106 protein-coding genes, 5 pseudogenes and 1 riboswitch (2 of these 112 running past the window's edge) are annotated in these 111,392 nt (G+C 71.1%); of the genes and pseudogenes, 41 read left to right on the top strand and 70 right to left on the bottom strand.

Annotation, left to right across the window (positions count from 1 at the left end):
* Positions 1-647 carry the end of a SpoIIE family protein phosphatase gene (locus tag OHA89_RS08355; protein ID WP_266613906.1) on the top strand. It extends 2,149 nt beyond the left edge of the window, so the window shows 647 of its 2,796 coding nt (coding positions 2,150-2,796); its start codon lies beyond the left edge, outside the window; the stop codon is at positions 645-647.
* Positions 648-674: 27 nt separating this feature from the next.
* On the opposite strand, the gene OHA89_RS08360 is transcribed toward OHA89_RS08355, so the two are convergent.
* From OHA89_RS08360 to OHA89_RS08370, 3 genes are all read right to left on the bottom strand, one after another.
* Positions 675-2,741 (bottom strand): SpoIIE family protein phosphatase, encoded by a 2,067-nt coding sequence (locus OHA89_RS08360; RefSeq protein WP_266613907.1) that lies wholly within the window; start codon positions 2,739-2,741, stop codon positions 675-677.
* A 328-nt stretch (positions 2,742-3,069) separates the two neighbouring features.
* The gene (locus OHA89_RS08365; RefSeq protein ID WP_406365797.1) at positions 3,070-4,290 is read right to left on the bottom strand and encodes an aromatic amino acid transaminase; all 1,221 of its coding nucleotides are present in this window, start codon (positions 4,288-4,290) and stop codon (positions 3,070-3,072) included.
* A complete protein-coding gene (locus OHA89_RS08370; protein WP_257553464.1) occupies positions 4,283-5,260 on the bottom strand; it encodes a DMT family transporter in 978 nt (325 codons plus the stop codon). Before OHA89_RS08370 ends, OHA89_RS08365 begins: the two co-directional genes overlap by 8 nt.
* Positions 5,261-5,418: 158 nt before the next feature.
* On the opposite strand from OHA89_RS08370, the gene OHA89_RS08375 reads away from it, so the two are divergent.
* The gene (locus tag OHA89_RS08375) at positions 5,419-5,898 is read left to right on the top strand and encodes an Lrp/AsnC family transcriptional regulator (RefSeq protein ID WP_215146730.1); all 480 of its coding nucleotides are present in this window, start codon (positions 5,419-5,421) and stop codon (positions 5,896-5,898) included.
* On the opposite strand, the gene OHA89_RS08380 is transcribed toward OHA89_RS08375, so the two are convergent.
* Positions 5,884-6,474, bottom strand: a complete 591-nt coding sequence (locus OHA89_RS08380; protein WP_266613913.1) for an isochorismatase family protein — start codon at positions 6,472-6,474, stop codon at positions 5,884-5,886. The genes OHA89_RS08375 and OHA89_RS08380 overlap by 15 nt on opposite strands.
* 149 nt (positions 6,475-6,623) lie before the next feature.
* Between OHA89_RS08380 and OHA89_RS08385 the strand changes: the two genes are divergently transcribed.
* Complete coding sequence (locus tag OHA89_RS08385) at positions 6,624-7,625, top strand: GlxA family transcriptional regulator (RefSeq protein ID WP_406365798.1); 1,002 nt, start codon at positions 6,624-6,626, stop codon at positions 7,623-7,625.
* 36 nt (positions 7,626-7,661) lie between these two features.
* Here the strand turns inward: OHA89_RS08385 and OHA89_RS08390 are convergent, their stop codons facing one another.
* The 4 genes from OHA89_RS08390 to OHA89_RS08405 form a co-directional block, all read right to left on the bottom strand.
* The gene (locus OHA89_RS08390; RefSeq protein ID WP_266613917.1) at positions 7,662-8,180 is read right to left on the bottom strand and encodes an O-acetyl-ADP-ribose deacetylase; all 519 of its coding nucleotides are present in this window, start codon (positions 8,178-8,180) and stop codon (positions 7,662-7,664) included.
* The gene (locus tag OHA89_RS08395) at positions 8,180-9,598 is read right to left on the bottom strand and encodes an NAD(P)/FAD-dependent oxidoreductase (RefSeq protein ID WP_266613919.1); all 1,419 of its coding nucleotides are present in this window, start codon (positions 9,596-9,598) and stop codon (positions 8,180-8,182) included. Before OHA89_RS08395 ends, OHA89_RS08390 begins: the two co-directional genes overlap by 1 nt.
* A 70-nt stretch (positions 9,599-9,668) precedes the next feature.
* Positions 9,669-10,490: an inositol monophosphatase gene (locus OHA89_RS08400; RefSeq protein WP_266613921.1), complete on the bottom strand. Its 822-nt coding sequence runs from the start codon at positions 10,488-10,490 to the stop codon at positions 9,669-9,671.
* Between the two features lie 144 nt (positions 10,491-10,634).
* Positions 10,635-12,581, bottom strand: coding sequence for an FHA domain-containing protein (locus OHA89_RS08405; RefSeq protein WP_406365799.1), 1,947 nt, complete (start codon positions 12,579-12,581; stop codon positions 10,635-10,637).
* A gap of 172 nt (positions 12,582-12,753) precedes the next feature.
* On the opposite strand from OHA89_RS08405, the gene OHA89_RS08410 reads away from it, so the two are divergent.
* Positions 12,754-14,319 carry a serine/threonine-protein kinase gene (locus OHA89_RS08410; protein WP_406365800.1) on the top strand — a complete coding sequence of 522 codons (1,566 nt, stop codon included), beginning with the start codon at positions 12,754-12,756 and terminating at the stop codon, positions 14,317-14,319.
* Between the two features lie 16 nt (positions 14,320-14,335).
* Here the strand turns inward: OHA89_RS08410 and OHA89_RS08415 are convergent, their stop codons facing one another.
* From OHA89_RS08415 to OHA89_RS08455, 9 genes are all read right to left on the bottom strand, one after another.
* On the bottom strand, positions 14,336-15,337 hold the full coding sequence (locus OHA89_RS08415; protein ID WP_257553472.1) for a TIGR03842 family LLM class F420-dependent oxidoreductase: 1,002 nt from the start codon (positions 15,335-15,337) through the stop codon (positions 14,336-14,338).
* 23 nt (positions 15,338-15,360) lie between these two features.
* Positions 15,361-16,761 (bottom strand): dihydropyrimidinase, encoded by a 1,401-nt coding sequence (gene hydA / locus OHA89_RS08420; protein ID WP_257553473.1) that lies wholly within the window; start codon positions 16,759-16,761, stop codon positions 15,361-15,363.
* A gap of 12 nt (positions 16,762-16,773) precedes the next feature.
* Positions 16,774-18,069, bottom strand: coding sequence for an aspartate aminotransferase family protein (locus OHA89_RS08425; RefSeq protein WP_266613928.1), 1,296 nt, complete (start codon positions 18,067-18,069; stop codon positions 16,774-16,776).
* Entirely contained in the window at positions 18,066-18,908 is an 843-nt protein-coding gene (locus OHA89_RS08430; RefSeq protein WP_215150797.1) for a nitrilase-related carbon-nitrogen hydrolase, read from the bottom strand. The genes OHA89_RS08425 and OHA89_RS08430 overlap by 4 nt, the downstream gene beginning before the upstream one ends.
* Positions 18,909-19,075: 167 nt before the next feature.
* The gene (locus tag OHA89_RS08435; protein WP_406365801.1) at positions 19,076-19,324 is read right to left on the bottom strand and encodes a hypothetical protein; all 249 of its coding nucleotides are present in this window, start codon (positions 19,322-19,324) and stop codon (positions 19,076-19,078) included.
* 242 nt (positions 19,325-19,566) lie between these two features.
* Complete coding sequence (locus tag OHA89_RS08440; protein ID WP_406365802.1) at positions 19,567-20,526, bottom strand: hypothetical protein; 960 nt, start codon at positions 20,524-20,526, stop codon at positions 19,567-19,569.
* A gap of 45 nt (positions 20,527-20,571) precedes the next feature.
* Complete coding sequence (locus OHA89_RS08445; RefSeq protein WP_266613931.1) at positions 20,572-20,952, bottom strand: PPOX class F420-dependent oxidoreductase; 381 nt, start codon at positions 20,950-20,952, stop codon at positions 20,572-20,574.
* Between the two features lie 9 nt (positions 20,953-20,961).
* Positions 20,962-21,180 (bottom strand): hypothetical protein, encoded by a 219-nt coding sequence (locus tag OHA89_RS08450; protein WP_215145656.1) that lies wholly within the window; start codon positions 21,178-21,180, stop codon positions 20,962-20,964.
* Positions 21,181-21,280: 100 nt separating this feature from the next.
* On the bottom strand, positions 21,281-21,532 hold the full coding sequence (locus tag OHA89_RS08455) for a helix-turn-helix domain-containing protein (protein WP_406365803.1): 252 nt from the start codon (positions 21,530-21,532) through the stop codon (positions 21,281-21,283).
* Between the two features lie 64 nt (positions 21,533-21,596).
* On the opposite strand from OHA89_RS08455, the gene map reads away from it, so the two are divergent.
* Positions 21,597-22,364: a type I methionyl aminopeptidase gene (map, locus tag OHA89_RS08460; protein ID WP_406365804.1), complete on the top strand. Its 768-nt coding sequence runs from the start codon at positions 21,597-21,599 to the stop codon at positions 22,362-22,364.
* Positions 22,365-22,368: 4 nt separating this feature from the next.
* Here the strand turns inward: map and ggt are convergent, their stop codons facing one another.
* Positions 22,369-24,168 (bottom strand): gamma-glutamyltransferase, encoded by a 1,800-nt coding sequence (gene ggt / locus OHA89_RS08465; protein WP_406365805.1) that lies wholly within the window; start codon positions 24,166-24,168, stop codon positions 22,369-22,371.
* Positions 24,169-24,269: 101 nt separating this feature from the next.
* On the opposite strand from ggt, the gene OHA89_RS08470 reads away from it, so the two are divergent.
* Positions 24,270-24,998: a hypothetical protein gene (locus tag OHA89_RS08470; protein ID WP_406365806.1), complete on the top strand. Its 729-nt coding sequence runs from the start codon at positions 24,270-24,272 to the stop codon at positions 24,996-24,998.
* Here OHA89_RS08470 and OHA89_RS08475 read toward each other — a convergent pair.
* The 6 genes from OHA89_RS08475 to OHA89_RS08500 all read right to left on the bottom strand — a co-directional run bounded on the left by OHA89_RS08475 (position 24,958) and on the right by OHA89_RS08500 (position 31,843).
* On the bottom strand, positions 24,958-26,229 hold the full coding sequence (locus tag OHA89_RS08475) for a cytochrome P450 (protein ID WP_266613937.1): 1,272 nt from the start codon (positions 26,227-26,229) through the stop codon (positions 24,958-24,960). The two genes, OHA89_RS08470 and OHA89_RS08475, sit on opposite strands and share 41 nt — an antisense overlap.
* Positions 26,230-26,297: 68 nt before the next feature.
* Positions 26,298-26,828, bottom strand: a complete 531-nt coding sequence (locus OHA89_RS08480) for a hypothetical protein (protein WP_266613938.1) — start codon at positions 26,826-26,828, stop codon at positions 26,298-26,300.
* Positions 26,825-28,270: a HAMP domain-containing sensor histidine kinase gene (locus tag OHA89_RS08485; protein ID WP_257553482.1), complete on the bottom strand. Its 1,446-nt coding sequence runs from the start codon at positions 28,268-28,270 to the stop codon at positions 26,825-26,827. Before OHA89_RS08485 ends, OHA89_RS08480 begins: the two co-directional genes overlap by 4 nt.
* Positions 28,271-28,280: 10 nt before the next feature.
* Positions 28,281-28,964, bottom strand: a complete 684-nt coding sequence (locus tag OHA89_RS08490; protein ID WP_266613939.1) for a response regulator transcription factor — start codon at positions 28,962-28,964, stop codon at positions 28,281-28,283.
* Between the two features lie 39 nt (positions 28,965-29,003).
* Positions 29,004-30,674 carry a murein biosynthesis integral membrane protein MurJ gene (murJ, locus tag OHA89_RS08495; RefSeq protein ID WP_406365807.1) on the bottom strand — a complete coding sequence of 557 codons (1,671 nt, stop codon included), beginning with the start codon at positions 30,672-30,674 and terminating at the stop codon, positions 29,004-29,006.
* Positions 30,671-31,843: a peptidoglycan bridge formation glycyltransferase FemA/FemB family protein gene (locus OHA89_RS08500; protein ID WP_257553484.1), complete on the bottom strand. Its 1,173-nt coding sequence runs from the start codon at positions 31,841-31,843 to the stop codon at positions 30,671-30,673. Before OHA89_RS08500 ends, murJ begins: the two co-directional genes overlap by 4 nt.
* Before the next feature lie 230 nt (positions 31,844-32,073).
* On the opposite strand from OHA89_RS08500, the gene OHA89_RS08505 reads away from it, so the two are divergent.
* Both OHA89_RS08505 and OHA89_RS08510 read left to right on the top strand, forming a co-directional pair.
* Entirely contained in the window at positions 32,074-33,267 is a 1,194-nt protein-coding gene (locus tag OHA89_RS08505; RefSeq protein WP_257553485.1) for an Ig-like domain-containing protein, read from the top strand.
* Positions 33,268-33,417: 150 nt separating this feature from the next.
* Complete coding sequence (locus OHA89_RS08510) at positions 33,418-35,013, top strand: CocE/NonD family hydrolase (protein WP_266613940.1); 1,596 nt, start codon at positions 33,418-33,420, stop codon at positions 35,011-35,013.
* Between the two features lie 37 nt (positions 35,014-35,050).
* Here OHA89_RS08510 and OHA89_RS08515 read toward each other — a convergent pair whose 3' ends face one another.
* From OHA89_RS08515 to OHA89_RS08570, 12 genes are all read right to left on the bottom strand, one after another.
* Complete coding sequence (locus OHA89_RS08515) at positions 35,051-35,932, bottom strand: amino acid ABC transporter permease (RefSeq protein WP_266613941.1); 882 nt, start codon at positions 35,930-35,932, stop codon at positions 35,051-35,053.
* Positions 35,929-36,573, bottom strand: coding sequence for an amino acid ABC transporter permease (locus OHA89_RS08520; RefSeq protein ID WP_266613943.1), 645 nt, complete (start codon positions 36,571-36,573; stop codon positions 35,929-35,931). The genes OHA89_RS08515 and OHA89_RS08520 overlap by 4 nt, the downstream gene beginning before the upstream one ends.
* Positions 36,574-36,589: 16 nt before the next feature.
* Complete coding sequence (locus tag OHA89_RS08525) at positions 36,590-37,492, bottom strand: glutamate ABC transporter substrate-binding protein (RefSeq protein WP_406365808.1); 903 nt, start codon at positions 37,490-37,492, stop codon at positions 36,590-36,592.
* 13 nt (positions 37,493-37,505) lie between these two features.
* Complete coding sequence (locus tag OHA89_RS08530) at positions 37,506-38,249, bottom strand: amino acid ABC transporter ATP-binding protein (RefSeq protein WP_215145683.1); 744 nt, start codon at positions 38,247-38,249, stop codon at positions 37,506-37,508.
* Positions 38,250-38,367: 118 nt separating this feature from the next.
* Positions 38,368-38,808: a DUF6278 family protein gene (locus OHA89_RS08535; protein ID WP_257553490.1), complete on the bottom strand. Its 441-nt coding sequence runs from the start codon at positions 38,806-38,808 to the stop codon at positions 38,368-38,370.
* Positions 38,809-38,907: 99 nt separating this feature from the next.
* Positions 38,908-39,693 carry an exodeoxyribonuclease III gene (locus OHA89_RS08540; RefSeq protein ID WP_215145687.1) on the bottom strand — a complete coding sequence of 262 codons (786 nt, stop codon included), beginning with the start codon at positions 39,691-39,693 and terminating at the stop codon, positions 38,908-38,910.
* A 30-nt stretch (positions 39,694-39,723) separates the two neighbouring features.
* Entirely contained in the window at positions 39,724-40,356 is a 633-nt protein-coding gene (locus OHA89_RS08545) for an MBL fold metallo-hydrolase (RefSeq protein ID WP_257553492.1), read from the bottom strand.
* A 28-nt stretch (positions 40,357-40,384) separates the two neighbouring features.
* On the bottom strand, positions 40,385-40,975 hold the full coding sequence (locus OHA89_RS08550) for a hypothetical protein (protein WP_257553493.1): 591 nt from the start codon (positions 40,973-40,975) through the stop codon (positions 40,385-40,387).
* A complete protein-coding gene (locus OHA89_RS08555; protein WP_266613950.1) occupies positions 40,972-42,150 on the bottom strand; it encodes an ROK family glucokinase in 1,179 nt (392 codons plus the stop codon). Before OHA89_RS08555 ends, OHA89_RS08550 begins: the two co-directional genes overlap by 4 nt.
* Positions 42,147-43,043, bottom strand: coding sequence for an ATP-binding cassette domain-containing protein (locus OHA89_RS08560; protein ID WP_215145695.1), 897 nt, complete (start codon positions 43,041-43,043; stop codon positions 42,147-42,149). Before OHA89_RS08560 ends, OHA89_RS08555 begins: the two co-directional genes overlap by 4 nt.
* Complete coding sequence (locus tag OHA89_RS08565) at positions 43,013-44,056, bottom strand: ABC transporter permease (protein ID WP_257553495.1); 1,044 nt, start codon at positions 44,054-44,056, stop codon at positions 43,013-43,015. Before OHA89_RS08565 ends, OHA89_RS08560 begins: the two co-directional genes overlap by 31 nt.
* Complete coding sequence (locus OHA89_RS08570; protein WP_257553496.1) at positions 44,053-45,033, bottom strand: substrate-binding domain-containing protein; 981 nt, start codon at positions 45,031-45,033, stop codon at positions 44,053-44,055. Before OHA89_RS08570 ends, OHA89_RS08565 begins: the two co-directional genes overlap by 4 nt.
* Before the next feature lie 181 nt (positions 45,034-45,214).
* On the opposite strand from OHA89_RS08570, the gene OHA89_RS08575 reads away from it, so the two are divergent.
* Positions 45,215-46,219, top strand: a complete 1,005-nt coding sequence (locus OHA89_RS08575; protein WP_266613953.1) for a Gfo/Idh/MocA family oxidoreductase — start codon at positions 45,215-45,217, stop codon at positions 46,217-46,219.
* A 20-nt stretch (positions 46,220-46,239) separates the two neighbouring features.
* Here the strand turns inward: OHA89_RS08575 and OHA89_RS08580 are convergent, their stop codons facing one another.
* Complete coding sequence (locus tag OHA89_RS08580) at positions 46,240-47,433, bottom strand: cytochrome P450 (RefSeq protein WP_406365811.1); 1,194 nt, start codon at positions 47,431-47,433, stop codon at positions 46,240-46,242.
* 53 nt (positions 47,434-47,486) lie between these two features.
* Positions 47,487-48,416, bottom strand: coding sequence for a DMT family transporter (locus tag OHA89_RS08585; RefSeq protein WP_406365812.1), 930 nt, complete (start codon positions 48,414-48,416; stop codon positions 47,487-47,489).
* Positions 48,417-48,549: 133 nt separating this feature from the next.
* Here OHA89_RS08585 and OHA89_RS08590 point away from each other — a divergent pair, with 133 nt between their 5' ends.
* Positions 48,550-48,918, top strand: a complete 369-nt coding sequence (locus tag OHA89_RS08590; RefSeq protein ID WP_215145704.1) for a hypothetical protein — start codon at positions 48,550-48,552, stop codon at positions 48,916-48,918.
* Positions 48,919-49,086: 168 nt separating this feature from the next.
* On the opposite strand, the gene OHA89_RS08595 is transcribed toward OHA89_RS08590, so the two are convergent.
* Entirely contained in the window at positions 49,087-49,707 is a 621-nt protein-coding gene (locus OHA89_RS08595) for a dihydrofolate reductase family protein (protein WP_266613958.1), read from the bottom strand.
* A 150-nt stretch (positions 49,708-49,857) separates the two neighbouring features.
* Here OHA89_RS08595 and OHA89_RS08600 point away from each other — a divergent pair.
* Positions 49,858-50,427, top strand: a pseudogene (locus tag OHA89_RS08600) (SDR family oxidoreductase); the annotation flags it as partial.
* A 75-nt stretch (positions 50,428-50,502) separates the two neighbouring features.
* On the opposite strand, the gene alc reads toward OHA89_RS08600, so the two are convergent.
* Complete coding sequence (alc, locus tag OHA89_RS08605; RefSeq protein ID WP_406365813.1) at positions 50,503-51,636, bottom strand: allantoicase; 1,134 nt, start codon at positions 51,634-51,636, stop codon at positions 50,503-50,505.
* Between the two features lie 2 nt (positions 51,637-51,638).
* Positions 51,639-52,973: an allantoinase AllB gene (gene allB, locus OHA89_RS08610; RefSeq protein ID WP_257559283.1), complete on the bottom strand. Its 1,335-nt coding sequence runs from the start codon at positions 52,971-52,973 to the stop codon at positions 51,639-51,641.
* Between the two features lie 335 nt (positions 52,974-53,308).
* On the opposite strand from allB, the gene OHA89_RS08615 reads away from it, so the two are divergent.
* Positions 53,309-54,112, top strand: coding sequence for an IclR family transcriptional regulator (locus OHA89_RS08615; RefSeq protein WP_215145709.1), 804 nt, complete (start codon positions 53,309-53,311; stop codon positions 54,110-54,112).
* Positions 54,113-54,201: 89 nt separating this feature from the next.
* Here OHA89_RS08615 and OHA89_RS08620 read toward each other — a convergent pair whose 3' ends face one another.
* Positions 54,202-54,894 (bottom strand): ABC transporter ATP-binding protein, encoded by a 693-nt coding sequence (locus tag OHA89_RS08620; RefSeq protein ID WP_266613962.1) that lies wholly within the window; start codon positions 54,892-54,894, stop codon positions 54,202-54,204.
* Positions 54,891-55,976, bottom strand: coding sequence for an ABC transporter permease (locus OHA89_RS08625; RefSeq protein ID WP_266613964.1), 1,086 nt, complete (start codon positions 55,974-55,976; stop codon positions 54,891-54,893). The genes OHA89_RS08620 and OHA89_RS08625 overlap by 4 nt, the downstream gene beginning before the upstream one ends.
* A gap of 134 nt (positions 55,977-56,110) precedes the next feature.
* Here OHA89_RS08625 and OHA89_RS08630 point away from each other — a divergent pair, with 134 nt between their 5' ends.
* On the top strand, positions 56,111-57,316 hold the full coding sequence (locus OHA89_RS08630; RefSeq protein ID WP_266613965.1) for a sensor histidine kinase: 1,206 nt from the start codon (positions 56,111-56,113) through the stop codon (positions 57,314-57,316).
* Positions 57,316-57,945: a response regulator transcription factor gene (locus OHA89_RS08635; RefSeq protein WP_257553507.1), complete on the top strand. Its 630-nt coding sequence runs from the start codon at positions 57,316-57,318 to the stop codon at positions 57,943-57,945. Before OHA89_RS08630 ends, OHA89_RS08635 begins: the two co-directional genes overlap by 1 nt.
* A gap of 22 nt (positions 57,946-57,967) precedes the next feature.
* On the opposite strand, the gene OHA89_RS08640 is transcribed toward OHA89_RS08635, so the two are convergent.
* On the bottom strand, positions 57,968-59,458 hold the full coding sequence (locus OHA89_RS08640) for a PLP-dependent aminotransferase family protein (protein WP_266613967.1): 1,491 nt from the start codon (positions 59,456-59,458) through the stop codon (positions 57,968-57,970).
* Positions 59,459-59,546: 88 nt separating this feature from the next.
* On the opposite strand from OHA89_RS08640, the gene OHA89_RS08645 reads away from it, so the two are divergent.
* From OHA89_RS08645 to OHA89_RS08665, 5 genes are all read left to right on the top strand, one after another.
* On the top strand, positions 59,547-59,765 hold the full coding sequence (locus tag OHA89_RS08645; RefSeq protein WP_266613969.1) for a hypothetical protein: 219 nt from the start codon (positions 59,547-59,549) through the stop codon (positions 59,763-59,765).
* A complete protein-coding gene (locus OHA89_RS08650) occupies positions 59,762-60,343 on the top strand; it encodes an NTP transferase domain-containing protein (protein ID WP_266613970.1) in 582 nt (193 codons plus the stop codon). Before OHA89_RS08645 ends, OHA89_RS08650 begins: the two co-directional genes overlap by 4 nt.
* Positions 60,344-60,616: 273 nt before the next feature.
* Positions 60,617-62,236: a malate synthase A gene (aceB, locus tag OHA89_RS08655; RefSeq protein ID WP_266613972.1), complete on the top strand. Its 1,620-nt coding sequence runs from the start codon at positions 60,617-60,619 to the stop codon at positions 62,234-62,236.
* 268 nt (positions 62,237-62,504) lie between these two features.
* Entirely contained in the window at positions 62,505-63,695 is a 1,191-nt protein-coding gene (locus OHA89_RS08660; protein ID WP_266613974.1) for a GDSL-type esterase/lipase family protein, read from the top strand.
* 93 nt (positions 63,696-63,788) lie between these two features.
* Entirely contained in the window at positions 63,789-64,376 is a 588-nt protein-coding gene (locus OHA89_RS08665; protein WP_266613976.1) for a 3'-5' exoribonuclease domain-containing protein, read from the top strand.
* Positions 64,377-64,445: 69 nt separating this feature from the next.
* On the opposite strand, the gene OHA89_RS08670 is transcribed toward OHA89_RS08665, so the two are convergent.
* The 7 genes from OHA89_RS08670 to OHA89_RS08700 form a co-directional block, all read right to left on the bottom strand.
* Positions 64,446-65,819 (bottom strand): nucleobase:cation symporter-2 family protein, encoded by a 1,374-nt coding sequence (locus OHA89_RS08670; RefSeq protein WP_406365815.1) that lies wholly within the window; start codon positions 65,817-65,819, stop codon positions 64,446-64,448.
* A 341-nt stretch (positions 65,820-66,160) separates the two neighbouring features.
* Positions 66,161-67,564 carry an 8-oxoguanine deaminase gene (locus tag OHA89_RS08675; RefSeq protein WP_257553514.1) on the bottom strand — a complete coding sequence of 468 codons (1,404 nt, stop codon included), beginning with the start codon at positions 67,562-67,564 and terminating at the stop codon, positions 66,161-66,163.
* A 190-nt stretch (positions 67,565-67,754) separates the two neighbouring features.
* Positions 67,755-68,678, bottom strand: a complete 924-nt coding sequence (pucL, locus tag OHA89_RS08680) for a factor-independent urate hydroxylase (protein ID WP_031149253.1) — start codon at positions 68,676-68,678, stop codon at positions 67,755-67,757.
* 2 nt (positions 68,679-68,680) lie between these two features.
* Positions 68,681-69,070 carry a hydroxyisourate hydrolase gene (gene uraH / locus OHA89_RS08685; protein ID WP_030390359.1) on the bottom strand — a complete coding sequence of 130 codons (390 nt, stop codon included), beginning with the start codon at positions 69,068-69,070 and terminating at the stop codon, positions 68,681-68,683.
* Between the two features lie 2 nt (positions 69,071-69,072).
* Positions 69,073-69,591 carry a 2-oxo-4-hydroxy-4-carboxy-5-ureidoimidazoline decarboxylase gene (uraD, locus tag OHA89_RS08690; RefSeq protein WP_406365816.1) on the bottom strand — a complete coding sequence of 173 codons (519 nt, stop codon included), beginning with the start codon at positions 69,589-69,591 and terminating at the stop codon, positions 69,073-69,075.
* 154 nt (positions 69,592-69,745) lie between these two features.
* Positions 69,746-70,144: a helix-turn-helix domain-containing protein gene (locus tag OHA89_RS08695; protein ID WP_215145733.1), complete on the bottom strand. Its 399-nt coding sequence runs from the start codon at positions 70,142-70,144 to the stop codon at positions 69,746-69,748.
* Positions 70,141-70,392, bottom strand: a complete 252-nt coding sequence (locus tag OHA89_RS08700; RefSeq protein ID WP_215145735.1) for a thiamine-binding protein — start codon at positions 70,390-70,392, stop codon at positions 70,141-70,143. Before OHA89_RS08700 ends, OHA89_RS08695 begins: the two co-directional genes overlap by 4 nt.
* Positions 70,393-70,518: 126 nt before the next feature.
* On the opposite strand from OHA89_RS08700, the gene OHA89_RS08705 reads away from it, so the two are divergent.
* From OHA89_RS08705 to OHA89_RS08715, 3 genes are all read left to right on the top strand, one after another.
* The gene (locus tag OHA89_RS08705; protein WP_215145737.1) at positions 70,519-71,352 is read left to right on the top strand and encodes a TIM barrel protein; all 834 of its coding nucleotides are present in this window, start codon (positions 70,519-70,521) and stop codon (positions 71,350-71,352) included.
* A gap of 75 nt (positions 71,353-71,427) precedes the next feature.
* Positions 71,428-72,318 carry a 2-hydroxy-3-oxopropionate reductase gene (locus tag OHA89_RS08710; protein ID WP_215145739.1) on the top strand — a complete coding sequence of 297 codons (891 nt, stop codon included), beginning with the start codon at positions 71,428-71,430 and terminating at the stop codon, positions 72,316-72,318.
* A gap of 217 nt (positions 72,319-72,535) precedes the next feature.
* Positions 72,536-73,993 (top strand): catalase, encoded by a 1,458-nt coding sequence (locus OHA89_RS08715; protein ID WP_215145841.1) that lies wholly within the window; start codon positions 72,536-72,538, stop codon positions 73,991-73,993.
* A gap of 386 nt (positions 73,994-74,379) precedes the next feature.
* Here the strand turns inward: OHA89_RS08715 and OHA89_RS08720 are convergent, their stop codons facing one another.
* The 7 genes from OHA89_RS08720 to OHA89_RS08750 are packed head-to-tail and all read right to left on the bottom strand — an operon-like array spanning position 74,380 to position 81,482.
* The gene (locus OHA89_RS08720; protein WP_406365817.1) at positions 74,380-75,141 is read right to left on the bottom strand and encodes an ABC transporter ATP-binding protein; all 762 of its coding nucleotides are present in this window, start codon (positions 75,139-75,141) and stop codon (positions 74,380-74,382) included.
* Positions 75,138-76,088, bottom strand: coding sequence for an ABC transporter ATP-binding protein (locus OHA89_RS08725; protein WP_266613989.1), 951 nt, complete (start codon positions 76,086-76,088; stop codon positions 75,138-75,140). Before OHA89_RS08725 ends, OHA89_RS08720 begins: the two co-directional genes overlap by 4 nt.
* Complete coding sequence (locus OHA89_RS08730) at positions 76,085-76,945, bottom strand: ABC transporter permease (RefSeq protein ID WP_406365818.1); 861 nt, start codon at positions 76,943-76,945, stop codon at positions 76,085-76,087. Before OHA89_RS08730 ends, OHA89_RS08725 begins: the two co-directional genes overlap by 4 nt.
* The gene (locus OHA89_RS08735; protein WP_257553519.1) at positions 76,942-77,892 is read right to left on the bottom strand and encodes an ABC transporter permease; all 951 of its coding nucleotides are present in this window, start codon (positions 77,890-77,892) and stop codon (positions 76,942-76,944) included. The genes OHA89_RS08730 and OHA89_RS08735 overlap by 4 nt, the downstream gene beginning before the upstream one ends.
* Positions 77,889-79,496, bottom strand: a complete 1,608-nt coding sequence (locus OHA89_RS08740) for an ABC transporter substrate-binding protein (RefSeq protein WP_266613993.1) — start codon at positions 79,494-79,496, stop codon at positions 77,889-77,891. The genes OHA89_RS08735 and OHA89_RS08740 overlap by 4 nt, the downstream gene beginning before the upstream one ends.
* 28 nt (positions 79,497-79,524) lie before the next feature.
* Complete coding sequence (locus tag OHA89_RS08745; RefSeq protein ID WP_406365819.1) at positions 79,525-80,463, bottom strand: nitrilase-related carbon-nitrogen hydrolase; 939 nt, start codon at positions 80,461-80,463, stop codon at positions 79,525-79,527.
* Positions 80,460-81,482: an agmatine/peptidylarginine deiminase gene (locus OHA89_RS08750; RefSeq protein ID WP_266613997.1), complete on the bottom strand. Its 1,023-nt coding sequence runs from the start codon at positions 81,480-81,482 to the stop codon at positions 80,460-80,462. The genes OHA89_RS08745 and OHA89_RS08750 overlap by 4 nt, the downstream gene beginning before the upstream one ends.
* Positions 81,483-81,633: 151 nt before the next feature.
* Here OHA89_RS08750 and OHA89_RS08755 point away from each other — a divergent pair, with 151 nt between their 5' ends.
* A complete protein-coding gene (locus OHA89_RS08755) occupies positions 81,634-82,212 on the top strand; it encodes a TetR/AcrR family transcriptional regulator (RefSeq protein ID WP_266613999.1) in 579 nt (192 codons plus the stop codon).
* Between the two features lie 127 nt (positions 82,213-82,339).
* Here OHA89_RS08755 and gcl read toward each other — a convergent pair whose 3' ends face one another.
* A complete protein-coding gene (gene gcl, locus OHA89_RS08760; protein ID WP_406365820.1) occupies positions 82,340-84,127 on the bottom strand; it encodes a glyoxylate carboligase in 1,788 nt (595 codons plus the stop codon).
* A gap of 236 nt (positions 84,128-84,363) precedes the next feature.
* Here gcl and OHA89_RS08765 point away from each other — a divergent pair, with 236 nt between their 5' ends.
* Positions 84,364-85,197 carry a hypothetical protein gene (locus OHA89_RS08765; protein ID WP_406365821.1) on the top strand — a complete coding sequence of 278 codons (834 nt, stop codon included), beginning with the start codon at positions 84,364-84,366 and terminating at the stop codon, positions 85,195-85,197.
* Positions 85,198-85,291: 94 nt separating this feature from the next.
* A complete protein-coding gene (locus tag OHA89_RS08770) occupies positions 85,292-85,780 on the top strand; it encodes a glutathione peroxidase (RefSeq protein WP_266614003.1) in 489 nt (162 codons plus the stop codon).
* A gap of 63 nt (positions 85,781-85,843) precedes the next feature.
* Here the strand turns inward: OHA89_RS08770 and OHA89_RS08775 are convergent, their stop codons facing one another.
* Both OHA89_RS08775 and OHA89_RS08780 read right to left on the bottom strand, forming a co-directional pair.
* Positions 85,844-87,583, bottom strand: coding sequence for an AMP-binding protein (locus OHA89_RS08775; protein WP_406365822.1), 1,740 nt, complete (start codon positions 87,581-87,583; stop codon positions 85,844-85,846).
* Between the two features lie 45 nt (positions 87,584-87,628).
* A complete protein-coding gene (locus OHA89_RS08780) occupies positions 87,629-88,777 on the bottom strand; it encodes a winged helix DNA-binding domain-containing protein (RefSeq protein WP_266614006.1) in 1,149 nt (382 codons plus the stop codon).
* 132 nt (positions 88,778-88,909) lie between these two features.
* Between OHA89_RS08780 and OHA89_RS08785 the strand changes: the two genes are divergently transcribed.
* The 5 genes from OHA89_RS08785 to OHA89_RS08805 all read left to right on the top strand — a co-directional run bounded on the left by OHA89_RS08785 (position 88,910) and on the right by OHA89_RS08805 (position 93,573).
* Positions 88,910-90,079: a magnesium and cobalt transport protein CorA gene (locus OHA89_RS08785; RefSeq protein WP_406365823.1), complete on the top strand. Its 1,170-nt coding sequence runs from the start codon at positions 88,910-88,912 to the stop codon at positions 90,077-90,079.
* Between the two features lie 1,185 nt (positions 90,080-91,264).
* Positions 91,265-92,980 (top strand): cellulose-binding protein, encoded by a 1,716-nt coding sequence (locus OHA89_RS08790; protein WP_406365824.1) that lies wholly within the window; start codon positions 91,265-91,267, stop codon positions 92,978-92,980.
* Between the two features lie 6 nt (positions 92,981-92,986).
* Positions 92,987-93,139 carry a hypothetical protein gene (locus tag OHA89_RS08795; protein ID WP_266614050.1) on the top strand — a complete coding sequence of 51 codons (153 nt, stop codon included), beginning with the start codon at positions 92,987-92,989 and terminating at the stop codon, positions 93,137-93,139.
* A 33-nt stretch (positions 93,140-93,172) separates the two neighbouring features.
* Positions 93,173-93,412, top strand: a complete 240-nt coding sequence (locus OHA89_RS08800; protein ID WP_406365825.1) for a GNAT family N-acetyltransferase — start codon at positions 93,173-93,175, stop codon at positions 93,410-93,412.
* 11 nt (positions 93,413-93,423) lie between these two features.
* Positions 93,424-93,573, top strand: a complete 150-nt coding sequence (locus OHA89_RS08805) for a prealbumin-like fold domain-containing protein (RefSeq protein ID WP_266614052.1) — start codon at positions 93,424-93,426, stop codon at positions 93,571-93,573.
* A 214-nt stretch (positions 93,574-93,787) separates the two neighbouring features.
* Here OHA89_RS08805 and OHA89_RS08810 read toward each other — a convergent pair whose 3' ends face one another.
* The 4 genes and pseudogenes from OHA89_RS08810 to OHA89_RS08825 all read right to left on the bottom strand — a co-directional run bounded on the left by OHA89_RS08810 (position 93,788) and on the right by OHA89_RS08825 (position 96,544).
* Positions 93,788-95,188, bottom strand: a complete 1,401-nt coding sequence (locus OHA89_RS08810) for a glycoside hydrolase family 43 protein (RefSeq protein WP_266614053.1) — start codon at positions 95,186-95,188, stop codon at positions 93,788-93,790.
* A 299-nt stretch (positions 95,189-95,487) separates the two neighbouring features.
* Positions 95,488-95,682: a hypothetical protein gene (locus OHA89_RS08815; protein WP_406365826.1), complete on the bottom strand. Its 195-nt coding sequence runs from the start codon at positions 95,680-95,682 to the stop codon at positions 95,488-95,490.
* Between the two features lie 49 nt (positions 95,683-95,731).
* A pseudogene (locus tag OHA89_RS08820) lies at positions 95,732-95,965 on the bottom strand (NADPH:quinone reductase); the annotation flags it as partial.
* Positions 95,966-96,544 (bottom strand): PadR family transcriptional regulator, encoded by a 579-nt coding sequence (locus OHA89_RS08825; RefSeq protein ID WP_266614056.1) that lies wholly within the window; start codon positions 96,542-96,544, stop codon positions 95,966-95,968. It lies immediately after the preceding pseudogene.
* 126 nt (positions 96,545-96,670) lie between these two features.
* On the opposite strand from OHA89_RS08825, the gene OHA89_RS08830 reads away from it, so the two are divergent.
* The 7 genes and pseudogenes from OHA89_RS08830 to OHA89_RS08860 all read left to right on the top strand — a co-directional run bounded on the left by OHA89_RS08830 (position 96,671) and on the right by OHA89_RS08860 (position 104,000).
* Complete coding sequence (locus tag OHA89_RS08830; protein WP_266614058.1) at positions 96,671-97,063, top strand: ester cyclase; 393 nt, start codon at positions 96,671-96,673, stop codon at positions 97,061-97,063.
* Positions 97,064-97,133: 70 nt separating this feature from the next.
* Entirely contained in the window at positions 97,134-98,474 is a 1,341-nt protein-coding gene (locus OHA89_RS08835; RefSeq protein ID WP_266614060.1) for an MFS transporter, read from the top strand.
* A 9-nt stretch (positions 98,475-98,483) separates the two neighbouring features.
* Positions 98,484-98,641 (top strand): annotated as a pseudogene (locus OHA89_RS08840) (radical SAM protein); the annotation flags it as partial.
* 757 nt (positions 98,642-99,398) lie between these two features.
* Positions 99,399-101,201, top strand: a complete 1,803-nt coding sequence (locus tag OHA89_RS08845; RefSeq protein ID WP_266614062.1) for a family 43 glycosylhydrolase — start codon at positions 99,399-99,401, stop codon at positions 101,199-101,201.
* Positions 101,202-101,426: 225 nt separating this feature from the next.
* Positions 101,427-103,034 (top strand): annotated as a pseudogene (locus OHA89_RS08850) (glycoside hydrolase 43 family protein); the annotation flags it as partial.
* A gap of 24 nt (positions 103,035-103,058) precedes the next feature.
* Positions 103,059-103,502 (top strand): RICIN domain-containing protein, encoded by a 444-nt coding sequence (locus OHA89_RS08855; protein WP_266615326.1) that lies wholly within the window; start codon positions 103,059-103,061, stop codon positions 103,500-103,502.
* 351 nt (positions 103,503-103,853) lie between these two features.
* The gene (locus OHA89_RS08860) at positions 103,854-104,000 is read left to right on the top strand and encodes a hypothetical protein (protein WP_266614063.1); all 147 of its coding nucleotides are present in this window, start codon (positions 103,854-103,856) and stop codon (positions 103,998-104,000) included.
* A 97-nt stretch (positions 104,001-104,097) separates the two neighbouring features.
* On the opposite strand, the pseudogene OHA89_RS08865 reads toward OHA89_RS08860, so the two are convergent.
* The 3 genes and pseudogenes from OHA89_RS08865 to OHA89_RS08875 form a co-directional block, all read right to left on the bottom strand.
* Positions 104,098-104,465 (bottom strand): annotated as a pseudogene (locus OHA89_RS08865) (flavoprotein); the annotation flags it as partial.
* Positions 104,466-104,533: 68 nt separating this feature from the next.
* Positions 104,534-105,700 carry a serine hydrolase domain-containing protein gene (locus tag OHA89_RS08870; protein ID WP_406365827.1) on the bottom strand — a complete coding sequence of 389 codons (1,167 nt, stop codon included), beginning with the start codon at positions 105,698-105,700 and terminating at the stop codon, positions 104,534-104,536.
* Positions 105,701-105,762: 62 nt separating this feature from the next.
* A complete protein-coding gene (locus OHA89_RS08875) occupies positions 105,763-106,911 on the bottom strand; it encodes a serine hydrolase domain-containing protein (protein ID WP_406365828.1) in 1,149 nt (382 codons plus the stop codon).
* 142 nt (positions 106,912-107,053) lie between these two features.
* On the opposite strand from OHA89_RS08875, the gene OHA89_RS08880 reads away from it, so the two are divergent.
* Positions 107,054-108,316: a sensor histidine kinase gene (locus OHA89_RS08880; protein ID WP_406365829.1), complete on the top strand. Its 1,263-nt coding sequence runs from the start codon at positions 107,054-107,056 to the stop codon at positions 108,314-108,316.
* Positions 108,313-109,020, top strand: coding sequence for a response regulator (locus OHA89_RS08885; RefSeq protein ID WP_406365830.1), 708 nt, complete (start codon positions 108,313-108,315; stop codon positions 109,018-109,020). Before OHA89_RS08880 ends, OHA89_RS08885 begins: the two co-directional genes overlap by 4 nt.
* 173 nt (positions 109,021-109,193) lie before the next feature.
* Here OHA89_RS08885 and OHA89_RS08890 read toward each other — a convergent pair whose 3' ends face one another.
* Entirely contained in the window at positions 109,194-109,766 is a 573-nt protein-coding gene (locus OHA89_RS08890) for a histidine phosphatase family protein (protein WP_406365831.1), read from the bottom strand.
* A 150-nt stretch (positions 109,767-109,916) separates the two neighbouring features.
* A riboswitch (cobalamin riboswitch) is annotated at positions 109,917-109,999 on the top strand.
* Between the two features lie 59 nt (positions 110,000-110,058).
* On the opposite strand from OHA89_RS08890, the gene OHA89_RS08895 reads away from it, so the two are divergent.
* Both OHA89_RS08895 and OHA89_RS08900 read left to right on the top strand, forming a co-directional pair.
* Positions 110,059-110,286: a CbtB-domain containing protein gene (locus tag OHA89_RS08895; RefSeq protein WP_215145784.1), complete on the top strand. Its 228-nt coding sequence runs from the start codon at positions 110,059-110,061 to the stop codon at positions 110,284-110,286.
* 12 nt (positions 110,287-110,298) lie between these two features.
* The gene (locus OHA89_RS08900; protein WP_215145785.1) at positions 110,299-111,114 is read left to right on the top strand and encodes a CbtA family protein; all 816 of its coding nucleotides are present in this window, start codon (positions 110,299-110,301) and stop codon (positions 111,112-111,114) included.
* A 75-nt stretch (positions 111,115-111,189) separates the two neighbouring features.
* Here OHA89_RS08900 and OHA89_RS08905 read toward each other — a convergent pair whose 3' ends face one another.
* Positions 111,190-111,392 carry the final stretch of a M1 family metallopeptidase gene (locus OHA89_RS08905; protein WP_266614073.1) on the bottom strand. The gene runs 1,150 nt beyond the window's last position, so only the last 203 of its 1,353 coding nucleotides appear in the window; its start codon lies off the right edge, out of view — the gene reads right to left on this strand; it ends in the stop codon at positions 111,190-111,192.

The following is a 111,392-nucleotide window of genomic DNA, read 5'->3' on the forward strand; positions in this document are numbered from 1 at the left end:
TGCCCGTGGGGAGCCGGCTCGTGCTGTTCACCGACGGCCTGGTGGAGGACCGCCACCGCGACTTCGACACCGGTCTGGCCCTGCTGCGGGAGTCCCTGTCCCTGCCCGGCCGCAGCCCCGACCAGGCCTGTTCGGACGTGCTGTCCACCCTGCTCTCCCCGGTGCCGAGCGACGACATCGCCCTGCTGATCGCCGACACCCGGCGGCTGGAGCCGGACCGCATCGCCGAGTGGGAGGTGCCCGGCGAGGCGTCGGCCGTCTCCCGCGTGCGCAACGCCGGCGCGGCGCAGCTCGCCGCCTGGGGCCTGGAGGACATCTCCTTCACCACCGAGCTGATCCTCAGCGAGCTGATCACCAATGCCATCCGCTACGGCTCCGCGCCCGTGCGGGTGCGCCTGCTGCGCGACCGCAGCCTGATCTGCGAGGTCTCCGACGGCAGCAGCACCTCCCCGCACCTGCGGTACGCGGCCACCACCGACGAGGGCGGGCGCGGACTGTTCCTCGTCGCGCAGTACGCCGACCGGTGGGGTGTCCGCTACACGGACCGGGGCAAGGTCATCTGGGCCGAGCTGCCGCTGACCGGGGGCGCGGAGCCGCCGGCTCCGGCGCCGCTGGACCTGGACGCGCTGGAGGACCTGGCCTGGTGACGGCCGGACCCGGCCCCGGCGGCGTCGTCACAGCGGGCGGGTCCGGGCCAGGAGCACCGCGACGTCGTCCTGCGGATCGCAGGGCAGCAGCTGCTCCAGGATCCCGTCGCAGAGCTCCTCGAGCGGAAGCCTGGCCCCTCCGAGCGTCCGTGCCAGCTGCGCCATGCCCTCGTCGAGGTCCCGGTCACGGGCCTCGATCAGGCCGTCGGTGTAGAGCACGAGCAGGCTCCCCGGGGGCAGGCCCACCTCTTCGGTGCGGAAGTCCTGCCCGCCGGTGCCGAGCGGGGTGCCGGGCGGGCCGTCCAGGAAGGTGATGGTCCCGTCGGCTCCGACCACGGCCGGCGGCGGGTGGCCGGCGCGGGCGATCACACAGCCGCCCGAGGCCGGGTCGTGGACGGCGTAGACGCAGGTGGCCATCTCGTCCTCGCCCAGGTCGGCCACCACGGCGTCGAGCGAGCGGAGCATCCGGTCCGGGGGCACGTCCAGGCGGGCGAGGGTCCGTACCGCCGTGCGCAGCTGGCCCATGACGGCCGCCGCGTGGATCCCGTGGCCCATGACGTCGCCGATGACCAGACCGGTCCGGCCGCCGGGCAGCTGGATGACGTCGAACCAGTCCCCGCCGACGTCGTGGTCGCTGGCGGGCAGGTAGCGCCCTGTCAGCTCGAGGCCGGTGACCTGCGGGAGCTCGCTGTTGGTGAGGCTGCGCTGGAGGGTGAGGGCGGCGTGCCGCTGGCGGGTGTACATCCGGGCGTTGTCGATGTTGAGTGCGGCGCGGGCCATCAGCTCGTCGACGAGTACCCGGTCCTCGTCGTCGAAGGGCTCGCGCTCGCGCAGCCGGGTCACCGCGACCGCGCCGAGCACCTGCCCGCGGGCGACCAGCGGGATCATCCGGGCGGAGCCCAGGGTGGCGAGGTAGGCGCGCAGGGCGTCGGCGCGCGGGTCGGTGATCAGCGCCGGGATGTCGGGCGTGAAGAGGTCCATCGGCCGGCCCTCGGCGATGATCCGTTCGTAGACGCTGCCCATGGGGATCTGGAAGGTCTGGCCCGCGTGGAGTTTCGCGGTGGGCGCGGCCGGGTCGGGGAAGGTGGCCGCCAGCCGGCGCATCACGCCGCGGGTGGAGGCCGCGGCCGTCGCGGCGTCGTCGGGGCCCAGGACCGATTCGAGCAGCTGTACGTCGGCCGAGTCCGCGAGCTGCGGTACCAGCAGGTCCACGATCTCCTGGGCGGTCTGCCGGAGGTCCAGGGTGGTGCCGATGCGGGTGCCGGCCTCCGCCAGCAGGGCGAACCGGTGCCGGGCCCGTTCGGCCTCGGCCTGGGCCCGCTGTCCGTCGGTGATGTCGATGAGGGAGGCGATCAGGCCCAGGGGCCGCCCGGAACCGTCGAGCAGCGGGGCGTAGGAGCAGGACCAGGTCCGGTCGTGCTCGGGGTCCGCGGCGGTGCGCCCGGTGCGGCGGACGTCGACCACGGCCGTGCCCCGTTCGAGGACCTGGCGCATGGTGGCCTCCAGCACCGTGGCATTGACCCCCGGCACCACCTCGGTGAGCCGTTTGCCCAGGTGCGCGGCGGCGGGGATGCCGTTCATCCGGGCCAGGGCGTCGTTGACGCGGAGGAAGCGCAGGTCGGTGCCGAGGGTGGCGAGGCCGATCGGCGACTGGGTGAAGAGGCTCTGGAGCGCGGCGAGCGAGTCCCGCATGTGGAGGACCTCGGAGGTCTCCACGGCGATGAGCATGGCGCCCGTACGGCCCTGCGGGTCGGCGGCGGGGACGATCCACATCTCCATCACGACGCGGTGGCCGTCGCGGTGGCGCACGGGCAGGGTGCCGACGACGGTCTCGCCCGCCTGGACGCGGCGGGTCAGGTCGTCGGCGAGCCCGCGGTTGGCCTCGGGGACGAGGACGGAGGCCCCGGGCCGGCCGAGGATGTCCTCGGGACGGTGTCCGAGCAGGTCCTGGGCGGCGAGCGACCACTCCACGATGCGGCCGTCCGCGTCCTCGCGCCACAGGGCGATGGGCAGCAGCTCGCGGAGTACGCCCGCGTACCCGACGGCTGCGGCCGGCGGGTCCGGCACTTCGCTCGTCGACTGGTAAGTGTCCACCGCACCGACCTCACCCCGGGGGGCCTGATTCCTACCGATTCACCCTATCCGAGGGCTACGGCTTCGGCTTCGGGTAGAGCCGGGAACGGAATTGATCCGGGTGCACCGCGACTCTTGACTCGGGCCAAATACGGAGGAAACTCATCAATACACCGGAAAACCGGAAAGAGCCGCACCTCCCTCCGGAGACGTCCAGAGGCCCGCGTGACCCTTGTCCAGGCTCTGGCCAGGCCCCCGGCAGGTCTTGCGATCCACGGGAGCCATCGGCGACGGCGGATGGCTCATGGAAGCGGCGAGACTGCCGGGGACTGTCTTGTCCTGCCGGTGTCTAGAGCGCGAGGCCTTCGAGGGGCCGGGGCGCGTGCGCCGTGTCCAGGACCGCGGCGACGGCCTGCGCGAGCCGCGGGATCCGGTGACCGGGGATCCCCGCGATGTTGATCCGGCCCGAGGTGGTGCCGTAGACCGCGTACCGCAGGCGCAGCTCGAGCATCTGGTCCGCGGTGAGCCGCAGCATCGAGAACATGCCCTTCTGCTGGGCGAGTGTCCGTGCCTGCGCTTCGTGGCCCAGGGCGCTCAGGTGGGTCGTCAGGTCGGTCCGGTTGGCCGTGATCCTGCCCCGCATGACCTCCAGTTCCGCCCGCCAGGCGGCCCGCAGCACGTCGTCCTCCAGGATCGTCGTCACGACGGCGGCGCCGTGCTCGGGCGGCATGGAGTACAGCGTGCGGGCCGCGTTCTGCAGGGCCGTCTCGGCGTGCCCCAGTGCCCGGGCGGACGCGCCGAGGACCATGGCGCAGCCGGTGCGGTCGCTGTAGAGCCCGAAGTTCTTCGAACAGCTGACGGCGATCAGCATCTCGGGCACGCGCGCGGCCAGGATGCGCGTGGGCAGCAGGTCGGCCTCCAGGCCGTCGCCGAGCCCGTGGTAGGCGAGATCGACGAACGGGACCCAGCCGTCCCGCACGGCGCGTTCGGCCAGCGCCTCCCACGCGTCCAGCGTGGGGTCGGCTCCCGTCGGGTTGTGGCAGCAGCCCTGGAGCAGGACGACGTCGTCCCGCCGCGCCGCGCTCAGTTCCCGCAGCACGCCCTCCGCGTCGAAGCCGCCTTCGGCGTCGCGCCAGCCGTACGTACGGACCTCGAGCCCGGCGGCCTCCAGGATGGGCCGGTGGTTGACGTAGGCCGGATCGCTGATCCACACCGTGGCACCCGGGCGGGTGCGGCGGATCAGGTCGGCCAGCAGCCGCAGCGCGCCGGAGCCGGCGACGGTCTGGACGGTGACGGCCCGGCCGGCCGGTGCCTCGGGCCCCAGGACCATCGTCTGCATCGCGCGGTTGAAGGCGGTGTTGCCGGAGAGCCCCCGGTACTCCTTGGACTCGGCGCGCTCCGCCAGCCGGATCTCCGCCTCGCGTACGGCCGTCATCACGGGGGTGCGGCCCGTGTGGTCGCGGTAGACGCCGAGGACGAGGTCAAGGCGTTCGGGCCGCTCGTCGGCGGCGAATTCGGCGGTCAGGTCCCACAGCGGGTCGGTGGGCGGCGGCGGGAGGAGCTCAAGCATGTGCGGGAACCTTGGGTCGTGGACGTCGGTTGGCGAGGAAGACGCCGGCGGTGATGAGGGGGACGCCGATGAGCACGGCGAGGCTCGGTGTCTCCCCGAGCAGGGGGATGGCCAGCAGGACGACGGCCACGGGGCTGAGGCTCCCGCCGACCGAACTGCGCTCGGCGCCGAGCCTGCGGATGGCCACGGCGTACAGCAGACCGGCGCACAGGCCGACGCCGAGCCCCTGCACGACGAGGAACAGGGCGATGTCGCCGCCCGCCGCGTGCGCGATGCCCGTCGGGAGCACGCCGGTCAGGACCAGGAGCCCGATGACCGCGAAGGAGGGCAGGCACAGCAGGCCGATCGATCCGACGGGGTCGAGGGCCACGTCCCGCAGGCCCACCGTGTACAGGGCCCACAGTCCGCTGGCCACCAGGAGCGTGCCGGCCCCCTCCAGGACGTCCGCGTCCACCGGGACGACGTAGCGCCAGACGAGGGCGGCCACGCCGACCGCGATCAGCGTCAGCCCGGCCGCCTGCGTTCCCCGGGGTGCGCCGTGCCCGCGGGCGGCCATCAGGGCCGAGACGAACAGCGGGACCATCCCGGGGACGATCGAGCCCACGAAGGCCGCCGAGGTCAGGGCGCCGCCGTGCATCGCCGCCAGGAAGAACGGCACCCCGGCACCGCAGACGATCTTCAGGGCGGGGCCCGGCCGGACCGCCGCGATGCTGTGGCGGCGCCGCCACAGCGCGGGGAGCAGGACGACGAGCGGGACGCCGAAGCGCAGCAGGGCGGCGTCGGCCGGCAGGAGGGTCGAGGTGCTCAGGGCCCGGGCGCTGAGCGCGAACGCGGCCCAGATCGACACGGTCACCAGGAGGGCCAGGACGCCCTCGGTCTGCGGGGAGAGCCTGCGCCGGCCGGGGTTTCCGGCCGGCGGGCCCGCCGTGTGGGGAGGCGCGGTCGCCCCGGTGATGTGCGTTGCGACCACGGACTTTGCTCCAGCCTGACTGAGACCGGACCGGTCTGGTCCGTTCCCGGGCAACGCTAGGGCTTCGGCCGGGGCAGCCGATTGCCAGTTCTGCCTCTCGGACATACGTTTGGGGCAGGATCTGCCAAGAATCGCCGAGGATCCGCCGAGGAGTGCCCATGGACGCAGTCGATCTGCAGATCATCCGGGAATTGCAGGCCGACGGGCGCCTGTCCAACCAGGACCTGGCCGACCGCGTCCGGCTCTCCCCCTCGCCCTGCCTGCGCCGGGTCCGGCGGCTGGAGGAGGCGGGTCTCATCCGCGGCTACACGGCCATGGTCGACCAGGTCGCCTTCGGGCTCCCGGTCACCGTCTTCGTCCGGATCCGGCTCGAGCGCCACACCGCGGCGGCGGTCCGGCTCTTCGAGGAGCACGTCGCGGTCATCGAGCACATCCAGGACTGCTACCTGATGGCGGGGAGCAGCGACTACCTGCTGCGCGTGGTCATCGAGGACCTGGAGGCGTACGAGGCCCTGGTGCGCCACCGGATCCACGCCATTCCCGGCATCGCCTCGATCGAGTCGAGCTTCGCGTACGGCAGCGTCAAGCAGACCCGCACCTACCCCCGCCCCTCCCCCCGGGCCTCAGCTCAGCGATGAGCCGGACGCGACGACGACCCCGTACAGGTCGGCGATCGTCGCGAGCGCGCTGTGGTGGATCTGGTCGGCGGACAGGTCGGCGACCACCGTCTGCAGGGGCCGGGTCGCGCAGGCGTCGGCGACCACCGTGGGCTGGTTGCCGCGCAGGAACGCGCCTTCCACGGTGAAGGTCACGCACATGTTGGTCATGAACCCGATGACGATGACGTTCTTGTTGCCGGCGGCGTCGACGCGTTCGCCCAGGTCGGTTTCGAAGAACGCGTTGGGGACGGCCTTGACCACGACGGGTTCGCCCTCGACGGGAGCCACGCTGGGGTGGATCCGGCCGATGTCGGTCCGGATGTCGTACGGGGTTCCCGCGCCCCCGTCGTTCAGGACGTGGATGATCTTCGTGCCGGCCTCCCGGGCCCTGGCCAGCAGGGCGGCGGCGGAGTCGAGGGCGGACTGCCAGCCCGTCAGCTCCATCACGCCACGGGTGTAGGTGTTCTGGTAGTCGACCAGGATCAGCGTCGCGTCGGCCAGCGAGGCCGGGGTCTGATCGAAGCCGTTGAGCTCGCGCAGGGTGGTGGTGGCCATGGAAGTACCGTCCTCGGGCTTCGTGTTGAAAGGTCTGGGCCACCACTCGGCGGCCTCGTATGGAACGCTATGACCCATCAGATGTGTCGGCAATGTCATCCAACTTGCAGATACGGACATCGCGTGGGAGCCGGCCGAACGGAGACCCCTTGAGCACCAGCACCAGCACCGTCAGGCGATTCATCGTCGTCGTCCTCTTCGACGGCGTCGACCTGCTGGACGTCACCGGACCGCCGGAGGTGTTCGCGCTGCTGCAACGCGAGGTGGACGAGGCGACCGGCTACCACGTCGTCCTGGCCGCCGAAACCATGGACCCCGTCACCACCTCCGCCGGGGTGCGCATCCTCCCCGACACCACCTTCCGGGAGGTGTCGGGGAGGAGCATCGACACGCTCCTGGTGCCCGGCGCGGTCGAAGTCGACGGCCAGGGCCGCGTGCACGCCGTCACCGACCCCACCGTGGTCCACCGGGTGAAGGCGCTCGCCGGCCGGGCCCGGCGCGTCGCGTCCGTCTGCGTGGGCGCCCACATCCTCGCGGACGCCGGGCTGCTGGACGGCAAGCGCGCCACGACCCACTGGTCGACCGCGCGGCAACTCGCCGCCGAACACCCCTCGATCGAGGTGGACGCCGATCCGATCTTCATCCGCGATCAGGACGTGTGGACCGGCGCGGGCATCAGCGCCTGCCTCGACCTGTCCCTGGCCCTGGTGGCCGACGACTTCGGCGAGGCCGTCGCGCTGCGCGTCGCCCGGCAGCTCGTGATGTACCTGAAGCGGCCGAGCGGGCAGAGCCAGTTCAGCGTCCCGCTCGAGCCCGTCTCGACGACGCGACGCGTCGAGGACCTGCGCCACCACATCACCCGGAACATCGCCGAGCAGCTGACCGTCGCCGACCTCGCCGCGCACGCCCACGTGAGCGAACGGCAGTTGACGCGGATCTTCAAGACGGAACTGGGCATGACCCCGGCGGCCTACATCGAATCGGCCCGCGTCGAAGTGGCGCGCAACCAACTCGAATCCACGGACGCCACCCTCGAACGCGTCGCGTCGGCTTGCGGTTTCAACACGACCGACACCCTCATCCGCGCGTTCCGCCGGAAGCTCGACACGACGCCGACGGAATACCGCAACCGGTTCCGGTCCTCCGTGTAGACCCTGGCCGGCTGGAGGCCCTGCCCGGCGTACGGCCTATCGCGCGGCCTCGGCCGCCGCCGCGAAGGCCGCGTAGGCCGCTTCGCCGAACAGCACGAACCGCACCTCTTCCACCTCGGTCCGGGCCGCCCGTACGGTCTCCACGGCGATCCGCGCCCCGTCGTCCATGGGCCACCCGTAGATCCCGGTGGAGATGGCCGGGAAGGCGACCGTACGGGCCCCCAGCTCGTCGGCGACCCGCAGGGACTCTCGGTAGCAGGAGGCCAGCAGCTCCGACCGGTCGTCCTCGCGCGACCAGACCGGGCCGACGGTGTGGATGACGTGCTCCGCCGGGAGCCGGCCGGCGGTGGTGGCGACGGCCCGGCCCGTCGCCAGGCCCTTGCCGTAGTGCGAGCGGCGCAGGTCCTCGCAGGCGGCGAGGATCTCCGGGCCGCCGCGCCGGTGGATGGCGCCGTCGACCCCGCCGCCGCCGAGCAGGGAGGAGTTGGCGGCGTTGACGATCGCGTCGGCCTTCTCGGCGGTGATGTCACCGCGGACCAGGGTGATGCGGACCATCAGGAGTCCTTTCTCAGGTGACGCCACACGGCCTTGGCGGCGTTGTGGCCGGACATCCCGTGCACTCCCGGGCCCGGAGGGGTCGCGGAGGAGCAGAGGAAGACCGCCGGGTGGGCCGTCGTGTACGGGGAGAACGTGAGCTTGGGGCGCAGCAGGAGCTGGAGTCCCGAGGCCGCGCCGCAGGCGATGTCCCCGCCGACGTAGTTGGGGTTGCGGGCGGCGAGCTCGGGCGGGCCGGCCGTGGCGCGGGCCAGGACCAGGTCGCGGAAGCCCGGTGCGAAGCGCTCCAGTTGGCGCTCGACGGCGCCGGTGAGGTCGCCCTGCCAGCCCTTGGGGACATGGCCGTACGCCCAGAACACGTGCTTGCCCGCGGGTGCCCGGCCGGGGTCGACGAGGCTGGGCTGCGCGGTGATGAGGAAGGGCGTACGGGGGACCCGGCCGCCCGAGGCCAGTTGCAGGGCGGCGTCGATGTCGCGGGCGCGCGGGCCGATCTGGACGGTCCCGGCCCGGCGCGGCTCCTCGGCGGTCCACGGGACGGGGCCGTCGAGCGCGTAGTCGATCTTGAATGCGGCGGCGCCGTACTTGTAGCCGTCGTAGGCGTGCCCCAGGCGGGCGATGCGGGCCAGCGCGGTCGGCGAGGTGTCGAAGACGTAGGCGCGGGCGGGCGGGAGGTCGTCGAGCCGTTTGACCTCGAAGCCGGTGTGGACGGCGCCGCCGAGGTCGCGCAGGTACCCGGCGAGGGCGTCGGAGATCGACTGCGAGCCGCCGCGCGGCATCGGCCAGCCGTTCGCGTGCGCGGCCAGGGCGAAGACCAGGCCGACGGCGCTGGTGGCGATCCCGTCGAGCGGGGCGATGACGTGCGCCACCAGCCCGGCGAACAGCGCGCGTGCCCGCTCGTCGCGGAAGCGGCGCAGGAGCCAGGTGGAGGGCGGCAGCCCGGCGAGCCCGAAGCGGGCGAGGGTGACGGGGTCGCGGGGCAGCGCGGTACCCGGCAGCGACATGAAGTCCCGGGCCAGGGTGTCCCACTTGCCGAGGAACGGCTCGACGAGGCGCCGGTACGCACCGGCGTCGCGCGGCCCGAGGGACGCGGCCGTCTCGGCGACCGAGCGGGACAGGACGGCGGCCGTGCCGTCGTCGAAGGGGTGCGCCATGGGCAGCGGGGCGTGCAGCCACTCCAGCCCGTACCGCTTCAGCGGCATCGTCGCGAAGACCGGCGAGCCCGCGCCGAGCGGGTGCACCGCCGAGCAGGGGTCGTGGCGGAAGCCGGGGAGGGTGAGTTCCTCGGTCCGCGCCCCGCCGCCGACCGTGTCCGCGGCTTCGAAGAGGGCCACCGAGAAGCCCCGCCGGGCCAGTTCGACGGCGGCCGTCAGCCCGTTGGGCCCCGCCCCCACCACGACCGCATCGAGAATCGACGGCACTTGCGACTCCTTCGTCCGGCGGCGCCTCCGCCTCCAGGATATTCCGGCTTGACCCGTGCCAGGCCGGGACCTAACCGCGCAGCAGGTCGCGGATACGGAGCGTCGTGGCCTCGTCGCGTCCGACGGCGAACGGCAGCGCGTTGTCCCGGTCCACCCGGAAGGGGACTCCGTCGACCGTGCTCTGCGCCCCGCCGGCCTCGGCGACCAGCAGCAGTCCGGCCGCGTGGTCCCAGGCCGAGGGCCAGGTGAAGGCGAGGCCGTCCATCTCGCCGCGGGCCACCTTCAGGTACTCCAGGCCGGCCGAGCCGCAGGGCCTGGCTGCCACCCCGGGCACGTCCAGCCGGCCCAGGGTCCGCTTGTCCTCCTCGGAGGTGTACAGCGGGTGGGCCATGGCGATCCGCAGCTCGGCGCCCGGCTCGGGCGAGCCGCTGCGGATCCGCTCTCCGTTGACGTACGCGCCCTGCCCGCGCACGGCGGTCGCCAGCTCCTCCAGGGCCGGGGCGAAGGTCCAGGAGGCGAGGATCTCGCCGCGGTGGGCCAGCGCCACCAGGGTGCAGAAGGCCGGGTCGCCGGAGACGAACTGGCGGGTGCCGTCGACCGGGTCCACGATCCACACCGGGGCGTCGGCGCGCAGCGCCCCGTACACGGTCGGGTCGGCGTGCACGGCCTCCTCGCCGACCACGGCCGAGCCGGGGAGCAGCCGCTGGAGGGAGGCGGTGAGGTGCTCCTCGGCCTTGCGGTCGGCGACCGTCACCAGGTCGTGCGGTCCGCTCTTCTCATCGACCTCGTGCTCGGCGAGCTGCCGGAATCTCGGCATGATCTCGATCGCCGCCGCCTTGCGGACGGCCTCTTCCACGTCGGACAGGCCATGGGTAAGGAACTCATCGATCATGCGCCCATCACATCACGCCCGAACGGCAAACCCCACCGACAATCCCCGACGGACGGCTGGACTCCGGATGTACCCCGGGTGAACCGCCTCGAAGCCGCCCGCCGGAACGACGCGTACCTCCTGGTGGGCGACCCCGCAGGAGCGTCAGCCGACGGGGGACGGGCTGCGGGGGTCGGCCGGGCGGGGCACGAAGACCGGGGAGTCCGACTGGTAGAAGAGGTCGATGTCGGCCTCCTCGCCGCCGACGATCAGGGTGTCCCAGGCGCCGCTCTCCCGCAGGGTGCGCAGGGTGGCCGGGGCGATCGAGGCGAGGTGGGAGCGGAGTTCCCCGTCGCCCGGCAGACCGGGCATCCGGGGCGCCAGCCGTTCGCGGATCCCGGCCATCCGGTCCAGCAGTGCCTCCAGGTCGCTCCCGTCCGCGGCGCCGGCGCCACCGGCGGCGCGGGCACCGGCACCGGCTCCGGCGGCCGCACCCCCGCCGGTCTCCGCGCTGCGCGCGATGATGTCCTTGATGGCGCGGGTGACGCCCTGCTCGTCGGTGGTCACCATGGCGTTCCAGGCCCGGCTCTTGTGCCGGTACTGGAGCATGGACATCGCCGCCTCGTGCCGGATGAAGTCGGCGTCCCGCAGCGGCTTGCCCTGCCAGGCTCGGCTGAGCGAGCGGGCCAGCGAAGTGGCCGAGGCGAGGCCGCTGTTGAGGCCGCGGCCCGGCCAGAAGTGGATGGCGTTGGCCGCGTCGCCCAGCAGGAAGCCGTACGTGCCCGGGGTGGTCGCGGTCGGCCGGTGCAGCTGTGCGGTGAACCGCGGGCGCTGCACCATGTCCAGCCGGAACGAGGTGATCGCGGACAGGTCCTCCTCGGCCACCCCGAACAGGCTGAGACCCTGCCGGATCTCCTTCCACAGCGGGGAACCGCGCAGCAGGGCGGGCAGGAAGAGGGTGCCGTGGGTGGGACAGCGGAACTCGTTGTCCTCCTCCTGCCGGCTCATCAGGCAGGGGCGGGCGGCGATGCACTCCTCGAAGACCTGCCGGACCGGGTCGATGCCGATGACGCTCTTGGTCTCCTCGCGGGTGAGCCGCATGTTCAGGAAGCCCTCGCCGCGCAGCGAGTTGAGCAGGAACCGGTTCTGCGACACGGTGAGCAGCACGCTCATCGGGTCCGGCAGCTTCGACTTGACGCGCAGGCCGAGCACGATGTCCTGGAGGTGCTCCCCGTCGAGGGAGTAGATCGAGGCGTCGGCCGCGCCGAAGCGGTCGGCGTAGTGCTCCCGGGTGCGGGAGCGGCCGCCCTCGGCGACCACCAGGACGTGTTCCTGGGTGATCCGGTGCTGCTCCTCCGCCACGTCGAAGCGCTTGGGAACGAGTCGGATCGACGGCTTCCGGTTGGCCAGGTCCAGCAGCCGGTCCTCGATGTGGGCGATCCGGATGTTGCGGGGCGGGCGGCCGTCGACCGAGTCCGGGCCGACGGGCCACATCTCGGAGTAGGCGGCGCCGTCGTCGAAGAGGGCGGCGAGCACCTCCTCGGACAGGGCGAGGTACTGCCGGCTCTGGACGGTCACCACCTGCTGGCGGCGGAAGTTCCCCTGGGTCTCGTCCTTCCAGACGACCGAGGACCCCTTCCTGGTCCAGCGCCCGTCGTAGACGGTGATGGCGGTCCGCCCGGGCAGCATCTCGTCGAGCGCCAGGGCGAAGGCGAGGCCCACCGGGCCGCCGCCGGTGATGGTGACCCGCAGCGTGCCGGGATCCGCGGCGCTCGGCCGGGGCACGTCCAGGAGGGAGAGGTCCATGACCGTCTCCATGGCGTCCTGGGCCTCGTACAGGAACGTTTCATCGCCGATCCGGATGCAGTCGTTCGGACGCAGCACATGCCGCGTGACGCGCTGGTCGTTGACCAGCGTGCCGTTGCGGCTGTCCCGGTCGTAGAGGACGAAACCGGCGTCCTCGCTGAGGATCTCGGCGTGCAGCCGGGAGGCGCTGGGGCTGACGATCACGACGCTGTTGTCGCTCTTGCGCCCGAAGCTGACGGGCTCGCCGCCAAGAACCACGCTCTGCCCGGTGAAGGGACCCGTGCGTCCAACGATGACCGAAGGCACTCCACACTCCTTGAAAGGGACGCTTGCTGACTCCTCGTACGACAGCAACACGCCATCGCGGATGTGTTCGGTTCAACCATTTTCGAAAATTTCCGGTCGCGCCGTTGAACCGGGTGTCGCGGTCCGTACGTGATGTTCGCGTCGGCAGGCGATCAGAGGGAGAACCGCCCCCATGCACAACGAGGAATCCGAGACCGTGACGGAGAGCGCGCTCGCGGGCACGGCCACCACCGCGGGCACGGCCACGACCGCGGCCGCGACCGCCGCCACGGCCTCGGCCACCATCGCGGCCGCGCCGGGTGCACCGGCCGGGGAACGGCTGATCGCGGGCCGCTACCGGCTGCTGTCCCGGCTCGGCGAGGGCGGTATGGGCACCGTGTGGCGGGCCCGCGACGAGGTCCTGCACCGCGAGGTCGCCGTCAAGGAGGTCCGGGCCCCGGCCCATCTGCGGGCCGGCGACATCGCGCGGATGTACAGCCGGCTGGAGCGAGAGGCCTGGGCGGCGGCCCGGATACCCGACCGCAATGTGGTGACGGTCCACGACGTGGTCATGGAGGACGACCGGCCCTGGATCGTCATGGAGCTGATCCGCGGGCAGTCGCTCGCCGATCTGCTGCGTGCCGAGGGGCCGCTCACCCCGCGCCACGCCGCGCACATCGGCGCGGAGGTGCTGAGCGCGCTGCGCGCCGCGCACGCCGTCGGGGTGGAGCACCGCGACGTGAAGCCGGCGAACGTGCTGCTCGCCGAGGACGGGCGGGTGGTGCTCAGCGACTTCGGCATCGCGATGGTCGAGGGCAGCACCGCGCTGACCATGACCGGTGAAGTGGTCGGATCCCCCGAGTACCTGCCGCCGGAGCGGGCGCTGGGCCGCCCCTCGGGCCCCGAGTCGGACCTCTGGTCCCTCGGCGTGCTGCTGTACGCGGCCGTGGAGGGGATCTCCCCGTTCCGGCAGGACACCGCGCTGAGCACCCTGCGGGCCGTCGTGGACGAGGAACCGCCGGAGCCGACCCGGGCCGGCCCGCTCGCCCCGGTCATCGCCGGGCTGCTCCGCAAGGAACCGGCCGAGCGGACCCCCGCCGCCGAGGCCGCCGCGGCCCTGCGGGGCATCGCCCACGAACCGGACGCCACCACGACCGCCGCCCGCGTCCTGCCGGCTCCCGAGGAGCCCGCCACGGCCGCGACGCCCGCCCCCACGCCGGCACCGGTCCCCACCGCGGAGCCCGCCGGCGCGGCGATGCCCGCCCCGCTCGCGCCCGCGACGCCCGCGCACCCGACACCCGCCGCCCCGCCCCGCAAGCGCCGCAGGGCGGCCTTCGCCGCGGCCGGCGCGGCCGCCTGCCTCCTGGTCGCCGCCGGGCTGGTCTACGCCCTCAACGGCAACGACGAGGACTCCGCCCCCGGTTCGGGCGTACGGATGTCGGTGGCGGGAGCGAACACCACCTACACCGGAAGCTGCCCGACCCCCGAGAGCCGGGCCCCGGCGTTCACCGCGACCTTCACCGCCTCCGAGCCGACCCTGATCTCCTACCGCTGGGTGTCCGGCGACGGCTCGGTGGTGGATCCGCACTGGCGCACCATGTCCATCGGGGACAAGGCCAACCCCACCGGCCACGACACCGTGCGGCTGACGACCTACGCGAAGGCCGGCACCCTGACCACCGGGATGGCCGTGGAACTCCAGAGCCCCACCCGCACCACTTCCAACCCGGTCCCCTTCTCCATCACCTGCACCGGCTGAGCCCGGCCGACTACGGTTAGCCGTTCAATGCCGGAATGATCCGCGCGCCGTAGGCATCGATGGTGGCCTCCTTCGCGTCGTGCATGTCGTAAACCGCGAACTGGTCGACGCCCAGGGCGCGCAGGGCCTGGAGCTTCTCGATGTGGGCCTCGGGCGGGCCCAGCAGGCAGAAGCGGTCGACGATCTCGTCGGGGACGAAGTCCGTGGACGGGTTCCCGGCGCGGCCGTGGTGGCTGTAGTCGTAGCCGTGGCGGGCCTTGATGTACTCGGTCAGCGCGTCGGGGACCAGCCCGGAGTGTTCCCCGTAGCGCGAGACCAGGTCGGCGACGTGGTTGCCGACCATGCCGCCGAACCACCGGCACTGGTCGCGGGCGTGGGCGAGGTCCTCGCCCACGTACGCGGGGGCCGCCACGCAGATGGTGATCGCGGCCGGGTCCCGGCCGGCGGCCTCGGCGGCCTCCCGGACCGACTTGATCATCCACTCGGTGAGGTAGGGGTCGGCGAGCTGGAGGATGAACCCGTCCGCCTTCTGCCCGGCCAGGGCCAGCGCCTTCGGCCCGTACGCGGCCATCCAGACGGGCAGCTTCCCGTCCTTGATCCACGGGATCCGCAGCGGTTTGCCGTCCACCTCCGCCTCGCGGCCCTCGGCGAGGTCGCGGATCACGCCGATGGCCTCGCCGAGCCGCGCCAAGGTGTTCGGCGCGCGCCCGGCGACCCGCATCGCCGAGTCCCCGCGGCCGATCCCGCACACGGTGCGGTTGCCGTACATGTCGTTGAGCGTGGCGAAGGTGGAGGCGGTGACCTCCCAGGTGCGGGTGCCCGGGTTGGTGACCATCGGGCCGACGTGCATCTCCTGGGTGTGCTCCAGGATCTGGCTGTAGATGACGAACGGCTCCTGCCACAGCACGGCGGAGTCGAAGGTCCAGCCGTAGCGGAAGCCGTTGCGCTCGGCGCGCCGCATGAGGCTGACGACCTGCGAGGCGGGCGGGTCGGTTTGCAGGACGAGGCCGAAGTCCATGGATGGCTGCTCCTTGCGTGCGCTTACAGGTACTGGCAGGTGGAGCGGGGGATGTAGACGCCGTGGCCGGGCCGGCCGGCGTACTCGCGCCGGTCGATGACGAGTTCGCCGCGCGAGAGCACGGTGTCGACGCGTCCGGTGATCCGCCTGCCCTCGTACGCCGAGTAGTCCACGTTCATGTGGTGGGTCTCGGCGGAGATGACCTGCTCGGCGTGCGGATCGTAGAGGACGATGTCGGCGTCGGAGCCGGGCGCGATGGTGCCCTTCTGCGGGTAGAGGCCGAACATCCGGGCCGGGGTCGCGCAGGCGATCTCGATCCAGCGGCGGCGGCTGATGTGCCCGTCCAGGACGGCCTGGTGGAGGAGGTCCATCCGGTTCTCCACCCCCGGCAGCCCGTTGGGGATCTTGGAGAAGTCGCCTCGGCCGAGCTCCTTCTGGCCCCGGAAGCAGAAGGGGCAGTGGTCGGTGGAGACCACCTGGAGGTCGTTGGTCCGCAGCCCCCGCCACAGCGCCGCCTGGTGCTCCCGGGGGCGCAGCGGGGTGGAGCAGACGTACTTGGCGCCCTGGAAGTCGGGCTCGGCGAGGTTGTCGGTGGACAGGAAGAGGTACTGGGGGCAGGTCTCCCCGAAGACGGGCAGGCCCTTGTCACGGGCGGCGGCCAGCTCGGCGAGCGCCTCCTCCGCCGAGACGTGGACGACGTACAGCGGCGAACCGGCGACCCTGGCGAGCTGGATGGCGCGGTGGGTGGCCTCGGCCTCGAGGAGCACCTTCCGCACTTCACCGTGGTGGCGGGGGTCGGTCTCCCCGCGCGCCAGGGCCTGTTCGACGAGGACGTCGATCGCGATGCCGTTCTCGGCGTGCATCATGATCAGCCCGCCGTTGCCGGAGGCCCGCTGCATGGCGCGCAGGATCTGCCCGTCGTCGCTGTAGAAGACGCCCGGGTAGGCCATGAACAGCTTGAAGGAGGTGACTCCCTCCCCGATCAGGAGGTCCATCTCCTTGAGGGTGCCCTCGTTGACGTCCGAGAGGATCATGTGGAAGGCGTAGTCGATGGCGCAGTTGCCGTCGGCCTTGTCGTACCAGGTGTCGAGGCCCTCGCGCAGGGCGTGGCCCACGCTCTGCACGGCGAAGTCGACGATGGTCGTGGTGCCGCCCCAGGCGGCGGCCCGTGTGCCGGTCTCGAAGGTGTCCGAGGCCGCGGTGCCGCCGAAGGGGAGCTCCATGTGGGTGTGCGCGTCGACCCCGCCCGGGATGACGTACTTCCCGCTCGCGTCGATCGTACGGTCGGCCGTCCAGGCCTCGGCGGCCGCGGAGCCGTGCGCGGCCAGGGCGGCCACGCGGCCGTCCTCGATCAGGACGTCCGCGTGCAGTTCGTCGGCGGCCGTGACGACGAGGCCGCCGCTGATCAAGGTACGGATGCTCATCGGAGGTTCCCCCTACTGGATGCTGCGCAAGGCCTGTTCGAGGATCTCGGCGCCCTCTTCCGCCTCGGCGACGGTGAGGGAGAGCGGCGGCGCGATGCGCAGCACGCTGGTGTTGTAACCGCCGCCCTTGCCGAGCAGCAGACCGCCTTCGCGGGCGGCCTCCAGTACGGCGGCGGCCGCGTCCGGGTCGGCCCGGTCGGTGCCGGGCCTGGTCAGTTCCAGCCCGGCCATCAGGCCCCGGCCGCGTACTTCCCGTACGGCGGGCACGTGGGCGGCGATGGCGCGCAGCCGCTCCAGGAGGAGGCCGCCGACGCGGCGGGCGTTGCCCTGGAGGTCGTGCTCCAGCAGGTACGCGAGGTTGGCGACGCCGGCCGCCATGGTGACCGGGGAACCGCCGAAGGTGGAGATGGAGTTGGAGTCGAGGCAGTTCATCACCTCGGCGCGGGCCACGACCCCGCCGATGGCCATGCCGTTGCCGATGCCCTTGGCGAAGGTGAGGATGTCCGGCGGTCCGTTCTGGGCGTGAGCCTGCCAGCCCCAGAAGTGTTCGCCGGTGCGGCCCCAGCCGGTCTGCACCTCGTCGCTGATCCACAGGATGCCGTGCCGGTCCAGGACCTCGCGGAAGGCCCCGTACAGGCCGTCGGGCGGAGAGGTGAACCCGCCGACGCCCTGGATCGGCTCGGCGATGAGCGCTGCCACTCCCCCGCGCGCCTGGCCCAGGACGTCTTCGAGGTCGGCGACGGCCGCGGCGGTGAAGGCGGTGTCGTCGAGGTGGGCGAAGGGGCCGCGGGTGCGCACGGCGCCGTGCACGTAGTACGTCTGGAGCGGCGAGAGGCTGGTCGGGGACCAGCCCCGGTTGCCCGTGATGGAGACGGTGGAGAACGACCGGCCGTGGTAGCTGTTGCGCATCGCCAGGATCTGGTTGGACCGGCGGTACGTCGTCGCGAGCAGCAGCGCGGTGTCGTTGGCCTCGGTGCCCGAGGTGGTGAAGAAGACCCGGGCGTCGGGGATCCCGGAGAGCGCGGCGACCCGTTCGGCCAGCTCGATCATCGGGCGGTCGAGGTACAGGGTGGAGGAGTGGATGAGGCGCCCGGCCTGTTCGGAGACGGCCTTGGTGACCTCGGGCAGGGCATGGGCGGTCATCGTGGTGAGGATGCCGCCGAAGAAGTCGAGGTAGCGGTTGCCTTCGGCGTCCCACACGTGGCGGCCCTCGCCGTGCGTGAGCTCGATGGGGCGGTCGTAGTAGAGCGCGAGCCAGTCGGGCAGGACGGAGCGGTGGCGGCTGTGCAGGGGGATCGGGTTGGTCACGGCTGTACGAGCCCTCCGTAGGCGTCGGGGCGGCGGTCGCGGTAGAAGGCCCACTGCTGGCGGACTTCCTCGATGAGTGCGAAGTCGAGGTCGCGGACGAGGAGTTCCTCCTCCTTGTCACTGGCGACCTCGCCGACGAACTGGCCGCGCGGGTCGACGAAGTAGCTGGTGCCGTAGAAGTCGTTGTCGCCGTACTCCTCGCGGCCGACCCGGTTGATGGCGGCGATGAAGTACTCGTTGGCGACGGCGGAGGCGGGCTGTTCCAGCTGCCACAGGTGCGAGGAGAGGCCGCGGTGGGTCGCGGACGGGTTGAAGACCAGCTGGGCCCCGGCGAGGCCCAGTTGGCGCCATCCCTCGGGGAAGTGGCGGTCGTAGCAGATGTAGACCCCGACCTTGCCGACGGCGGTGTCGAAGACGGGCCAGCCGAGGTTGCCCGGGCGGAAGTAGTACTTCTCCCAGAACCCCTTGACCTGGGGGATGTGGTGCTTGCGGTACTTGCCGAGGTAGCTGCCGTCGGCGTCGATGACGGCGGCGGTGTTGTAGTAGAAGCCCTCGCTCTCCCGCTCGAAGACGGGGACCACGATCACCATGCCGGTCTCGCGCGCGAGTTCCTGCATGCGGCGGACGGTCGGGCCGTCCGGGACGGCCTCGGCCCAGCGGTAGTGCTCGGGCTCCTGGACCTGGCAGAAGTAGGGCGCGTTGAACACCTCCTGGAAGCCGATGATCCGCGCACCCTGGGCAGCGGCCCGCCGGGCGTGCTCCTCGTGTTTGGCGATCATCGATTCGGTGTCTCCGGTCCAGGTGGCCTGGACCAGCGCGGCGCGGACGACTTGGGCCATGAGCTGCTCCTCGCGACGGGAACGCCGGGTTCTACGCACGTAGACGGTGTCCGTAGGGAGTAGAACGTAGGCCTCGTCACAGCGTGGGGCAAGACCGCCTTGCGCGGTTGGAGTAGTCGATCAAGTTACGTCGCCCCGCGGTCGATTGCGGTCAGGCGACGGGCGGTTTACGCCGCTGCGATGCCTGCCACCCGGAGCGCGTGGACCAGGTCCCGGCGGTGGGTCGCGGACAGCTCCCCGGCGGCCTGGAGCAGCCGCGGGGCGAACCACTGCGGGTCCCGGCGGGCCAGGGCGGCCGCCTCCTCCGCGGTGCGGACCCGGACGAACGCGCCGAGCAGGGCGTCGGCCTCCCGGAGCCGGCCGGCCGCGCCGAGGGCGAGCGCGGCTTCCGCGATCTCGGCGGTGGGCCGGGCCACGCCCTGGCGCAGCAGGCGGTCGCAGTCGGCCTCCCGGCCCGCCTCGCCGAGGGCCGCCGCCGCCGCGGCGAGCCGCTCGGGCGGCAGCGAGGCCGCCTCCCACAGCAGGGTGGCCCAGTCGGCCGCGAGTCCGGCGCGGGCCAGCTGGCCGGCGAGGTCGGGCAGCCGGTCCGCGGGCCAGGCCGCGATCTCGCAGAGCAGCGCGTGCGCCTCGCCGCCTCGGCCCTGGGCGCGCAGCGCGATCAGCTCGCCGACGGCGGCCCGGGTGTTCCCCGCCGGGGGTGGCGGGGGCGCCGGGGCTTCGGCGCCTCCGGGCCCGCTGCCGCCCTGTGCGAACCGGGCGCCCCGGGGGGCGGGGGTTCGGGCTCGGGGCGGCCGAAGCGCGCTCCGCGCGGGGCGGGCCCGGGGCCGTCCTCCCCGCCTGACCCGGTGTCGCCGTCCGGGTGGCCCGGGGGCGGGGTGAAGGCCGGGGCTTCGGGGGCCGCAGAGCCCGCGTACCGGGCGCCCCCGGCCCGCCGCGCACCGCGCAGCCACCGGCCCTCGGCCCGGCCGACCGGGGCCTCGGCCGGCGGCGACGCCGGGGTTTCAGCGGGCGGCGATGCCGGCGCCCGGGGCGCCGCCGTCCGCTGGCGGGGCACGCCGGGCAGCGCCTCCGGCGGGGCCGTCAGGGATCCGGGCCACGGCGCCTCGTCAGGCGCACCGGCCCGGACGGCCGACAGGCGGGCAAAGAGGTCCTCGTGGCGGGCCGTGGCGCGGGCCGCGTCGTCCTGGGTCCAGGAGAGCTCCCGGGTCAGGGCGTCAGCCTCCGCCGGGTCGGCGGCGGAGCCGAGCCGGGCCGTCAGACTCCGCAGGGCCGCCCGCGTCGCGGCCTGCTGCGCGACCGCCGCCGCGTACTGGGTCCGGAGCTCCTCCATGCCTCCCGGCAACCCGTCCCACGCGGCGACCGCCGCGGCCCGCAGCCGGGCGGCGTATACGGTCTCCCGCGCCGCGAGCTCCTCGCCCGCCACCCCCGCCAGATCCCGCAGGAGCGACTCGACCACGTCCCACGGGGGCATCGCGGCCCCGTCGACACAGGCCCGCACGCCCTCCGGATCCCGGCGCAGGAACTCCCCGTACCAGCCTGCCCCGGGATCCAGTCTGTGGGTCAACCCCCGTAGGTACTCGGCGAATTGACTGATCACCAGCGAAGTCGCGGTCTCCATGACCGCATTGGATCCCACCCGTGTTACGGGCGGGCTACGGGCACCTCAAAGCTTGACGGCGATCGCGGTGTGCGGCCGCCGCCCGCGACGCGCCACCATGGCGGGCACGTCCACCGCCCAGAACTGCCACGTGTACTTGCGCATCATGAGCCCGCGCACCCGCTTCAGACCCGCCTCGTCGAGCAGCCGGGCCTCGCCCTCGAGTACGGGCGCCCCTTCCACGATGCGTCCGCGCACGTCACAGGCGGTGACGGTGACCCGCCCGCTGTTGCGGATCCGCTTGACCTTCCACGAATCGCTGCGCGTCCACACGTACAGCTCCGCGCCGTCGGCCACCGCCCACACCGGTGTCGCCACGGGCGTGCCGTCCTTGCGGAACGTGGTGAGACTGACGTAGCGCGCCTTGCCCAGCTCTTCGACATCCATACCGGAACCCTAGGCGGTCACGCCGGCGGGGTCCGTCGGCCATCTGCCGTGCGTCTCGAGCCGGGCGGGGCTGACGACGGCGCCGGGATGGCGCAGGACCACCTCGCCCGGATCCTTGCCGTGGGCCTGGCCGTCGGGCCCGGCGCAGGCCGCGCGCAGCAGACCCGCCGCGAGGAGCGCGCCGAGGAGTCCGAAACCGAGCCGCTTGGATGCGTTGGAGGCTGCCACGCCTTCACGCTTGCCCCGGACCCCGGCGAACCCACCGCCGATTCGGCCGTTCGGCCGCCGGACACTCCCTGGGGGCGGGCGTTCCCGGAAAACCGCCCCGTCAGACCGGTACGAGGGCGCAGCGGCGCAGCACCTCGTCCAGGGAGAGGTCGAGGACCGCGGCGAGGGCGGCCACGGTGAAGAAGGCGGGGGTGGGCGCCCGGCCGGTCTCGATCTTGCGGAGGGTCTCGGCCGAGAGCCCGGCTCCGGCCGCGATCTCGACCATGCTGCGCGAGCCGCGCGCCTCGCGCAGCAGCGCGCCCAGGCGCTCACCGCGCTCGCGCTCTTCGGGAGTCAGGGGGGTACGGACCATGCCCTCATCCTACCCCGCACGCCAATAACTATCCCGTTACAGTTATACCGGTATAGTTATTGGCATGGTGGAACTCAAGACGGAACAGTCGATCGACGAGATGCGTGCCGTCGGCCGCGTCGTCGCCCACGCCCTCGCGGCCGTACGGGAGACCGCGCGGGTCGGAACCTCCCTGCTGGACCTGGACCGGGTGGCCCGCGAGGTGCTGCGCGAGGCGGGCGCGAGCTCTCCGTTCCTCGGCTACCGGCCGCGGTTCGCGCCGGTGCCCTTCCCCGCCGTGATCTGCGCGTCCGTCAACGACGCGATCGTGCACGGCATCCCCGGCGGCTACCGGCTGCGCGACGGCGACCTCGTCAGCATCGACTGCGGGGCGAAACTCGGCGGCTGGGCCGGTGACGCGGCGGTCAGCTTCACCGTCGGCCGGGCCCGCCCCGCGGACCTGCGGCTGATCGAGACCGCCGAGGCGGCCCTCGCCGCGGGCATCGCGGCCGCGGTGCCCGGCAACCGGATCGGGGACATCGCCCACGCCATCGGCACGGTCTGCCGCGCCGCCGGGTACGGCATCCCCGACGGCTTCGGCGGCCACGGCATCGGCCGCCGCATGCACGAGGACCCCGGCGTGCCCAACGAGGGGCCGCCGGGGCGCGGCATGGAGCTGCGCCCCGGCTTGGTCCTCGCGATCGAGCCGATGCTGACCGCGGGCGGCACCGACGACTACACCTGCGACGGTGACGGCTGGACCCTGCGCACCACCGACGGCAGCCGCGCCGCGCACGCGGAGCACACTGTCGCGATCACCGCCGACGGCCCGAGGATCCTCACCGCTCCCTAGGTTCCTACGGCTTGCCGTGCGGGTGGACGACCATCGCCGAGCCGCCGCCCCGGCGGCTCGTCTCGGCCGCCGCCAGCCAGCGACCGTCCGGCAGCCGCTGCACACCGGTCGCGGCGCCGATCTCCGGGTTCTGCCGGAAGCCCTGGCCGAGCGCCTCCAGCTCCGCCCGCACCGGGCTGTTCCACAGCCCCGGCTCCAGCTCGGTGGTGGTCTGGTTGCGCTGGCTGGCCCGCGGCGCGGCGATCGCGTCGACCAGCGGCAGGCCCCGGTCCAGATGGCCGGTCAGGGTCTGCAGGACGGTGGTGATGATGGTGGCGCCGCCCGGGGAGCCCACCGCGAGCACCGGCCGCCCGTGTTCCAGCACGATCGTCGGCGACATGGAGGACCGCGGCCGCTTGCCGGGACCGGGCAGGTTCGGGTCCGGGACACCGGGCACGGCCGGGGCGAAGGAGAAGTCGGTCAGCTCGTTGTTGAGGAGGAAGCCGCGGCCCGGGACGGTGATCGCGCTGCCGCCGGTGGACTCGATGGTCAGCGTGTAGGACACCACGTTGCCCCAGCGGTCGGCGACCGTCAGGTGGGTGGTGTTCTCCCCCTCGTACGTGGTCGGCGCCGCCTGGCCGCTGGTGGCGCAGGGCACCGGGTCACGCGGGTCCCCGGGGGCCAGCGGGCTGGTCAGCGTCCGGTCGGGCTTGATCAGGCAGGCCCGCGAGTCGGCGTACCGCTGGGAGAGCAGCTCCCGCGTCGGCACGTCCACGGCGGCCGGGTCGCCGACCCAGCGGCCCCGGTCGGCGAAGGAGATCCGGGAGGCCTCGATGAAGTGGTGCAGGTACTGCGCCTCGGACAGCCGCGAGAGGTCGGTCCGCTCCAGGATGTTCAGGGCCTCGCCGACGGTGGTGCCGCCGGAGGACGAGGGGGCCATGCTGTAGACGTCCAGCCCCCGGTAGCTGATCTGGGTCGGGGCCTGCCGCTTGGTCCCGTACGCGCGCAGGTCGTCGGTGGTCAGGTCGCCGGGCCGGACGTTGCGGGTGGCCGCGGGGTCCACGGGGGGCGTGCGGACGGTCCGCACGATGTCCTCGGCGATCGGGCCCCGGTAGAGCGCGCCGGTCCCCTTGCGGGCGAGTTCCGCGTACGTGGCAGCCAGGTCCGGGTTCTTGAACGTGGAGCCCACGACCGGCAGGGCGCCGCCGGGCAGGAACAGCTCCCGGGTGTCCGGGAAGTCCCGGAACCGGGCCTCGTTGGCCTCGGTCTGGGCGCGGAAGGTGGCGTCCACGGTGAAGCCGTCCCGGGCCAGTTTCTCGGCGGGCTTCAGCAGCTGGCGCAGCGGGCGGCTGCCCCAGGAGTCGAGGGCGCTCTTCCAGGTGGCGGGGGTGCCGGGCACGCCGACCCCGCGGCCGCTGGTCTGGCCCTCGGCGAACGGGATGGGGAGGCCGTTCTCCTGGAACAGCTCGGCGGTGGCCGTCACGGGGGCCGTCTCGCGGCCGTCGATGGTGTGCACGCGGCGGGACGCGGCGTCGTAGTACACGAAGTAGCCGCCTCCGCCGATGCCCGCCGAGTAGGGCTCGGTGACCCCGAGCGCGGCGGCGGTGGCGACGGCCGCGTCCACGGCGTTGCCGCCGGAGCGCAGCACGGCGATCCCGGCCCCGGAGGCGTCGGCGTCGACGCTGGCGACGGCTCCGCCGTAGCCCGCGGCCACGGGCACCTTGGGCGGGGCGGCTTCGTCCGACGGCGGAGCCGCGGCCCCGGTGGAGACGAGCGCCCCGGCGAGGGCGAGAAGCGCTAACTGACGTGCGGCGGGACCACGCATCCGGTTCCTCCAGTCGACTGCCTGTCAGACCTAGGTGGTGCAGAGTAACTTCACGGCACCCCCCGCGTCAGGAACGCCATGTGACGGCTACCATCCGCCGCATGAACGACGACGTGCGCAACATCGTGCTCGGGGTGATAGCCACCGCGTGCAGCGGCGGGTTCGGCTGGTTCACCCGGACCTACGTCTGGCGGCGCGCGCTGCGGCGCAAGCAGGCCTTCTTCGGGCTGCCTACCGGGGCCGACTGTCTGTTTGTGGTCAACCGCCAGATGGGCGGGAAGGATTCCTCCCTGCACCGCAATGACGCCTTCGCGCTGCTGGAGATATCCGCCCTGATCAAGGACTGCGGGGCGACCGTACAGGTCGTCACCCACGACACCGCCCGGCAGGGCTTCGGCGAGCGGGCCGAGTTCTGCGTCGGCGGGCCCGCCTCCAACGCCCGGACGACCGCGCACCTGGCCTCCATGCTGCCGGGGGTGCGCACCGACGTCGGCCTGGAGTCGGGCGATCCGGATCGCGGGGCCATCCGCGTCGGCGGGGAGACGTACCGCTGGGAGAAGGGCATGGTCGAGTACGTGCTGCTGGCGCGGCTGACGACCGGGCGGGGCTCCCGGCCCGTGTTCCTGCTGTCGGGGCAGACCGCCAACAGCAACCAGGCCGCCGCCCGTTATCTGGCCAAGCACCACGAACGACTGGCCCGCAAGTACGGCAGCGAGTCGTTCTGCGTGATGTTGAAGGTGATCAACTCCGATGCCTACGGGCCGGACGTGACCGAGCTGGTCGCCGACGTCACCGCGGCGGCCCGGACACCCGTAGCGGCAGCCGCGTGATCCCGTTGATGAAGTTGGAGACCAGCCGCCGGGGCGGGCCCGCGAGTTCGGGCGCGGGCATGGCCGCACACCACTCCTCGTAGAAGACGCGCAGCTGGAGCCGGGCGAAGTGCGCGCCCAGGCAGACGTGCGGGCCGTCCCCGAAGGAGACGTGCGGGTTGGGCGTCCGGCCGAGGTCGAGGCGTGCGGGGTCGGTGAAGACGCGCTCGTCGTGGTTGGCGGAGGCGTGGAAGACCACCACCTTGTCCCCCGCCCGGATGCGCTGCCCGGCCAGCTCGGTGTCGACGGCGGCGGTCCGGCGGAAGCTGAGCACCGGCGGGTGGACGCGCAGGAGCTCTTCGACGGCGCGGTCCACGGGCGCGCGGCCCTCGGCGAGCAGGGCGAAGGCCCCGGGATCGCGGGCCAGCGCGAGCAGGCCGCCGGGGGCCGCGCTGCGCACGGTGTCGTTTCCCGCGACGGTGAGCAGGAAGAAGAACATCTCCAGCTCGGCCGGGTCCAGTCCGGCCTGGGCGAGGGCCGTCATCACGTCGTCGCCGGGATGCGCACGCTTGTGGGCGGCCAGTTCGCGGGCGTACCCGAACATCTCGCCGAGCAGCGCCGGGGAGCGCGGGTTGAGCGGCTTGCCGTCGGGGCCGACCCGGGGCGCGGGCGCGTCCTCGGGATCCTGGTAGCCGATGATCCGTACGGTCCACTCGAGCAGCAGGGCGCGGTCGGCGGCCGGGACGCCCAGCAGGTCGGTGAGGTTGAGCAGCGCGTACTCGTCGGTGACGGTGCGCACCAGGTCGGCGGCGCCGTCCTCGGCCTTCTCCCGTGCGCCGGCGAGCAGGGTCCGGGCGCGTTCCCGTACCCGTCCGGCGAAGGCGTCGACGCGGGCGGGGGTGAAGGCGCGGGAGACGAGCCGCCGCAGCCGGCCGTGGTCGCCGGCGGCCTTGTCCGGGTCCTGGTTGAGCATGGTGCGGCGCAGGAAGGGCAGGTCGGCCGGGTCGGGGTCGCGGATCTGGGTGGCGCCGAGCCAGGAGGAGTACGTGCGGTGGTCGCGCAGGACGCGGACGACGTCGGCGTGCCGGGTCACCGCCCAGAAGCCGGGGCCGGCGGGCCAGCCCTGGATCTCCGGCTCGGCTTGCCAGGCCACCGGATGGTGATCGCGGAGCACCCGGTAGCGCTCGTGGGGAATGCCCTCGGCGTAGATCCGGGGGTCGAAGACGTCGGGGACGTCCGCGGCGTGGTCCATGGGGCCACCGTGACGGGTGGGCGGCCCCGCCCGCAAGGGCGCGGCCGGCCGCGGGCCGGCCGCACCTTTCAGCGCTGCGGGTCGCAGTCGGCGGACGGGAGGGCGGTGTCAGTGCCCTGCAGGGTGACCGGGCTGAGGGTTTCCGGTACGGCGGAGACGCCGATGGTGCACACCAGCTGTTTGCGGGCCAGTTCCGACAGGCTGCCCACGGCGAACGGCACACGGACCGTCAGCCCCGCGCTCGGCGAGTACTCGCTCACCCCCACGCCCGCCATCCCGGAAGTCAGCCGGGGCAGCGCCGTGGTGAGCCCGGCCTCCTGAGCCGGACCGGTGGGGCCGTTCAGCAGGAGCCCCAGGAGTCCCTCGGGCGCGATGGTGTATTCGGCGCTGATCCCGAACGGGACCGGGACGAGCCGGTCGCCCTCCTTGGAGACGAAGTAGATGACGCCGGCGGTCTTGCCGCCGGGGACCTTGGCGGTGGCGGCATGGCCGCTCTCGATCACCCCGGTGCGTTTGATCCCGCATCCGGCGAGCAGCAGGGCGCAGCCCGCCAGCGCCGCCGTGGCCGCCGTGGCCCGGGACCTCGTCCGCCCTGTCATACGCGGGCCTCCAGCGGCATGTCGAGGGTGAAGAGGGCTCCCCCGGAGGGCCTGTTGCCGGCCTGGAGGGTACCGCCGTGCAGGCGGACGTTCTCCAGGGTGATGGCGAGTCCGAGGCCGCTGCCGGCGGAGCGGGTACGGGCCGCGTCGGCCTTGAAGAAGCGGTCGAAGATGTGCGGCAGCACCTCCGGGGCGATGCCGGGCCCGCTGTCGGCGACGTCGATGAGCAGCCGTTCGCCGTCCTCGCCCGGTGCCGTCCGTACGGTGACGTGCACGGGGGCGCCGCCGTGCCGCAGGGCGTTGCCGACGAGGTTGGCGAGGACCACGTCGAAGCGGCGCGGGTCGAGCCGGGCGCGTACCCCGTACGGCAGTTCGGTGACGACGCGGTCGTCGTCCCAGCGGCGTCGTTCGAGGGACTTGCGCACGGCTTCGGCGATGTCCACGTCGTCGAGGTTGAGCTCGGCGGCCCGGGCGTCGAACCGGGAGATCTCCATCAGGTCCTCGACGAGGACGGCGAGTTTGCCGGTCTCGGCGCTGACCAGGCGCAGGGCCTTGGCCGTGTCGGCGTCGAGGTGCGCGGCGTCCTCGTCGAGGACCTCGGTCACGGCGAGCATCCCGGCGAGCGGGGTGCGCAGTTCGTGGGAGACGTCGGAGGCGAAGCGGCGGGCGCGGGTCTCCGCGTCCCGCAGCTCGCTCACCGACTGCTCCAGGGCGCGGGCGGTCTCGTTGAAGGTGCGGGCGAGTCCGGCGAGTTCGTCGGCGCCCCGGACCTCGATACGGGTGTCGAGGCGGCCGCGGCCCAGCCGCTGGGCGGCCCGGCGCATGTCGCGGACCGGCCGCAGCACGCTGCGGGCGGCCAGCAGCGCGGGAATGATGGCGATGGCCAGCCCGGGGACCGCGCCCTGCTGGGCGGCTTCGACCATGGCCTCGACGGTCTGCTTCTCGGTGGCGAGCGGGACGCAGGCGAAGAAGACGAGCCCGGTGGGTTCGGTGTAGCCGTTGTGCTCGAAGAGGGCGGGGACGCCGATCGTGAGGTACGGGGTGCCGCGCTGGTCCTCGACGCGCTGGAAGGCGGTGTACCGGCTGCTGAGGACCTTGTCGCGCAGACTGTCGGTCACGATGGTGGGGGTGGGCGAGGCCGGGTTGGTGGAGGCGCGCAGGCTGCCGTACTCGGCGAAGAGGATCCACGGGTGGGGTTTGCCGCGCTTGCCGAGGTCGATGACGATGCGCTGGAGTTCCCCCTGGGTCAGGGGAAGGCGGATCTCCTGCTGCTCGACCTGGTCCCGCAGGGAACTGATGGCGGTGTCCTGGGTCTGCTTGAGGATGGCGTTGCGCGCCTGCTGGTAGGTGAGGGCGGCCGTGCTCACCGCGCTGATCGCGGCGACCAGCAGGAAGGCCGCTATCAGCCGGGTGCGCAGCCCGAGCGGGGCTATTCGTCGCACCTCGCGCCCCCTACAGCGGACCGAAGCGATAGCCGAAGCCACGCACGGTCTGGATGTAGCGGGGGCTCTGGTCGGGGTCTTCTATCTTGTGGCGCAGCCGGCGGACGCAGGCGTCCACCAGCCGGGCGTCGGCGTGGTAGCTGTGGTCCCAGACGTACTCGAGGAGTTGCTGGCGGGAGAAGACCTGTTCGGGAGAGGCCGACAGGTGCAGCAGGAGCTTGAGCTCGCTGGGGGCGAGGGGGACGCGCTCGCCGTTCTTGGCGACGGTCAGCCCGGAGCGGTCGATGGCCAGCTCGCCGTGCTGCTCGACCTCGGGGCGGTTGCCCGCCGGGGCGGTGAGCCGGCGCAGTACGGCCTTCACCCGAGCCTCTATGACCTCGGTGCGGGCGGGCTTGACGATGTAGTCGTCGGCGCCGGCCTCCAGGCCGATGACTATGTCGAAGTCGTCGCCGCGCGCGGTGAGCATGATGATCGGCACCTCGCTTGTCTCGCGTATCCGGCGGCAGACCTGTACGCCGTTGATCCCCGGCAGCATCAGGTCGAGCAGCACCAGCTCGGGGCGGAAGCTCGCCATCAGGCCGAGTCCCGCCTCGCCGGTCTCGGCGGCGCTCACTTCGTGGCCGCGGCGGCGCAGCCCGAGGCCCACTCCTTCCCGGATGGAAGGGTCGTCCTCGATCAGCAGTACGCGTGGCATCGGGCCAGTATCCCAGGGTGGTTCAGTGCCGTCCTCCGGCTAACGGCCGATGCGCCGCCGCAGGGAGTCCAGCTGGTCGGTGATCTCCGTCAGGCGCAGCGGCCCGGCAAGGAGGACGACGACGAGCAGCAGGGCGACGGTTCCCGCCCCGACCGCGGCGAAATCGCCGAACCGGTCGGCGGCGCGGGCTGCCGCGTACCCGGCGGCGGCGGCCGGTGCGCAGGCGGCCAGCAGCCGCAGGTGGGTGCGTACGGCGGTGGCGCGCAGTTCGGTACGGGTGCCCGCGCGCGGGCCGAGGCGCCGGGCGAGGGTGCGGGCGGTCACGGCGGCGCCCGCGAGGAACGCGATGGAGGAGGCCGCGGCCATGCCGGTGACCGCCCAGCGCGGGGACAGCAGGAAGTAGGCGGCGGCCGACAGCCCGGCGTTGAGCGCGGCGATGGTGAGGTTGAGGAAGAAGGGGGTCCGGGTGTCGGACAGGGCGTAGAAGCCGCGCGAGAGGACGTACTGCGCGGAGAAGGCGATCAGGCCGGGCGCGAAGGCCACCAGCATGCCCGCCATGACCTCGACGTCGGCGGCGCCGGTGCGGCCGTAGCCGAAGACGGCGCCGATCACCCAGGGTGCGAGGGCCGCGAAGAGCGCGGCGGCGGGTACGACGAGCGCGGCGCTGGAGCGCAGCGCGTAGGAGATGTCCTTGCGCACGCCCGTGAGGTCGCCGTCCGAGGCTGCCGAGCTCATCCGGGGCATCAGGGCGGTGACGAGGGAGACGGTGATGATGCCCTGCGGGACGATCCACAGCTGGTAGGCGTTGCTGTAGGCGGTGTAGCCTGCGCCGCCCGCGAGCCCGGCGTCGACGGCCTGCTGTCCGGTGGTGGTGGAGAGCCGGGTGACGACCCAGTAGGCGATCTGGTTGGTCAGGACGAGCATGACCGTCCAGCCCGCGTTGCGCAGCGGCCGGCCGAGGCCGCTGCCGCGCCAGTCGAAGCGGGGGCGCCAGCGGAAGCGGGCGGCGCGCAGCGACGGGACGAGGGCGAGGGCCTGGATGACGATGCCGGCGGTGGTGCCGAGGCCCAGCAGCCGGGTCTCGGCGGCCGTGAGACCGTTCGCCGCGTCGTGGGAGACGTACAGGAAGAGCCCGAAGACGCCGATGATCACGAAGTTGTTGAGGACCGGGGTCCACATCATCGCGCCGAACCGCCCGCGCGCATTGAGTACCTGGCCGAGCAGGGTGAAGAGGCCGTAGAAGAGGATCTGCGGCAGGCAGTACCGGGCCAGGGCCACGGTGGTGCTCGCCTGGGCGCCGCTGTAGTCGGTGTACGCCGAGACGATCAGCGGCGCGGCCAGGACGGCCACCGCGGTGAGCGTCACGAGCGCCGCGGTGCAGGCGGTGAGCAGCCGGTCGGTGTAGGCGGCTCCGCCGTCCCGGTGCTCCTTGGCCGCGCGGACCAGCTCGGGCACGAAGACGGCGTTGAGCGCGCCGCCGATGAGCAGCATGTAGATGATGTTCGGGACCGTGTTGGCGACGGCGTAGCTGTCGCCGAGCAGTCCGGTGCCCAGCGCCGCGACGACGACGGCTGAGCGGACGAAGCCGGTGGCGCGGGAGACGACCGAGCCGGCCGCCATGAGCGCACCACTGCGCAGCACCGAGGTCTTCGCCGGTGCCGCGCCGCTTCCGGTGTGCTCGGCGGCCTGTCTGGTGTCGGTGGCCGTCACCTGCGGGCCAGGTATGCCTGGAACGCCTTGTAGAGCGCCGTGTTGGCGACTCCGTCCATCGGTATCTCCCACTCTCCGAGCGTCTCGACGACCTGTCCGCCGGTGCCGAGCTTCCAGCGCAGCAGCCCGAAAGAACGTTCGTCGGGGTCGAGGGTGGAGGGTACCCCGCGCATGTCGTATTCGTCGGCTCCGAGGGCATGGGCGTCGCACATCATGCGCCACTGCAGGGCGTTGCTGGGGCGGACCTCGCGCCGGTGGTCGGCGGAGGCGCCGGTCTGGTACCAGACCCGGCTCCCGGCGACGATCATCGTGTGGGCGGCGAGGATCTCGCCCTGGTGGATGCCCAGGTAGAGCCGCATCCGGCCCGGTTCCTCGGCGTTGAGGACCTGGTACTGCTGCTCGTAGTACGCCAGCGAGCGGCCGAGCCGGAAGCCGTCGCGCTCCTCGGTGATCCGCAGCAGCCGGTAGAACTCGGGCAGGTCGGCGGCGCCGCCGACGACCGTCTCCACACCGGCCTTGGTGGCCTTGCGCACGTTGCGGCGCCACTCCTGGTTCAGGCCCGACCACAGCTCGTCGCGGGTGCGGCCGGCCAGCGGCACCCGGAAGACGTGGCGGGGCTGGGCGTCGCCGTCGTCCTCGCCGCCGCAGCGCTTCCAGCCGCGGGTGCGCAGCCGGTCGGCGAGGGCGGCGCCGACCGGGTCCACCTCGGTGGCGAGGACGTCGGATATCTGCCGGCCGGGCCCCGTGGCGGACTTGGCGGTGGCCGCGTCCCAGCGCCGGTAGGCGGGGGTGGGGCCGATGCGGACCGCGAAGGCTCCGGCCGCCCTGAGGTGGCGCATGAGCGGGGTGAGCCAGCGGTCGACGTGCGGGTCGGACCAATCGGCGACGGGACCCTCGGGGAGGTAGGCGAAATATTTGCGGGTGCCCGGGAATTGGCGGTAGAGAACGAGCCCGGCACCTTCGATTTCACCGCCGGGGTAGTGCCATCCGACCCTTTCCGCGCGCCAAAGGTCCTTTACCGAGGCCCATGACGGGTACTGGAGAAAGCTCGCCCGGCCGTGCCGGGAAAGGAACGCCTGGTATTCCGGGACGGACAGGGTGCGCACCGTCAGCTCCCGGTCCTGGCTCTGGTGCTGGTGCTGGGTGGGGGTCACGAGCAGTGCACACATGGCTGATCGGCCTTCCGGTACGTCCGGCGGGGGGCCGGGAGGATCGGGACGCACAGGACTCTCACAGCTGTCCATGACCGGACCGCGCGGCGATTGTGACCGGACGATGACCGTTCTGCTGCGGTCCATGTCACAACCGAAAGCACGATTATTTCCGCGGATTGCGCAACCTAGAGTCGTGCTGTTCGCATCTACGTTTGCGAACGATCATTACTTGGGAGGGATTTTCGTTGAGCCGCATACGCCGTACCGCCCTGGCGAGCACCGCACTTCTGGCCGCCGCGCTGACCGCATGCTCGGGCGGCAGCGGGAGCGGGGGCGGTGCGAACGGCAAGGCCGAGCTGAAGCCGAAGGCCGACATGGCGGTCTCGGTGAACCTCACGGGCGATCAGGTCAAGGCGGGCGAGCCCGTCACGGTGACCATCGCCGAGGGCAAGCTGGCCCAGGTGAAGGTGACCGACGCCAAGGGCGCGGAGCTGCCGGGGAAGATATCCGACGACGGCAGGACCTGGACCTCGGAGCGCAACGCCGCACCCGGCTCGGAGTACAAGGTCGAGGCCCAGAACACCGAGAGCCAGAGCGCCGGCACGCAGTTCAAGACCGGCGCCGCCGACAAGGTGAACAAGGTCTCGATCAACATCCCCAAGGGCAGCACGGTGGGCGTGGCGATGCCGGTGTCGCTCGTGTTCGACAACCCGGTGACGAACAAGGCCGCGGTGGAGAAGCAGCTCAAGGTCACCACCTCGGACAACACCGAGGGCTCCTGGGGCTGGATCAAGGACTACTCCGGCAACGACCGTGTCGACTGGCGGCCCAAGGACTACTGGAAGTCCGGCACGGACGTGAAGGTCGAGATGAACCTGAACGGCGTGGACTCCGGCAAGGGCGGCGGCATGTTCGCCCGTGACTACAACACCGAGTTCAAGATCGGCAAGGACCGCCGGATCGAGGTCAGCCTCGACGGCAAGAAGATGTCGGTGACCGAGGACGGCCAGACGCAGAAGACGATCCCGGTCTCGGCCGGCACTCCGGGCGGCAAGAAGGCTTCCTGGTCCGGGAAGATGGTGATCATGACCAAGGAGGGCACCATCCGGATGGACTCCCAGACGGTGGGCCTGGACGACGCCTACGACAAGATGGTCGACTACTCGATGCGGCTGACCTGGTCGGGCATGTACGCGCACGCCGCGCCGTGGAACGCCGGCAACTTCGGCCGCGCCAACACCAGTTCCGGCTGCGTGGGAATGAGCGACTCCGACGCCAAGGACTTCTTCGCGAAGTCCCAGATCGGCGACCCCTTCGAGGTGGTCGGGTCCGGCTCCAAGGGCAACGCCGAGCTCGGCAACGGCTACGGGGAGTGGAACCTCTCCTGGGACGACTGGAAGGCCAAGAGCGCCGTGACCGGGACCGCGCAGAACGGCTGAGCGCACACGCGCGCGCCGGCGTCGGCCACCCTTCCGCTGAATCTCGTTCAATTGTTACCACCACGTAACTTACTCACGAGTTACCCCCAGTAACCCCCTCCCGTTACCGTCGGGTCACTTTGACAACCCGGCGTACGCGAGGAGTGATTGATGGAACGCACCACCACCGCCGCAGCCGTGGCAGCCCTGCTGGCGGCAGCCGCCCTGGGCCTGGCCCCCCACCAGGCCCAGGCGGCTCCCGCCGGCACCGTGGCGATCACCGCCGACGCCTCCGCAGCCCCGTCGGGGCTGAGCTTCCACGACATCCCCGGCTCCGGCGGCATCACCCTCAAGGGCAACGTCTTCGCGCCGTCGGGCGCCGAGACCGGCCGGAAGTACCCGCTGATCGTGCTGCCCACCAGCTGGGGCATGCCGCAGATCGAATACATCGCCCAGGCCAAGAAACTCGCCGACTCCGGCTATGTCGTGGTCAGTTACACCTCCCGCGGCTTCTGGCTCTCCGGCGGGCAGATCGAGGTGGCCGGTCCCCCGGACATCGCGGACGTCTCGGCCGTCATCGACTGGGCCCTGGCCAGCACCGCCGCCGACGCGGACCACATCGGCCTCGGCGGGGTCTCGTACGGCGCCGGCATCAGCCTGCTGGCCTCCGCGCACGACCCGCGCATCAAGGCCGTGGTCGCGATGAGCGGCTGGGCCGACCTCATCGAGTCCATCTACTCCGGCCGCACCCAGCACCTGCAGGCCGCCGGGATGCTCGGCGCCGCCGGTTACCTCACCGGCCGTCCCGGACCCGAACTCCAGTCGATCCTCGGCGACTTCCTCGGCTCCCGGCTGGACCGGGAGCAGCAGATGATCGAGTGGGGCAGGAAGCGTTCGGCCGCCGAGCAAGTGGACCGGATCAACGCCAACGGCGCCGCGATCATGCTGGGCAACGCCTGGGGCGACACCATCTTCCCGCCCAACCAGTACGCGAAGTTCTACGAGCGGCTGACCGGTCCCAAGCGCCTGGAGTTCCGCCCCGGCGACCACGCCACCGCCGAGGGCACCGGACTGCTCGGCCTGCCCAACGACACCTGGACCAACGCCCACCGCTGGTTCGACCGCTACCTCAAGGGCGAGCGCAACGGGGTGGACACCGAGGCCCCGGTGCAGATCAAGTCCCGCAGCAACGAAGGCTACGAGGGCTACGCCGACTGGAAGTCGGTCGGCTCCGCCGGCACCGAGAAGCTCGCGCTCTCCGACAGCGAGCACCTCTTCGCCAACGTGGACTCCGGCGCCAACGGCGGCATCATCTTCCTCTCCAGCATCCTCGACCAGTTCGTCAAGGCGCCGCCGGCCGCCTCCATCCCCCTCCTCCCCCGCGCCTTCGCCGCCGTCTGGCAGTCCGGGCGCTACGACGAGCCGCGCCGGATCCGCGGCACGGTCGAACTGCACACCACCGTCACGCCCACCAAGGCCGACGGCACCTTCGTCGCGTACCTCTACGACGTCGGCCCGCTCGGCATCGGCAAGCTCGTCAGCAACGCCCCGTACACCTTCCACGGCCGCGCCCCCGGGCAGGCCTTCGGCGTGGACCTGGAGCTGTTCTCCACCGCCTACGACGTGCCCGAGGGCCACCGGCTCGCCCTCGTCGTCGACACCGTGGACCCGCTCTACATCGAGCACAACCCCACCGGCGCGCAGCTGACCTTCTCCTCACCGGGCACCGATCCCAGTTACGTCTCGGTGCCACTGCGCGAGCAGTGATCCACGGCTGCTGCCGGGTGGGGGTGGCTCGTCGGAGCTACCGGCGACCCGGCAGCACCGTTTCCTGTGCGGCCGCAGCCACCTCCACCGCGCTCGTCTTCGGGCTGCGCCGCTCCCGCCTCGCCACCCACGTGGCGAACCAGGACAACAGCATGCACATCCCGATGTAGATCGGGGAGATGATCATCACGACGGGAATGAAGGGCAGGTCGTAGTCGAGGTTCGAGGCGATCAGCTTGCCCGCGTGCAGGAACTCCTCATAGGTGATCAGGTATCCGAGCGAGGTGTCCTTCAGCGCCACCACCAGCTGGCTGATGATCGCGGGCAGCATCGCCCGGACCGCCTGCGGGGCGAGGACGAAGGTCATCACCTGTGTCTTTCGCATGCCCAGCGCGTACGCCGCTTCGCGCTGCCCCCTTTCCACCGAGTTGATGCCCGTACGGAAGACCTCGGCGAGCACCGAGCCGTTGTACAGGGTCAGTCCCGCCACCAGCGCGGGCAGCGGCTGGACCTGCAGCGCGACGAAGATGAAGAAGATCATCACCAGCACCGGCATGGCCCGGAAGAACTCCACGCACAGGGTGGCCAGCCAGCGCGCCGGCCGGTGGACCGAGAGTCTGCCGCTGGCCAGCACCGCCCCGAACACCAGGGACAGCACCGAGGCGTACGCGAAGGCCTTGAGCGTGTTCCCCAGCCCCCGGAGCAGCAGCTCCTGGATGCCCTCGTACCTGAAGGGGCCCCACTTGGCGGCGGTGAACTGGTTCGTGTCGAAGAGCAGGTAGACGAGCCAGCCGACCAGGGCGAGGATCACCACGGTCGAGGCGATCCCGTAGAGGAAGTGCCGGCGCTGGGCGCGCGGGCCCGGGATGTCGTAGAGGGCCGTGGACTCCAGGTCCCCGTGGAGCGCGTGCGCGGTCATCGGGCGACTCCGTAGCGCTTCTCCAGCACGTTGAAGAGCGCGCTGATGGACAAGGTGATGATCAGGTAGCCGACGGCGATCCAGAAGAAGGTCCAGACGATGCTGTAACCGAGTTCGTTGAGGGTTTTGTAGGTGCCCAGCAGCTCGTTGACGCTGAACGCGCCGGCGATCGCGGAGTTTTTGGCCAGCGCGATCAGCGTGGAGCCGATGGGCGGGATGACGGAGCGGAAGGCCTGCGGCAGGACCACGGTGCCCAGCGTCTGGCCGAAGTTCATGCCGAGGCTGCGGGCCGCCTCGCCCTGCCCCTTGGGCACGGTGTTGATGCCCGAGCGCAGCACCTCGCAGATGAAGGCGGAGGTGTAGCAGCCGAGCGCCAGGATGGCGAAGAGCTGGAACGGCAGGACGATCCCGAAACGGGGCAGGCCCAGCAGCACGGCGAAGAAGAGCAGGGTGAGCGGGGTGTTGCGCAGGACCGTGACCCAGACCGTGCCGAAGACCCGGAAGGAGCCGACCGGGGCGACCCGGAAGGAGGCCATGACGAAGCCCAGGACCAGGGCGAGGAGGGAGGCGTAGACGGTCAGCTGGACGGTGCCCAGGAAGCCCTTTCCGTAGACCGCGAAGTTCTCGGTGAGTACGTCCATGTCGGTGCCTTCTCCCTCAGCTCGCGGGGTAGCGGTCGATGGGGGGCGGCGTCGGGGCCGGCACGCCGGACAGGCCGAGCGTGGCCGCGTAGGCGCGTTTCCAGTTGCCGTTCTTCTCCTGGGCCTCCAGGGCGTCGTCGAGGGCGAAGCGCAGGGCGTTGTCGCTGCGGGGGACGCCGATGCCGTAGGGCTCCTTGGAGAAGGGCTCGCCGACCACCTTGAGCTCCTCGGGGACCTTGGCCGCGTAGCCGAGGAGGATGGAGTCGTCGGTGGAGACGGCGTCGACCTGGTAGGTGAGCAGGTTGTCCACGCAGGCCGAGTAGGTGTCGTAGGTGACGAGGACCGCCTTCGGGAACTCCTTCTGGAGCCGCTGGTACGGGGTGGAGCCGGCGGCCGAGCAGACCTTCTTGCCCGCGAGGTCCTGGGGGCCCTTGATGTCCTTCTCGTTCCTGCGGACCAGCAGGGACTGGCCGGCCAGGAAGTAGGGGCCGGCGAAGCCGACCTGCTTCTTGCGGTTGTCGTTGATCGTGTAGGTGCCGACGTAGTAGTCGATCTGGCCGTTCTGCAGGGCCGTCTCGCGGTTGGCGGAGGCGATCGTCCTGAACTCGATGGTCTTGGGGTCGAAGCCGAGCGAGGCCGACATCATCTTGGCGATCTCGATGTCGAAGCCGGAGTAGCGGCCGCTGGCCGGGTCCTTCTCCCCCATGTACGGCTGGTCCTCCTTGGCGCCGACGACGAGGTGGCCCCGGCGCCTGGCCTTCTCCCAGGTGCGGGACTCGGGCAGCCGGAACGCCGTGTCGACCTGGTACGCCGGCAGGGCCTCGGGCTGCGGCCCCTTGACCGGGGGGCTGCCGGGCTTGCCGCAGCCGACGGCGGCCACCGCGATCAGGAGCACCGTGAGGGCGCGGATCGAGATCATCGGACGGGCCCCCTCAATGCTTCAGGATCTTGGAGAGGAAGTCCTTCGCCCGGGCGCTCTCGGGGGCGGTGAAGAACTCCTCCGGGGTCCGGTTCTCGACGATCCTGCCGTCGGCCATGAACACGACGCTGTTGGCGGCGGAGCGGGCGAAGCCCATCTCGTGGGTGACCACGACCATGGTCATGCCCTCGGCGGCGAGCTGCTGCATGACCTCCAGCACCTCGTTGATCATCTCCGGGTCGAGCGCGGAGGTGGGCTCGTCGAAGAGCAGGGCCTTGGGGTTCATGGCGAGGGCGCGGGCGATGGCCACGCGCTGCTGCTGGCCGCCGGAGAGCTGGGCGGGGAACTTGGGGGCCTGGTCCGCGAGGCCGACGCGCTCCAGCAGCTCCCGGGAGCGCTTGTCCGCCTCTTCCCTCTTGCGGCCGCGGACCTTGATCTGGGCGAGCGAGACGTTGGCGAGGACCGTCTTGTGCGCGAAGAGGTTGAAGGACTGGAAGACCATCCCTACCTCGGCCCGCAGCCGGGCCAGTTCCTTGCCCTCGTCGGGCAGCGGCTCCCCGTCGATCAGGATGGTGCCCGATTCGATGGTCTCCAGCCGGTTGATCGCCCGGCACAGTGTCGATTTCCCGGAGCCGGAGGGGCCGATGATCACCACCACCTCCCCGCGGCCGACGGTGAGGTTGATGTCCTGCAGGACGTGCAGCGTCCCGTAGTACTTGTTGACGTCCCGCAGCTCGATCAACGGATCGACGGCCATGCGCTGCCCTGCCCACTTGTCGGTGTGTCGAGGTCTGCGCAAACTATCCAGCCCAGGAAGGGCACTTCGCCTCGACACGCTTAAAGGGGCATAAACGCCACATAAACCTCTACATCGATCAGCCTTCGGAGGATTCGGCGTACGCCTGGCTGAGCTCGGGGGATCCGGTCATCGCCCAGGACACCCCCGCCTCGATCACGTTCAGCTCGCGGCCCGAGGCCAGCCGGATCACCGGCTGACCGTTGGGCCACACCTGCCAGGCCGCCCCCGGGACCGTGCGGATGATCACGGTCCCGAGGTAGAAGCCCGCGTCGTTGCCGAGCCACGGCACGATCTCGGGATCCCGCCGCCAGCGCGGCATCAGCTGGTCGAGCGCTTCCAACGAGGCCCGGCTCTCGTCGAGTTCGAGTCCGGCCGCCCTCGCCTGGACGCGCAGCATCTCGCACTCCGAGAACAACTCGGCGATGCCCTCGGGATCATCGGCGAGGGCCGCGGCAAGACCCGCGGTCCGTTCCGTTTCGTGCCGGTTCAGCCAGTTGCCCAGGAAAGGGATGTTCATACCGCCCAGCGTCGCACCAGGATCCGCCGCTGGCCACAGGGCGCGCCTGGATCCGCGGGCCCGGATCGGGTCCTGGCGACCCCAGGACACTGGCGACCCCTAGCGGTCGAGGTCCAGGTCGACGACGACCGGCGCGTGGTCGGACGCGCCCTTGCCCTTGCGCTCCTCGCGGTCGACGTAGGCGTCGGTGACGGCCTTGCCGAAGGGCTCGTTCCCGTACACCAGGTCGATGCGCATGCCCCTGTTCTTGGGGAAGGCGAGCTGGCGGTAGTCCCAGTACGTGTAAGGCCGGTCGTACTTGAGGGGGCGCGGCAGCACGTCGGAGAGCCCGGCCGCCCGCAGCGCCTCCAGCGCGGCCCGCTCGGCGGGGGTGACGTGGGTGAGGCCCTCGAAGACCGCCGGGTCGTACACGTCCTCGTCGGTCGGGGCCACGTTGAAGTCGCCGAGCACCGCGAAGGGGCGGGGGCCGGCCGCGTCCTCGGCGACGGCCTCGGTCAGCGAGCGGAACCAGTTCAGCTTGTAGCCGTAGTGGTCGTGCTCGACCTCGCGGCCGTTGGGCACGTACACCGACCAGAGGCGCACTCCGCCACAGGTGGCGGAGATCGCGCGGGGCTCCTGGACGCCCTCGTAGTCGGGCCCGCCGGGCAGGCCCGTGACCACGTCGTCAAGGCCGACCTTGGAGACCAGGGCAACGCCGTTCCACCGGCCGGTGGCGTTGACGGCCGACTCGTAGCCGAGTTCGCGCAGCTCCGCGTGCGGGAACTGTTCCGCGGAGCACTTGGTCTCCTGGACGCACAGGACATCCGTGCCGGAGCTCTCCAGCCAGGCCAGCAGGCGCGGCAGCCGGGCGGTGATGGAGTTGACGTTGAAGGTGGCGATACGCATGCGTCCCAACCTACCGCCCGGCACCGACAGTCACAGGTCGGCGGCGTCACCTGCGGAGAGTCGGCCGTGATCGGTGCCGCCCAGGGTGTCCAGGGCCATGTCGTAGATGGGCCGGGCGATGTCGGAGAGGTAGGCGTCGTGGATGTCGATGGCCCGCCGCGGCTTGACCTCGCGGAGGTAGTCGATCACCTCGGCGACCTTGTTCCAGGGCGCGTGGACCGGGACCATCAGGGTGTCCACGGGGGCCTCGGGCACGGTCAGCGCGTCCCCGGGGTGGAAGAGCGAACCGTCCACGAGGTAGCCGACGTTGGTGATCCGCGGGATGTCGGGGTGGATCACGGCGTGCAGCTCGCCGTGCACCTGGACGTCGAACCCGGCGGCGCTGAAGGTGTCGCCGTGGCCCACGGTGTGCACCCGGCCCGGGTAGGCGGGGGCGAGCCGGCCGGCGACGCTGCGCAGGGTCCAGAGCGCGGCCGCGGGGTTGGCGTCGAGGGCGGCGCGCAGCCGGCCCTCGTCGAAGTGGTCGGGGTGCTCGTGCGTGACCAGCAGGGCGTCCGCCCCCAGGCCCGCGTCCGGTTCGCTGAAGGCGCCCGGGTCGATGACGAGCGTGTGCCCGTCCTTCTCCAGCTGGACGCAGGAGTGCAGCCGCTTGATGAGCTTCATGATCCCAGGCTAGTGCCGGGGAGCGCGATTACGGGGTCGTCGTGGACACGACGTAGACCTTGGGGTGCTCGGGGTCCGTGAGGTCGACCGTGACGTCCCGGGTGGGGCGCGGGTCGGCCTGCTCCAGGGTGGTCCCGTACCAGGTGGCCTCCGGGGTCCAGTGCCAGCCCGCGACCTCGGTGTCGTGCGGGGAGATCGAGACCCCGGGGGTCAGCGCGTCCCGGCTGGTGCCGAGGTCGGCCAGGAAGGCGTCCAGGTCGGCGGGGGTGACCGCGATCTGCGTGAACAGCCGGCTCGTGCGCCAGTTGTTGGTCTCGAGGAACCCGACCCGCCAGGCCTTGGGCGGGATGGGGACCTCGTAGATGCTGCGCTGCACCCGGGAGGGCCAGCCCGGACGCACCTTGGTCGCGCCGATCTTGGCGGCCTTGTCGCGGCCGCTCTCGCGGCTCTGCTGGGTGGAGATGGCCAGGTAGCCCGCGGGTACGCCGACGAGCAGCAGGATGATGATCGCGGTGATCCAGCGGCGCTTGACGACGTGCCTGCGGTCCTCGGCGGTGGGCTTCGGCGCACCGCCCTCGTCGGGGGCGGACGCCTGGTGGGGCAGGGAGGGCGGGGTCACTGCTGTCCTGTGTCCTTGGGGTCCGTGGCGTCCGTGGAGCCTGCGCTGTCCCGCCGGCCGAGCTGCGCGTAGCGCTCGTAGCGCTCGACCCGGCGGCGTGTGGCGCGCCGGAAGCGGCGGGCGACGAGCCGGGCCAGGTCGGCGGCACCGACCATACCGGCCTCGGGGCCGAGCTGGGCCTTGGCGATCCGCGCCTCGGGCCGGTAGCCGCGGCCGGTGAGGTGGCGGCGGAAGGCCTCGCGGGCGGGACCGATCAGCAGGTCGTCGGCCGCGCTGACGCCCCCGCCGATGACGAAGCAGGAGGGATCGAGGGCGGCGGCCAGGTTGGCGATGCCGACGCCGAGCCACTGGCCGATGTCCTGGAGCAGCTCGACGCACATGGCGTCACCCTCGCGGGCCAGCTCGGTGATGAGCGGCCCGGTGATCTCCTGGACGTTGCCGCCGACCCGGGCGATGAGGTTGTGCGCGACCGGGGAGTCGGCCGCGGCCAGCTCGCGGGCCTCGCGGACCAGGGCGTTTCCGGAGCTGTACTGCTCCCAGCAGCCGCGGTTGCCGCAGGGGCAGCGGTGCCCGCCGGGGACGACCTGCATGTGGCCGAACTCGCCGGCGACCCCGTACCGGCCGCGCTTGACCTGGCCGCCCTCGAGGATGGCCCCGCCGATGCCGGTACCGAGGGTGATCATGACGAGGTGGTCCTCGCCGCGCCCGGCTCCGAAGCGCCATTCCGCCCAGGCGGCGGTGTTGGCATCGTTGTCGACCATGACCGGGACCGCGAGCCGGGACTGGAGTGCGTCGCGCAGCGGCTCGTCGCGCCAGGCCAGGTGGGGTGCGAAGAGGACGCGGGAGCGGTCGGCGTCTACCCAGCCGGCCGCCCCGATGCCGACCGCGTGCACGTCGTGCCGGTCGGAGAGGTCCAGCACCAGCTCGACGATGGTGTCCTCGACGACCTTGGCGCTCTTGGACTTGTCCGGGGTCTCCGCGCGGATCTTCTCCAGGATGATGCCGTCGGCGTCGACGACGCCGGCCATCACCTTGGTGCCGCCGATGTCGATGCCGACGGTCGGGACGCGCGGGGCGGTCAGGTGCGACCGCCGCTCACGGGTCCCGATGGTCCGCAGGACGGTGCCCCGCGCCGACCCCCGGTGGGTGAGCGAGAAGTCCCGGTACGTGCTCATCGAGTCGTGTCGTCCCTGTCGGCATCGGAAATGGAGCCGGATGCGGTGTCCGGACCTGATTCTGCCACTCGCTCCAGTTCGTGGCTCAGTTCGTCCAGCTCGGAGCCGCCCGCCATCTGGCGGGTGAGCTCGTCCAGAGTGATCGAGTCGCGCGTGTGGCTGCCCGCCATGGTGCCGCGCTTGAGGAGCACGAACCGGTCGCCCACGAGGTGGGCGTGGTGCGGGTTGTGGGTGATCAGGACCACGCCGAGGCCGGCGTCACGGGCGGCGGCGACGTACTTGAGGACCACGCCGGACTGCTTGACGCCGAGGGCGGCGGTGGGCTCGTCGAGGACGAGGACCTTCGCCCCGAAGTAGACGGCGCGGGCGATGGCCACGCACTGCCGCTCGCCGCCGGACAGGGTCCCGATGGGCTGGTCGACGTCGCGCAGGTCGATGCCCATGCGCAGCAGCTCGGTGCGGGTGGTCTCGCGCATGAACCCCACGTCGAGGCGGCGGAAGGGGCCGCGGCCCCTGGTCGGCTCGGAGCCGAGGAAGAAGTTCCGCCAGACGGGCATCAGCGGGACGACGGCGAGGTCCTGGTAGACGGTGGCGATGCCGTGGTCGAGGGCCGCGCGGGGGTTGGCGAGCACGGTTTCCTCGCCCTCGATCTCGAAGGATCCGGCGTCGTGCTGGTGCAGGCCCGCGATGATCTTGATGAGGGTGGACTTGCCGGCGCCGTTGTCGCCCAGCACGCAGGTGATCTCGCCGGCCGAGACCTCCAGGGAGACCCCCTGGAGGGCGCGGATGTTGCCGTAGTACTTGCTGACGTCGGTCAGCTTCACCAGGGAGGTGGCTTCGGTCACGGTCGCTCCGGTCACGGTCACTTCGCCTCCGCCCGCTTGCGGACCCATGCGTTGAGCAGCGTCGCGAGCAGCAGCATCGCGCCGAGGAAGAACTTGAACCAGTCCGGGTTCCACTGGGCGTAGACGATGCCGTTGCTGGTCATGCCGAAGATGAAGGCGCCGACCGCCGAGCCGATGGCGGAGCCGTAGCCGCCGGTCATCAGACAGCCGCCGATGACGGCCGCGATGATGTAGAGGAACTCGTTGCCGACGCCCTCGCCCGACTGGACCACGTCGAACGAGAAGAGGATGTGCTGGCCGGAGATCCAGGCGCACAGGGCAACGCCCATGTAGAGGCCGATACGGGTCTTCACGACCGGGACGCCGGTGGCGCGGGCCGCGTCGGCCCCGCCGCCCACCGCGAAGATCCAGTTCCCGGCGCGGGTGCGCAGCAGGATCCAGGTGGCCACGGCGACCAGGGCCAGCCACCACAGGATGGTGACCTTCAGGGTGACCGAGCCGATGTTCCACTGCGAGGCGAAGAGGGCGCGCGCGGAGGAGAAGCCCTCCATGTCGGCGATGCTCTTGGTGGAGACCGAGCCGCTGATCAGCTTGGTGAAGCCGAGGTTCAGGCCGGTCAGCATCAGGAAGGTGCCGAGCGTGATGATGAAGCTGGGCAGCTTGGTACGGGTCAGCATGAAGCCGTTGAAGAAGCCGATGGCCAGGGTGACCAGCAGCGACACCAGGACGCCGACCCAGACGTTGGCGGTCATCTGGTAGCTGAACATCGAGGCCACCAGCGCCGAGGTCGTGACCATGACACCCGCGGAGAGGTCGAACTCGCCGCCGATCATCAGCATGGCCACCGGAACCGCCATGATCCCGATGGTGGAGGCCGAGTACAGCACCGTGCTGAGGCTGGAGGCCTGCAGGAAGCTGGGGGCGGCGAAGGAGAAGAAGACGAAGACGGCGACCGCGCCGACCACGGCGCCCAGCTCCGGGCGGCCCAGCAGCTTGCGGACCACCGAGGTGGGGGCGAGCCGTTCGTCCACGGTGGCGGCCCCTCCCGCGGACCCGCTCATCGGCTGCCCCGCTTGATGAACTCCTCCAGCTCGGCGGCCTCGGCGCCGGTGACGATCTGCGGTCCGGTGAGCACCGGGCGGCCGCCGCCGAGCGTGTCCGCGTTGTAGCGGTAGAGCCAGAGCAGGTCGATCGCCTCGTAGCCCTGGAGGTAGGGCTGCTGGTCGACGGCGAAGCCGAGGGCGCCGGACTTCAGGTCGCGGGCCACGGACTCGTTCAGGTCGAAGGTGTCCACCTCGGCCTTGCTGGCGGCCGCGTCCTTCGCCTTGACCGCGGTGGGGGCGAAGGGGGCGCCGAGGGTGAGGATCGCGTCGACGGACGGGTCCGCCTGGAGCTTCGCCTGGATGGCGGCCTGGACGGAGGGCATGTTGGTGCCCTCGACGTACAGGTTCTCCATGGAGCCGGAGAAGGTCTTCTTGGCCCCGGCGCAGCGCTGCTCGTGGCCCACGTTGCCCTGCTCGTGCAGGACGCAGACGGCCTTCTTGCGGCCGCGCTTGCTCAGCTCGGTGCCGACCGCCTCGCCCGCGATCTGCTCGTCCTGGCCGATGTGGGTGAGCGCCCCGTACTCGGCGGACTGGGCGGAGCCGGAATTGACCGTGACCACCGGGATGCCGGCCTTGACGGCCTTGGCGATGACGTCCTTGAGGGCCTCCGGCTTGGCGAGGCTCACGATGATCCCGTCGACCTTCTGGTCGATGGCGTTCTGCACGAATTGTGCCTGCTGCTGCGCCTGGTCGTCGTGGGCGTAGACGAAGTTGATGTTGTCCTTCGCCGCTGCCTCCTTGGCGCCCTTCTGGACGATGTCCCAGAAGGTGTCGCCGTCGCCCGCGTGCGTGACCATCGCGAAGGTCCAGCGCGGGGTGGAGACGGCCGGCCGGCCCGCCTCGGCGGCCTTCGCCCGCTCCTCGGCGCGCTTGCCGCCCGTGCTGCTGCAGCCCGCGAGCGAGGCTCCCAGTACCGCCGCGAGCACGGCGCCCACGACGCGTACCCCTGTCCGAACCCTAGCCACGTCGCCGTGCCTTTCCCTCGTCCGTCTCGTCCGTCATCATTCGGTCATTCCGGTTCCAGCCGTCCAGTATCCGCCACAGTGGACCATGAAGGGCCATCGGGGCATGCGCGGGCAGATTGACAGGTCCCCCGGACGGGGTCAGGTTGAGTGCATGCGCATCGGGCTCATCGGGACGGGCCGGATCGGCTCCTTCCACGCGGCGGCGCTGGCCCGCCAGGCGGACGCGGGCTCGCTCCTGCTCGCCGACGCCGAACCCGCGCGGGCGGCGCGCCTGGCCGACCGGCTGGGGGCCACCGCCGCGCCCTCCGTGGAGCAGGTCTTCACCTGGGGCGTCGACGCGGTGGTCGTGGCCTGCGCGACCGAAGGGCACGCCGAGCTGGTCGTACGGGCGGTGCGCGGCGGGCTGCCGGTGTTCTGCGAGAAGCCGCTGGCCCCCGACCTGGCCCGGACCCTGGCCGTGCTGCGCGAGGTGGAGGCCGGCGGCGGCGTGCTCCAGGTGGGGTTCATGCGCCGCTTCGACGCGGGCTACCGCACGGCCCGGGAGCTGGTCCGCTCGGGCGCCCTGGGCCGGCTGCACACCGTACGGACGATGACGGCCGATCCGGCTCCGCCGCCCGCGGCGTACCTGGCGACCTCCGGCGGGCTGTACCGGGACTGCCTGGTGCACGACTTCGACATGGTCCGCTGGGTCACCGGGCAGGAGGTGACCGAGGTGTACGCGGCCGGCTCGGACGCGGGTCCGGCGCGGTTCCGGGAGACGGGTGACATCGACACCGCCGCGGCCGTGCTCACCCTGGACGACGGGACGCTGGTCACGGCGACCGGTACGCGGTGCAACGGCGCCGGGTACGACGTGCGCATGGAGCTGGCCGGGGAGCTGGACCAGGTTTCCGCCGGGCTGGACGACCGTACGCCGATCGCCTCGACCGAGCCGCAGGGCCCGCCCCCGGCGAGCAAACCGTGGACGGGGTTCCTGGAGCGGTTCGCCCCCGCGTACGAGGCGGAGCTGGCGGCCTTCGTACGCCTGGTCCGCGGCGAGGGCCCCAACCCGTGCGACGGCGGGGAGGCGCTCGCCGCGTTCCGGGTCGCGGAGGCGTGCGAGCTCTCGCGCCGCGAACGGCGCCGGGTCCGGCTGGAGGAGCTCCCGGATCTGTGAGCGGGTGGCCATCGGGGCGGCTACCAGCGCACCGGCAGCCGGGTCACGCCCCGGATCAGGCTGCCCCCGATCCAGGTCGGCGGCCCCCCGGCCGGGTCCTCGGCCAGGTCCGGGAAGCGCTCCAGCAGGCCGCGGATCGCGATGCGGCCCTCCATCCGGGCGAGCGGGGCGCCGATGCAGAAGTGCAGTCCGTGCCCGAAGGCGAGGTGGCCCTGGGGGGCGCGCCGGATGTCGAAGGTGTCGGGGCTCTGGTACCGCCCGGGGTCGCGGTCGGCGCCGGCCAGCGAGACGAGGACGGTGGCTCCGGCCGGTATGGCGGTGCCGCCGAGCTCCATGTCCTCGCGGGCGTAGCGGTAGGTGGTGTTCTGCACCGGGCCCTCGTAGCGGAGCATCTCCTCGACCGCCCCGTCGAGCAGGCCGTCGTAGTCGGCGCGCAGGGCGGCCAGCTGGTCCGGGTGAGCCAGCAGCGCGCGCGTGCCGTTGGATATGAGGTTGACCGTGGTCTCGTGGCCGGCGATCAGCAGCAGGAAGGCCATCCCGATCAGCTCTTTGGAGGACAGCGCGTCGCCGTCCTCGTCCCTGGTCTGGATGAGGGCGCTGAGCAGGTCCTCGCCGGGGGCCTTGGCCTTGGCCTCGACGAGCTCCGAGAGATAGTCGCCGAGCTTCTGGTGCGCGGTGGTGCTCGGGGCGAGGGAGGTGGGCGCGAGGACCTCCTTGGACCAGTAGCTGAAGCGCTCTTGGTCCAGTTCGGGCACGCCGAGGAGTTCACCGATGACGGTCATGGGCAGCGGAAACGCGAGGGCCTTGATCAGGTCGGCGGTGCGCTGCGGGCGGGCGGCCATCGCGTCGAGCAGTTCGTCGGTGATCTGCTGGACGCGGGGCCGCATGGCGTGCACGCGGCGGGAGGTGAACTCGCGGGCGACGAGGCGGCGCAGCCGGGTGTGCTGCGGCGGGTCGGTCTCCAGCATGTTGCTGTTGGCCACGGTGGCCGCCACGCCCGGCAGGACTCCGCTGCTGTTCCAGTCCTTCGACAGGCCGGGGTGCTTGAGCGCCAGGCGGGCCTCTTCGTAGCCGACGACGAGCAGGGCGGGTGCGTACTCGGGGGCCGAGACCTCGACTTGGTGCACCGGACCCGCCGCGCGCAGGCGGGCGTAGAAGGAGTACGGGTCGACGTGGAAGTCCGCGTCGTTCGCGCTGATGTCCGGTTGTGGCATGCGGCCTACATTACGACGCCGGTTCAGTGCTGGACCTGGCGCTTTCCGGACAGTCAGGCGGAGTTGGCCGCGCGGCGTCCCCACGCCGTACCGGCCAGCACCAGCGCGGCGCCGGCGAAACCGGCCGCACCGAGGTGTTCGCCGCCGATCGCGATGCCGGCGGCGGCCGCCCAGAGGGGCTCGGTGCCGAGGAGCAGGCTGACGCGGGAGGGCGAGGTACGGCGTACGGCCCACATCTGCACGAAGAAGGCGAAGAGGGTGCAGAAGACGGAGAGGAAGGCGAGCCCGGCCCACTCGGCGGGGCCGAAATCCGCCGCGGCGGCCCAGGGGCTGTCCCCGGTGCCGGGCAGGACGGCGAGTACGGCGAAGACGAGGACGGCACTGCCCAGTTGCACCGTGGTCAGGGACAGCGAGTCGGCGTCCTGGACGGCCTTGATCCGGGCCATGAACATGACATGCGCGGTGCGGGCGAGGGCGGCGCCGAGGATCAGCAGGTCACCGGAGCTGGGCGCGGTGAACCCGGCGCCCTGGGTGAGGAGTACGACACCGGCGACGGAGACGGCGGCGGCACCGAGGAAGCCGGCCGCGGGGCGGGTCCGGCGGACGGCGGCCTCGGCGAGCGGCGTGAAGATCATGGTCAGGCTGATGATCAGCCCCGCATTGGTGGCGGAGGTGTGGACGACCCCGTAGGTCTCCAGGAGGAAGATCCCGCCGAGCACGAGTCCCAGCAGCCCGGCGCCGCGCAGCTGGGCGGGGGTCAGCGCCCGCAGCCGCCGCCACCCGGTGACGGCCAGCACGGGCAGGACCAGCCCGAAGCGCAGCACGAGTACGCCGATCACGGTCTGCGTGGTGGTGATGCCCTTGGCGGCGAGGTAGCTGCCGCCCCAGAAGACGGCGACGGCCAGCACGGGCAGGTCGGCGAGCCAGGCGGCGCGGCGGGGTGCGTTGCGGGGGGCTTCGAGGGCGGGCGAGAGCGCTGTCACCAGGGTGTCTCCGATGGCGGGAAGCGGGTGGAGACTTCGGCGGCTCTCACGATGCGGGGCCACCGTACCGGAGCCGATCATGCGGGTCGACCCATTTGCGGACTGACCCGACCGGCCCCGTAGCATCGGGGGCATGGCTGATCTCTACGCCCTGGACCTGGCCTTCGACCTGGTCGAAACCACCCCGGACGCCGTGGTCGCGGAGCTCCGGCGCCAGTTGGCGCCGGACGGACTCCTCGGGACCCGGGGCCCGGCGTGGCGCGTCGGGGGCATGCTCGTCGGCGATTTCGGGCCGGACGACCGCGGCGGCTGGGCCCTGACCGCCCGCCAGGAGATCCACGCGGAGCAGCTCCCGGACCTCGAGGACCTCCTGCTGCTCCTCGCACCGCACGTCCGTCCGCCGGGCCCGGTCGGCCGGATCCGCCACTACGAGCACGAGTCCCCGGACCTGCTCGTACTGCGCGAGGGCCGCGTGGTCCAGCTGGCGCTGGACCCTCGATAGGGGGGTCTTGTCGATCAGGCCGGATCAGGGAGCGGCGTCTGGTGCCGTGGATCGCAAGGCGGAGGAGGGAGTCGGCGCGGAGCGTCGGCGACTGACGACAACGCGGCGAGGCGCGGTGCCAGACGCCGCGAGCCCGGCCTGATCGGCAAGACACCCCCTAGACGTCCCTCAGCTGTCCAGGAACGTGCCGAAGGTGGCGCGTCCCTTCTGCCGGTAGGTGTGGATGGCGATGCCGCTGGACGTCGTACGGGAGCCCGTCAGCTCGAAGGCCGTCGGCAGCCCGCCGGTCGAGAACAGCTTCCGCCCGGCGCCCAGGAACACCGGGAAGACCTGCAGGTTCAGCTCGTCCACGAGGTCCCGCGCCAGCAGCCACTGCGCGAGCTGACCGCTGCCGTGCACCTGGAGCTCCCCGTCCAGCGCGTCCTTGACGCGGACGATCTCGCTCTGCAGGTGCTCCCCGTCGAGCACGGTGGCCGGGCCCCAGGCCGGTTCCTTGAGGGTGGTCGAGGCCACGTACTTCGGCAGCCTGTTCAGGCCGCCCGCGACGGGGTCGGCGGGGTCGTCGTGCTGCGGCCAGTACCCGGCGAAGATCTCGTACGTCTTGCGCCCGAGCAGGAACGCCCCGGCCCGGCCGAAGACATCGGCGACGAACTCCCCCATGCCCTCGTCGGCGTACGGCACCACCCAGCCGCCGTACTCGAATCCGCCGCTGGTGTCCTCCTCGGGTCCGCCGGGCGCCTGCATCACGCCGTCGAGGGTCAGAAAGGTGGTGAGGGTCAGCTTGCCCATGGCTCCGCGCTCCTTGCTCGATCGTCCTTACGCGGATTCAGACTCCCGGGCCGCCGCGAACTCATCGGTGCGGCGCGCGAGGAACGCCACGTCCGATTCCCGCCAGCGCCCGGTACCGGACTCCCATTTCATTGAAGCCGCAACCACTTCGCGATGGCCGTACGGGCCGACGCGGGCGCCGCGGCCGGGGCGGCGACCGCGGTGGACGAGACCGTACGGGCCTTCGGGCGGATCGACGTCCTGGTCAACAACGCGGGGGTGGGCGTACTCGGACCCCTCGACGAACTGACCCTGGACGACGTGGACCGGGTGCTCGCGGTCAATGTCCGGGGCGCGTTCCTGGCGGCCCGGTCGGCGGCCGGGCGGATGGGCTCCGGCGGCCGGATCATCACCATCGGCAGCTGCATGGCCCAGCGGGTCCCAGGTCCGGGCGGCACGCTGTACGCGATGAGCAAGTCGGCGCTGACCGGGCTGACGAAGGCGCTGTCCCGGGAGCTCGGCGGGCGCGGCATCACCGCGAACCTCGTGCACCCCGGGCCGGTCGACACCGACATGAACCCGGCCGACGGGCCCCGCGCGGACCCGCAGGCGGCGGCGACGGCCCTGGGCCGTTTCGGCACCGCGCGGGAGGTGGCGGCCATGGTGTCCTTCCTGGCCGGGGAAGGGGCCGCCTACGTCACGGGCGCGGAGTTCGCCGTCGACGGCGGCTACGCCGCGTAGGTCCGGACGGGGCCTGGCCGGACAGCGGAACGCCCCGGGGGTGTCGGCCCCCGGGGCGTTCACGGCTGGGTGGCGTCAGGCGCCCAGTTCCTGGTGGCGGGCGGCGTGCGCGGCGGCGCCGGCCTCCGTCAGGGAGCCGTGCAGGCGCAGGCGCGAGAAGCCGCCGTCCGGGAAGATGTCGATCCGGACGTGCGTGCCGACCGCCGGGGCGTCCAGCACGAAGCGGTGGTTGGTGTCGGGCTGCAGGCGGGTGCGCGGCAGGAACTCCGCCCACTCGCCCTCCTCACCCGTCTTGACGGACAGCGAGGCCCAGCCGGCCGAGTTGCCCTTGAGGTAGGCGGTGTCGATCTCGACGGCGCGGATCTCGGACTCGGCGACCAGCTGGTAGCGGATCCAGTCGTTGCCGTCGTCACGGCGGCGGGCGGTCTCCCAGCCGTCGTCCATCTTGCGGGAGCGGCCCGGGTTGATGGTGTTGGTCGGCGGGGAGTAGAAGCGGTTGGACGCGTCCTGCACCGAGCCGCCGTTCTCGAGCGCGACGACGTCGAAGGTGCCGAGCGTGGCGAGCCACTTCGGGTCCGGGACGACCTCGCCGTACACGCGCAGGCGGGCGATGCCGCCGTCCGGGTGCTGGTTGACGCGCAGGTGCGTGAAGCGCTGCTCGGCGTTCACCTCGAAGCCGTTGGCCGCGTGGCCGCCGACCGGGGTGCGCGGGACGAGCACGGTCCACTTCACGTCGTCGGCGAGGAGCTCCTCCGGGGTCGGTGCGAGGGCGCCGTCCCAGTTGGTGCCCTCGATGGAGACGGCCTGCGGCATGTTGCCGCGGAAGTGGGCGGTGTCGACGACGATGCCGCGGATGACCCCGGGGGCGCCCAGGCGTACGAGCGCCCAGTCGTGGTCCTCGGCGGTGGGCCAGGGCTGGGTGGCCGAGACGCCGCGGCGGCGGCGGGTCTCCCAGCCGTCCATGATCTTGCCCTTGTGGCCGAAGTGCTCGGGGTCGAAGTGCGCGGCCTCGGCGATCAGCAGGTTCTCGCGCTGGGCGAAGAACTCGTCGTTGGCGGCGATGACACCGGCGCCCAGCTCACGGGCGGCGAGGTTCGCGTACTGGGTGAACGGGAAGTCCGCGGTGCGGTAGTCCGCGTACGGGTCGCCGCCTCCGTACGGGTTCGCGTTGCCGGTGAAAGAAGCCAGTCCAGTTGAACGCTGTGCCACTGTCAGTTCTGCCTTTCGAGGAGGAGGCCCGTGGGCTCGGTCGGGGTGCCGTGGTCGGCGATCTGCGTACCGCGCAGCCAGGTGGACTTCACGACGCCGTGCAGGGTCTTGCCCGCGTACGCCGTGATCCTGTTGCGGTGGTGCAGTTCGGCCGGGTCCACAAGGAACGTTTCTTCCGGGGCCACGACGGCGAAGTCGGCGTCGCGGCCCACCTCGATCGCGCCCTTCTGCGCCAGGCCGGCGAGGGCGGCCGGGGCGGCGGACATCCAGCGGACGACGTCCTCGAGGGAGTGGCCGCGACGGCGCGCCTCGGTCCAGATGGCGGGCAGGCCCAGCTGGAGGGAGGAGATGCCGCCCCACGCGGAGGCGAAGTCGCTCGTCTTCAGGTCCACCGTGGAGGGCGAGTGGTCGGAGACGATGCAGTCGATGGTGCCGTCGGCGAGCGCGTCCCACAGGAGGTCCTGGTTGGCGGACTCGCGGATGGGCGGGCAGCACTTGAACTCGCTGGCGCCGTCCGGCACTTCCTCGGCGGTGAGGGTGAGGTAGTGCGGGCAGGACTCGACGGTGATCTTGACGCCCTCGGCCTTGGCGGCGGCGATCAGCGGCAGCGCGTCGGAGGAGGACAGGTGCAGCACGTGGACGCGGGCGTTCAGCCGCTTCGCCTGGGCGATCAGGTTCTCGATCGCGGTGTTCTCGGCGTCGCGCGGGCGCGAGGCGAGGAAGTCGGAGTACTTCGGGCCGGGGACGACCGGGGCCGACTCCAGGTGGTGCGGGTCCTCGGCGTGCACGATCATCAGGCCGCCGAAGCCGGTGATCTCGGCGAGGGAGGCGGCGAGCTGCTCCTGGTCGAGCTCGGGGAACTCCTCCACGCCCGAGGGCGACAGGAAGCACTTGAAGCCGTAGACGCCGGCGTCGTGCAGCGGGCGCAGGTCCTTGACGTTGTCCGGCAGGGCGCCGCCCCAGAAGCCGACGTCCACGTGCGCCTTGGCGCGGGCGACCTCCTGCTTGACGCGCAGGTTGTCGGTCGTGGTGGTCGGCGGCAGGGAGTTCAGGGGCATGTCGAGGATGGTGGTGATGCCACCGGCCGCCGCGGCGCGGGTCGCCGTCCAGAAGCCTTCCCACTCGGTGCGGCCCGGGTCGTTCACGTGGACGTGGGTGTCGACCAGACCGGGGAGCAGGACGTCGTCGCCGAAGTCCTCCAGCCGGGCTCCGACCGGTACCTCGGCCTCGTACGCCAGCACGGCCGCGATCTTCCCGCCGGCGACGGCCACCGAAGCGGCGCGCGTCCCCTCGGGGGTGATGACGCGCGTCGAGCGCAGTACCAGTTCCACAACCACGTCGGGCACCGGAACCTCCCCATCTACTTCCACAGAGCGAAATTCAACGTTCTGTTGACGGAGTCTTCACGGCGATCCGGGACCAGTCAAGAGCGCCCGGACGGACCACTGACACGCCTGCATCGCAATTGGATGTTTCCACAGGATGGAATTAAGATTTCGCTATACAGAATGTAGCTACCACCACCGGGGACGGGGAGGTAACTTCCCGAGGACGTCCGCCACCAGGACAAACCGCCTCTGACCGGCGGGGACGGCATCGCCCCTGCTCTAGGGCCGAAGCCGACCGACCGGTAGGCTGCTTCCTTGCCTGCCAGCACCGAAAGGACCGCGCCGTGCCGACGTCCAGCGCCAGCACCACCGACGCTTCCGCCAAGCCCACCGCCGCCAGCGGTGGCGTCCAGTCCCTTGAGCGCGCCTTCGATCTGCTCGAACGCATGGCCGACGCCGGGGGTGAGGTCGGCCTCAGCGAGCTCTCCGCGGCCAGCGGACTGCCGCTGCCGACGATCCACCGTCTCATGCGCACCCTCGTGGCGTGCGGCTACGTCCGCCAGCAGCCCAACCGACGTTACTCCCTCGGGCCCCGGCTGATCCGCCTCGGCGAGTCCGCGTCGCGGCTGCTGGGCACCTGGGCCCGCCCCTACCTCGCCCGCCTGGTGGAGGAGACCGGGGAGACGGCGAACATGGCCCTGCTCGACGGGGACGAGATCGTCTACGTCGCCCAGGTGCCGTCCAAGCACTCCATGCGCATGTTCACCGAGGTCGGCCGCCGGGTGCTCCCGCACTCCACCGGCGTGGGCAAGGCGCTCCTCGCCCACACCCCCGCCGAGGAGGTACGGGCCCTGCTCGCGCGCACCGGCATGCCGGCGGCGACCGAGAAGACCATCACCACGCCCGAGGGCTTCCTCGAGGCGCTGGAGCAGGTCCGCAAGGTGGGCTACGCGGTCGACGACAACGAGCAGGAGATAGGGGTCCGCTGCCTCGCCGTGTCGGTGCCGAACTCTCCGACCGCCGCCGCGATCTCCATCTCCGGCCCGGCCGGCCGGGTGACCGAGGCCGTGGCCGAGTCCTTCGTGCCGATCCTGCAGGGTGTCGCGGCCGAGCTGTCGGTCGCCCTGTCCAACCAGAGCCCCGCCTAGGCCCTGTCCCGGCAGGCAGTCGTACGAAAAGGCCCCGGCGCCCCTCGCTTCGAGGGGCGCCGGGGCCTTTTCGTACGCGGTCCCGGGGCTCAGGGCGCCGGGACCGGTTCCTGGCTCTGCGTGAGGCGGCCGTCGGCCATCGTCGCCGTCCGGTCCATCCGCTCCAGGTGGGCGTGGTCGTGGGTGACCAGCACCGTGGCCGTGGAGCGCTCGCGGGTCAGCGTGACCAGCAGGTCGAGCACGGCGGCGCCGCGCTCGTGGTCGAGGGCGCTGGTCGGCTCGTCGACCAGCAGCACGGCGGGCTCGTTCATCAGGGCGCGGGCTATGTTGATCCGCTGGCGCTGGCCGCCGGAGAGCTGGTGGGGCCGCTTGTCGGCCTTGTCGGCCAGACCCACCGCGTCCAGCAGCTCCAGCGCGCGCCGGCGCAGCGCCCGCGAGGGGCGGCCCGAGAGGTGCGCCATGACCTGGAGCTGTTCGGCGGCGGTCAGCGAGGCCAGCAGGTTCGGCTGCTGGAAGACGATGCCGATCTTCTCCCGGCGCAGGGCCGACTTCTCGGCCGCGCTCATCCCCGCCGTGTCCCGGCCGGCGACGACCACCCGGCCGGAGTCCGGGGTGACCAGGGTGGCGGCGACCGCGAGCAGGCTGGACTTGCCGGAACCGGAAGGTCCGATCACCGCCGTCAGGGTGCCGGCGGGCACCTCCAGGCCGACCGCGTCGAGCGCGGTGAGCCGGGAGTCCCCGTCGGGGTAGGTGAGCGTGACGTCGTGGACGATCAGGGTCATCGGGCGCTCCCGAGGGCGGTCAGCGGGTCGACGGCGGTGATCCGCCGGATGGACAGGGCCGCGCCCAGCGCGCCGAGCACGATCATCACGGCGGCCGGGACGAGCACGGTGGCGGCGTCGAGCACGAAGGGCACGTTCCCGCCGCTGATCAGGGCGCCGAAGCCGGCGGCGAGCGCCGTGCCCAGCCCGGTGCCGATCGCGAGCATCACCACGGCCTGGCCGAGGGCGTCCTTGAGGAGGTAGGGGGTGGAGGCACCCAGTGCCTTCAGGACGGCGATGTCCCCGCTGCGCTGGATGGTCCACACCGTGAAGAAGGCGCCTATCACCAGGGCCGAGATGACGAAGAGGAAGCCGCGCATCAGCTGGAGGGAGCCGTTCTCGGCCTGGTACGAGCCTATGGCGCCCAGCGCCTCGTCCACGGTCTGCGCCTTGGTGCCGGCGGCCTCGTCCGCGGCGGTCAGGTCGATGCCGTCGCCGGAGACGGCGACGACGGTCGCCAGGGTGTCCAGGGAGGTGCCGGGGTTGCCGATGCGCTGCCAGTCGTTCAGGTCCATCCAGACGACCGGGGTGTGGCTGTAGGCGGCGGTGCCGGAGACCGCGGCCACGGCCAGCTCGAGCGGGCCGATCTTCAGTTTGGCTCCCGCGGTGAGGCCGCCCAGCTCCTTCGCGGCCTTCTCGGTGAGGACCACCTGGCCCTGGGCGAGGCCCGCGCCGCGTGGAGCCAGCCCCCCGGCCGGCTCCACGCCGAAGGCGGACACCGCGGCGGTGCGTTCGCCCGCGGAGGCGTTGGTGGTGCGGATGCCGAGCGGCTCGGCCGCGCTCACCCCGGGCTGCCCCCGCCAGGCCCGCCAGGCCTTCTCCGGCACCTGGGAGCTGGTGAAGGACACCTTCTGCTCACCGGTGGGCGCGGCGAAGGCCAGATGGGTGGCGGGCAGCCCGGTGACGGCCGAGATGTTCTCCCGGGCCAGGCCGGAGGTGAGTCCGGACAACAGGCCGACCAGCAGCGTGATCAGCAGGACGACCGAGCCCATGAGGGCGAACCGGCCCTTCGCGAACCGTAGATCTCTCCATGCGACGAACATGTCCCCCACCTTGGTCTTCCGCGTGGACACAAGGCATCGCGCCACGGTAGCGATCCTGGTATCGAAGGGCGCACCGAGACATCAAACTTTCGATTGACCGGGGGTGGCCGGGCCCGACTTACGCTGGTCCGGCGATGACTGCTCCCGTTCCCCCCGTTTCCCCCGTTTCCCGCGCCCTCACGCCCGTGTCCAAGGTGCTGCGGCTGTGCCTGCACGCCCTGCTGCTGGGGCTGCTCGCGCTGGCCGCCGGGCGGGCGCTGGCCGACTCCGCGCCCCGGGCCGGCTGGGTGGTCGCCGCCTGCGCGGTGCTGGCCGCCGTGTACGCGGGCGGCGTACGGGCCCCCGTGGTGCACCGCTCGCCGCGCGCCGGGGCGGTGTGGCTCGCCGCGCTCGGCGGGGCCTGGGTCGCCCTGCTGGCGGTCTCCCCCGACGGGCTGTGGATCGCCTTCCCGCTGTACTTCCTGGAGCTGCACCTGCTGCGGCTGCGCTGGGGGGTCGCGGCGGTCGCGGTGACCGCCTGCGCGGCCATCGGCGGCTTCCTCGCGCACAGCAGCGCGGTGACCCCGGGCGCGTTCCTCGGGCCGCTGCTGGGCGGGGCCGTGGCGGTGGCGACCGTCCTGGGCTACCAGGCGCTGTACCGCGAGAGCGAACGCCGCCGCGAGCTGATCGAGGAGCTCATCACGACCAGGGCGGAACTGGCCGCGGCCGAGCGGGGCGCCGGGATCCTCGCCGAACGGGAGCGGCTCGCCCGGGAGATCCACGACACCCTGGCCCAGGGGCTGTCCTCCATCCAGCTGCTGCTGCGGGCCGCCGAACGGACGCTGCCGGGGGATTCGGCGGCCCTGCCGCACATCGCGCAGGCCCGGGAGGCCGCCCAGGAGAACCTCGCCGAGGCGCGCCGTTTCGTACGGGCCCTCACCCCGCCGGATCTGGAGCACGGGTCGCTGGCCGCCGCGCTGGAGCGGCTGTGCACGGGGGCGCCCTGGCCGCGGGTGCGGTTTTCGCTGAGCGGGAGCCCGCGGGTGCTGCCGACCCCGTACGAGGTGGCCCTGCTGCGGATCGCGCAGTCGGCGCTGGCCAATGTGGTGCGGCACGCGCGGGCGAAGCGCGCCGAGATCACCCTGACCTTCATGGACGCCTCGGTGACGCTGGACATCGTGGACGACGGGCAGGGCTTCGCCCCTTCCTCGGCCGCCGCGGCCTCCGGGGACGGCGGCTTCGGGCTGCCCGCGATGCGCTCGCGCGCCGAGACCCTGGGCGGGCTGTTCACCGTGGAGTCCGAACCCGGCCAGGGCACCGCCGTGGCCGTCACCCTGCCGCTGCCCCTGGAGGCGTCCTGATGACCATCCGGCTGCTGCTCGCGGACGACCACCCGGTGGTCCGGGCGGGACTGCGCGCGGTGCTGGACACCGAACCGGACTTCGCGGTGGTCGCCGAGGCCGCGACCGCCGAACGGGCGGTGGAACTGGCCGCCGCCGAGCAGGTGGACGTGGTCCTGATGGACCTGCAGTTCGGGCCCGGGATGCACGGTTCCGAGGCGACGGCCCTGATCACGGCCCGGCAGGACGCGCCCCGGGTGCTGGTGCTGACCACGTACGACACGGACGCGGACATCCTGGCGGCGGTGGAGGCGGGCGCCTCGGGCTATCTGCTGAAGGACGCCCCGCCGGAGGAGCTGGCGGCGGCGGTACGGACGGCCGCGGCGGGCCAGTCCGCGCTGGCCCCGGCGGTGGCGCTGCGCCTGATGGACCGGATGCGGACCCCGGCGGAGGCACTGACCAAGCGGGAGCTGGAGGTGCTGCAACTGGTCGCGGACGGCCTGTCGAACCAGCAGATCTCCAAGCGGCTCTTCCTCAGCCAGGCCACGGTCAAGTCCCACCTGGTGCACATCTACGCGAAGCTCGGCGTCGACTCCCGCACCTCGGCGGTCGCGGCCGCCGCCACCCGCCGCCTGATCCGCACCCCGTAGCTCCGCCGGAGAGGGCGGGCGACTACGCCACCCAGTACGGCCGTTCCACCGCCGGGGACAGCGGGACCCCGTCGTGGAAGGCCTCCGCGAGCAGCCGGACGCCCTCGTCGAGGCGGTCGGCGGGCAGCGTGTACGGGATCCGGAGCCGGTGCTCGAAGGTGCCCGGGTCCACTCCGAAGCGGGCGCCGCGGCCGATGTGCACCCCGGCGGCCGCGGCCCGTTCGGACAGGGCGGAGCTGACCGGCTCGCCGAGGTCGACCCAGAGCGAGAGCCCGCCCGGCGGGAGCTGCCAGGACCATTCCGGGGTGTGCCGCTGGAGGGACTGGACCAGGGCCTCGCGCTGGATCCGCAGCTGCGCGATGCGCGCGGGCAGCGACCGTTCCAGGCTCTCCATCAGCGGGAGCGCGACCAGCTGGTCGAGCACCGAGCCGGTCATGTCGGCCGAGACCCGCACGGAGGTCAGCTCGGTGATCATCTTCGCGGTGGCCCGGACCCAGCCCACCCGCAGACCGCCCCAGTGCGTCTTGCTGAGCGAGCCGATGGTGATCACGTGGTCCGCGCCGCCGCGCGGGGCGAGCGAGGCCAGCGGCGGGGGCGCGGGGACGTCCAGCGCGATGTCGGCGATGGTCTCGTCGACCACCAGCCAGGTCCCGGTGGCCCGGGTGGCCGCGAGCAGCCGCAGCCGCTGCTCCGGCGGCATCAGCGCGCCGGTCGGGTTGTGGAAGTCGGGTATCGCGTACGCCAGCCTGGGCACGGTCTGCCGGAGCGTGGACTCGGCGATCTCCATGTCCCAGCCCGCGTCGGAGACGGCGATGGACCCGGTGCGCAGCCGGGCGTGGCGCAGGGCGTCGAGGGCGTTGGCGTAGGTCGGGTTCTCGGTGACGACCCGGTCCCCGGGGCGGCAGAGCAGGCTGACGACCAGCGCGAAGGCCTGCTGGGCCCCGGCCGTGACCAGGATCTGCTCGGGGCGCGTGGGCAGCCCGCGCCGGGTGAACCGCTCGGCGACGGCCGCGCGCAGGTCGGGCAGGCCGAAGGGGTGGTAGCCGGGGCTCCGGGCGAGCCGGGACAGCCGCGGGGCGGCCCAGGCGAAGGCCTCGGCCAGGATGCCTTCCGGGGCGCCCATGGCGGCGATGGCGAGGTCGATCCCGGGGTCGCCGTCGGGCCGGCCTCCGGTGCCGCCGCCGACGAGGACGGGCGAGCCCACGGGCAGGTGCCCGTCGGGGAGCTCGGTCCAGGTGCCGGAGCCGCGGCGGCTGCGGACGTAGCCGCTCTCGCGCAGCAGGTCGTAGGCGCCGGTGACGGTGGCCCGGCTGGCGCCGACCGCCTCGGCGAGCTCCCGCTCGGCGGGCAGGCGTACGTGCAGGGCGACGCGGCCGTCGAGGATCAGCGTCCGCACGGCGTCGGCGAGCGCCCGGTAGCCGGGACGGGCCAGCACCTCGGCGGGGAGCAGGGCCGCGAGCTGACGGCTGCCGATGGTTCTGTCCGCTGCCTGGACCACTCGCCCGTTTGCCATGCCAACCTCCCCTGATTGGCTCTGACGGCCAGGCCAATCGAGGACCAGACTCGCCGTATTGGCCCCCGATTGGCAAGGAGACGGCGTGATGCTGACCGACCGTGACGAACGAGCCCTGCTGGCTGCCGCCGAGAACCGCATCTCCGAGCCGCTGCGGATGGGGGCCGCGCTGGCCGCCGTACGGCGCTCCCTGACGCGGCGCGCCCGGGTTGCCGTACAGGAGCGAGAATCGGTGGCATGTCAGCCGATTCCCACACCGGTCCTCACGCCGGTCCCCACTCCGATTCCCCCTCCGCCGCACCGGTGATCGCGGGCCTGCTCCTGGCGGCGGGCGGTGGGCGCCGCCTCGGCGGCCGGCCCAAGGCCCTGCTCCCCTACCGCGGCCGCCCGCTGGTCGAGAACGCCGTGCGGGTGCTGCGCGAGGCGGGCTGCGGGCCGGTGCACGTGGTGCTCGGCGCCTCGGCGGCCGAGGTCCGCGAGCGCGCGGACCTGGCCGGCTGCGCGGTGCTGGACAACCCCGACTGGGCGGAGGGCATGGGCTCCTCCCTGCGGGTCGGCCTCGCCTCCCTGGCCGGTACGGGCGCCCGCGCGGCCCTGGTCTGCCTGGTGGACCAGCCGGGCATCGGTCCGGCGGCCGTGGCCCGGGTGCGGGAGGCGTACCGCTCCCCTTCGAGCCTGGTGGCCGCCGCGTACGACGGGGAGCGCGGGCATCCGGTGCTGTTCGGCGCGGACCGGTGGGCGGACATCGCCGCGACGGCGACCGGAGACAAGGGCGCGCGGGTGCACCTGACCCGGCACGCCGACGAGCTCGTGCTGGTGGAGTGCGGGGACATCGCCGAGGGCTACGACATCGACACCCCGCCCGACCTGGCACGTCTGGCCTGAGAACACCTGGAGGGAGGCCTGAGCGGGGGGTGACGGCGGTGGCACTGAGGGCCACCATGAAGTGGAATCTGTCGACTCGGAGAATCTCGACATCAACAAACCATTGAACTTCCACCATGAGGAAATTACTATCCACTGGTCAGAAGCGCCCTGAACCACAGACGGCGCCCGCGACCGTACTCCGGAACTCTCCACACCCGACGGCACTGCGTGCCGTCTCGCGCGAGCATTCCCCCGCGGCCGCCAGGCACCGCCGCTGAAGGAGTGACAGATATGTCCGCACCAGCGCCGTCCCCGCTGGCCATCGTCGACGCCGAGCCCCTGCCCCGGCAGGACGAAGTCCTCACCGATGCGGCCCTGGCCTTCGTGGCCGAGCTGCACCGGCGGTTCGCCCCCCGCCGGGCGGAGCTCCTCGCCCGCCGCGGCGAGCGCCGTGCCGAGATCGCCCGGACCTCCACCCTCGACTTCCTCCCGGACACCGCACAGGTCCGCGAGGGGGACTGGAAGGTGGCGCCGGCCCCGGCCGCGCTGAACGACCGCCGTGTGGAGATCACCGGTCCGACGGACCGCAAGATGACCATCAACGCCCTGAACTCGGGCGCGAGGGTCTGGCTCGCCGACTTCGAGGACGCCTCTGCTCCCACCTGGGAGAACGTCGTCCTTGGCCAGCTCAACCTGATCGACGCGTATGAGCGCCGCATCGACTTCACCGACGCCCGCACCGGCAAGGCGTACGCGCTGAAGCCCGCCGAGCAGCTCGCCACCGTCGTGATGCGCCCGCGCGGCTGGCACCTGGAGGAGCGCCACCTGCAGTTCGAGGGCGGCCCGGCCTCCGGCTCGCTGGTGGACTTCGGCCTGTACTTCTTCCACAACGCGAAGCGTCTGATCGACCTCGGCAAGGGCCCGTACTTCTACCTGCCGAAGACGGAGTCGCACCTGGAGGCGCGCCTCTGGAACGAGATCTTCGTCTTCGCCCAGGACTACGTCGGCATCCCGCAGGGCACCGTCCGCGCCACGGTCCTGATCGAGACGATCACCGCCGCGTACGAGATGGAGGAGATCCTCTACGAGCTGCGCGACCACGCGGCCGGCCTGAACGCGGGCCGCTGGGACTACCTCTTCTCGATCGTGAAGAACTTCCGTGACGGCGGCGAGAAGTTCGTCCTGCCGGACCGCAACGCGGTGACGATGACCGCCCCGTTCATGCGGGCGTACACCGAACTCCTGGTCCGCACCTGCCACAAGCGCGGCGCGCACGCCATCGGCGGCATGGCGGCCTTCATCCCGTCCCGCAAGGACGCCGAAGCCAACAAGATCGCCTTCGAGAAGGTCAAGGCCGACAAGGACCGCGAGGCCGGCGACGGCTTCGACGGCTCCTGGGTCGCCCACCCCGACCTGGTGCCCATCGCGATGGCCTCCTTCGACGCCGTGCTCGGCGACAAGCCGAACCAGAAGGAGCGCCTGCGCGAGGACGTCTCGGTGGCCCCGGGCGAGCTCATCGCGATCGACTCGCTGGACGCGAAGCCCACGTACGACGGCCTGCGCAACGCCGTCCAGGTCGGCATCCGCTACATCGAGGCCTGGCTGCGCGGCCACGGCGCCGTCGGCATCTTCGGCCTGATGGAGGACGCGGCCACCGCCGAGATCTCGCGCTCGCAGATCTGGCAGTGGATCAACGCCGGGGTGGTCTTCGAGAACGGCAAGACGGCCACGGCCGAGCTGACCCGGACCATCGCGGCGGAGGAACTGGCCGCCCTGCGCACCGAGCTCGGCGAGGAGGCCTTCGCGGCCGGGAAGTGGCAGCAGGCCCACGACCTCCTGCTCCAGGTCTCCCTGGACGCGGACTACGCGGACTTCCTCACCCTCCCCGCATACGACCAGCTGCTCGGCTGAACGTCTGAATTCGACTGAAACGCACAGCAGTCGAACCCAGCGGACTCCGCCCCCGTCGCCTTCACGGCGACGGGGGCGGAGCCGTTTCCGAGGGGCCGGCGCCGAACGACCGGTCGGTTGTTACTTGTTCGTAACTTGCCTGTACCTAGCGGTAACAAGTGGGCGCGTGTCACCTTTCCGATGCCACCGGCCGGCGGTACCCCCACTTCCCCAGCCATGCGACGGAGCCGTTCCCGGCTCCCGCATGGCCGACCGCAGGAGTTCCGCAGTGATCGGATTCCGCAACGTCAGCAAGGACCGGGCCGGCAGTCGTGTGCGACGGCTGGCCGGGGCCGGAATGGTTCTGCCTCTCGCCGTCGGCGCCCTGATGGCCGCCGGGGCCGGGACCTCCGCCGCCAGTCCCGGCAGCGGGCCCACCGCCGTGGTCTCCATGGGCGACAGCTACATCTCCGGCGAGGCCGGGCGCTGGAAGGGCAACAGCCTGACCAACACCGGGAGCCGCAACGGCACCGACCGGGGCTGGGTCAGCGGCAGCACCTACGATCCCGGCAAGGTCTACGGGGCCACCGCGGGCGGCTGCCACCGCTCCGACTCCGCCGAGGTGCGCAGCGCCGGGGCGATCGCTGACGTGGCGGTCAACCTGGCCTGTTCCGGGGCCACCTCCGAGAACGTGTACCGCGCCTCCAACGGCGGGGTGGCCTTCAAGGGCGAGGCACCGCAGGCCGATCAGCTCGCCGCGGTGGCCGCGAGCCACAACGTCAAGGTCATCGCGCTGTCCATCGGCGGGAACGACCTCGGCTTCGCCGACATCATCAAGGACTGCGCGTACGACTTCATCCTCTGGAACTCGTACTGCTACGACGACCAGCAGTACGGCGTGGACCAGAAGATCGACGCCGTGATGGGCGCGGTCGGCAAGTCCGTGGACGAGATCCGGGCCGTGATGCGCGGGGCCGGGTACGCCGACTCCTCCTACCGGATCGTGCTGCAGTCCTATCCGTCGCCGATCCCGCGCGGTGCGGAGAACCGGTACACACAGAGCGACTGGAGCCGCCTCAACACCGGCGGTTGCCCGTTCTGGAACCGGGACTCGGACTGGGCGCGGGACTCGCTCGTCCCGCAGATCGCGAACCGCATCAAGGGCGTCGCGGCCGCCAAGGGCGTGCAGTTCATGGACCTGCGGGACATGCTCCAGGGGCGCGAGGTGTGCGCCAAGGCGAGCAAGCAGGTGAGCTCGACGGTCCCGGCCTCGGCGACGACGAGCGAATGGGCGCGCTGGATCGACAACAACGAGTCGCAGGGCCTGATCCAGGAGTCCATGCACCCGAACCACTTCGGCCAGCTGGCCGCGGGACGCTGCCTGGCCCTGGTCGTGGCCCAGCCCGCCGCATCCGGCTTCAGCTGCAAGAACACCGCGGGGGCCGACCAGAGCGGGATGTACCTGACGCCCGCGCCGTAGCCGCTGTCCGGTCCGGGCCGGTCCGGTCCGGTCCGGGCCGGGCCGCGGAAAATACGGATGATCGAGCCGGTACGGGCTGGCATGCTCCCGAGCATGGCAGCCCGTACCGTACGACCCAGTCTGTACATCTCCGTCGACATCGAGGCCGACGGACCCATTCCCGGTCCGTACTCGATGATCAGCTTCGGAGCCGCCGTCGCCGGGCGGCAGGACGGCGGGTCGTATACGGCCGCCGACCCCGAAGAGCGCACCTTCTACCGGGAGTTGCGGCCGATCAGCGAGGAGTTCGTACCCGAGGCGCTCGCCGTCAGCGGGCTCGACCGGGACCGGCTGGTCCGCGAGGGCGCCGGTCCGGACACGGCGATGGCGGAGTTCCGCGCCTGGGTGCGGGAGGTCTCGGCCGGCGCGCAGCCCGTGATGTGCGGCTACCCGGCCTCCTTCGACTGGACCTTCCTGTACTGGTACCTCATGCGCTTCGGCGGCGACAGCCCGTTCGGCCACTCCGGATGCCTGGACATGAAGACCCTCTACGCGACGAAGGCGCGGGTACCGCTACGGGCCGCCGTCAAGGGCCGGATGCCGAGCGGGCTGCTGTCGCGGCGGCGGCACACGCACCACGCGCTGGACGACGCGATCGAGCAGGCCGAGCTGATGAGCAACCTCATGCTCTGGCAGCCCTGACGCGCGTACGGCGGTGCGCACGCCACACCCGCAGTGGGTGGCGTGCGCACCGCCGAACACGGTTCGGGTTCAGTGCACCGGGACCGGCTCGGGGGTGCTCACCCCGCGCCGGGCGCCGAGGTGGTTGAAGGCGAGGTTGAGCAGGATCGCCACCACGCAGCCGGTGCTGATGCCGGAGTCCAGGACGACCAGGAGGTCCTTCGGGAAGGCGTGGTAGAACTCCGGCGCCGCGATCGGGATCAGGCCGATGCCCACCGCGGCGGCGACGATCAGGGCGTTCTCGCCCTTCTCCATGGCCGCGCCGGCCAGGGTCTGGATGCCGCTCGCCGCGACCGAGCCGAAGAGCACGATGCCGGCGCCGCCGAGGACCGGCAGCGGGACCACGCCGATGACGGAGGCGGCCATCGGGCACAGGCCCAGCAGGATCAGGATGCCGCCGCCGGCGGCGACCACGAACCGGCTGCGCACCTTGGTCATGGCGACCAGCCCGATGTTCTGGGCGAAGGCGCTGCACATGAAGCCGTTGAACAGCGGGCTGATCGCGCTGCCGAGGGTGTCGGCGCGCAGGCCGCCCTCGATGGTCTTCGCGTCCGCCGGACGGCCGACGATCTTGCCCAGCGCCAGGATGTCGGCGGTGGACTCGGTCATGCAGACCAGCATGACGATGCACATCGAGATGATCGCGGCGACCTGGAACTGCGGGGCGCCGAAGTGGAACGGGGTCGGGAAGCCGATCACCGAGGCGTTCTTGACCGCGTCGAAGCTGGTCATGCCCAGCGGGAGGGCTATGAGCGTGCCCGCGACCAGGCCGAGCAGGATCGAGATCTGCTGGAGGAAGCCGCGCAGGAACTTCCGCATCAGCAGGACGATGACCAGGGTGGCGGCCGCCATGCCGATGTTCTTCATCGAGCCGTAGTCGGTGGCGGTGCTGTTCCCGCCCTGCGACCAGTTGAAGGCGACGGGCAGCAGCGAGACGCCGATCAGGGTGATGACCGTACCCGTCACGACCGGCGGGAAGAAGCGGACCAGTTTGCCGAAGTAGGGGGCGGCGAAGAAGCCGAGGATGCCGGCGACGATGATCGCGCCGAAGATGACGGGGATGGCGTCCGCTCCCTCCCCCTTGCCGATCGCGATCATCGGCGTCACACCGGCGAAGGACACGCCGTTGACGAAGGGGAGTTTGGCGCCGATCTTCCAGAAACCGAGGGTCTGGAGGAGGGTGGCGAGTCCCGCCGTGAAGAGCGAGGCGCCCATCAGGAAGGCGGTCTCGGTGGCGGAGAGCCCGACGGCGGGGCCCACGATCATGGGCGGGGCGACGACACCCGCGTACATGGCGGCCACGTGCTGGAGACCGCTGGTGAACATTTTCAGCGGAGGCAGGGTCTCGTCGACCGGGTGCTTCTCCTCCGGTACTGCGACTGCGTCTTTGCGAAACCTGGGCATTGCGGCCACGGCTTCCTCCGGTCGGGTAACACGTCGGCAGGGACGTGGGTGTCTTGGAGGTGGTGCGAAAGGTGTGCGAGTCGAGCCTGTATTCAGTTGTGGGTGGTGCGCATGCTTGTCCCAAGGGGTGCAGAAACGATTCGCCCAAAACCGTTCCGCGTGATTCGGCTGCGTGATGAAGCCAGTGGCACGAGTCACCGCCCCGGGGCGCGCCCTCGGATTACCTCGGGCGCTACCCGGGAGCGGCTGCCGCGGACCCCGCTCGGGTCCGCGGCCGCCGGCCGGGGGCCGTCCCCCCCGGCCGGACTCTGGGGGTCCCCCCGGCAGAGCCAGGGGGGAGATCAGCCCTGCGCGGAGATCCGCGCGAGACGCTGGGCCTCTTCCCGCGTGGACACGGCGATGGCGTCCTCGTCGGCAAAGAGGAGTCGGTTGTTCTCGACGATCTGCTTGCCGTTGACGAACGAAGCCGTCACGGGGGCCGCGGCACCGAAGACCAGCGCGGTGACCGGGTCGGCGATCGAGGAGTGCAGGAAGGTGCTCAGGTTCCACAGCACGAAGTCGGCGCACTTGCCGACCTCGAGCGAGCCGATGTTGTCGGCGCGGCCGAGGACCTGGGCGCCGCCGTAGGTGCCGAGGCGCAGGGCCTGGCGCGCGTTGAGGGCGCGCTCGCGGTGGACCGGGTTCAGGCGGTTGATCAGCAGCGCGTTGCGCAGCTCGGTGTGCAGCTCACCGGACTCGTTGGAGGCGGTGCCGTCCACGCCGAGGCCGACCGGGACACCGGCGGCGAGCATGTCCGGGACGCGGGCGATGCCGGCGGCCAGACGGGCGTTGGAGGACGGGCAGTGCGCGACACCGGTCTTGGTGCGGGCGAACGCGGCGATGTCGGAGTCGTTCATGTGGACGCTGTGCGCCATCCACACGTCCTCACCGAGCCAGCCGGTCGACTCGAAGTAGTCGGTCGGGCCCATGCCGAACAGTTCCTTGCAGAACTGCTCTTCCTCGACGGTCTCGGAGCCGTGCGTGTGCATGCGCACACCCAGGCGGCGGGCCAGCTCGGCGCCCTGCTTCAGCAGCTCGGTGGAGACCGAGAAGGGGGAGCACGGGGCGACGGCGACCTGGGTCATCGCGTCGAAGGAGGCGTCGTGGTACTTCTTCACGGTCGCCTCGGTGTCGGCGAGCGCACCCTCGAGGGTCTCCACCGCGTGGTCCGGCGGCAGGCCGCCGTCCTTCTCGCTGCGGTCCATGGAGCCGCGGGCGAGGGTGAACCGTACGCCCATCTCGGACGCGGCGCGGATGATCGAGCCGGAGAGGTCGCCCGAGCCCTTGGGGTAGACGTAGTGGTGGTCCATCGCGGTGGTGACACCACCACGGGCCATCGCGGCGAGGGAGCCCTGGGCCGCCGTGTAGGTCATCTGCTCGTCGATGCGCGCCCAGGTCGGGTACAGCGCGACGAGCCAGTTGAAGAGGTTGTGGTCGGTGGCCAGGCCACGCGTGATCCACTGGTAGAAGTGGTGGTGCGTGTTGACCAGACCGGGAGTCACGAGGTGCCCGGTGCCGTCGATGCGGCGGACGACGTTCTCGAGGTTCTCGGGGGCCTTGCCCGCGCCGATGGACTCGATCTTGTTGCCGGCGACGACGACGTGACCCGAGGCGTACTCGGTGTCGTTGGCGTCGACGGTCGCAATCGCACAGTTCTCGATGACGATGCGCTCGACCGCGCTGTCAAGGGCTGCCGATGCTGCCATGGGACTTCCTCGTGCTTTCAGTGGCGGTGCGGGCACGGCAAGGCCCAGGAGATTTGAGTGCCGGAGCCGGGGGCCTTGACAGCTGACAGTACTGCCGCCCCGAGTGATGCGTCCGGGTGCCGATTCAGGAAGTTGAAGAGTGTCGCGCCGTCCCGGGGCCACTGCGGAGCCCCGGGACACGCGTGCCGCATCAGAGGTTGGTCATGTCCACGGGGATACGGGCGTCAACGCCGTCCCGGAGAACAGTGGCCTCGATCAGACCGTACGGGCGGTCCGCGGCGAAGTACACCTCGTTGTCGTTCTTGAGGCCGAACGGCTCAAGGTCGACGAGGAAGTGGTGCTTGTTCGGGAGCGAGAAGCGGACCTCGTCGATCTCCGAACGGTGGTTGATGATGCGCGAACCCATCTGGTACAGGGTCTGCTGCAGCGAGAGGGAGTAGGTCTCCGCGAAGGCCTGGAGCATGTGCTTCCGGGTCTCGGCGTAGGACTTCTCCCAGTTGGGCATCCGCTGCTCGTCGTCCGACCAGTTGAAGCGCCAGCGAGCCGACACCTGGGTGGCCAGGATGCGGTCGTAGGCCTCCTTCAGCGTCGTGTACTTGTCCTTCACGTAACCCCAGAACTCGGAGTTCGTGGAGTTCATGACGACCAGGTCCTTGAGGCCGGAGATGACCTCCCAGTTCTTGCCGTCGTACGTGATCTGGGTGACGCGGGTCTCCATGCCCTCGCGGACGAAGGAGTGGTTCACCTCGTCGGAGCCGATGAACTTGGAGTTGGCGTCCGAGGTGGCGATCCGGGACCAGGAGTACTCCTCGATCCGGATGCGCGCCTTCTGGATCGGCTCCTGGCTGTTCACGAACCAGCGCGCCAGGTGGATGCCGAACTGCTCGGCGGACTCGATGCCGTACTCCTTGGCGAACGCGTACACCGTGTTCTTGGTGGTGTCCGTCGGCAGGACGTTGGCGTTCGAGCCGGAGTAGTGGACGTCGTCCATGTCACCGGAGAGGGCGACCGAGACGTTCAGGTCCTTGATGTGGTGCGTGTCGCCGTCCCGCGTGATCTTGACGACGCGGTTCTCTGCTTTGCCGTACTGGTTCTGGCCCAGAATCGTGGCCATGACTAGCTCCCTCGGTAAACGGAGTAGCCGAACGGGTTGAGCAGCAGCGGTACGTGATAGTGCTCGCCCGGGTTCACCGCGAACGTGATGGTGACCTCGGGGAAGAACGCACCGCTGTCCCTTACGCGGGGGGCGTCCTGCTGCGCCTCGGCTTGCTTCTTTTCGAAGTACGTCTCGGTCTCGAAGTCGAGACGTACGTGGGTGGTGCCCTCCGGCAGCGCCGGCAGGTCCTTGCAGCGCCCGTCCGCATCGGTGGCGGAGCCGCCCAGGGCCGCCCACTCGCCGTCGAGACCCGTACGGGCCGACAGGGAGATGGCGACGCCTTCGGCGGGCTTGCCGATGCTGGTGTCCAGGATGTGCGTGGACACCGACGCCGTGGTCTCGGTGCTCATGGTCACTCTCCTTCTTCTGCGAGTTCGACGAGGCGGGTCAGGCGGATCTTGTTGATCTTGACGAGCTCACCGCGGGCGATCTCTCGCTCCTGCTCCGGCGAGTTGTCGATCCGGACCTTGACCGCGTCCCGCATGAACGCGCCGGTCGCACCGGTGGCGCAGATGAGGAAGACGTGGCCGAACTTCTCCTGGTACGCCAGGTTCAGCTCGAGGAGCTCGTTCTTGAGCTCCTCCGAGGCACCGGCCATGCCACGCTGCTCGCGGGCGGAGGTCGGGTCTCCCGGCTTCGGCCGGCCGATCGGCGCGTGGCCTCCCATCGCTTCGCCCAGGTCCTCCGCGGTGAGCTCCGCCATGGCGGACTCGTTCGCGGCGAACAGGGACTCGACGCTGGCGAAGGGGCGCTCGGCGAGCAGCTTGCTCCCCCATGCCGAACTGGCGCACACCTCGTGCAGCTCGGCCGTGGCCGCGCTGTCGTCCAAGGCGTTGAACCGGGTGAGACCCGGGGTCGGACTCGAAGTCACGGTAGGCCTCCGTGGCCTGTTGTTGCTTTGACGGGCTGCGCATAGCTAACGCCCTCGACAACACGGCGTCAACACTTTGTTGAAACTTCCCGTACACAAAAGCCGCCGCCCGGATGAATTGGGCGGCGGCTCGTCACCGTGAGTCAGGCTGCGTTCACTCTTTGCTGGTCTTATCGGACCCTTTGGGGGGATTGGCGTCCCGGTTCAAGTAGTTGTAGACCGTGAAACGGCTGACGCCCAGGGCGCCCGCGACCGTCTCCACACCATGCCGCACGGAGAAGGCGCCTCGCGCCTCCAGTATCCGCACGACGTCCTGCTTGGACTTGCGGTCGAGCTGGGACAGCGGCACGCCGTGCCGGCGCTCCAGGGCCGCGAGGATGTGGTCCAGCGAGTCCGAGAGCTGGGGCAGGCGTACGGCCAGCAGGTCCTGGCCCTCCCAGCTGAGCACGACGTCGTCGGGCTGCGCCTGGGCGGGATCCATCAGCTCGCCGCCCATGGCGTCCACCAGCGGCTTGACCGCGGTGACGAAGGGGTGGTCGCGGGGCTCGGTCATGGCGTGTCCTCCCCGATCACATTGACCTGGAGCGACACGCGCGTCGCCCCGGCCTCGAGGGAGTCGCGCAGCAGCGCGCCCACCGCGGCCAGCACCTGGTCGGCCTCCCCCTCCGCGGTGTTTCCGAACGGGCCGACATCCACCGCGTCCAGCTGGGCCTTCTGGATGACCTCGCGGGCGGCCACGGCATGGGCAGGAGCCTGTTCGAGATCGAAGGGCTCGGTCGTGAATTCCACTCTCAATCGCACGCTGGCCAAGCTACCCCGCGGTCACGATTTTCCGGCAGCCCGCACTTGACATCCGGGACGGGACCCATGCAGTCTTCCATCAAGCAGAAACTAACTTCCGCAATACGGAAGGAGCGCACACCCCTCATGGGATACACGGACCAGCGCTTCGATGTAAACCTTTCGATCCTCTTCACGGAACTCCCGCTTCTGGAGCGTCCCGCGGCTGCCGCCGCGGCGGGCTTCACGGCGGTCGAGCTGTGGTGGCCCTGGATCGAGACCCCCACCCCCGCACAGGCGGAGCTCGACGCCCTCAAGAAGGCTCTTGAGGACGCCGGCACCCAGCTGGTGGGTCTGAACTTCTACGCCGGCCAGCTGCCGGGACCGGACCGCGGTGCGGTGTCGGTTCCCGGTGAGGAGTCGGAGCGCTTCAACGCCAACATCAACGTGGCCGCCGACTTCGCGGCCTCGGTCGGCTGCAAGGCGCTGAACGCCCTCTACGGCAACCGCGTCGAAGGCGTGGACCCCGCCGTTCAGGACGAGCTCGCCCTGAAGAACCTGGTCGTGGCGGCTCAGGCCGCGGACCGCGTCGGCGCGATCCTCCTGATCGAGACCCTCAACAAGCCCGAGTCGCCGCTCTACCCGCTGGTGAGCGCCCCGGCCGGCATCGAGGTAGTGGACAAGGTGAACGAGGCCACCGGCCTCGGCAACGCCAAGTTCCTGCTCGACCTGTACCACCTGGCGATGAACGACGAGGACCTCTCCGAGGTCATCGAAAAGTACGCCGCCAAGACCGGGCACGTCCAGATCGCGGACAAGCCCGGACGAGGTGCCCCCGGCACCGGCGAGCTGCCCCTCGAGGAGCTGCTCGACCAGCTGAAGAAGGCCGGATACGAGGGCTACGTAGGCCTGGAGTACAAGGCCGCCGACGCTGCCGCGTCCTTCGCATGGCTGCCGGCCGAGGCCCGCGCCGCGAAGTAGGCGGACAAAGTCCGGGCGATCAGCCAGGCACCTGTCGAACTTTTCGTACAAAGCATTAAGAGAAGGATCCTCGTCATGAGCAACCTCCCCAAGATTGCCTGGATCGGCCTCGGAATCATGGGCTCCCCCATGGCCGAGAACCTCCTGAAGGCCGGCTACTCGGTCACCGGGTTCACCCTGGAGCAGGACAAGCTGGAGCGCCTGGCCGCCGCCGGCGGTACCGCGGCCGGCTCGATCGCCGAGGCCGTCAAGGACGCCGACGTGATCATCACGATGGTGCCCGCCTCCCCGCAGGTCGAGGCCATCTCCTACGGTGAGAACGGCATCCTCGAGAACGCCAAGTCCGGTGCGCTGATCGTCGACATGTCGTCGATCACCCCGCAGACCTCCGTCGACCTGGCGAAGAACGCAGCCGAGAAGGGCATCCGCGTCCTCGACGCCCCGGTGTCCGGCGGCGAGGCCGGCGCCATCGAGGCCGTCCTGTCGATCATGGTGGGTGGCGAGCAGGCCGACTTCGACGAGGCCCTGCCCGTCCTCGAGGCCCTCGGCAAGACCATCGTGCTCTGCGGCCCGCACGGCTCCGGCCAGACGGTGAAGGCCGCGAACCAGCTCATCGTCGCGGTGAACATCCAGGCGTGCGCCGAGGCCGTCGTCTTCCTCGAGAAGTCCGGCGTGAACCTCCAGGCCGCCCTGGACGTCCTCAACGGCGGTCTGGCCGGCTCCACGGTCCTGACCCGCAAGAAGGACAACTTCCTGAACCGCGACTTCAAGCCCGGTTTCCGGATCGACCTGCACCACAAGGACATGGGCATCGTCACCGACGCCGCCCGCAACGTGGGTGCCGCCCTGCCGGTCGGCGCGGTCGTCGCCCAGCTGGTCGCCTCGCTGCGCGCCCAGGGTGACGGTGGCCTGGACCACTCGGCCCTGCTCCGCGCCGTCGAGCGCCTCTCCGGCGCCCAGATCTGACCGGGCCGAGCCCTTCCCCCCGTCACCGGGGGGCCTGAGTTTCCGGATGGTGCCGGTGCTGACACCTGTCCTGTCGCGCCCAAGCGCCGGCACCGTCCGGATCACCTCTCTTCAACTTCGTTCAACAAACTGTTGACGTTTAGTTCTCGCCGAAATTAGGCTGTTCCGCATGACGGAAGACGCTTTCCGTCAGCAGTTACCCGTACGGAAGGTCACCATGTCGAAGCGCACGCTGACGACCGAGTCCGGCGCCCCGGTCGCCGACAATCAGAACTCCGCCACCGCCGGCGTCGGTGGCCCGCTCCTGGTCCAGGACCAGCAGCTCCTCGAGAAGCTTGCCCGCTTCAACCGTGAGCGCATCCCGGAGCGCGTGGTGCACGCCCGCGGCTCGGCCGCGTACGGCCACTTCGAGGTGACCGACGACGTCACCGCGTACACCAGCGCCGCGTTCCTGAACACGGTCGGCAAGAAGACCGAGACCTTCCTGCGGTTCTCCACCGTGGCCGACTCGCTGGGTGGCGCGGACGCGGTCCGCGACCCGCGCGGCTTCGCGCTGAAGTTCTACACCGAAGAGGGCAACTACGACCTCGTCGGCAACAACACCCCGGTGTTCTTCATCAAGGACCCGATCAAGTTCCCCGACTTCATCCACTCCCAGAAGCGCGACCCCTTCACGGGCAAGCAGGAGCCGGACAACGTCTGGGACTTCTGGGCGCACGCCCCCGAGGCGACGCACCAGATCACCTGGCTCATGGGTGACCGCGGCATCCCGGCGTCGTACCGTCACATGAACGGCTACGGCTCCCACACGTACCAGTGGACCAACGAGTCGGGCGAGGCCTTCTTCGTCAAGTACCACTTCAAGACGAACCAGGGCATCCGCTGCCTGTCGGGCGAGCAGGCCGCCGAGCTCGTCGGCTCCGACGCGAACTCGCACCAGACCGACCTGCTGCAGGCGATCGAGCGCGGTGTGAACCCGAGCTGGACCCTCTACGTCCAGATCATGCCCGCCGCCGAGGCCGCGGACTACCGCTTCAACCCGTTCGACCTCACCAAGGTGTGGCCGCACAGCGACTACCCGCTGCAGCGCGTGGGCCGTCTGGTCCTCGACCGCAACCCGGACAACGTCTTCGCCGAGGTCGAGCAGTCCGCCTTCTCCCCGAACAACTTCGTCCCGGGCATCACCGCCTCGCCGGACAAGATGCTCCAGGGCCGTCTCTTCGCGTACGCCGACGCCCAGCGCTACCGCCTCGGTGTGAACCACACCCTGCTGCCGGTCAACGCCCCGAAGGCGACGAAGGCCGAGAACTACGGCCGCGACGGTGTCATGGCGCTGCGCAACGGCTCGCGCCACGACAAGAACTACGAGCCCAACTCGTACCAGGGTCCGGCCGAGACCGGTCTGGCGCTGGGCGCCCCGAAGGCCGTCTCCGGCTACACGGGCACCCACGAGGCCCCGGCCCACACCAAGGACGACGACTTCTTCCAGGCCGGTGAGCTCTACCGCCTGATGTCGGAGGCCGAGAAGCAGCGTCTGGTGGCGAACATCGCCGGCGGTCTGTCTCAGGTCACCCTGGAAGACGTCATCGAGAAGAACCTGGCTCACTTCCACGCCGCCGACGCCGACTACGGCAAGCGCGTCGAGGAGGCCGTCCGCGCCCTGCGCGACGCCTGAGCCGAACAGCTGTACCGGGGGCCTGACGGGAGGTCAGGCCCCGGGTGCTGGCCCGAGCCGCATACCCGGATGAGGGGTGGTACGCGGTGAGGGCAGGACGAGGACCGTGGCGAGCGTGCGAGCCAGTGCGGTGGTAATGGGTTCCGAGGCCCGTCTCTTGACCTGAGGGAGACGAAGCCGGAGTTCTCGTCGCCCGCCCGCCACGGTCCCAGCCACTCCTCTTCCCGCAGGGGCCACGCACAGAGTCCCCTGCGGGTACCGAGGAGCCTCCTACTCCGCCCGGCGGTGCGAACGTCCTGTCGCGCCAGCCTCGCTCCGTCGGGCGGTCACAAACCAGAGCGCCGAGTCACGGACGGTCCCGTGACTCGGCGCTTTGTCGTTTCCCCTTACCGCTGCGGCCTGCGCGGTACGGAGTCCAGCAGCAGGCGGGTGTACTCGTGTTCCGGGGCCGAGAGCACCGAGGCGGTCGGGCCCGTCTCCACGACGCGGCCCGCGCGCATCACGACGAGCTCGTCCGTCACCGCCCGTACGACGCCCAGGTCGTGGGTGATGAACAGGTACGCCACCGGCGTGGCCGCCCTGATCTCGGCCAGCAGGTTGAGGATCTGGGCCTGCACCGAGACGTCCAGCGCCGCCACCGCCTCGTCCAGCACCAGGACCGCCGGCTCGGCGGCCAGGGCCCGGGCGATGGCCACGCGCTGGCGCTGGCCGCCGGAGAGCTCACGGGGCCGGGCCGCGGCCTCCCGCTCGCCCAGACCCACCCGGTCCAGCAGTTCGCGCACCCGAGGGCCCGGATCCCGTCGCGGGAAGTGCAGCCGCAGGGTCTCCCGGAGCACCTCCCCCGCCGTGATCCTGCGGTCCAGCGAGAGCAGCGGGTCCTGGAAGACCAGCTGGACCTCGCGTGCCCGGCGCAGCCGCGCCGCCCGGCCCCTCGCGGCCGGTTCGCGCACGCGGCCCCGTACGAGCACCTCGCCCGCGTCGGCGCGCTCCAGACCCGTCACGATCCGGGCGGTGGTGGTCTTGCCCGAACCGGACCCGCCGACGATGCCCAGTGCCCCGCCCGCCGGGACGGTGAAGGACACCCCGTCCACCGCGCTCACCTCTCCGTACGTACGGCACAGACCTCGGACTTCCAGCACTGCGGTCATGACGGCAGCTCCCCGTGGTGACAGGCCACGCCCGCGCGCGGGGCCGGGATCTCCCGGCCGCACAGGTCGGTGGCGCGGGCGCAGCGGGCGGCGAACGCGCAGCCCGTGACGGCGGTGCGCAGGTCCGGCGGCCGGCCCGGGATCGCGGGGAGCGGGCCGGGCGTGGCGTCGAGGCGGGGGGTCGCGTCGAGCAGCGCCCGCGTGTAGGGGTGGCGGGGGTGTTCGAACAGGGCGGCGGCCGGGCCGGTTTCGACGATCCGGCCCGCGTACATGACGTACACCCGGTCGCTGATGGCCGCGGCGAGTTCCAGGTCGTGGGTGACGAAGAGCAGCCCGCAGCCTTCGCGTGCGCGCAGGCGGGCGAGCAGGGCGATGATCTCGGCCTGGGTGACGGTGTCCAGGGCGGTGGTGGGTTCGTCGGCGAGCAGGAGCCGCGGGCCGGGCAGCAGGGCGGCGGCGATCATGACGCGTTGCAGCATGCCGCCGGAGAGCTCGTGGGGGTACTGGCGCAGGACGCGGGACGGGAGGCCCACCGCGTCGAGGAGCTCGGGCAGGCCGTCCGCCCGCGCGGTGCCGCGTACGGTCTCCGTGAGGAAGTCGCCGAGCCTGCGCAGGGGGTTCATCGCGGACCGGGGGTCCTGGAAGATCATCGAGACGGTGGTCGAGCGGAGGGCGCGCAGCCGGTCGGCGGGGAGGGTCAGGACGTCGTCCCCGGCGACCCGGACCGACCCCGAAAGGTCCGCGCCGGCCGGCAGCAGGCCGAGCGCCGCGCGTGCGGTGAGGGACTTCCCCGAACCCGACTCCCCCACCAGGGCTACGGTCTCGCCTGACCGGACCGTCAGGTTCACTCCGGCGAGCACGGGCCGGGCGTGGCCGGGCAGGGCGAGGCGGAGGTCCGCCACCTCCAGTACGGGGTCGATGGCGGGGTCGACAGCGGGGCCTTTCACGTGGTTCTCCCTGCGACCCGGTCGGCGAGGCGCTCGCCGACGACGTTGAAGGCGACGACGGTGAGGATCACCGCGAGGCAGGGGGCGAGCGCGGAGAGCGGGGCCCCTTCGAGGATGGCGGACTGGCCGTCGTTGATCATGGCTCCCCAGTCGGGGGTGAGGGGCGGGACGCCGAGGCCGAGGAAGGACAGGGCGGCCAGGTCGAGCAGGGCGTAGCCGAAGTTGACGGTGGACTGGGCGAGGACCACGGGCGCGATGTTCGGGACCAGGTGGCGCACGCAGATCCACGCTCCGGAGAAGCCCTGTACCCGGTAGGCGGCCAGGTACGGCTTGCCGGCCTCGGCGAGGGCGAGGCTGCGGGCGAGCCGGCTGACGAACGGGGTGTAGGCGAGGGACAGCGCGATCACGGGGGCGATCAGCCCGCGGCCGTAGAGGGAGACGAGCAGCATCGCGAGGAGCAGGCCCGGGAAGGCGAGCAGGAGTTCGCTGGGGCGGGAGAGCAGGGCGTCGAGCGCGCCGCCGCGCCAGGCGGCGGCGACCCCGATCACCACGCCGAGCAGGGTGGACAGGGCGACGACGCAGAGCGGGCCGAGGAGGGAGACGCGGGCTCCGGCGATCAGACGGGAGAGGGTGTCGCGGCCGCCGATGTCCCCGCCGAGCAGCAGTTCGGACGAGGGGTTCGCCAGGGAGGCGCCGAAGTCGACGGCGTTCGGGTCGTGCGGGGCGAGCCAGGGGGCGGCGAGGGCGACCAGGACGACGAGGGCGGCGAAGCCGAGGCTCGCGCGGTGCAGCCAGGAGCCCTGGGTGCGCGGTCTCTTGCGGGCCGCGGCGGCCGGTCGGAGCAGGAGGGCGGTCATGCGGTGCTCCTCGCGCCGAGGCGGACCCGGGGGTCGATGAGGGGGTGGACCAGGTCGACGGCCAGGTTGACGAGGACGAAGAGGGCGATGGTCAGCAGGGAGATCGCCTGGACGACGGGGAAGTCCTTCACGGTCACGGACTTCGCGAGGAACTCGCCGAGCCCGCCGAGGCCGAAGGCGGACTCCACGAGGATCGTGCAGACCATCAGTCCGGAGAGGGTGAGCCCGGCCTGGGTGAGGACGGGGCCCAGCGCGCCGCGCAGTACGTGGCGTCGTACGACGGTCCGTTCGGGGACGCCCCGGCTGCGGGCGACGGTGACGTGGTCCTGGGCGAACTGCTCCAGCAGGGCGGCTCTGGTCACGCGGGCCAGTACGCCGATGAAGGGCAGGGCCAGGGCGACGGCGGGCAGGGCGAGGTGGTGGAGGGTGTCGAGGAACCCGTCGCCGCTGCCGAGTACGGGGAACCAGCCGAGCCGCACCGAGAAGAGCGACAGCAGCAGGATCGCGGCGATGAAGGACGGGGTGGCGACGGCGGCGGAGGTGGCGACGAGGACGGCCCGGTCGGTGCGGCCGCCGCGGACGGCGCCCAGCAGGCCGAGCAGCAGTCCGCCGGCGAGTACCAGGAAGGCTGATATTCCGATCAGGGCGAGGGTGACCGGGACGCGCGCGGCCACCAGGTCCAGGACGTCGCTGCGGTACTGGACGGAGGTGCCGAGGTCCCCGGTGACGGCTCCGGCCAGCCACTTTCCGTACTGGACGAGGAAGGGGTCGTCGAGGTGGTACTGCTCGCGGATCGCGGCCAGCGCCTGGGGGTTGGCCCCGCGGCCGCCGAGCAGGAAGGTCTCGGGGCGGCCGGGGGCGAGGCGGACGGAGGCGTACACGAGGAAGGAGGCGGCGAGGAGGGTGGCCAGGAGTTCACCGAGCCGTCTGAGCAGGAAGCGGATCACGGTGCCCCCACTTCGGCGGCCCACGGGGCGTACATGTACGAGATCGTCGTGGGGGCGCCGGTGATGCGCCGGCTCAGGTAGACGCTGCCGGGGTATTCGGCCACCGGCAGGCACACGGCCTCGTCGGAGGCCATCTCGGCGAGCCGGGCCGTGAGCTCCGCGCGCCTGGCCGGGTCGTACTCGGCGGTCGCCTCGTCGGCCAGGGCGTCGTAGGCGGGTGAGCTGTATCCCGCGTAGTTCTCGAACTGGCCGGTACGGAAGTTCGCGTACATGCTCAGCGGGTCGGTGACGGAGAGGTAGTAGGTGTAAGGGAAGAGGTCGAGCCCCTTGCGCGCCTCCGGGTCGGAGAACAGCGCGGTGAAGGCGTCGGGTGCCACCGTGCGGATCTCCACGTCGAGGCCGATGCGGCGGCCCGCGTCCTGGACGGCGACGGCGAGGAGGGCGACGTCGGGGCCGAGGGGGCTGGAGGCGACGGTGAGTTTCCTGCCGCGGGCCCCGGCTTCGTCGACGAGGCGTTTCGCCTCCTCCAGGTCCCGGTGCACGGAACCGGGATCGGGCGGTCCGCCGCGCCAGGTCCCCTTGGCGACGAGGGAGCCGGTGGGGGTGGCGGCGCCGCGCATGGCTCCCTTGGCGAAGCCCTCGCGGTCGAGGGCGAGCATCAGGGCGCGGCGGACGCGGACGTCGGCGAGGGTGCCGCCGAGGTCGGCGACGGCGAGGTTGACGGTCGTGAGGCTTTCGCCGGAGTAGAGGTGGCCGTCGTCGGCGGCGCGCAGGCGGGACATCGACTCCGGGGGGACCGCGAAGGAGCCGTCGACCTCGCCGGTGAGCAGGGCGTTGGTGCGTGCGGCGGAGTCGGGCAGGAAGGCGAACGTGACGTGGCCGGCCTTGGCGCGCCTGCCCCAGTAGCCGTCGAAGCGGTCCAGGCGCAGGGAGGCGCCCTGTTCCCACTCCCCGAGCCGGAAGGGGCCGGTGCAGTCGAGGCCGCCGTCGGCGGTGCCGAAGGCCTTGCCCTGCTCCGCCATGGTGGCGGCCCGGGCCACGGTGCCCGCGGAGTTGGCCATGGCCTGGGGGAACAGCGCGTCGGGGGTGGTGAGGTGGACGGTGATCTGGAGCGGGCCGGTCTTCTCGACGGACTCGACGTTCTTGAAGTCCTCGACCCAGTAGGAGCCGAGCTCCGGGTCGAGGTGGCGGCTGAGGCTGGCGACGGCGTCGTCGGCGGTGAGGGTGGCGCCGCTGTGGAAGCGCACATCCGGGCGCAGGTCGTAGACCCAGGTAGTGGGGTCGGTCTGGGTGGCCTTCTCGGCGAGCCCGGGTTCGAGGGTGAGCTGCGGGGTCCACCGCATCAGGGATTCGCAGACGTTGGCGAGGACGGTGTTCTGCGGGTAGTCGAAGGCGTAGAGGTAGTCGAGGACGGGCGGTTCGGCGTACAGGGCCCAGGTGAATCCGTCGATGTCACCGCGGGCGGGGGGCGTCGCGGCGGAGAGGTGGAGGGCGGTGGGGCCGGCGCCGCCGGGCGGGGCCGCGCAGCCCGCGCCCGTGAACAGCAGGGCGAGGACCGCGGCGGCCGGGCCGGCCAGGCGGCGGCTGCGGGAGGGGATCGGCATGCACGCTCCTTGGCGGAGGGGTGTCCCGCTACGGGATGAGGGGTTCGGTGAGCTGCCCGTACAGCTCGGGGCGGCGGGTCTGCATCAGGCCGAACTCCAGCCAGTCGCGGCGCTGGTCGAGGTCGAGGTCGGCGACGAGGACGGCGGGGCGGTCGCGGGGGGCCCTGAGCATGACCCGGCCGTAGGGGTCGGAGATGAAGGAGGAGCCGTAGAAGGTGGAGCGGCCCTCGGTGCCTGTGCGGTTGGGCACGATCATGAAGAGCGCGTTGGCGAGGCCGTTGGCGGTGATGGCGTGCTCCCACAGGGGGCGGGTGTCGAAGTCGGGCAGGTCCACCTCGGAACCGATGGCGGTGGGGTGGACGAGTATCTCGGCGCCGTGCAGGCCGTAGGCGCGGGCGAGTTCGGGGAACCACTCGTCCCAGCAGGTGGGGAAGCCGAAGCGGGCGCCCTGGTGGGCGACGACCGGGAATCCGCTGTCGCCCGGGCGGAAGCAGAGGTCTTCGCGGTAGCCGGGGAAGGCGGGGATGTGGTTCTTGCGGGTCCGGGCTATCAGCTTGCCGTCCGGGTCGACGCAGACGGCCGTGTTGTAGCCGAGGCCGCCGTCCGTCGCGCGCTCGTAGAGCGAGGCGTGCACGGTGATGCCGAGGTCGGTGGCGAGCTCGGTGGCCAGGTGGACGGTGGGGCCGTCCTCGAGGTCTTCGAGGTGGCGGGCGGCGCCGTGTGCCATCGGGTCGTCGGTGGTGCAGAAGTACGGGCTGCGGGTGAGTTCGGGGAGGCAGACCATCGTGGCGCCTTCCCCGGCGGCGAGCACGACGCCCTCGCGCAGCCGGTCGTCGTGCTCGTTCTCGTCGGCGTACCAGCGCGTCTGGACCAGCGCGATGCGCAGGGGGCCGCGTTCGGCGGGCGCCGTGCGGGCCGGGGAGCCGAGCGGGGAGCCGTAGGAGGTGAGGAGTTCGTACGAGGTCACGCGCGCGCCGCCTTCGGGAGTTGCTGGGTGATGCAGTGGATCCCGCCGCCGCCGTACGCGAGGACCGGGGTCGGTACGCCGACGACCTTGCGGCCGGGGAGGGCGGCGGCGAGGACGGCGAGGGCCTCGGCGTCGCTCGTGGAATCGGGGTCGCCGCCGACGGGGACCACGCAACCGCCGTTGGCGAGGTAGAAGTTGAGGTAGCCGACCTCGACGGGGGTGCCCGCGACCTCGCCGTGGGTGGTCTGCGGGACGGGGACGATCTCCAGGGAGCGGCCCCGGGCGTCGGTGGAGGCCTCCAGGACGGCGAGGTTGGCGCGCATCCGGGCGTGGTCGGGGTGCGTGGGGTCCTCGGGGAGGGAGACGACCAGCTTGGCGGGGCCGACGAAGGCGGCGACGCCGTCCACGTGGCCGTCGGTCTCGGTGTCCTCCAGGCCGCCGTAGGGCAGCCAGATGACCTTCTCGATGCCGAGGCGGCGCTTCAGCTCGTCCTCGATCTCGGTGCGGTCCATCCGCGGGTTCCGGTTGGGGTGCAGCAGGCACTGCTCGGTGGTGATGAGCGTGCCCTCGCCGTCGACGGTGATCGCGCCGCCTTCGAGGATCATCGAGGAGTGGACGCGGGGGATGCCGAGCCGGTCGAGGAGGAGCGCGGCGAGCTTGTCGTCGGCGGTCCAGGGGTGGTGCTTCTCGCCCCAGGCGTTGAAGCGGAAGTCGACGCCGACGCGGTCGCCGTGCTCGTCGTGGGCGAAGATCGGGCCCGAGTCGCGCAGCCAGGAGTCGTCCACGGGCAGCTCGATGACCTCGATGCCGGCTTCGGCGCCGCAGGCGGCGATGGCCTCTTCGGCCCGGCCGGGCGCGGCGATCATGATCACGGGCTCGAAGTCGGCGATGGCGCGGGCGACGGCCGCGTACTCGCTCTTGGCCGCCTCGAAGGCCGGCCCCCACAACTCGGCGCGGGTCGGCCAGACCATCAGGCAGGCGTCGTGCTCGGCCCACTCGGCGGGCATTTTCGGACTCACTGGGTGCTCCCTCGCGCATTGGCGATCCTGACTGAAATTTCAGTCAGGATCGCGGAGACTGAAAATCAGGTCAGGATCTCGGGTGGGAGCTATCGTGGGACCTGACTGAAAGCTCAGTCAAGGGGTATCCGACCGAAAGGTGCGAGCAAGCGTGGCCGACCGCCAGTCGTTGATCTTGGAAGCAGCCGTACGCGTCATCGCCCGCAGTGGCGTCAGGGGGCTGCGCGTCGAGGAACTCGCGGCGGAGGCCGGGGTGTCCACCGCGCTGATCTACTACCACTTCAAGGACCGCGCCGGCCTGGTCCAGCGCACCCTGGCCTTCATCAGCGACCGCGCCACCGGCTACACCGACGAAGCCCTGAAGGACACCGAGGACGCCCGCGCCGCCCTGCTCCAGCTGCTGCTGAGCGAGCTCCAGGACATCCCCCGGGTCCGCGAGAACAGCACCGCCTGGGGCGAGTTGCGGGCCAGCGCCATCTTCGACTCCGACCTGCGCGAGACCCTCGCCGAGTCCACCCGTTCCTGGTCCCAGGACACCGCGGACACCATCTCGGACGCCCAGGCGGCCGGTCTCGCCGACCTGCGCGTCGAGCCGCTGGACGCCGCCGAGCGGCTCACCGCCCTGGTGGAGGGGCTCAGCGAGCGCTGGCTGAGCGGCTCCCTGACCCTGGAGCGCGCCCGCGAGCTGCTGACCGGCGCGGTGGACGCCGAACTCGGCCCCCGCCCGTAAGCACTGCGCGCCCGCAGGCACCGCCCGCCGCACCGCATACGAAGCGACCCCCGCCCCTCCTGACGGAGGGACGGGGGTCGCCGCGTACTGCTGACCTACTGAGCTACTGAGCTACTGAGCTTGCTGATCAGACCTTGAGGGCCTTGATCGCGGTCGGGGCGTGCCCCGGCTCGGTCGCGAGCTCCTCGAACTCGGTGACGTCGCTCATGTCGACCGTCTTGCTCATCGAGATGTTGGTGACGCGCTCCAGGATGGCCTCGACGACGACCGGGACCTGGAACTCCTGGGCCAGCTTCTTGGCCTGCTCGAAGGCGGCGCCCAGCTCGTTCGGGTCGGTGACGCGGATGGCCTTGACACCCAGACCCTCGGCGACCTTGACGTGGTCGACGCCGTAGACGCCGAGCTCCGGGGCGTTGATGTTCTCGAACTCGAGGTTGACCTCGAAGTTGATGCCCAGGCCGCCCTGCGCCTGACGGATCAGACCCAGGTAGGCGTTGTTCACCAGGACGTGGACGTAGGGGACCTTGTGCTGCGCGGCGACCGCGAGCTCCTCGATCATGAACTGGAAGTCGTAGTCGCCGGAGAGGGCGACGATCGGGGTCTCGGGGTCGGCGGTGGCGGCACCGATCGCGGCCGGGATGGTCCAGCCGAGCGGGCCGGCCTGGCCGCAGTTGATCCAGTGGCGCGGCTTGAAGACGTGCAGCATCTGCGCGCCGGCGATCTGGGAGAGACCGATGGTGGTGACGTAGCGCGTCTCCGGGCCGAAGGCCTTGTTCATCTCCTCGTACACGCGCTGCGGCTTCATCGGGATGTTGTCGAAGTGCGTGCGGCGCTGCAGGGTGGCCTTGCGCTCCTGGCCGGAGGCGGCCCAGGCGGAGAAGTCCGGGAGCTTGCCCTCGGCCTTGAGCTCCTTGGCGACCTCGATGAAGAGCTCCAGGGCGGCCTTGGCGTCGGAGGCGATGCCGAAGTCCGGGGCGAAGATCTTGCCGATCTGGGTGGGCTCGATGTCGACGTGGACGAACTTGCGGTCGCCGATGTACGCGTCGAGGTTGTAGCCGGTGTGACGGTTGGCCCAGCGGTTGCCGATGCCGAGGACGAAGTCCGACTCCAGGAACGTCGCGTTGCCGTAGCGGTGCGAGGTCTGGACGCCGACCATGCCGGCGCTGAGCTCGTGGTCGTCCGGGACGACGCCCCAGCCCATCAGGGTGGAGATGACCGGGACGCCGGTCAGCTCGGCGAACTCGACCAGCAGGTCGGAGGCGTCGGCGTTGATGATGCCGCCACCGGCGACGATCAGCGGACGCTCGGACTCCAGCAGGAACTGCAGGGCCTTGGCGGCCTGGGCGCGGGACGCCTGCGGCTTGTAGACCGGCAGCGGCTGGTAGGTCTCCGGGTCGAACTCGATCTCGGTCAGCTGGACGTCGATCGGGAGGTCGATCAGGACCGGGCCGGGACGGCCGGAGCGCATCAGGTGGAAGGCCTCCTGGAACACGCCCGGGACCTGCGCGGCCTCCAGGACGGTGGTGGCCTTCTTGGTGACCGGCTTGGCGATCGAGGCGATGTCGACGGCCTGGAAGTCCTCCTTGTGGAGCTTCGAGACCGGCGCCTGACCGGTGATGCACAGGATCGGGATCGAGTCCGCGATCGCGGAGTACAGGCCGGTGATCATGTCGGTGCCGGCCGGGCCCGAGGTACCGATGCAGACACCGATGTTGCCGGCCTTGGCGCGGGTGTATCCCTCGGCCATGTGCGAGGCGCCCTCGACGTGGCGGGCCAGCGTGTGGTTGATGCCGCCCACGTTCTTGAGCTCGCGGTAGAACGGGTTGATCGCAGCGCCGGGCACGCCGAAGGCTTGCGAAACGCCCTCGAGCTTGAGGATCTCCACTGCAGCGGCGGCGGCTGTCATACGGGGCATCGAGTTCTCCTGCGGGTCCGACGGTCAGGCTTTTCCGTAATCCGGAAGTTTTGTTCTGCTATACGGAACAAGCTAAGCGGCGGCTTCCCCCGGCGTCAAGGCGGTGGGGGACCTCGGATAGCACCAAAAGCCGCGTCTCGCTCCGTGACTTGCACAAATAGCGGGTGGACTCGCCCCGACGGTCGCCGGTGGTGGAGCATGGACCTACGGACAGCGACGGAGGGGGTCCAGGTCTCATGGCGGAAGCGGTACCGGTGCGCTGCCCGGCGTGCCTGCGCGAGAACGGCTACACGGTCCCGGTCTATCCCTGTGCCTGCGGGAGCCCGGTCCATCCCCCGCTGGATCTGGCCGCACCGCCCGAGCCGCTGACCCATCGGACCTGGTCGGAGAGCTGGGTGGCGGTGCGTTGCGAGTCCTGTGGGCGGGAGAGCGAGTGGCCGCAGCCCGAGGTGGGGTGCGCATCGTGCGGGACGGTGGTGCGGATGGCGGTGCACCCCGTACACCCGGAACCGGCGGCGAATCCGGCCGGGCCCGGGGGCGGCTCCGGGGTGGAGCCCGCGTCCGCCCGGCCGCCGCGGCCCGGTAAGAGGCCCGGTCAGAGGCCCGGCCCCGGTCCGGGCCCCGACGGGCACCGTGACGGACCGCTCGACCGGGCGCCGCTGCCGTCGGCCACGCCGGTGCCGCGCCCCGCGTTCCGCCCTGTGACCATCCGTACGGCGCGCGACGCGGTGGCCACCGCCGCGCTCTACCTGCGCTGGCTCGGCTTCCAGGACGTACGGCAGCCCGACGGGCGCCCGATCCCCTCGGCGGCCGTGGACCTGCGGGCCCCGGGGCTGGTCGCGCAGGTGGACCCGACCACCGCGCCGGCCGGGCTGCGGGCGGTGGAGTGCGTGTGGCTGAACGGGCTCACGGCTTCCGCGACCAGCGTCTACTTCTCCCTCGCCGGATACACGGAGGACGCCCGCACCCGCGCGGACGACCTGGGGATACCGCTGTTCGTCATGGACCTCACGGGCATGCCGCAGCCGGTCAACGACCCGGCGGACGAGCTGATCGGTACGGGCGCCTAGGCCCTGTCCGGGCAGTCGGCGGGATGGCCCGGCCGGGCGCGGTGGGCATCACCTACGCTCGGAGGCGTTATCCGCTTCCTGCCAGGAGAGCCCGATGAGCCTTTACGACATCCCGCTGACCACCCTGTCCGACGAGCCGACCAGCCTCGGGGCCCACAAGGGCAAGGCGATCCTGCTGGTGAACACCGCCTCGCAGTGCGGTCTCACCCCGCAGTACTCGGGCCTCGCCCGGCTGCAGTTCAAGTACGAGGAGAAGGGCTTCACCGTCATCGGCGTGCCCTGCAACCAGTTCGGCGAGCAGGAGCCCGGCAACGCCGAGGACATCCAGACCTTCTGCGCGGCCGGATTCGGCGTCACCTTCCCGATCCTGGAGAAGTCCGAGGTCAACGGCGAGAACCGGCACCCCCTCTACCAGGAGCTGGTGAAGGTCCCGGACGCCGAGGGCGCGGCGGGGGACATCCAGTGGAACTTCGAGAAGTTCCTGATCTCCCCCGCCGGCGAGGTCGTGGCGCGCTTCCGCCCGCGCACCGAGCCCGAGGCCCCCGAGGTCATCGCCGCGATCGAGGCGCACCTGCCCGCGTAAGCCTCGTAGCGCGCTCGTGCCTCTCGTTTCTCCAGCGGTTCTCGTTGCCCTCGTGAGCGAGCCTCAGTCGAGGTCGGCCTCGTCGTACTCCCCCGCCGCGCCGGCCGCGGTGAGCTCCCGCAGCTCCACCCGGCGGATCTTGCCGGAGACGGTCTTCGGGAGCTCGCCGAACTCGATGCGGCGGATCCGCTTGTACGGGGACAGCACCGCGCGGGAGTGCTCGAACAGTGCCCGGGCCGTCTCCGGCCCGGGCTCCCAGCCCGCGGCGAGGGTGACGTACGCCTTCGGCACGGCGAGGCGCAGCGCGTCCGGGGCGGGGACGACGGCCGCCTCGGCGACGGCCTCGTGCTCCAGCAGGGCGCTCTCCAGCTCGAACGGGCTGATCTTGTAGTCGGAGGCCTTGAAGACGTCGTCGGAGCGCCCGACGTAGGTGAGGTAGCCGTCGGCGTCGCGCGAGGCGATGTCCCCGGTGCGGTAGAGCCCGTCCGCCATGGCCTCCGCGGTGCGCTCCGGGTCGTCGCGGTAGCCGGTGGTCACCCCGGCGGGCCTGACGCGCAGGTCGACGCAGAGTTCGCCCTCGTCGGGGGACTCCTTACCGGTGACGGGGTCCAGGAGGACGATCTCGTAGCCGGGCGCGGGACGGCCCATGGAGCCGGGCTTGACCGGCTCGCCGGGGAAGTTGCCGACCTGCAGGGTGGTCTCGGTCTGGCCGAACCCGTCCCGGATGGTGACGCCCCAGGCCTGGCGGACCTTCTCGATGACCTCCGGGTTGAGCGGCTCGCCGGCGGCGACGGCCTCGCGCGGCGGGTTGGCGAGCCGGGTGAGGTCGGACTGGATCAGCATCCGCCACACGGTGGGCGGGGCGCAGAAGGTGGTAACGCCGTGCCGGTCCATCTCGTCCATCAGCCGCTCGGCGTCGAAGCGGGTGTAGTTGTGGACGAAGACGGTGGCCCCGGCGTTCCAGGGGGCGAAGAGGTTGGACCAGGCGTGCTTGGCCCAGCCGGGCGAGGCGATGTTGAGGTGGACGTCGCCGGGGCGCAGCCCGAGCCAGTACATGGTGGAGAGGTGCCCGATGGGGTACGAGGCGTGCGTGTGCTCCACGAGCTTGGGGCGGGCGGTGGTGCCGGAGGTGAAGTACAGCATCAGCGGGTCGGTGGCGAGGGTTTCGCCGTCGGGTGTGAAGGCGCCCCGGGCGGTGTGCTCGGCGTCGTACATGTCGGCCAGCCGCCGCCAGTCGGCGGGGACCTCCGGTCCCGCGGCGATCCGGGTGTAGGTGCCCGGTACCTCGTCGAACTTGGCGGTGTCCGCGGCGCGCGCGATGACGTGGCGTACGTGACCGCGCTCGATGCGGTCGCGCAGGTCGGCCGGGCCGAGCAGCGGGGTGGCGGGGATGACGACGGAACGCAGTTTCATCGCGCCGAGCATGACCTCCCACAGTTCGCGCTGGTTGCCGAGCATGACCAGGACCCGGTCGCCGGGCGCGACGCCCTGCTCGCGCAGCCAGCCGGCGGCCGTGTCGGACCGTACGGACAGTTCCTGGAAGGAGACGGCCTCGCTGCTGCCGTCCTCCTCGACGATGCGCAGGGCGTCGGCGGTGTTCCCGGCGGCGATGCGGTCGAACCAGTCCAGCGCCCAGTTGAAGCGGTGGGGGCGGGGCCAGGTGAATCCGGCGCGGGCACCCTCGTAGTCACCGCGGCGGTCCAGCAGGAAGTCCCGCGCGGCCAGGAACTGGGCGGCGGCGCTGCTGTGCGTGGGGTCGGTGCTGTCGCCGGTCTCGGTGTTCGCGCTGCTCTCGGTCGTCATGCCAGGCATCGTGCCGCGTGGGGCGTACGGACCACCAGCGCTGCGTCAGCCGTGGATTGACGCGAAGCGTACGGAGACCTTGCCCGGCTCTTCGGTGCCGTCGGCGGTGCCCTCGGTACTCTCGGGGCTTTCGGGGCCGCCCATCGCGCCGAGCATCAGCTCGCCCTCGGCGGCGATCTCCTCCTTGCGCGCCGCGGAGGTCTCCTGGAACAGCTGCACGGTGAGGGTGTTCCCGTCCCGCTTCCAGAGGCCGGCGAGGAATCCGTCGACGAGCAGGGTGCAGTGGGCCTGGTTCCCCGTCCAGGTGCGGCCCTTGATCTCGGGGGCGACCACGCGGGTGCGGTCGGCGTGCGAGAGCAGGAGGTTGTCGAATTCGGGGAGGAAGCGGGGCGGCGCCGGGGTGTCCGCGTCGGGCCGGGGCGCGTCGGGCAGATCGAAGAGCTCCACGCCGTTCTCGTCCCGGAAGACGGCCAGACCGGGGCGCAGCCGCTCGAAGGCCTCGCGCAGCCGGGTGAGGCCGGCCCAGATCTGCATGTCCTTCACGGAGGCGGGCCCGAAGGCGGCGAGGTAGCGCAGGACGACCTCGTCCACGGGCTGCGCCTCGCCGGCGGGCCGCCCGAGCCAGTTCTCCACGGTGGTGAGCCGGACCTGGCCGCTGCGCCCCCACACGCCGCGGGGGGTGACCTGGACCAGCGGCAGCCGGCAGCGGGCGGCGACTGAGAGGGACTGCGGGTCGGCGTCGGGCCATTCCTTGAGCAGTTCCTCGCGGAGCTCCGCCATGGTGCGCGGTTCGGCGTCGACGAAGGCGCGGGCGAGTTCGGCGAGCCGTTCCAGGTCCACGCCGGCGAGCCCCTTGCGGAAGTAGTTCACCTCGCGGTCGCGGGCGGGCTGGACCAGGGGCCGCAGCGTCAGGGCGTCGTCCGCGGTGTGCGTGTGGATCGTCGACCGCATGGTGACCATCCGGACCACCTCCCGGGACTCCATGAGCCCGGCCAGCTCGGCGGGGCGGAAGCCGGCGAGGCGGGCGTGGAGCTGGAAGTAGGGGGGTTTCACGTTCTGCGCCTGGAGTCCGAGGAGGTGCCCGACGGCGTCACGCGCGGACATCTCGGCGCGGCTCAGCAGGAGCTGGCGGGCGAGCGTGGCACGGTTGAGTGCGCGGTTGTCGAGTACGGGGTGCGGTGTCCTGGAGGCCATGACAGCAAGCTAGCCCTCCTTGCGGACACGTACTGTCCTCATCTCGGAGGTCGGCGGCGAGTCCGTGCACGGAACGCCCGTATATCCTGCACCTTGCCCGTAAACAGACGTTCGACCGGGAGCTGACCTGCGATGTCGGAGCGCCCAGACCGCCGCCCCTCGCCTCCGTCCGCCGGAAAGCGCGCGGGATGGCGTCGCCCCGCATCCCCGCCCGCCACTCCCCCGGCCGGCCCCCCGGCCGCCCCGCAGCCCGCACCGCCGGTTCCCACGCCCCCGAACCATCGCAGCGTGATCGACTCGGCGGTCTACCGCGACGGCCGCCGCGTCGCCTCCCCCGCCACCCTGGCGGACACCTTCCGGAAGCTGCACGAGGAGCCGGACGGCATGGCCTGGATCGGCCTGCACCGCCCGACCGAGCCCGAACTGCATTCGCTCGCCGCCGAGTTCAACCTCCACGAACTCGCCGTCGAGGACGCGCTCGAGGCCCACCAGCGCCCCAAGCTGGAGCGCTACGGCGACACCCTCTTCGTCGTCCTGCGCGCCGCCCGCTACCTCGACGCCCAGGAGGAGGTGGACTTCGGCGAGCTCCACATCTTCGTCGGCCCGGACTTCCTGATCACGGTCCGGCACGGCGGCGCCCCGGACCTCTCCAGCGTCCGCCGCCGCATGGAGGAGAACCCTGAACTCCTGTCCCTCGGCCCGGAGGCGGCCCTGTACGCCATCCTCGACGCGGTGGTCGACGGCTACGCCCCGGTCGTCGAGGGCGTCCAGACCGACATCGACGAGATCGAGACGGAGGTCTTCCGCGGCGACCCGGCGGTCTCCCGCCGCATCTACGAACTCTCCCGCGAAATGGTCGAGTTCCAGCGCGCCACCCGCCCCCTGGTCGGCATGCTCCACGGCCTGATGGCGGGCTTCGCGAAGTACGGCACGGACGAGGAACTCCAGCGCTACCTCCGCGACGTGGCCGACCACGTCACCCACACCAGCGAACGCGTCGACGGCTTCCGCCAGGCCCTGACGGAAATCCTGACGGTGAACGCCACCCTGGTCTCCCAACAACAGAACGCCGAAATGCGCGCCTTGGCCGAGGCCGGCTTCGAACAGAACGAGGAAATCAAGAAGATTTCCTCATGGGCTGCCATTTTGTTTGCTCCCACACTCGTCGGAACGATTTACGGCATGAACTTTGAGTCCATGCCCGAGTTGGGCTGGACCTTCGGATACCCCTTGGCGATCTGCCTCATGGGGATGGTCTGCGTCAGTTTGTACGTAATTTTCAAGCGACGGGACTGGCTCTAAGCCCCTCGCGTGACGCTCAGGCGTCCTTCGCACTTCGCTTTCGCATCACTCACAGATCGACCCAGAAGCGTCCGTGGGGGGGTTCTGGGGGGAATAGATGTGGGTGATCTCCTCACCCTGCCCCGGCAAGCCTGTGACCAGCCCTTTTTGCGCGTCGGCGCGCCCTGGGGGAATCTGGGGAGAAACGAAGGGCAGTCAGCGCCTTGCGCCCGCCGCAACGAGCCTGCCCGGGGGCATGGGCAAGCTCCGCTACGTCGTCGAGCAGACCTTCGCCCTGCTCCACCAGTTCAAACGACTCGCCGTCCGATGGGAACGCCGCACCGAGCACACCACGACGCGTTCGTCTCCCTCGCATGCAGCCTCATCTGCTGGCGGCGACTCAAGAAGCACCGATCATGATCCTGTTACGGGCCCTAAGCAGGGTGTTGGGCACAACCATTTGTCCAGTTCGGAGCCGCCGGTCCACCGGGTCGGGGGCGGATCGTCCTCGGCGTTGCCGGTCCGAGCTGTGAGACCGGGCCGGGGTGCCTGCCGGGCAGCACGAAACCCCGAGACCATGACGGGACTCGGGGTTTGTGTGCACTGCGCTGACTCACGTTCAACGACCGTTACCCCGCAGACGTCACTTGCGAAGCGGCACAGCCGTACTCGTCTGACCGGGCCGATGGTGGCCGACCGCACGGTCACGGTCAGTGCGGGGACGGCGGGTGTGCCGTCGGGGCACAGGTGGCAGCCCGCCGCGGCCGCCGCCGGGTGCGGCCGGTCGCCGGGGTCGGACGGGAGCGGGGGAGGAGTTGTCACCCGGGCCCAACGAGCGGCACCACCGGTGGCGTCACGCGGTGGTGGACGGGAACAAGCTGTCCAGCGCCAGGACGGGCACCTACTGATAGACGCTCCGAGGTGGCGCTCCTGGCCGCGACCCCGGCGGCAAGGACCAGCCCGGGCGTGTCACGGGGTCACCGGGTCCGGTGAGACGGTGCGACCGCGTCTCGGAGAAAAAAGATTGAGGCGGCAACCTTTCCGCTCCGAGTGGCCACTTAGGGGTGTACCGACGAAGACGAGCCGTGGTCAGCGGCGCTACGCCCTCTGTGTCAACACCCCCGATCGGAGCCCCACGTGTCACCAGACAACCCGAGATCCGCCGAGCAGCAGATGCCTCGGGAGCGCACGCCCCGCCGTAGCCGGATGCGCCGGCGCTTTGTCGCGGGGGCGGTGGCGGTGCTCGCCGCCTCGGCCGGTGTCGGCGCCCTGGCGCCCAGCGCGGGCGCCGCGGAGACCGTCGGCATCAAGGTGGACGCCGGTACCTCCTTGGGCACGGTGCCCAGCAGTGGTGTCGGCCTCAATCTGGGCTTCGGCGACGAGCACATGGGGGACGCCAATGTGACCTCGCTGATGAAGGCCGCGGGAGTTCGGCAGCTGCGCTATCCCGGCGGTTCCGGCGCGGACGAATACCACTGGAAGACCCACACCTCCGGCGACGGCAAGGGCTGGATCCCCTCCAACACCAACTTCGACCGCTTCATGGACATCGCGAAGAAGGTCGGCGCCCAGCCGATCCTGACCGCGAACTACGGTTCCGGCACCGCCCAGGAGGCCGCCGACTGGGTCAAGTACTCCAACGTCGACAAGGGTTACGGCGTTAAGTACTGGGAGATCGGCAACGAAGTCTACGGCAACGGGCACTACGGCAACGGCAAGGGCTGGGAAAGAGACGATCACGCCGACAAGAGCCCGAGGGAGTACGGGAAGAACCTGGTCGCCTACTCGAAGGCGATGAAGGCCGTGGACCCGACGGTGAAGATCGGAGCGGTGCTCACCACCCCCGGCGGCTGGCCGGACAAGGAGAAGGCTCCCGGTGACACCGCCGACTGGAACAACACGGTGCTCTCCATCGCGGGAAGCTCGATCGACTTCGTCATCGTCCACTGGTATCCGGGCGGCACCACCACGGCCGACCTGCTGAACACCCCCTCCCGGATCGCCGCTACCACGTCCGAGCTGCGCTCGCTGATCGCCAAGTACACGGGCTCGCGCGCCGCTTCGGTGGAGATCGCGGTCACCGAGACCGACGCCGTCGGCTCGCCCGCCTTGACCAGCCAGGCCGCAGCCCTGTTCGCGCCGGACACCTACATGACCTGGTTCGAGCAGGGCGCCACCCACGTGGACTGGTGGAACCTGCACAACGGCACGGACCAAGCACCCACCACCGTCCACGGCCAGACCGACTACCAGGACGGGGGCATTCTCTCCGCTGGAACCTGCGCCGGGGGGAAGTGCCAACCGCCGCGCGACACAACCTTCCCCACCTACTGGGGCATCCGCTCCCTGACCGCACTGGCGCAGCCTGGTGACACCATAGTCAAGTCGTCCTCGGGCAACTCGTCGGTCACTGTGCACGCGGTGCGGAGCAGCAACGGCGGTCTGAACGTCATGCTGACCAACAAGAGCCCGGAGAACGCGGCGGAGGTGTCGCTCTCGTACGCCGGATTCACCCCGGCCGCAGGGGCGGTCACGACCGTTTCGTACGGCAAGGGAGATACCGCCCTGACGACGGCGGAGCGGGGCACGGCGGTCGCACAGACGCTGCCGCCGTACTCGATCACGACTCTTCAGCTGAAGCCCGCGTCGGGGACCGCCGGCGCTGACAAGCCGACGCCCGCCCCCACGCCGACCGCCCCCACGCCGGTTGTCTCCGCCTCCGGCACGACCGGCACCCGTGCGCAGGCGGAGAAAGGCATACCCGTGGGCCAGCCGACCCCGAGCAGCACGTCCGGCGACCTGGCTTCCACCGGGGCGGGCAACGCTGTCACGTACAGCGCCATCGGTGGCCTGCTGGTCATCGCTGCCGGCAGCGTCCTGGTGCTTCGCGGACGTCACCGCAAGGCTTTGCACGGGAAGTGAGACCGCGTGAGTGACCGACGGCCCGGCAGCCACGCCACCCACCCGTGGCGTGCGCGCCGGGCCGTCGGCCTCCGCGCCGGCGTCGGCGGTCAGGTAACAAACAAGGCCGGGGTCGTTGACCTGGACCTGGCCTACCTCGGCACCGGTCCCGGCCCGTGAGGCGGCCCGCAGGCGGCTGCGTTCCGAGCCACCGTGGAACTGCCGCGTGAGGACTTCGCGATCTTCGGGGACCTGGCGGTGTTGCCCGCCTGGCGGGGTCAGGGCATCGAACGGCGACTCCACGACGCCGTTCTGACCTTCCGGGACGAGACCGGGTCGGTGCTGTTCGCAGACTCCACCGATGCCACCACGCGGGGCATCTACCGGAACTGGCGCTACGTCTGGCGCACCGCAGGAGGCAGCGCCGATCGCTGCGCCCCGCCCCGCTGCTGATCTCCGGCCTGTTGCAGACCGGTAGCGCCGCCCCGGACACGTCCGTGGGCGCCACCTGCACCACCGGCGCCGACGGTGTCTGCACCGCGACCGTCCCGCTGGGGAGCTACTACTGGCAGGAGACCAAAGCACCGCACCGCTGGGAGCACTCCCATTCGTAGGCACATGAAGCCAGCCCCGCGCGGTGCGCGTCAAGACACGCGCCCGCGTTCACCTTCCGTAACCGGACTTCCCCCTGCCCCACCGCGTACGGTCGACGGGCCCGTCCGGGTCGATCTCCCCACGGACACCGCCTGGTCCCTTCGGGTTCACCCCGAAGGGACCAGGCCGGCGTTTCCCAACGGCCGTGAAGCCAAAGGTCCGAGCCGACCCCCGTCAGTAGCCGACGTGGAACGTGGCGTCGGCCTTCTCCGTGGTGGTGGCGATCGGGTCGATGCGCAGGACGTAGCCAGTGTGCCGGATGTAATGCGTCGGGAAGTTGTGCGAACGGAAGGACGACCAGGAGGAGTCGGCCAGGCCGGCGGTCCTGTGGAACGTGGCGTCCGCGGCGAAGGTCGCGGTGCCGTCGTTCTCTTCCAGCCGCAGGTCGTAGTTGGAGTGCCGCAGGTAGCGGGTCGGGAAGTCGACCGACTGGAAGGACACGCCCGCGCTGTCGGCCAGGCCGCGTACGAGCTTCCACTGCGAGTCGGTGTACGGGTCGAACGGGTAGATATCAATCCGGCCGACGGAGTTGGCATGACGGACGTAACGGTCGGGGTAGTTGTAGGACTTCAGCCGGTTCCAGGCGGGGCTGCCCCACTTCGCCACGAGGTTGTCGTACTCGGTCGTGGTGATCGTCGCGATGGTGCAGTGCTTGGAGTTGAGGGGCTGGGTGTAGTCGCGCTGGTCCAGCGCGGTCCAGGTGCCGGCGGCGAGGTCGTTGCTCTGCCAGGCGTAGAAGACGCCGTTCGGCGTGTAGGTGTCGCCCCACAGGTACCAGGATCCGGAGGTCAGGGACTTCACCAGGGTCGGCGCCTCGGTGCCGCCGTGGGCGGCCGCCGTGCTGAAGGGCGTGAAGCTGCCCGGCTGCAGGGTGGTCGACCGCGCGCCCACGAGGGCCTGGTCCCTCCCCCTGTAGTAGAGGTAGTTGACGCCGTTCACGCCCACGGCGAGGTTGCCGTCGATGATGTCGTAGCCGGGGTCGAAGAAGACCTGCGGGGACGTCACCGTCTGGAAGTTGGTGGTGTAGTTCACCATGAGCACGTTGTGGCCGCTGGCATTGACCGACGAGTAGATGATCCCGTACTCGCCGCGGCCGGCGTCCCAGAACGCCTCGGGTGCCCAGCTGTGGGTCACCATGTCGTGCAGCTTCAGCCGGCGGTAGCCGGTGAGGGTGCGCAGGTCCGCGGAGTCCCAGACGTGGATGTACTGGCTGTTGTAGCCCCAGTCGGTGCCCTTGAGGTCGGTGGCGAGGACGACGAAGGTGCCGTCCTGCTTGCGCATGATGAACGGATCACGCAGACCGCCCGCACCCGCGGTCGGGGTCACCACGGGGTTGTTCTGGTTGAGCGGCATCCAGCGCAGGCCGTCGGTGCTGACCGCCAGGTGCAGGCCGTAGTCGGCCTCCAGCATGGTCGCGGACTCGGTGAAGTAGCCCATGACGTAGGCCGCGTCCGCGGCGTAGGCGGGCCGCGCGCCCAGGGCCAGCGTTCCGGACAGGGCCAGCGGGACGGTGGCGGCCATACCGAGGAACAGGCGTCGCGACGGGTGGGGGCCGGAGCCGGTTGTTGCGGTCATTTGCGCTCCAGGGTGCGTGGGGGGCGGGCGGCCGTTCTCGGCAGTCACGGCATGCACCGTCGCAGTGCTGGGCGGGGGCGCCCGGACCACGGGATGCACGGGTCCCGCGGGTGGTCGCGGACGTTGCGTCCCGGGGCGGGAGGTTGCTGCCCGTTCCGTGGAGCCCAGCCCGTCGGGAGTGCGGGACGGTGGAAGCAGGATCGAATGTTAGCGCTAACAATCAATTTAGCCAGGTCACGCGGTAGATGAGAGCGGCTCGGTGGCCATCACTATGAGTCAGCCCGAGTAGCGCGTCAAGGTCACGCGCAAGGTCGTCCCGCTGCCCGGCCGGGAATGGCAGCCCGACCCGATCCCTCGTCCCGGACGGGCACGTCGGCCTCGACGAAGCCCAGCCGCCGGTTCATGCCGATGGCCGCAGCGTTGCCCGGGTGGTGGAAGGCCCGCATCCAGTGCACGCCGTGCGAACGCGCGAAGCTGATCGCCAGAAGCTTCATCGCCAGCGCGACGCCCCTCCCCCGGTGGCCGGCCAGCACTCCGTCTGCGCTATTGGGGGATGGTGAGCAGGATTCGGCCGTGGCCACCGCCGGCGTCGACGTGGTCGTGGGCCTTGGCGATGTCGTCCAGTGGGTGACGGTCGCCGACGGCGACGGTGAGGGCGCCGACGGCGGCGGCGGAGGTGAGGTCGCGGGCGGCCTGGCGCTTGGCCTCGGCGGGGAAGTCGTCGCTGCCGAGCAGTCGCAGGGTGACGTTGTTGAACAGCAGAGGCCAGAAGGGGATTCAGCTCGCGGGAGCGGCGGGGGCATGCGGATCGCTGTCGGTGCATCCGGTGTCGAATACGGGCGGTTCCTCCCCGAGGGTCTCGCGCAGCCAGGTCCGCTCCGCGCGACTGGTGGCGCGGGCGGTGAGCAGCATGCCCCGCCGGTAGGGGTCGGCGACCTCCTCGGCACGCAGGGGCCGCTCGTTGTCGTAGAAGAAGCTCGCCGGTTCTTCCAGGAACTCCAGCCGTCTGCGCAGCACCGCGTGCCGTTCGGCCACGTCGGGCAGGTGGGAGAGGAATGCCAGGACGATGTAGAACCGGGTGAAGTCGGTGATCTCGTGGTCAGCGGGCTTGCACAGGCGCTGAAGCATTTCGGCCCGTCCGGCCGCGGTCAGGCTGAGCACGTACCGGGCCGCCCCCGCGGCCGGGTCGGCGCGCCGCTCGATCAAGCCCGCCTTGGTCAGGCGATTGATCGCCGGATACAGGCTGCCGTCGCTGACCGGCCGCGTGTATCCGGTCAGCTGTGAGATGCGGCGGCGCAGCTCGTGTCCAGGCAGGGGTCCCTCGGCGAGGAAGCCGAGTATCGCGAGTTCCAGCATGAGTTCATCTTCGCACATGGACATCGAATCGATGTGAACATCGATTCGATGTTACGCTCGTAGGCACCCGCCCAAACGTCTCTGGAGAGGCACAGCAAGATGCAATCGCAGTCCACCGAGTCAGTGATGAACCGCTTCGTCGAGTTCATCAACACGGGCAACGAGGATCTCGCCCGCGAGGTCATTTCTCCGGACGCGGTGTTCCACGCGCCAAGCCACCCGGAACCACTGCGGGGGCCCGATGGGTACATGGAAGTCATCGAGATGATGCGCAGCGCCTTCCCCGACGTTCAGTGGACGCTGGAGGAGACGGTCACCGAAGGCGACACCGTGGCCGCGCGGTTCACCATGCGGGGAACCCACGGCGGTGAATTCTTCGGGATCCCGGCGAGCGGCAACAAGATCGCGGTGCAGGCCATGAACTTCTACTACCTGGCCGACGGCCGGATCGTCGGCGAACGGGGCCAGCCCGACCTCCTCGGGGTGATGCAGCAGATCGGCGCCGTACCGGCGCCGTGAGGCAGACAGTCGCCTCCTCCTCCCGCGCAACCGTCCAGGTCCGCGCTGCCGCCCTCCCGCAAGGCACATCGTGGAATCCCTCGCACCCGCACCGCCCGCTCAGGCGATAGCCGTCCTGCCCCGGTCCTCCATTCTGGTGGCGGCCCTGTCCACCGTCGTGGAGTGGTACGACTTCACGCTGTACCTGTACATGACCACCGTGCTGTCCCGGGTGTTCTTCGGCACCGGCTCCACCTCGCTCCTGATCACCCTGGCGGTCTTCGCCGTCGCCTACCTGATGCGCCCGCTCGGCGCGATGACCTTCGGCCACATCGGGGACCGGCTCGGGCGCCGCAAGGTGCTGCTCGGCTCGATGGCGGTGATGACCTCCGCGATGCTGGCCACCGCCCTGCTCCCGACCCGCGACCAGATCGGCTCCGCCGCCGGGGTTCTGCTGTTGCTGCTGCGCTGTGTCATGGGCTTCGCCGTCGGCGGCGAGTACACCGGCGTCACCGCCTACCTGGTCGAAGGCGCCGCACCCCACCGGCGCGGCCTGGTCGCCTCGCTGGCCTCCGCCGCCAGCGAGATCGGTGCGCTGCTCGCCGCCGGGGTCACTGCCCTCACCGTCACCCTCGTCCCCGGTCCCGCCCTGGACGCGTGGGGGTGGCGCATTCCCTTCCTGTTCGGCGCGCTGCTCGCCACCACGGTGCTGATCGCCCGCTCCACCATGCGCGAATCCCCCGCCTTCGAGCAGCAGCCCCCGCCCGACACCAAGGGGGCGGGCCCACTGATGACCACTCTGCGCACCCAGCGCCCCGCGCTCTACCGGACGTTCGCGATCTCGGCGCTCGGCTCGGTGACGTACTACGTCGGCATCAGCTACGTCCCCACCTACCTCGGCGCGGTCAGCGGCTTCAGGGAGTCCGACGCCCTGTGGCTGTCGACCATCGCGGCCCTCGCCGTCATCGTCGTCACGCCGTTCGCGGGTGCCCTGTCCGACCGGGTCGGCCGCCGCCCCGCACTCACGCTCTTCGGTGCCCTGGCGGTGATCCTGCCGCCGGCCATGTTCGGCCTGATGACCCAGGGCAGCTTCGCCGCCGCACTCACCGGCGCGGTCGTCCTGGCCTGCGTGGCAGGCGGCATCAGCGCGGTCGCGGCCTCCGCGATCGCTGAACAGTTCCCCGTCGCCCAGCGCCTCAGCGGCCTCGCGCTCGGCGCCACCGCTGCTACCGCCCTCTTCGGCGGACTCACCCCTTACGCCTCCCAGGCCCTGGTCGACTCCACCGGCTGGGCCCTGATCCCCGGCGCCCTGGTCGCCGCCACTGCCCTGGCCGTCCTGCCCGTCCTGCGCCGCCTCCCGGAAACCGCGCCAGCCATCCGTGCACCCCAGCCCGGCCATCTCACCCCGGAACCCGAACCCCAAGCCCGCTGAGCAGACTTCGTGCGCTGGAACAACCTCACCGACGCCGCCGGGCCCGCCGCACTCTTCGCCCCGGGCACAGTGCGTACCCGGACCTTCGACACCCCGGAGTTCCTCGGCATCACCTTCCACGAGGTCCACGCAAGTCGATCGCCAACCGGGTCCCGGACGGCTCCAAGCCTTCCAAGGTGCCGCTCGCATAAATGGCCACGCCGTAGACAGCTCGTCTACGCGTCGGCGGACCGCACCACATCGCGATCACCGTGGATCAGGCGGGGTCAGCGCTGCAGGGTGAGCAGACCCGGCTGGCACGGCAGCTCACGTCCGTCCCGTCAGCAACTTTGACAGGACGAGATTCTGATGACGTCTCAGTGACGGGCAGGTTGCGACGCGGGTACTTGACGGCCGCTCATGTGCCGTGGTTTTCTCCCTGCAACACACCGGATGTTCGACTTTCAAGTTGTTAGCGCTAACAATGCGCCGGAGGCCCGGCATCCCCACCCCGCAGGGGTCACGTCTTGCCGCCGCCCCGGACAAACAGTCCGTTCGCGCAGTTCAGCGCACCAATCCAGATGACCAACCGCCCCGATGCGGGACACGGTCACCGGCCCGGACGACCGAAAGGCAGCACAATGGCCGACACCACCAACTCCCGTGCAGGCAGCGGCCGCCCGCCCGGCATCCGAGTAGGCGAAGACGGTCTGACGGAGCGTCAGCGCTCGGCGGCTCCGTCCGCATCGCACGGTTCGCACTGACCACACCCCCAGCGCAGCAACGTCCCTCCTCCGCTTCTGACCAGCTGCTCAGTCCCCGAGGCGCAGCACCAGGAAGGACCACACCATGGCCAGTACCGCCGTCCACAGGCCAACGGCTCACTCGACCGCAGTGAGGTCACCCGCCGCCGGTACGAGCCCAGCCCGGGCAGCCTGGGTGCTGATGATCCTCATATTGGCGTTCGCCGCCCTTCCCGCCGCGGTGCATCCCACAGCGGCCAGGGCCGACAACCCGATCGTGCAGCACGTCTACACCGCCGACCCTGCCCCACTGGTGCACAACGGGCGGGTCTACCTCTACACCGGGCACGACGAGGACGGCTCCACCTCCTCCTTCGTGATGCATGACTGGCGGGTGTGGTCCTCCGCCGACATGGTCAACTGGACCGACCACGGCTCACCGCTCAGCCTGAACACCTTCAGCTGGGCGGGCGCCAATGCGTGGGCGGGCCAGGCCGTCGAACGGGACGGCAAGTTCTACTGGTACGTGCCGGTGTCGGTCCGGGCGACCGGCCAATTCGCCATCGGCGTGGCGGTGTCGGACAGCCCCACCGGCCCGTTCCGGGACGCCCTCGGCCACCCGCTGGTGGAGAACAGTGAGATCGACCCGACCGTCTTCATCGACGACGACGGCCAGGCCTACCTGTACTGGGGTAACCCGAACCTGTGGTACGTCAAGCTGAACGCGGACATGACGTCCTATGCAGGCAGCCCCGTCAGAATTCCGCTCACCACCGAGGGCTTCGGATCCCGCACCGACAACCCCGACCGTCCCACGCTGTACGAAGAAGCGCCCTGGGTCTACAAGCGGAACGGCCTGTACTACATGGTGTATGCGGCCAAGTGCTGCTCGGAGTTCATCGCCTACTCCACGGCACCCAGCCCGACCGGACCGTGGACCTACCGCGGAACAGTCATGCCCGCCCAGGGCAACAGCTTCACCAACCACGCGGGCATCGTGGACTTTCAGGGCAACTCGTATTTCTTCTATCACAACGGCGCCCTCCCGGGCGGCGGCGGCTTCACCCGCTCGGTCGCAGTGGAGAAATTTTCCTACAACGCTGACGGAACGATCCCGACGATCAATATGACGACGGCCGGGGCGCCGCAGGCCGGCACGCTCGATCCTTATGTCCGCCAGGAAGCCGAGTCCATCGCGTGGGGCAGCGGCATCGAAACCGAACCCTCCAGCGAGGGCGGGATGAGCATCAGCTGGATTGAAAACGGCGATTACATCAAGGTCAAGGGCGTGGCATTCGGCACCGGTGCCGGCTCGTTCACCGCCAGGGTGGCCTCAAACACCAGCGGCGGCCGAGTTGAGCTGCACCTGGACAGTGCTACTGGGCCGACGGTCGGGACATGCACGGTGTCGGGCACCGGAGGCTGGCAGACCTGGAGCACGGTCTCGTGCCCTGTTACCGGTGCGACCGGGACCCACGATCTGTACCTGCGCTTCGCCGGTGGCAGCGGGTACCTGTTCAATATGAACTGGTGGCAGTTCACCACCGGCCAGTCCACCTTCTCGTCAACCGCCGTCGCCCAGCACAGCGGGCACTGCCTGGACGACCCCAACCAGAGCACCACCGACGGCACTCAGTACCGGCAGTACACCTGCGGCGCGGGTGAGGAACAGCGGTTCGACTTCCGTCCGGTGCAAGGGGTGGCGGACACCTACTCCCTGGTGAACCGCCACAGCGGCAAGTGCCTCGACATCCGCGGTGTCTCCACCGCCGACGGTGAGGCGGTCCACCAGTGGACCTGCCACGGTGGCACGAACCAGCAGTTCACGCTGCGGCATGTCGCCGCCAACGACTACCAGCTCGTCGCGGTGCACAGCGGCAAGTGCGTGGACGTCAGCGGGATCTCCACCGCCGTCGGAGCATTGGTCCACCAGTGGACCTGTGACTCCGCCAGTGCCCTGGCCACCAAGAAGAACCAGGTCTGGCGCCTGACCGGCAAGAGCTGAACCAACACAGGGTCGGGCCCGGGCCGGCAACCCGGTGCCCGACCCTGTCCAGGGCCTTTGCGCGACGGCTTCATCTCGCCGCCCGGCCTGGGTCAGCCCTCGGGTCACGTCAACGAGGTGCAGGGCGCGGCGCACTCAGATCACCCCCTGCACGACTCGTCCTCGGAAATGTTAACGCTAACACTTCGGCTCTCGGTCCCCCACGCGTGAGGAAGCTGATCTCGTATGTCCTGGCTCCAACACCCCCACAGCCGCCGGAAAGTCATGGCGGCCACCGCCGGCCTGGTCGCGGGCACCACGCTGCCGGCGATAGGCGCGAGCGCGGCGGCGGCCACGACGGCCCAGCAGGAGCGGTTCACCAACCCGGTGATCTGGCAAGACTTCGCCGACCTCGAGGTCATCCGCGTCGGCGACGCGTACTACTACACCGGCTCGACCATGCACTTCTCGCCGGGCGCGCCCGTCCTGCGCTCCTACGACCTGGTCAACTGGGAGTTCATCGGCCACTCGGTGCCGGTCCTCGACTTCGGCGACGCGTACGACCTCAAGGGCGGACGGGCGTACGTCCAGGGCATCTATGCGTCCTCGATGCGCCACCGCCCCAGCGACGGGACCTTCTACTGGGTGGGCCAGATCGGCGGGCAGCGGTCGTACGTATACAGAGCCACCAACGCGGCGGGCCCCTGGACCCGGCACGCCGAGATCGGCAGCAATTACTACGACGCGGGGCTGCTCTTCGACGACGACGGCACCCCGTACGTGGCGTACGGCGCCAACGAGATCCGCGTCGCGCAGCTCTCCACGGACATGCGCACCGAGGTCAGGTCCGAGCACGTGCTCACCAAGCCCGACTCGTTGCACTATATGGAGGGCTCCCGCTTCTACAAGATCAACGGGAACTACTACATCTTCGTCACCCGCCCGCCCAACGGCCAGTACATCTGGAAATCCACATCAGGCCCCTTCGGCCCGTACACGATGCGGGAGGTGCTGTTGGACCTGCCCGGCCCGATTCCCGGCGGCGGCATACCGCACCAGGGCTCGCTGGTCGACACCCCGAACGGCGACTGGTATTACATGGGCTTCATCGACGCCTATCCCGGCGGCCGCGTCCCCGCCCTGGCCCCGGTCACCTGGAACGCCGAGGGCTGGCCCGAGCTCCAGACCGTCAACGGCACGTGGGGCGAGACATACCCCTACCCGGTCACCCCGCACCCGCTCCCGCCGATGATCGGCGCCGACACCTTCCAGGGAACGGCGCTGGCGCCGTACTGGGAGTGGAACCACAACCCCGACACCGCCGCGTTCACCGTCAACAACGGGCTCACCCTCAGGACCGCCACCGTCACCGACGACCTCTATATCGCCCGTAACACCCTCACCCGCCGCATCCAGGGCCCCGCCTCCACCGCGACCGTCGTGCTCGACTGCTCCGGGATGGCGCACGGCGACCGGGCCGGGCTGGCGATGCTGCGGGACTCCTCCGCCTGGATCGGCGTCACGCGGCAGGACGGCGCCAGCAGGCTGGTGATGTTCGACGGCCTGACCATGGACGCCAACTGGAACACCAGCAGCACCGGCACCGAGCAGGCCCGCGCCGACCTCCCCGCGTCCGGCAGCCGCGTCTGGCTGCGCGCCGCCGCCGACATCAGCCCGGGGCCGGGCCGCCAGGCGACATTCTCCTACAGCACCGACGGCACCACCTTCACCCGGCTCGGCCCGGCCTTCACCATGAGCGATAGGCCTCACTTCTTCATGGGCCACCGCTTCGCCGTCTTCAACCACGCCACCCGGGCCCTTGGCGGCGAAGTGCTGGTGGAACGCTTCGAGTTGCGCGCGCACGCGCCGGCGGCCCCTGTGGACACCAACGCCTGGTACGTCATGGTCAACCGCAACAGCGGCAAGGCACTGGACGTGGCGGGCGTGAGCTCCGCTGACGGAGCGGCGCTCACGCAGTGGGCCCGGTACGACGGGCCCAACCAGCAGTTCCAGTTCGTGGACTCCGGTGGCGGCTACTACCGGTTGAAGGCGAGGCACTCCGGCAAGCTGCTGGACGTCTCCGGCTGGTCGACGGCCGACAACGCCGCCATCCACCAGTGGAGCGACCACGGTGGCGTGAACCAGCAGTTCCGGTTGGTGGACTCACCGGACGGATACGTCCGGTTGATCAACCGCAACAGCGGGAAGGCCGTCGAGGTACCGGGCTTCTCCTCCGCCGACGGGACCGGCATCGTCCAGTATTCGGACTGGGGCGGCGTGAACCAGCAGTGGAAGCTCGTCCGCGTCGGCTCCACGGGCTAGTCCTCCTGCTGACACCGGTATCCGGTTCAAGCCCACCGAAACTCCCCCTGCCCGCTGGGCAAGGGGAGCTTCGGTCTGCGCGCGCCCGAGGTCGCACGGCCGACAGCGAGGTCCGAAAAAATCTTGGACCGGACGGCAACCCTTTCTGAAGAGGATCGAACGCCGGGTTGCCCGGTCCTGACCGCTGCGTGCCGCGCCGCGCGCTCGGGAGACGTGGCGCCGCCCTGAGCCGTGTGCCAGGCACGGCAGGTCGCGCTTTCCCCCTGCGCGATAGCCGACGCACTGCTCGACAGGGTCCGTGAGATCCTGGCCCGGCTCCTGCCGAGACGGCGACGACGCAGCAACCGCCGCGTGGTCAAACGCAAGATGTCCAACTACAAACTCAAACGCATCCCGCACCGGAACTGGCCACAACCCACCCGCGACCCCGCCGAGGCAGTCCGGATCGCACCGCACTACCGCACCGTCTCCGCCAACAAGCAGCGCAAACCACTCTAAGTCACTGGCATTGCATCTAGACCGACCTGTCCTGACAGAGCCCAGCCCTGTGGGGCAAGACCGGACGGCGCTGCCCTCGAGGGTGGCCATGCCGACGTCACCGCTGACGCGCCAAGTGCGGGAAGTTCGACGCAAGGAGGTCAACAGCCTCCTCCCAGAGGAAGCGGTCACCACCGCCACCGGACTTCGGGCGATGCGGCATGTAGCTGCCGAACATCACGCCCATCTCACGCAGCTCATCAACGCTGCGCCGATACGCACGGTGGGCAGCGAGGGCGGTGTTCGCGTAGGGCAGGCGGTGGGAATGCCCATGCCCGGAGCCTCGCGGCGGATACCGAGGGCGAGGCTGTCCGCGAATCCGGCCGCCCACTTGTTGACCGTGTTGAAGGTGGCCGGGGCGACGGCGATCGCGTCGGCGGTCGGGGAGGACCGTACATCGCTGGGCGCGCGCCAGACGGACTTCACGTGAGGCCGATGGGCCCGACGCCATGTCGGACCCATCGGTCGTTTTCACGGAAGGCCCTTGGTCGGGTTCAGCGGCACAGGGCGGTGTCCACTGCGCGTTCGAGATTTCTCCGGCCCGCCTCGTCGGTGAGTTGCATGGTGACCGCGATGTTGGTGGCACGGCCGTCGTCGGTGGCGCCGCCGCGGGTTTCGTACCCCGGGAAGCTGCCGCCGTGGCCCCAGGAGAGACCGCCGCACGGCAGCGGCCTGCTGACGAGTCCGAGTCCGTAGCGGGCGCCGGGGCCGAAGGTGGCTTCGGCGGGGACGGTGGAGCGCATCTGGGCGAGTTGGGCCGGGGGCAGGAGGTGGCCGGCCAGGAGTGCGCTGAAGAAGCGGTTGAGGTCGGAGTTGGTGGAGACCATCTGGCCTGCCGCCCAGCCCCAGGAGGGGTCGATCTCCGTGATGTCGCGCAGCGGTCCGTCCGCCGGTTCCCGGTAGTAGCCGTGAGGGTGGGGTTCCCGGATGCTCGCGTCACCGGGGGCGGGGAAGTAGGTGTGGCGCAGCCCGATGCGCTTCATGATGCGCCGGTCGATCTCCTCGGCCAGGGGGCGGCCGGTGACCTTCTGGACGATCAGGCCGGCGAGCACGTAGTTGGTGTTGCTGTACTTCCAACTCGTTCCGGGGGCAAAGTCCGCCGGGTGCCGGAGGGCTGTGTCGACCAGTTCGCGGGGGGCGTAGTAACGGACGTCGTCCCCGAGGTGGTTGCTGTAGTTGGGGAGTCCGCTGGTGTGCTGGAGGAGCTGGCGGACCGTGATGTGGCGTCCGTCGATCCCCTCTCCGCGGACGAGTCCGGGCAGGTAGTCGTCCACCATGGTGTCGAGGCCGATCTTTCCTTCGCCGACCAGCTGCAGGACCACCACCGCGGTGAACGCCTTGGTGTTGCTGCCGATCCGTACCTGGCCGTCCCTGGGCACCTTCGAGCCGGTGGCCAGGTCGCCGACCCCTGCGGTGTAGGTGCGGGTGCGGCCGTCACGGTCCTGGACGCTCGCCAACGCGGCGGGCATCCCGTCGTCGCGCACCAGCGCGTTCAAGCTCTGCTGGACGGCGTCCGGCCTGGCGGCGGAGGCGGCGGGCGGGGCGAGGGCGCCCAGCGTCATGACGCCGATGGCCACCGCGGCTGCGGCGGGCAGGGCTCGTCGCCGCGTGCCCTGCTGCCGGCGCGGCAGGCGAAGCCTTTGCCGTGTCTGTCCACGCATGAGTCAACTCCTGAGGAATCGTTGGATCATCGTTCGGGTCGCCGGGTCGCCGGATGCCTGATTCATCCGCACAGGGCCCTGTCCACGGCGTCCTTCACGTGCTGCGCGGCCGAATCGTCCGTGGGGATGCTCGTGACCGCGACGTTGGCTGCGCGGCCGTCGTCGGTGACGCCGCCCCGGGTCTCGTACCCCGCGATGTCGCCGCCGTGGCCCCAGTAGACGCCGCCGCACGACAGCGGCCTGCTCGTGAGACCCAGCCCGTAGCGGAGGCCTGAGGTACCGGCGGGGACCGTCGTGCGCATCTCGGCGAGCTGGGCCGCCGGGAGGAGGCGGCCGGCGAGGAGCGCGGTGAAGAAGCGGTTGAGGTCGGAGTTGGTGGAGATCAACTGGCCTGCGGCCCAGCCCCAGGAGGGGTCCATCTCCGTGAAGTCGCGCAGCGGTCCGTCCGCCGGGTTGCGGTGGTAGCCCCGGGGGTGCAGCTCTCGGATGGTCATCTCTCCGGGGGCGGGGAAGTAGGTGTGGCGCAGCCCGATGCGCTTGATGATGCGCCGGTCCATCTCCTCGGCGAGGGGGCGGCCGGTGACCTTCTGGACGATCAGGCCGGCCAGGAGGTAGTTGGTGTTGCTGTATCCCCACGTCTCCCCCGGAGCCGCGTCGGCCTTGTACCGGAGGGCGATGTCGAGCAGCTCGCGGGGTTCGAGGTACCGGTTCCTGATCTCGTCGTCGTCGACGTGGACGCCGTAGTCGGGGAGTCCGCTGGTGTGCTGGAGGAGCTGGCGGACCGTGATGTGGCGTCCGTCGATCCCCTCTCCGCGGACGAGTCCGGGCAGGTAGTCGTCCACCATGGTGTCGAGGCCGATCTTTCCTTCGCCGACCAGCTGCAGGACCACCACCGCGGTGAACGCCTTGGTGTTGCTGCCGATCCGTACCTGGCCGTCCCTGGGCACCTTCGAGCCGGTGGCCAGGTCGCCGACCCCTGCGGTGTAGGTGCGGGTGCGGCCGTCACGGTCCTGGACGCTCGCCAACGCGGCGGGCATCCCGTCGTCGCGCACCAGCGCGTTCAGACTCTGCTGGACGGCGTCCGGCCTGGCGGCGGCGGAGACCGAGGGCGGGGCGAGGGCGCCCAGCGTCATGACGCCGATGGCCACCGCGGTCGCGGCCGACACGGCTCGTCGCCGCCCGCCGCCCTGCTGCCGGGTCTGAGTACGCATGAGTCAACTCCTGGGAAGAATCGTTTGGTCGGGGCACGATCCTGGTTTCCAGGGCCCTGTGACCGCATCGCGGGAATGCGGGAGAAATGGCTCCCCCGATCGGGGGAGGCTGCCGGTGGGCGGCCCGGCGATACTGGCGATCATGATCAGGGGAATTCGGCCGCTGCTGCGCGGCTCCACGTATTCGGGTGTGCTGTTCGCCTATTGCGGCGCTCTGGCGAGCCTTCCGCTGCTGCCTTTCGCCCTGTTGCCGACGCTGTCGTGGCAATCCGCTCCCGAGAGCGTGCAGATCGTCCTGGTCCTACTGGTCTGGGCGGTGCTGGTCGGTGTGGTCGGACTGGCGCGCTCCGTACGGCGGGCGCTGGTCGTGTCCGCCCGCCGGATGCTGCGGGTGCCGCTGCCGGATCCGGCGACCGGTCGCCGGACTTCCGGTTCGCTCGGCCTCGACCGCTGGCGGACCCCGCTCTGGCTGGTGCTGCACGTGGCCGTCGGGTGGACGGGGGCGCTGGTGAGCGGCGTGCTGATCATCGCGGGCCTGACCCTGCCGGGGGGCTGGCTCCGCTCCGAGGCGGAGCTGAGTCTGTTCGGCTGGTCGGTGCGGGCGGAGGGTGGCTGGGGCAGCTGGGCGGTGGCGCTGGCCTGCCTGCTGCTGGCGGCGGCCGTCTGCGTGGTGGTGACGAACGCTCTGCGGTGGCTGGCGCCGAGGCTGTTGGGGCCGTCGTCGGCCGAACGGCTCGCGCTGGCCGCCGAGCGGGAACTGCAGCTGGCCGAACGCAACCGGATAGCCCACGAGTTGCACGATTCGATCGGGCACACGCTGACGGCGGCCACCATCCAGGCGGCGGTGGCGGGCGAGATGCTCTCCGCCGACCCGGCGGCGGCGCGGGCCGCCATGCGCAGCATCGAGGAGTCGACGCGGGCCGCGCTGGAGGACCTGGACTACGTACTCGGGGTCCTGCGCGAGGAACAGTCGGGAACGGCGCCCACCCGGACCCTGGCCGACCTCCCCGAGCTGCTGGACCGCCTGCGGCACGCGGGGGCGGTGGTGGAACCGGAGCTGTCGGGCGAGCTGGCGCAGGTGCAGGGGACGCTCTCCCGGGCGGCGTACCGGATCCTCCAGGAGGGGCTGACGAACGCGCTGCGCCACGGGGCGGGTGGCCCGATCGAGGTGCGGGTGGCGGCCGGGCCGGACGGACTGGATCTCACGGTGGTCAACCGGACCGGGGCGGGGACGAGCACCGGCAAGGGCCCGGGTGCCTTCCCGACCTCCGGCCACGGCCTGCCCGGACTGGCCGAGCGCGTACGGCTGCTGCACGGTGAGTTCGAGGCCGGCCCGGACGGGCCGCAGCACTGGCGGCTGGCCTGCCGGCTGCCGGTACAGGTGTCGGTACGGGGGTCGGAGTGAGTGATTCCGGCACGGGCGAAGGCACGCCCCTACCCGCCGTCACCAGCCCCGCCGTCACCCTCCTGATCGCGGACGACGACGAGGTGACCCGCAGCGGCCTGCGCATGCTGCTCGCCGCACAGCCGGGGATCACGGTGGTCGGCGAGGCCGCCGACGGCGTCGAGGCCGTCGAACGGGCGCTGAGCCTGCGGCCGGACGTGGTCCTGATGGACGTGCGGATGCCGCGTCGCAACGGGATCGAAGCCACCCGCCACCTGCTGGCCGAAGCGGCCGACCCGCCGAAGGTCGTGGTGATCACCACCTTCGAGAACGACGGCTACGTCACCGCCGCCCTCAGCGCGGGCGCCAGCGGCTTCGTACTCAAACGCCTCCCGGTCCGCCGGATCGCCGAGGCTGTACGGGTGGTGGCGGCCGGCGAAGCGGTCCTCTTCCCGGCCGCACTGGGCCGCATGGTCGCCCCCCGCCCGCTGGGCTCCGCCGAGGCCCTGCCGAAGGCCGCCCTGACCGGCCGGGAGGAGGAGGTGCTGCGCCTGATGGCCACCGGGCTCTCCAATCCGGAGATCGCGGAGTCCCTCACGGTGAGCCTGGAGACGGTCAAGACCCACGTCGGCAACGTGCTGACCAAGCTCGGCGCGCAGAACCGGACCCATGCGGTCGTGATCGCGTACGAGTCCGGCCTGGTGGTCCCGGGCTTCGCCGGCTGACCGGCTTCCGCTCCGACGCGCCACCGCCGCCACCGCCACCGCCACCGCCACCGCCACCGCCACCGAGGAGCACTCGCTCCTCAAGCCCGCCCAGCAAGACGGTCGCTGACGGCTCGCGACTCGCTGCAGTTGACGGGTCCTCGCCCCCGACGTGACTTCGCCTCTGCAATCGTCTACTCCAGCGTGCTGCCGATGCGCAGGTTCCACCGATGGACGCGGCCCGTGAGGTGGGTTGCGGTGAGGGGGCGGATGTCCATGCGCCAGAACATCTCGTCGGGCGCGGTGAGGGCGTGGAGCACGGCGGCGCGGATCACGTCCGGTTCGGCTACGGCCGTGATGTGCTCGGACCGGTCCCCGTCGGCCAGGGCGTCGAGCCAGGCGCCGACCCGCAGGCGTACGTCGCGCAGCGATTCCCCGCCGTGTGGTGCAGCCGTCGGATCCGACAGCCAGGCGGCAACGGCTTCCTCCTCTGCGGCTGCGACGGCGTCCAGGGTCTGCCCCCGCCAGCGCCCCATGTCGCAGGCGGCCAGGCCGGATGACGGCTCCGGCCGGAGGCCTAGAGCCCGGGCGGTCTGGCGGCAGCGGGGAGAGGGGGAAACGTAGGTGCGTGCGGGCGAGTTGAGGGTGGCTGCGGCGGCCTCGGCGCGAGCGATTCCCGCGGAATCGAGGGGGCTCTGGTCGTCGAACCGGACATCTCGCAGTGCTTCGCTCGTCGCGGGGGAGATCAGCGTCAGCCGGACTGTCATCGGATCCTTTGCGGTTGCGGTCGTCGGCAGTTTCAGGCCGGCACTCTATCCAGGGGGCGTGCGCGAGTGATGCGGGCCTCACGCCCTTGGCGATGTGGGCGGCGCGCGGTACCGTCAGGCGACATTTCAACAAAGTGACGACGGCGAGACGGAAGTCCGGTGCGAATCCGGCATGGTCGCGCCACTGTGTGCTGCGGTGACTCCCCCACGGGGTGCGCCGCGGCGAGTCAGACCCGGGGCCCGTCGTCCTGCACCACCGTATGGGACGCGTGTTCCCCGAGGAGGTTCCACCATGGCCGAGGCCGTCGTCTCCACCGCCATACCCACCCCTTCCGGCTCCCTGCCGGCTCCGCTGCCCGTGCGCGCGGTACTGCCCTGGGCGCTTTTCGTCGGCCTTCTGATGCTCGTCGCCCTGTACTTCGTCGGCGCCGAGCAGGGCGCCACCTCCGTGTTCTCCGGCGCCGGAGTGCACGAGTGGGTGCACGACGGTCGTCACCTGCTCGGATTCCCCTGCCACTGAGAGGCAATGCACATGTACGCCTCAACTGTCAGAGGGCTCCTGGTCCGCGGCATGCTCGCGGGCCTGATCGCCGGGCTCTTCGCCTTCACCGTCGCCTACGTCGTGGGTGAGCCTCCCGTCAACGGCTCTATCGCGGTGGAGGAGGCGCAGGCCGCCCAGGACGCGGCGGGCGCGCACGCCGGGCACGGCGGCGCCGCGGGCGAGGCCGCCGAGGAGGAAGAGGAACTGGTCAGCCGGCCGGTGCAGTCGACGGCCGGTCTGGCCACCGGTGTCCTCGTCTACGGTGTCGCCCTGGGCGGCATCGCCTCCCTGGCGTTCTCCTTCGCCCTGGGGCGCGTGGGCCGGTTCAGCCCGCGTGCGACGGCGGCCCTGACCGCGGCGGCGGCCTTCGCCACCGTCTACCTGGTGCCGTTCCTGAAGTACCCGGCCACTCCCCCGGCGGTCGGAAACCCGGACACCATCGGGCAGCGCACCACGCTGTTCTTCCTGATGATCCTGCTCAGCGTGCTCCTCGGCGTCGGCGCGATCATCGCGGGCCGGCGCCTGGCTCCGCGTCTGGGCAACTGGAACGCGACCCTGGCCGCCGGTGCCGGCTTCGTCGTCGCCGTCGGCCTCGCGTTCGCGTTCCTGCCGGACAACGACGACGCGATCAAGCCCGGCTTCCCCGCAGCCCTGTTGTGGGAGTTCCGGGTCGCCTCGCTGGCCGTCCAGGTCGTGCTCTGGGCGGTGTTCGCCATCGTGTTCGGCGTTCTGGCCCAGCGGCTCCTGGCCACACGTACGGCCGACGCCGATGCGGCCGTACCGCAACGGACGCCCGCCCTCGGCTGACTGGCCTCCGGCGCGGCATGACACTGCCCCGCCACCCCTTGTGGGTGGCGGGGCAGTGTCATGCCGTCGCACGTCCTAAGTCAGCGGCGGACGCAGCGGCATCGGCGGCATCGGGAGCGGCGGGAGGGACGGCTCGTACAGCCAGGCCGAGAACAGGTCGTCCATCGGCTCGGTCGCGTAGCGGGCCACATGGCCGGTGAAGTTGCCGGTGGTCACCACACCGTGCCGGTGCACGGTGGCCCAGTCGCGCAGCATGCGGAAGAACGCGGCGTCGCCCA

Origin of the sequence: Streptomyces sp. NBC_01546, assembly GCF_045208355.1 — a bacterium.
Classification (GTDB): Bacteria; Actinomycetota; Actinomycetes; order Streptomycetales; family Streptomycetaceae; genus Streptomyces.

What these genes read in the sequence shown, in the direction of transcription:
- OHA89_RS08365 (WP_406365797.1), bottom strand. Translation starts at nt 4,290, where the DNA reads ATGCTTGAGCTCCTCCCGCCGCCGCCCACCGACCCGCTGTGGGACCTG.
- OHA89_RS08375 (WP_215146730.1), top strand. Translation starts at nt 5,419, where the DNA reads ATGGACGCAGTCGATCTGCAGATCATCCGGGAATTGCAGGCCGACGGG.
- OHA89_RS08380 (WP_266613913.1), bottom strand. Translation starts at nt 6,474, where the DNA reads ATGGCCACCACCACCCTGCGCGAGCTCAACGGCTTCGATCAGACCCCG.
- OHA89_RS08390 (WP_266613917.1), bottom strand. Translation starts at nt 8,180, where the DNA reads ATGGTCCGCATCACCCTGGTCCGCGGTGACATCACCGCCGAGAAGGCC.
- OHA89_RS08400 (WP_266613921.1), bottom strand. Translation starts at nt 10,490, where the DNA reads ATGATCGATGAGTTCCTTACCCATGGCCTGTCCGACGTGGAAGAGGCC.
- OHA89_RS08410 (WP_406365800.1), top strand. Translation starts at nt 12,754, where the DNA reads ATGCACAACGAGGAATCCGAGACCGTGACGGAGAGCGCGCTCGCGGGC.
- OHA89_RS08415 (WP_257553472.1), bottom strand. Translation starts at nt 15,337, where the DNA reads ATGGACTTCGGCCTCGTCCTGCAAACCGACCCGCCCGCCTCGCAGGTC.
- hydA (WP_257553473.1), bottom strand. Translation starts at nt 16,761, where the DNA reads ATGAGCATCCGTACCTTGATCAGCGGCGGCCTCGTCGTCACGGCCGCC.
- OHA89_RS08430 (WP_215150797.1), bottom strand. Translation starts at nt 18,908, where the DNA reads ATGGCCCAAGTCGTCCGCGCCGCGCTGGTCCAGGCCACCTGGACCGGA.
- OHA89_RS08440 (WP_406365802.1), bottom strand. Translation starts at nt 20,526, where the DNA reads ATGGAGACCGCGACTTCGCTGGTGATCAGTCAATTCGCCGAGTACCTA.
- OHA89_RS08445 (WP_266613931.1), bottom strand. Translation starts at nt 20,952, where the DNA reads ATGGATGTCGAAGAGCTGGGCAAGGCGCGCTACGTCAGTCTCACCACG.
- OHA89_RS08455 (WP_406365803.1), bottom strand. Translation starts at nt 21,532, where the DNA reads ATGGTCCGTACCCCCCTGACTCCCGAAGAGCGCGAGCGCGGTGAGCGC.
- map (WP_406365804.1), top strand. Translation starts at nt 21,597, where the DNA reads ATGGTGGAACTCAAGACGGAACAGTCGATCGACGAGATGCGTGCCGTC.
- ggt (WP_406365805.1), bottom strand. Translation starts at nt 24,168, where the DNA reads ATGCGTGGTCCCGCCGCACGTCAGTTAGCGCTTCTCGCCCTCGCCGGG.
- OHA89_RS08470 (WP_406365806.1), top strand. Translation starts at nt 24,270, where the DNA reads ATGAACGACGACGTGCGCAACATCGTGCTCGGGGTGATAGCCACCGCG.
- OHA89_RS08475 (WP_266613937.1), bottom strand. Translation starts at nt 26,229, where the DNA reads ATGGACCACGCCGCGGACGTCCCCGACGTCTTCGACCCCCGGATCTAC.
- OHA89_RS08480 (WP_266613938.1), bottom strand. Translation starts at nt 26,828, where the DNA reads ATGACAGGGCGGACGAGGTCCCGGGCCACGGCGGCCACGGCGGCGCTG.
- OHA89_RS08490 (WP_266613939.1), bottom strand. Translation starts at nt 28,964, where the DNA reads ATGCCACGCGTACTGCTGATCGAGGACGACCCTTCCATCCGGGAAGGA.
- OHA89_RS08500 (WP_257553484.1), bottom strand. Translation starts at nt 31,843, where the DNA reads ATGTGTGCACTGCTCGTGACCCCCACCCAGCACCAGCACCAGAGCCAG.
- OHA89_RS08510 (WP_266613940.1), top strand. Translation starts at nt 33,418, where the DNA reads ATGGAACGCACCACCACCGCCGCAGCCGTGGCAGCCCTGCTGGCGGCA.
- OHA89_RS08515 (WP_266613941.1), bottom strand. Translation starts at nt 35,932, where the DNA reads ATGACCGCGCACGCGCTCCACGGGGACCTGGAGTCCACGGCCCTCTAC.
- OHA89_RS08520 (WP_266613943.1), bottom strand. Translation starts at nt 36,573, where the DNA reads ATGGACGTACTCACCGAGAACTTCGCGGTCTACGGAAAGGGCTTCCTG.
- OHA89_RS08525 (WP_406365808.1), bottom strand. Translation starts at nt 37,492, where the DNA reads ATGATCTCGATCCGCGCCCTCACGGTGCTCCTGATCGCGGTGGCCGCC.
- OHA89_RS08530 (WP_215145683.1), bottom strand. Translation starts at nt 38,249, where the DNA reads ATGGCCGTCGATCCGTTGATCGAGCTGCGGGACGTCAACAAGTACTAC.
- OHA89_RS08535 (WP_257553490.1), bottom strand. Translation starts at nt 38,808, where the DNA reads ATGAACATCCCTTTCCTGGGCAACTGGCTGAACCGGCACGAAACGGAA.
- OHA89_RS08540 (WP_215145687.1), bottom strand. Translation starts at nt 39,693, where the DNA reads ATGCGTATCGCCACCTTCAACGTCAACTCCATCACCGCCCGGCTGCCG.
- OHA89_RS08545 (WP_257553492.1), bottom strand. Translation starts at nt 40,356, where the DNA reads ATGAAGCTCATCAAGCGGCTGCACTCCTGCGTCCAGCTGGAGAAGGAC.
- OHA89_RS08555 (WP_266613950.1), bottom strand. Translation starts at nt 42,150, where the DNA reads ATGAGCACGTACCGGGACTTCTCGCTCACCCACCGGGGGTCGGCGCGG.
- OHA89_RS08560 (WP_215145695.1), bottom strand. Translation starts at nt 43,043, where the DNA reads ATGGGTCCGCAAGCGGGCGGAGGCGAAGTGACCGTGACCGGAGCGACC.
- OHA89_RS08565 (WP_257553495.1), bottom strand. Translation starts at nt 44,056, where the DNA reads ATGAGCGGGTCCGCGGGAGGGGCCGCCACCGTGGACGAACGGCTCGCC.
- OHA89_RS08575 (WP_266613953.1), top strand. Translation starts at nt 45,215, where the DNA reads ATGCGCATCGGGCTCATCGGGACGGGCCGGATCGGCTCCTTCCACGCG.
- OHA89_RS08580 (WP_406365811.1), bottom strand. Translation starts at nt 47,433, where the DNA reads ATGCCACAACCGGACATCAGCGCGAACGACGCGGACTTCCACGTCGAC.
- OHA89_RS08590 (WP_215145704.1), top strand. Translation starts at nt 48,550, where the DNA reads ATGGCTGATCTCTACGCCCTGGACCTGGCCTTCGACCTGGTCGAAACC.
- OHA89_RS08595 (WP_266613958.1), bottom strand. Translation starts at nt 49,707, where the DNA reads ATGGGCAAGCTGACCCTCACCACCTTTCTGACCCTCGACGGCGTGATG.
- OHA89_RS08620 (WP_266613962.1), bottom strand. Translation starts at nt 54,894, where the DNA reads ATGACCCTGATCGTCCACGACGTCACGCTCACCTACCCCGACGGGGAC.
- OHA89_RS08625 (WP_266613964.1), bottom strand. Translation starts at nt 55,976, where the DNA reads ATGTTCGTCGCATGGAGAGATCTACGGTTCGCGAAGGGCCGGTTCGCC.
- OHA89_RS08630 (WP_266613965.1), top strand. Translation starts at nt 56,111, where the DNA reads ATGACTGCTCCCGTTCCCCCCGTTTCCCCCGTTTCCCGCGCCCTCACG.
- OHA89_RS08635 (WP_257553507.1), top strand. Translation starts at nt 57,316, where the DNA reads ATGACCATCCGGCTGCTGCTCGCGGACGACCACCCGGTGGTCCGGGCG.
- OHA89_RS08640 (WP_266613967.1), bottom strand. Translation starts at nt 59,458, where the DNA reads ATGGCAAACGGGCGAGTGGTCCAGGCAGCGGACAGAACCATCGGCAGC.
- OHA89_RS08645 (WP_266613969.1), top strand. Translation starts at nt 59,547, where the DNA reads ATGCTGACCGACCGTGACGAACGAGCCCTGCTGGCTGCCGCCGAGAAC.
- aceB (WP_266613972.1), top strand. Translation starts at nt 60,617, where the DNA reads ATGTCCGCACCAGCGCCGTCCCCGCTGGCCATCGTCGACGCCGAGCCC.
- OHA89_RS08665 (WP_266613976.1), top strand. Translation starts at nt 63,789, where the DNA reads ATGGCAGCCCGTACCGTACGACCCAGTCTGTACATCTCCGTCGACATC.
- OHA89_RS08670 (WP_406365815.1), bottom strand. Translation starts at nt 65,819, where the DNA reads ATGCCCAGGTTTCGCAAAGACGCAGTCGCAGTACCGGAGGAGAAGCAC.
- OHA89_RS08675 (WP_257553514.1), bottom strand. Translation starts at nt 67,564, where the DNA reads ATGGCAGCATCGGCAGCCCTTGACAGCGCGGTCGAGCGCATCGTCATC.
- pucL (WP_031149253.1), bottom strand. Translation starts at nt 68,678, where the DNA reads ATGGCCACGATTCTGGGCCAGAACCAGTACGGCAAAGCAGAGAACCGC.
- uraH (WP_030390359.1), bottom strand. Translation starts at nt 69,070, where the DNA reads ATGAGCACCGAGACCACGGCGTCGGTGTCCACGCACATCCTGGACACC.
- OHA89_RS08695 (WP_215145733.1), bottom strand. Translation starts at nt 70,144, where the DNA reads ATGACCGAGCCCCGCGACCACCCCTTCGTCACCGCGGTCAAGCCGCTG.
- OHA89_RS08705 (WP_215145737.1), top strand. Translation starts at nt 70,519, where the DNA reads ATGGGATACACGGACCAGCGCTTCGATGTAAACCTTTCGATCCTCTTC.
- OHA89_RS08710 (WP_215145739.1), top strand. Translation starts at nt 71,428, where the DNA reads ATGAGCAACCTCCCCAAGATTGCCTGGATCGGCCTCGGAATCATGGGC.
- OHA89_RS08715 (WP_215145841.1), top strand. Translation starts at nt 72,536, where the DNA reads ATGTCGAAGCGCACGCTGACGACCGAGTCCGGCGCCCCGGTCGCCGAC.
- OHA89_RS08720 (WP_406365817.1), bottom strand. Translation starts at nt 75,141, where the DNA reads ATGACCGCAGTGCTGGAAGTCCGAGGTCTGTGCCGTACGTACGGAGAG.
- OHA89_RS08730 (WP_406365818.1), bottom strand. Translation starts at nt 76,945, where the DNA reads ATGACCGCCCTCCTGCTCCGACCGGCCGCCGCGGCCCGCAAGAGACCG.
- OHA89_RS08740 (WP_266613993.1), bottom strand. Translation starts at nt 79,496, where the DNA reads ATGCCGATCCCCTCCCGCAGCCGCCGCCTGGCCGGCCCGGCCGCCGCG.
- gcl (WP_406365820.1), bottom strand. Translation starts at nt 84,127, where the DNA reads ATGCCCCGTATGACAGCCGCCGCCGCTGCAGTGGAGATCCTCAAGCTC.
- OHA89_RS08765 (WP_406365821.1), top strand. Translation starts at nt 84,364, where the DNA reads ATGGCGGAAGCGGTACCGGTGCGCTGCCCGGCGTGCCTGCGCGAGAAC.
- OHA89_RS08770 (WP_266614003.1), top strand. Translation starts at nt 85,292, where the DNA reads ATGAGCCTTTACGACATCCCGCTGACCACCCTGTCCGACGAGCCGACC.
- OHA89_RS08775 (WP_406365822.1), bottom strand. Translation starts at nt 87,583, where the DNA reads ATGACGACCGAGAGCAGCGCGAACACCGAGACCGGCGACAGCACCGAC.
- OHA89_RS08780 (WP_266614006.1), bottom strand. Translation starts at nt 88,777, where the DNA reads ATGGCCTCCAGGACACCGCACCCCGTACTCGACAACCGCGCACTCAAC.
- OHA89_RS08785 (WP_406365823.1), top strand. Translation starts at nt 88,910, where the DNA reads ATGTCGGAGCGCCCAGACCGCCGCCCCTCGCCTCCGTCCGCCGGAAAG.
- OHA89_RS08790 (WP_406365824.1), top strand. Translation starts at nt 91,265, where the DNA reads ATGCGCCGGCGCTTTGTCGCGGGGGCGGTGGCGGTGCTCGCCGCCTCG.
- OHA89_RS08810 (WP_266614053.1), bottom strand. Translation starts at nt 95,188, where the DNA reads ATGACCGCAACAACCGGCTCCGGCCCCCACCCGTCGCGACGCCTGTTC.
- OHA89_RS08815 (WP_406365826.1), bottom strand. Translation starts at nt 95,682, where the DNA reads ATGAAGCTTCTGGCGATCAGCTTCGCGCGTTCGCACGGCGTGCACTGG.
- OHA89_RS08825 (WP_266614056.1), bottom strand. Translation starts at nt 96,544, where the DNA reads ATGCTGGAACTCGCGATACTCGGCTTCCTCGCCGAGGGACCCCTGCCT.
- OHA89_RS08830 (WP_266614058.1), top strand. Translation starts at nt 96,671, where the DNA reads ATGAACCGCTTCGTCGAGTTCATCAACACGGGCAACGAGGATCTCGCC.
- OHA89_RS08845 (WP_266614062.1), top strand. Translation starts at nt 99,399, where the DNA reads ATGATCCTCATATTGGCGTTCGCCGCCCTTCCCGCCGCGGTGCATCCC.
- OHA89_RS08870 (WP_406365827.1), bottom strand. Translation starts at nt 105,700, where the DNA reads ATGCGTGGACAGACACGGCAAAGGCTTCGCCTGCCGCGCCGGCAGCAG.
- OHA89_RS08875 (WP_406365828.1), bottom strand. Translation starts at nt 106,911, where the DNA reads ATGCGTACTCAGACCCGGCAGCAGGGCGGCGGGCGGCGACGAGCCGTG.
- OHA89_RS08880 (WP_406365829.1), top strand. Translation starts at nt 107,054, where the DNA reads ATGATCAGGGGAATTCGGCCGCTGCTGCGCGGCTCCACGTATTCGGGT.
- OHA89_RS08890 (WP_406365831.1), bottom strand. Translation starts at nt 109,766, where the DNA reads ATGACAGTCCGGCTGACGCTGATCTCCCCCGCGACGAGCGAAGCACTG.
- OHA89_RS08895 (WP_215145784.1), top strand. Translation starts at nt 110,059, where the DNA reads ATGGCCGAGGCCGTCGTCTCCACCGCCATACCCACCCCTTCCGGCTCC.
- OHA89_RS08900 (WP_215145785.1), top strand. Translation starts at nt 110,299, where the DNA reads ATGTACGCCTCAACTGTCAGAGGGCTCCTGGTCCGCGGCATGCTCGCG.